This window comes from Pseudomonas sp. P9_2 (genome assembly GCF_034008255.1).
GTDB lineage: Bacteria > Pseudomonadota > Gammaproteobacteria > Pseudomonadales > Pseudomonadaceae > Aquipseudomonas > Aquipseudomonas synxantha_A.
In genome coordinates, this window is sequence record NZ_CP125376.1 from 5,923,421 (window position 1) to 6,038,074 (window position 114,654).

General features: G+C 58.2%; 111 protein-coding genes (2 of these 111 only partly in view). 44 read left to right on the forward strand and 67 right to left on the reverse strand.

Annotated features, from left to right (window positions below):
• Together ccmB and ccmA are read right to left on the reverse strand one after the other, a co-directional pair.
• On the reverse strand, positions 1–305 hold the 5' portion of the coding sequence (ccmB, locus tag QMK52_RS25930; protein WP_005786500.1) for a heme exporter protein CcmB. Its footprint begins 364 nt before the window's first position; the window shows 305 of its 669 coding nt (coding positions 1–305); the start codon lies at positions 303–305; its stop codon lies off the left edge, out of view.
• Positions 302–937, reverse strand: a complete 636-nt coding sequence (ccmA, locus tag QMK52_RS25935; protein WP_005786498.1) for a cytochrome c biogenesis heme-transporting ATPase CcmA — start codon at positions 935–937, stop codon at positions 302–304. The genes ccmB and ccmA overlap by 4 nt, the downstream gene beginning before the upstream one ends.
• A gap of 200 nt (positions 938–1,137) precedes the next feature.
• Here ccmA and QMK52_RS25940 point away from each other — a divergent pair, with 200 nt between their 5' ends.
• Together QMK52_RS25940 and QMK52_RS25945 are read left to right on the forward strand one after the other, a co-directional pair.
• Positions 1,138–2,715, forward strand: a complete 1,578-nt coding sequence (locus QMK52_RS25940) for a flagellar hook-length control protein FliK (protein ID WP_005786496.1) — start codon at positions 1,138–1,140, stop codon at positions 2,713–2,715.
• A complete protein-coding gene (locus tag QMK52_RS25945) occupies positions 2,712–3,041 on the forward strand; it encodes an EscU/YscU/HrcU family type III secretion system export apparatus switch protein (protein ID WP_032877115.1) in 330 nt (109 codons plus the stop codon). Before QMK52_RS25940 ends, QMK52_RS25945 begins: the two co-directional genes overlap by 4 nt.
• Before the next feature lie 65 nt (positions 3,042–3,106).
• On the opposite strand, the gene glp is transcribed toward QMK52_RS25945, so the two are convergent.
• Together glp and moaB are read right to left on the reverse strand one after the other, a co-directional pair.
• Positions 3,107–4,333 (reverse strand): gephyrin-like molybdotransferase Glp, encoded by a 1,227-nt coding sequence (glp, locus tag QMK52_RS25950; RefSeq protein WP_320403648.1) that lies wholly within the window; start codon positions 4,331–4,333, stop codon positions 3,107–3,109.
• The gene (gene moaB / locus QMK52_RS25955) at positions 4,317–4,856 is read right to left on the reverse strand and encodes a molybdenum cofactor biosynthesis protein B (protein ID WP_005786490.1); all 540 of its coding nucleotides are present in this window, start codon (positions 4,854–4,856) and stop codon (positions 4,317–4,319) included. The genes glp and moaB overlap by 17 nt, the downstream gene beginning before the upstream one ends.
• A 76-nt stretch (positions 4,857–4,932) precedes the next feature.
• Here moaB and mobA point away from each other — a divergent pair, with 76 nt between their 5' ends.
• Positions 4,933–5,535, forward strand: coding sequence for a molybdenum cofactor guanylyltransferase MobA (gene mobA / locus QMK52_RS25960; protein WP_005786488.1), 603 nt, complete (start codon positions 4,933–4,935; stop codon positions 5,533–5,535).
• Positions 5,536–5,614: 79 nt separating this feature from the next.
• Entirely contained in the window at positions 5,615–5,836 is a 222-nt protein-coding gene (locus QMK52_RS25965; RefSeq protein ID WP_005786486.1) for a YgdI/YgdR family lipoprotein, read from the forward strand.
• Between the two features lie 55 nt (positions 5,837–5,891).
• Here the strand turns inward: QMK52_RS25965 and QMK52_RS25970 are convergent, their stop codons facing one another.
• The 3 genes from QMK52_RS25970 to QMK52_RS25980 all read right to left on the reverse strand — a co-directional run bounded on the left by QMK52_RS25970 (position 5,892) and on the right by QMK52_RS25980 (position 7,498).
• Positions 5,892–6,782: a pseudouridine synthase gene (locus QMK52_RS25970; protein WP_005786484.1), complete on the reverse strand. Its 891-nt coding sequence runs from the start codon at positions 6,780–6,782 to the stop codon at positions 5,892–5,894.
• Between the two features lie 69 nt (positions 6,783–6,851).
• Positions 6,852–7,187, reverse strand: a complete 336-nt coding sequence (locus QMK52_RS25975; RefSeq protein ID WP_003189932.1) for a hypothetical protein — start codon at positions 7,185–7,187, stop codon at positions 6,852–6,854.
• A 74-nt stretch (positions 7,188–7,261) separates the two neighbouring features.
• On the reverse strand, positions 7,262–7,498 hold the full coding sequence (locus QMK52_RS25980; RefSeq protein ID WP_005786480.1) for a glutaredoxin family protein: 237 nt from the start codon (positions 7,496–7,498) through the stop codon (positions 7,262–7,264).
• A 153-nt stretch (positions 7,499–7,651) separates the two neighbouring features.
• Here QMK52_RS25980 and QMK52_RS25985 point away from each other — a divergent pair, with 153 nt between their 5' ends.
• Complete coding sequence (locus QMK52_RS25985) at positions 7,652–9,388, forward strand: monovalent cation:proton antiporter-2 (CPA2) family protein (RefSeq protein WP_320403649.1); 1,737 nt, start codon at positions 7,652–7,654, stop codon at positions 9,386–9,388.
• Here QMK52_RS25985 and QMK52_RS25990 read toward each other — a convergent pair.
• Positions 9,375–10,583, reverse strand: a complete 1,209-nt coding sequence (locus QMK52_RS25990) for an ammonium transporter (protein WP_320403650.1) — start codon at positions 10,581–10,583, stop codon at positions 9,375–9,377. The genes QMK52_RS25985 and QMK52_RS25990 overlap by 14 nt on opposite strands.
• Before the next feature lie 345 nt (positions 10,584–10,928).
• Between QMK52_RS25990 and QMK52_RS25995 the strand changes: the two genes are divergently transcribed.
• From QMK52_RS25995 to QMK52_RS26025, 7 genes are all read left to right on the forward strand, one after another.
• Positions 10,929–11,243 carry a DUF883 family protein gene (locus QMK52_RS25995; protein WP_005786475.1) on the forward strand — a complete coding sequence of 105 codons (315 nt, stop codon included), beginning with the start codon at positions 10,929–10,931 and terminating at the stop codon, positions 11,241–11,243.
• Between the two features lie 2 nt (positions 11,244–11,245).
• Positions 11,246–11,650, forward strand: a complete 405-nt coding sequence (locus QMK52_RS26000) for a phage holin family protein (protein WP_005786473.1) — start codon at positions 11,246–11,248, stop codon at positions 11,648–11,650.
• The gene (locus QMK52_RS26005; RefSeq protein ID WP_005786471.1) at positions 11,647–11,985 is read left to right on the forward strand and encodes a hypothetical protein; all 339 of its coding nucleotides are present in this window, start codon (positions 11,647–11,649) and stop codon (positions 11,983–11,985) included. Before QMK52_RS26000 ends, QMK52_RS26005 begins: the two co-directional genes overlap by 4 nt.
• A gap of 163 nt (positions 11,986–12,148) precedes the next feature.
• Complete coding sequence (locus QMK52_RS26010) at positions 12,149–13,480, forward strand: deoxyguanosinetriphosphate triphosphohydrolase (protein WP_005786469.1); 1,332 nt, start codon at positions 12,149–12,151, stop codon at positions 13,478–13,480.
• 169 nt (positions 13,481–13,649) lie between these two features.
• Entirely contained in the window at positions 13,650–14,030 is a 381-nt protein-coding gene (locus QMK52_RS26015; protein ID WP_005786468.1) for a response regulator, read from the forward strand.
• Between the two features lie 269 nt (positions 14,031–14,299).
• Positions 14,300–14,926 (forward strand): response regulator transcription factor, encoded by a 627-nt coding sequence (locus tag QMK52_RS26020; protein WP_005786466.1) that lies wholly within the window; start codon positions 14,300–14,302, stop codon positions 14,924–14,926.
• Between the two features lie 8 nt (positions 14,927–14,934).
• Positions 14,935–18,570 carry a transporter substrate-binding domain-containing protein gene (locus QMK52_RS26025; protein WP_320403651.1) on the forward strand — a complete coding sequence of 1,212 codons (3,636 nt, stop codon included), beginning with the start codon at positions 14,935–14,937 and terminating at the stop codon, positions 18,568–18,570.
• 67 nt (positions 18,571–18,637) lie between these two features.
• Here QMK52_RS26025 and QMK52_RS26030 read toward each other — a convergent pair whose 3' ends face one another.
• Both QMK52_RS26030 and QMK52_RS26035 read right to left on the reverse strand, forming a co-directional pair.
• Positions 18,638–19,120 (reverse strand): GAF domain-containing protein, encoded by a 483-nt coding sequence (locus QMK52_RS26030; RefSeq protein WP_032877122.1) that lies wholly within the window; start codon positions 19,118–19,120, stop codon positions 18,638–18,640.
• On the reverse strand, positions 19,117–20,007 hold the full coding sequence (locus tag QMK52_RS26035) for an ATP-binding protein (protein ID WP_194440355.1): 891 nt from the start codon (positions 20,005–20,007) through the stop codon (positions 19,117–19,119). Before QMK52_RS26035 ends, QMK52_RS26030 begins: the two co-directional genes overlap by 4 nt.
• A gap of 164 nt (positions 20,008–20,171) precedes the next feature.
• Between QMK52_RS26035 and QMK52_RS26040 the strand changes: the two genes are divergently transcribed.
• Positions 20,172–22,481 carry a response regulator gene (locus tag QMK52_RS26040; RefSeq protein WP_320404216.1) on the forward strand — a complete coding sequence of 770 codons (2,310 nt, stop codon included), beginning with the start codon at positions 20,172–20,174 and terminating at the stop codon, positions 22,479–22,481.
• Between the two features lie 22 nt (positions 22,482–22,503).
• Here the strand turns inward: QMK52_RS26040 and QMK52_RS26045 are convergent, their stop codons facing one another.
• Together QMK52_RS26045 and msrB are read right to left on the reverse strand one after the other, a co-directional pair.
• Positions 22,504–22,989, reverse strand: coding sequence for a glutathione peroxidase (locus tag QMK52_RS26045; protein ID WP_005786456.1), 486 nt, complete (start codon positions 22,987–22,989; stop codon positions 22,504–22,506).
• A gap of 74 nt (positions 22,990–23,063) precedes the next feature.
• Positions 23,064–23,462, reverse strand: a complete 399-nt coding sequence (gene msrB / locus QMK52_RS26050; RefSeq protein WP_005786454.1) for a peptide-methionine (R)-S-oxide reductase MsrB — start codon at positions 23,460–23,462, stop codon at positions 23,064–23,066.
• 202 nt (positions 23,463–23,664) lie between these two features.
• Here msrB and QMK52_RS26055 point away from each other — a divergent pair, with 202 nt between their 5' ends.
• Entirely contained in the window at positions 23,665–24,876 is a 1,212-nt protein-coding gene (locus QMK52_RS26055) for a pyridoxal phosphate-dependent aminotransferase (RefSeq protein ID WP_003189906.1), read from the forward strand.
• 304 nt (positions 24,877–25,180) lie between these two features.
• A complete protein-coding gene (gene htpX / locus QMK52_RS26060) occupies positions 25,181–26,068 on the forward strand; it encodes a protease HtpX (RefSeq protein WP_005786451.1) in 888 nt (295 codons plus the stop codon).
• Between the two features lie 57 nt (positions 26,069–26,125).
• On the opposite strand, the gene QMK52_RS26065 is transcribed toward htpX, so the two are convergent.
• On the reverse strand, positions 26,126–26,782 hold the full coding sequence (locus tag QMK52_RS26065; protein WP_005786449.1) for a thiopurine S-methyltransferase: 657 nt from the start codon (positions 26,780–26,782) through the stop codon (positions 26,126–26,128).
• Positions 26,783–26,886: 104 nt separating this feature from the next.
• Between QMK52_RS26065 and QMK52_RS26070 the strand changes: the two genes are divergently transcribed.
• The gene (locus QMK52_RS26070) at positions 26,887–27,654 is read left to right on the forward strand and encodes a DODA-type extradiol aromatic ring-opening family dioxygenase (RefSeq protein WP_005786447.1); all 768 of its coding nucleotides are present in this window, start codon (positions 26,887–26,889) and stop codon (positions 27,652–27,654) included.
• A gap of 89 nt (positions 27,655–27,743) precedes the next feature.
• Here QMK52_RS26070 and QMK52_RS26075 read toward each other — a convergent pair whose 3' ends face one another.
• Positions 27,744–29,417, reverse strand: coding sequence for a DEAD/DEAH box helicase (locus tag QMK52_RS26075; protein ID WP_005786445.1), 1,674 nt, complete (start codon positions 29,415–29,417; stop codon positions 27,744–27,746).
• A gap of 422 nt (positions 29,418–29,839) precedes the next feature.
• Between QMK52_RS26075 and QMK52_RS26080 the strand changes: the two genes are divergently transcribed.
• Positions 29,840–30,631, forward strand: a complete 792-nt coding sequence (locus tag QMK52_RS26080; RefSeq protein ID WP_005786443.1) for a crotonase/enoyl-CoA hydratase family protein — start codon at positions 29,840–29,842, stop codon at positions 30,629–30,631.
• A 55-nt stretch (positions 30,632–30,686) separates the two neighbouring features.
• Here the strand turns inward: QMK52_RS26080 and QMK52_RS26085 are convergent, their stop codons facing one another.
• Positions 30,687–31,442 carry a spermidine synthase gene (locus QMK52_RS26085; RefSeq protein WP_005786442.1) on the reverse strand — a complete coding sequence of 252 codons (756 nt, stop codon included), beginning with the start codon at positions 31,440–31,442 and terminating at the stop codon, positions 30,687–30,689.
• A 123-nt stretch (positions 31,443–31,565) separates the two neighbouring features.
• On the opposite strand from QMK52_RS26085, the gene QMK52_RS26090 reads away from it, so the two are divergent.
• A complete protein-coding gene (locus tag QMK52_RS26090) occupies positions 31,566–32,912 on the forward strand; it encodes a class II 3-deoxy-7-phosphoheptulonate synthase (protein ID WP_122732652.1) in 1,347 nt (448 codons plus the stop codon).
• Here QMK52_RS26090 and QMK52_RS26095 read toward each other — a convergent pair.
• On the reverse strand, positions 32,902–34,122 hold the full coding sequence (locus QMK52_RS26095; RefSeq protein WP_320403652.1) for a winged helix-turn-helix domain-containing protein: 1,221 nt from the start codon (positions 34,120–34,122) through the stop codon (positions 32,902–32,904). The two genes, QMK52_RS26090 and QMK52_RS26095, sit on opposite strands and share 11 nt — an antisense overlap.
• 44 nt (positions 34,123–34,166) lie before the next feature.
• Entirely contained in the window at positions 34,167–34,373 is a 207-nt protein-coding gene (locus tag QMK52_RS26100; protein WP_005786437.1) for a DUF1127 domain-containing protein, read from the reverse strand.
• A 70-nt stretch (positions 34,374–34,443) separates the two neighbouring features.
• Here QMK52_RS26100 and QMK52_RS26105 point away from each other — a divergent pair, with 70 nt between their 5' ends.
• Entirely contained in the window at positions 34,444–35,325 is an 882-nt protein-coding gene (locus tag QMK52_RS26105) for a LysR family transcriptional regulator (protein WP_005786436.1), read from the forward strand.
• Here the strand turns inward: QMK52_RS26105 and QMK52_RS26110 are convergent.
• Positions 35,315–36,064 (reverse strand): sulfite exporter TauE/SafE family protein, encoded by a 750-nt coding sequence (locus QMK52_RS26110; protein ID WP_005786435.1) that lies wholly within the window; start codon positions 36,062–36,064, stop codon positions 35,315–35,317. The two genes, QMK52_RS26105 and QMK52_RS26110, sit on opposite strands and share 11 nt — an antisense overlap.
• A 106-nt stretch (positions 36,065–36,170) precedes the next feature.
• On the opposite strand from QMK52_RS26110, the gene QMK52_RS26115 reads away from it, so the two are divergent.
• The 3 genes from QMK52_RS26115 (at position 36,171) to QMK52_RS26125 (ending at position 38,242) form a co-directional block, all read left to right on the forward strand.
• Positions 36,171–37,121, forward strand: a complete 951-nt coding sequence (locus tag QMK52_RS26115) for a LysR family transcriptional regulator (RefSeq protein WP_005786433.1) — start codon at positions 36,171–36,173, stop codon at positions 37,119–37,121.
• An 80-nt stretch (positions 37,122–37,201) separates the two neighbouring features.
• Positions 37,202–37,654: a MarR family winged helix-turn-helix transcriptional regulator gene (locus tag QMK52_RS26120; RefSeq protein ID WP_005786431.1), complete on the forward strand. Its 453-nt coding sequence runs from the start codon at positions 37,202–37,204 to the stop codon at positions 37,652–37,654.
• Positions 37,655–37,822: 168 nt separating this feature from the next.
• The gene (locus QMK52_RS26125; protein WP_005786430.1) at positions 37,823–38,242 is read left to right on the forward strand and encodes an organic hydroperoxide resistance protein; all 420 of its coding nucleotides are present in this window, start codon (positions 37,823–37,825) and stop codon (positions 38,240–38,242) included.
• A gap of 65 nt (positions 38,243–38,307) precedes the next feature.
• Here QMK52_RS26125 and QMK52_RS26130 read toward each other — a convergent pair whose 3' ends face one another.
• Positions 38,308–38,880 carry an elongation factor P gene (locus tag QMK52_RS26130; protein WP_003172723.1) on the reverse strand — a complete coding sequence of 191 codons (573 nt, stop codon included), beginning with the start codon at positions 38,878–38,880 and terminating at the stop codon, positions 38,308–38,310.
• A 49-nt stretch (positions 38,881–38,929) separates the two neighbouring features.
• Positions 38,930–40,063, reverse strand: a complete 1,134-nt coding sequence (gene earP / locus QMK52_RS26135; protein ID WP_148852298.1) for an elongation factor P maturation arginine rhamnosyltransferase EarP — start codon at positions 40,061–40,063, stop codon at positions 38,930–38,932.
• A gap of 132 nt (positions 40,064–40,195) precedes the next feature.
• On the opposite strand from earP, the gene QMK52_RS26140 reads away from it, so the two are divergent.
• The gene (locus tag QMK52_RS26140) at positions 40,196–40,564 is read left to right on the forward strand and encodes a hypothetical protein (protein ID WP_005786426.1); all 369 of its coding nucleotides are present in this window, start codon (positions 40,196–40,198) and stop codon (positions 40,562–40,564) included.
• A gap of 5 nt (positions 40,565–40,569) precedes the next feature.
• Positions 40,570–41,052: a GreA/GreB family elongation factor gene (locus QMK52_RS26145; RefSeq protein ID WP_005786425.1), complete on the forward strand. Its 483-nt coding sequence runs from the start codon at positions 40,570–40,572 to the stop codon at positions 41,050–41,052.
• 5 nt (positions 41,053–41,057) lie between these two features.
• Here QMK52_RS26145 and cysB read toward each other — a convergent pair whose 3' ends face one another.
• The 5 genes from cysB to QMK52_RS26170 all read right to left on the reverse strand — a co-directional run bounded on the left by cysB (position 41,058) and on the right by QMK52_RS26170 (position 44,963).
• Positions 41,058–42,032: an HTH-type transcriptional regulator CysB gene (gene cysB / locus QMK52_RS26150; RefSeq protein WP_005786423.1), complete on the reverse strand. Its 975-nt coding sequence runs from the start codon at positions 42,030–42,032 to the stop codon at positions 41,058–41,060.
• A gap of 103 nt (positions 42,033–42,135) precedes the next feature.
• The gene (locus tag QMK52_RS26155) at positions 42,136–42,636 is read right to left on the reverse strand and encodes a universal stress protein (protein ID WP_005786422.1); all 501 of its coding nucleotides are present in this window, start codon (positions 42,634–42,636) and stop codon (positions 42,136–42,138) included.
• Between the two features lie 48 nt (positions 42,637–42,684).
• The gene (locus QMK52_RS26160) at positions 42,685–43,602 is read right to left on the reverse strand and encodes a 5'-nucleotidase (RefSeq protein WP_005786420.1); all 918 of its coding nucleotides are present in this window, start codon (positions 43,600–43,602) and stop codon (positions 42,685–42,687) included.
• Positions 43,603–43,617: 15 nt separating this feature from the next.
• A complete protein-coding gene (locus QMK52_RS26165; RefSeq protein WP_005786419.1) occupies positions 43,618–44,580 on the reverse strand; it encodes a putative 2-dehydropantoate 2-reductase in 963 nt (320 codons plus the stop codon).
• Positions 44,577–44,963, reverse strand: coding sequence for a hypothetical protein (locus tag QMK52_RS26170; protein WP_005786417.1), 387 nt, complete (start codon positions 44,961–44,963; stop codon positions 44,577–44,579). Before QMK52_RS26170 ends, QMK52_RS26165 begins: the two co-directional genes overlap by 4 nt.
• On the opposite strand from QMK52_RS26170, the gene QMK52_RS26175 reads away from it, so the two are divergent.
• Together QMK52_RS26175 and QMK52_RS26180 are read left to right on the forward strand one after the other, a co-directional pair.
• On the forward strand, positions 44,962–45,396 hold the full coding sequence (locus QMK52_RS26175; RefSeq protein ID WP_005786415.1) for a PilZ domain-containing protein: 435 nt from the start codon (positions 44,962–44,964) through the stop codon (positions 45,394–45,396). The two genes, QMK52_RS26170 and QMK52_RS26175, sit on opposite strands and share 2 nt — an antisense overlap.
• A gap of 130 nt (positions 45,397–45,526) precedes the next feature.
• Complete coding sequence (locus tag QMK52_RS26180) at positions 45,527–46,603, forward strand: 3-deoxy-7-phosphoheptulonate synthase (protein WP_005786414.1); 1,077 nt, start codon at positions 45,527–45,529, stop codon at positions 46,601–46,603.
• Positions 46,604–46,679: 76 nt separating this feature from the next.
• Here QMK52_RS26180 and QMK52_RS26185 read toward each other — a convergent pair whose 3' ends face one another.
• Complete coding sequence (locus tag QMK52_RS26185; protein ID WP_005786412.1) at positions 46,680–46,961, reverse strand: GNAT family N-acetyltransferase; 282 nt, start codon at positions 46,959–46,961, stop codon at positions 46,680–46,682.
• 613 nt (positions 46,962–47,574) lie between these two features.
• Between QMK52_RS26185 and oprI the strand changes: the two genes are divergently transcribed.
• Positions 47,575–47,826 carry an outer membrane lipoprotei OprI gene (gene oprI, locus QMK52_RS26190; RefSeq protein WP_003172710.1) on the forward strand — a complete coding sequence of 84 codons (252 nt, stop codon included), beginning with the start codon at positions 47,575–47,577 and terminating at the stop codon, positions 47,824–47,826.
• Positions 47,827–47,897: 71 nt separating this feature from the next.
• Here the strand turns inward: oprI and QMK52_RS26195 are convergent, their stop codons facing one another.
• The 3 genes from QMK52_RS26195 to QMK52_RS26205 form a co-directional block, all read right to left on the reverse strand.
• The gene (locus tag QMK52_RS26195; RefSeq protein WP_194440350.1) at positions 47,898–48,860 is read right to left on the reverse strand and encodes a L,D-transpeptidase family protein; all 963 of its coding nucleotides are present in this window, start codon (positions 48,858–48,860) and stop codon (positions 47,898–47,900) included.
• A 97-nt stretch (positions 48,861–48,957) separates the two neighbouring features.
• Entirely contained in the window at positions 48,958–49,251 is a 294-nt protein-coding gene (locus tag QMK52_RS26200; RefSeq protein WP_003189866.1) for a hypothetical protein, read from the reverse strand.
• A 58-nt stretch (positions 49,252–49,309) separates the two neighbouring features.
• Positions 49,310–49,915, reverse strand: a complete 606-nt coding sequence (locus QMK52_RS26205) for an arylesterase (protein ID WP_005786393.1) — start codon at positions 49,913–49,915, stop codon at positions 49,310–49,312.
• A 10-nt stretch (positions 49,916–49,925) separates the two neighbouring features.
• On the opposite strand from QMK52_RS26205, the gene QMK52_RS26210 reads away from it, so the two are divergent.
• Together QMK52_RS26210 and QMK52_RS26215 are read left to right on the forward strand one after the other, a co-directional pair.
• Positions 49,926–50,609: an ABC transporter ATP-binding protein gene (locus QMK52_RS26210; RefSeq protein ID WP_005786391.1), complete on the forward strand. Its 684-nt coding sequence runs from the start codon at positions 49,926–49,928 to the stop codon at positions 50,607–50,609.
• Positions 50,609–53,119, forward strand: a complete 2,511-nt coding sequence (locus QMK52_RS26215) for an ABC transporter permease (protein WP_194440349.1) — start codon at positions 50,609–50,611, stop codon at positions 53,117–53,119. The genes QMK52_RS26210 and QMK52_RS26215 overlap by 1 nt, the downstream gene beginning before the upstream one ends.
• A gap of 38 nt (positions 53,120–53,157) precedes the next feature.
• On the opposite strand, the gene greB is transcribed toward QMK52_RS26215, so the two are convergent.
• Positions 53,158–53,637 carry a transcription elongation factor GreB gene (gene greB / locus QMK52_RS26220; protein ID WP_005786387.1) on the reverse strand — a complete coding sequence of 160 codons (480 nt, stop codon included), beginning with the start codon at positions 53,635–53,637 and terminating at the stop codon, positions 53,158–53,160.
• Between the two features lie 112 nt (positions 53,638–53,749).
• Complete coding sequence (locus tag QMK52_RS26225; protein ID WP_005786385.1) at positions 53,750–54,748, reverse strand: hypothetical protein; 999 nt, start codon at positions 54,746–54,748, stop codon at positions 53,750–53,752.
• 238 nt (positions 54,749–54,986) lie between these two features.
• Between QMK52_RS26225 and QMK52_RS26230 the strand changes: the two genes are divergently transcribed.
• From QMK52_RS26230 to QMK52_RS26240, 3 genes are read left to right on the forward strand one after another with little or no spacing between them, the layout of a single operon-like run.
• A complete protein-coding gene (locus QMK52_RS26230) occupies positions 54,987–55,913 on the forward strand; it encodes an ABC transporter ATP-binding protein (RefSeq protein WP_320403653.1) in 927 nt (308 codons plus the stop codon).
• Positions 55,910–56,635 (forward strand): ABC transporter permease, encoded by a 726-nt coding sequence (locus QMK52_RS26235; RefSeq protein ID WP_005786382.1) that lies wholly within the window; start codon positions 55,910–55,912, stop codon positions 56,633–56,635. Before QMK52_RS26230 ends, QMK52_RS26235 begins: the two co-directional genes overlap by 4 nt.
• A gap of 15 nt (positions 56,636–56,650) precedes the next feature.
• A complete protein-coding gene (locus QMK52_RS26240; RefSeq protein WP_320403654.1) occupies positions 56,651–58,393 on the forward strand; it encodes a Gldg family protein in 1,743 nt (580 codons plus the stop codon).
• A 4-nt stretch (positions 58,394–58,397) separates the two neighbouring features.
• On the opposite strand, the gene QMK52_RS26245 is transcribed toward QMK52_RS26240, so the two are convergent.
• The 3 genes from QMK52_RS26245 to QMK52_RS26255 all read right to left on the reverse strand — a co-directional run bounded on the left by QMK52_RS26245 (position 58,398) and on the right by QMK52_RS26255 (position 60,926).
• Entirely contained in the window at positions 58,398–58,706 is a 309-nt protein-coding gene (locus tag QMK52_RS26245; RefSeq protein ID WP_032803384.1) for a hypothetical protein, read from the reverse strand.
• 259 nt (positions 58,707–58,965) lie between these two features.
• On the reverse strand, positions 58,966–59,400 hold the full coding sequence (locus tag QMK52_RS26250; RefSeq protein ID WP_005786375.1) for a DoxX family protein: 435 nt from the start codon (positions 59,398–59,400) through the stop codon (positions 58,966–58,968).
• 104 nt (positions 59,401–59,504) lie between these two features.
• Entirely contained in the window at positions 59,505–60,926 is a 1,422-nt protein-coding gene (locus QMK52_RS26255) for a transglycosylase SLT domain-containing protein (RefSeq protein WP_005786373.1), read from the reverse strand.
• A 236-nt stretch (positions 60,927–61,162) separates the two neighbouring features.
• Here QMK52_RS26255 and QMK52_RS26260 point away from each other — a divergent pair, with 236 nt between their 5' ends.
• The 7 genes from QMK52_RS26260 (at position 61,163) to QMK52_RS26285 (ending at position 70,289) form a co-directional block, all read left to right on the forward strand.
• A complete protein-coding gene (locus QMK52_RS26260; protein ID WP_320403655.1) occupies positions 61,163–61,969 on the forward strand; it encodes a TatD family hydrolase in 807 nt (268 codons plus the stop codon).
• A 96-nt stretch (positions 61,970–62,065) separates the two neighbouring features.
• Positions 62,066–63,547, forward strand: coding sequence for a methyl-accepting chemotaxis protein (locus QMK52_RS26265; protein ID WP_194440345.1), 1,482 nt, complete (start codon positions 62,066–62,068; stop codon positions 63,545–63,547).
• A gap of 198 nt (positions 63,548–63,745) precedes the next feature.
• Positions 63,746–68,446 carry an RHS repeat-associated core domain-containing protein gene (locus QMK52_RS26270; RefSeq protein ID WP_413817826.1) on the forward strand — a complete coding sequence of 1,567 codons (4,701 nt, stop codon included), beginning with the start codon at positions 63,746–63,748 and terminating at the stop codon, positions 68,444–68,446.
• Complete coding sequence (locus QMK52_RS26275) at positions 68,443–68,853, forward strand: DUF6896 domain-containing protein (protein WP_320403656.1); 411 nt, start codon at positions 68,443–68,445, stop codon at positions 68,851–68,853. The genes QMK52_RS26270 and QMK52_RS26275 overlap by 4 nt, the downstream gene beginning before the upstream one ends.
• A gap of 274 nt (positions 68,854–69,127) precedes the next feature.
• Complete coding sequence (locus tag QMK52_RS27510) at positions 69,128–69,421, forward strand: polymorphic toxin type 47 domain-containing protein (RefSeq protein ID WP_413817827.1); 294 nt, start codon at positions 69,128–69,130, stop codon at positions 69,419–69,421.
• On the forward strand, positions 69,421–69,795 hold the full coding sequence (locus tag QMK52_RS26280; RefSeq protein ID WP_320403657.1) for a hypothetical protein: 375 nt from the start codon (positions 69,421–69,423) through the stop codon (positions 69,793–69,795). Before QMK52_RS27510 ends, QMK52_RS26280 begins: the two co-directional genes overlap by 1 nt.
• A 131-nt stretch (positions 69,796–69,926) precedes the next feature.
• The gene (locus QMK52_RS26285) at positions 69,927–70,289 is read left to right on the forward strand and encodes an Mpo1-like protein (protein WP_005786360.1); all 363 of its coding nucleotides are present in this window, start codon (positions 69,927–69,929) and stop codon (positions 70,287–70,289) included.
• Positions 70,290–70,295: 6 nt separating this feature from the next.
• Here the strand turns inward: QMK52_RS26285 and QMK52_RS26290 are convergent, their stop codons facing one another.
• From QMK52_RS26290 to QMK52_RS26300, 3 genes are all read right to left on the reverse strand, one after another.
• Complete coding sequence (locus tag QMK52_RS26290; RefSeq protein WP_194440343.1) at positions 70,296–71,093, reverse strand: acyl-CoA thioesterase; 798 nt, start codon at positions 71,091–71,093, stop codon at positions 70,296–70,298.
• A gap of 89 nt (positions 71,094–71,182) precedes the next feature.
• Positions 71,183–71,944, reverse strand: coding sequence for a CHAD domain-containing protein (locus QMK52_RS26295; RefSeq protein ID WP_194440342.1), 762 nt, complete (start codon positions 71,942–71,944; stop codon positions 71,183–71,185).
• A gap of 44 nt (positions 71,945–71,988) precedes the next feature.
• Positions 71,989–72,267, reverse strand: a complete 279-nt coding sequence (locus QMK52_RS26300) for a hypothetical protein (RefSeq protein ID WP_005786355.1) — start codon at positions 72,265–72,267, stop codon at positions 71,989–71,991.
• 205 nt (positions 72,268–72,472) lie between these two features.
• Between QMK52_RS26300 and QMK52_RS26305 the strand changes: the two genes are divergently transcribed.
• On the forward strand, positions 72,473–73,510 hold the full coding sequence (locus QMK52_RS26305; protein ID WP_005786353.1) for a patatin-like phospholipase family protein: 1,038 nt from the start codon (positions 72,473–72,475) through the stop codon (positions 73,508–73,510).
• Between the two features lie 115 nt (positions 73,511–73,625).
• On the opposite strand, the gene QMK52_RS26310 is transcribed toward QMK52_RS26305, so the two are convergent.
• From QMK52_RS26310 to kdpF, 6 genes are all read right to left on the reverse strand, one after another.
• On the reverse strand, positions 73,626–74,315 hold the full coding sequence (locus tag QMK52_RS26310; protein ID WP_005786351.1) for a response regulator: 690 nt from the start codon (positions 74,313–74,315) through the stop codon (positions 73,626–73,628).
• A gap of 46 nt (positions 74,316–74,361) precedes the next feature.
• Entirely contained in the window at positions 74,362–77,013 is a 2,652-nt protein-coding gene (locus QMK52_RS26315; protein ID WP_005786349.1) for a sensor histidine kinase, read from the reverse strand.
• 127 nt (positions 77,014–77,140) lie between these two features.
• Complete coding sequence (kdpC, locus tag QMK52_RS26320) at positions 77,141–77,686, reverse strand: potassium-transporting ATPase subunit KdpC (RefSeq protein ID WP_005786347.1); 546 nt, start codon at positions 77,684–77,686, stop codon at positions 77,141–77,143.
• Between the two features lie 27 nt (positions 77,687–77,713).
• A complete protein-coding gene (gene kdpB / locus QMK52_RS26325; RefSeq protein ID WP_032803383.1) occupies positions 77,714–79,777 on the reverse strand; it encodes a potassium-transporting ATPase subunit KdpB in 2,064 nt (687 codons plus the stop codon).
• A gap of 10 nt (positions 79,778–79,787) precedes the next feature.
• Positions 79,788–81,482 carry a potassium-transporting ATPase subunit KdpA gene (gene kdpA, locus QMK52_RS26330; protein WP_005786344.1) on the reverse strand — a complete coding sequence of 565 codons (1,695 nt, stop codon included), beginning with the start codon at positions 81,480–81,482 and terminating at the stop codon, positions 79,788–79,790.
• Positions 81,483–81,491: 9 nt separating this feature from the next.
• Positions 81,492–81,581 (reverse strand): K(+)-transporting ATPase subunit F, encoded by a 90-nt coding sequence (gene kdpF / locus QMK52_RS26335; protein WP_003218754.1) that lies wholly within the window; start codon positions 81,579–81,581, stop codon positions 81,492–81,494.
• A 396-nt stretch (positions 81,582–81,977) separates the two neighbouring features.
• Between kdpF and eat the strand changes: the two genes are divergently transcribed.
• Both eat and QMK52_RS26345 read left to right on the forward strand, forming a co-directional pair.
• Positions 81,978–83,342 carry an ethanolamine permease gene (eat, locus tag QMK52_RS26340; RefSeq protein WP_005786342.1) on the forward strand — a complete coding sequence of 455 codons (1,365 nt, stop codon included), beginning with the start codon at positions 81,978–81,980 and terminating at the stop codon, positions 83,340–83,342.
• Positions 83,343–83,452: 110 nt separating this feature from the next.
• Positions 83,453–83,620, forward strand: a complete 168-nt coding sequence (locus tag QMK52_RS26345; RefSeq protein ID WP_003172675.1) for a DUF2897 family protein — start codon at positions 83,453–83,455, stop codon at positions 83,618–83,620.
• Positions 83,621–83,628: 8 nt separating this feature from the next.
• Here QMK52_RS26345 and QMK52_RS26350 read toward each other — a convergent pair whose 3' ends face one another.
• From QMK52_RS26350 to mtnA, 24 genes are all read right to left on the reverse strand, one after another.
• Entirely contained in the window at positions 83,629–84,477 is an 849-nt protein-coding gene (locus QMK52_RS26350) for an urea carboxylase-associated family protein (RefSeq protein ID WP_005786339.1), read from the reverse strand.
• Positions 84,478–84,491: 14 nt separating this feature from the next.
• Positions 84,492–85,136 carry a GntR family transcriptional regulator gene (locus QMK52_RS26355; RefSeq protein ID WP_320403658.1) on the reverse strand — a complete coding sequence of 215 codons (645 nt, stop codon included), beginning with the start codon at positions 85,134–85,136 and terminating at the stop codon, positions 84,492–84,494.
• A gap of 140 nt (positions 85,137–85,276) precedes the next feature.
• Positions 85,277–85,609 (reverse strand): ComEA family DNA-binding protein, encoded by a 333-nt coding sequence (locus QMK52_RS26360; protein ID WP_005786335.1) that lies wholly within the window; start codon positions 85,607–85,609, stop codon positions 85,277–85,279.
• A 352-nt stretch (positions 85,610–85,961) separates the two neighbouring features.
• Positions 85,962–87,140, reverse strand: coding sequence for an acyltransferase family protein (locus QMK52_RS26365; RefSeq protein ID WP_005786333.1), 1,179 nt, complete (start codon positions 87,138–87,140; stop codon positions 85,962–85,964).
• A 421-nt stretch (positions 87,141–87,561) separates the two neighbouring features.
• On the reverse strand, positions 87,562–89,550 hold the full coding sequence (locus tag QMK52_RS26370) for a polysaccharide biosynthesis protein (protein WP_005786331.1): 1,989 nt from the start codon (positions 89,548–89,550) through the stop codon (positions 87,562–87,564).
• 91 nt (positions 89,551–89,641) lie between these two features.
• Positions 89,642–90,649 (reverse strand): MraY family glycosyltransferase, encoded by a 1,008-nt coding sequence (locus QMK52_RS26375; protein WP_005786329.1) that lies wholly within the window; start codon positions 90,647–90,649, stop codon positions 89,642–89,644.
• Between the two features lie 34 nt (positions 90,650–90,683).
• Complete coding sequence (locus tag QMK52_RS26380) at positions 90,684–91,637, reverse strand: NAD-dependent epimerase/dehydratase family protein (protein WP_005786327.1); 954 nt, start codon at positions 91,635–91,637, stop codon at positions 90,684–90,686.
• Complete coding sequence (locus QMK52_RS26385; protein ID WP_032803816.1) at positions 91,634–92,740, reverse strand: glycosyltransferase family 4 protein; 1,107 nt, start codon at positions 92,738–92,740, stop codon at positions 91,634–91,636. Before QMK52_RS26385 ends, QMK52_RS26380 begins: the two co-directional genes overlap by 4 nt.
• Before the next feature lie 120 nt (positions 92,741–92,860).
• Entirely contained in the window at positions 92,861–93,958 is a 1,098-nt protein-coding gene (locus QMK52_RS26390) for a glycosyltransferase (protein ID WP_194440337.1), read from the reverse strand.
• Positions 93,955–94,743, reverse strand: a complete 789-nt coding sequence (locus tag QMK52_RS26395) for a glycosyltransferase family 2 protein (protein WP_194440336.1) — start codon at positions 94,741–94,743, stop codon at positions 93,955–93,957. Before QMK52_RS26395 ends, QMK52_RS26390 begins: the two co-directional genes overlap by 4 nt.
• Positions 94,740–95,987 carry an oligosaccharide flippase family protein gene (locus tag QMK52_RS26400; protein WP_320403659.1) on the reverse strand — a complete coding sequence of 416 codons (1,248 nt, stop codon included), beginning with the start codon at positions 95,985–95,987 and terminating at the stop codon, positions 94,740–94,742. Before QMK52_RS26400 ends, QMK52_RS26395 begins: the two co-directional genes overlap by 4 nt.
• A gap of 1 nt (position 95,988) precedes the next feature.
• A complete protein-coding gene (locus tag QMK52_RS26405; protein WP_194440335.1) occupies positions 95,989–97,209 on the reverse strand; it encodes a hypothetical protein in 1,221 nt (406 codons plus the stop codon).
• A 287-nt stretch (positions 97,210–97,496) separates the two neighbouring features.
• On the reverse strand, positions 97,497–98,774 hold the full coding sequence (locus tag QMK52_RS26410) for a hypothetical protein (RefSeq protein WP_005786315.1): 1,278 nt from the start codon (positions 98,772–98,774) through the stop codon (positions 97,497–97,499).
• Between the two features lie 335 nt (positions 98,775–99,109).
• Entirely contained in the window at positions 99,110–99,340 is a 231-nt protein-coding gene (locus QMK52_RS26415; RefSeq protein ID WP_005786313.1) for a LapA family protein, read from the reverse strand.
• 24 nt (positions 99,341–99,364) lie between these two features.
• Positions 99,365–99,661, reverse strand: coding sequence for an integration host factor subunit beta (gene ihfB, locus QMK52_RS26420; RefSeq protein ID WP_003189779.1), 297 nt, complete (start codon positions 99,659–99,661; stop codon positions 99,365–99,367).
• 131 nt (positions 99,662–99,792) lie between these two features.
• Positions 99,793–100,077 carry a hypothetical protein gene (locus QMK52_RS26425; RefSeq protein WP_005786306.1) on the reverse strand — a complete coding sequence of 95 codons (285 nt, stop codon included), beginning with the start codon at positions 100,075–100,077 and terminating at the stop codon, positions 99,793–99,795.
• A gap of 160 nt (positions 100,078–100,237) precedes the next feature.
• Positions 100,238–101,923: a 30S ribosomal protein S1 gene (rpsA, locus tag QMK52_RS26430; RefSeq protein ID WP_005786304.1), complete on the reverse strand. Its 1,686-nt coding sequence runs from the start codon at positions 101,921–101,923 to the stop codon at positions 100,238–100,240.
• Positions 101,924–102,043: 120 nt separating this feature from the next.
• On the reverse strand, positions 102,044–102,733 hold the full coding sequence (cmk, locus tag QMK52_RS26435) for a (d)CMP kinase (protein WP_005786302.1): 690 nt from the start codon (positions 102,731–102,733) through the stop codon (positions 102,044–102,046).
• Positions 102,730–104,940, reverse strand: a complete 2,211-nt coding sequence (locus QMK52_RS26440; RefSeq protein ID WP_320404218.1) for a bifunctional prephenate dehydrogenase/3-phosphoshikimate 1-carboxyvinyltransferase — start codon at positions 104,938–104,940, stop codon at positions 102,730–102,732. The genes cmk and QMK52_RS26440 overlap by 4 nt, the downstream gene beginning before the upstream one ends.
• A 28-nt stretch (positions 104,941–104,968) precedes the next feature.
• A complete protein-coding gene (gene hisC, locus QMK52_RS26445; protein WP_320403660.1) occupies positions 104,969–106,081 on the reverse strand; it encodes a histidinol-phosphate transaminase in 1,113 nt (370 codons plus the stop codon).
• Between the two features lie 9 nt (positions 106,082–106,090).
• The gene (pheA, locus tag QMK52_RS26450; RefSeq protein ID WP_003172650.1) at positions 106,091–107,185 is read right to left on the reverse strand and encodes a prephenate dehydratase; all 1,095 of its coding nucleotides are present in this window, start codon (positions 107,183–107,185) and stop codon (positions 106,091–106,093) included.
• Complete coding sequence (gene serC / locus QMK52_RS26455; protein ID WP_320403661.1) at positions 107,185–108,270, reverse strand: 3-phosphoserine/phosphohydroxythreonine transaminase; 1,086 nt, start codon at positions 108,268–108,270, stop codon at positions 107,185–107,187. Before serC ends, pheA begins: the two co-directional genes overlap by 1 nt.
• 245 nt (positions 108,271–108,515) lie before the next feature.
• Positions 108,516–111,170, reverse strand: coding sequence for a DNA gyrase subunit A (gyrA, locus tag QMK52_RS26460; protein ID WP_005786294.1), 2,655 nt, complete (start codon positions 111,168–111,170; stop codon positions 108,516–108,518).
• 425 nt (positions 111,171–111,595) lie between these two features.
• Positions 111,596–112,666: an S-methyl-5-thioribose-1-phosphate isomerase gene (gene mtnA, locus QMK52_RS26465; RefSeq protein ID WP_320403662.1), complete on the reverse strand. Its 1,071-nt coding sequence runs from the start codon at positions 112,664–112,666 to the stop codon at positions 111,596–111,598.
• 109 nt (positions 112,667–112,775) lie between these two features.
• Between mtnA and QMK52_RS26470 the strand changes: the two genes are divergently transcribed.
• Both QMK52_RS26470 and ubiG read left to right on the forward strand, forming a co-directional pair.
• Entirely contained in the window at positions 112,776–114,107 is a 1,332-nt protein-coding gene (locus QMK52_RS26470; protein WP_320403663.1) for a TRZ/ATZ family hydrolase, read from the forward strand.
• A gap of 64 nt (positions 114,108–114,171) precedes the next feature.
• A protein-coding gene (gene ubiG / locus QMK52_RS26475) for a bifunctional 2-polyprenyl-6-hydroxyphenol methylase/3-demethylubiquinol 3-O-methyltransferase UbiG (RefSeq protein ID WP_003172645.1) crosses the window boundary here: on the forward strand, positions 114,172–114,654 show its 5' portion. It continues 216 nt past the right edge of the window; only the first 483 of its 699 coding nucleotides appear in the window; the start codon lies at positions 114,172–114,174; its stop codon lies beyond the right edge, outside the window.

Consider the following 114,654-nt stretch of genomic DNA (forward strand, 5'->3'; position numbering starts at 1 on the left):
CAGTGTGCCAGTACCTTGGCCAGTACCAGAAGTGGCAGGGGGTGCGACGAAAGGACCCACTGCTCCAGGGATCCGTCTTCGAAATCACTGCGAAACAGCCCGTCCAGCGAGAGCAGGACCGATAAAAGTGCCGCGACCCACACCAGTCCCGGGGACAAGGTTTGCAACAGTTTAGTCTCCGGGCCGACCGCCAGCGGGAACAGCGCGATCACAATCGCAAAGAACACCAGCGGGTTGGCCAGCTCGGCCGGGCGACGGCACAATAGCCGCGCTTCACGGGCCACCAACAGGGCAAACACACTCATGCCGACCACCGTCCGAGATCCAGCTCCCGGTAACCACCCGGCTTGCGCGCCAGGGTATGGTGGGTGGTGAGCACCACCAGGCCGCCCTGCTCGCAGTGCCGGGCCAGGTGCTCTTCGAGCTGGGCTACGCCCTGTTTGTCGAGAGCGGTAAAGGGTTCGTCGAGAATCCACAGCGGCGGGCCGGGCAGGTACAAACGCGCCAGGGCCACGCGGCGCTGCTGGCCGGCTGACAGCGTGTGACAGGGCACATCTTCAAAGCCCTTGAGGCCAACGGCGGCCAGGGCCTGCCAGATGCCATCGCGAGTAGCAGGGTGATGCAGGGCGCTGAGCCAGCTGAGGTTTTCTTCAGCGCTGAGCACGTCCTTGATACCCGCGGCGTGGCCGATCCAGACCAGGTTGCGCGCCAGCTCGGCACGTTGTTCGTGCAGGGGCTTACCGTTGAGCCGAACAACACCCGCCGTGGGCTGCATCAAACCGGCCAGCAGACGCAGCAGACTGGTCTTGCCGCTGCCATTGGGGCCGCTGATTTGCACCATGTCGCCAGCCGCCAGACGCAGGTCGAGTTGCTCGAACAACAGGCGAAGGTCGCGTTCACAGGCAAGCGCTACGGCTTCAAGAAGAGGGCTGGTCAAGAGATCGCGGGCCTTTACGGTTCAAGTCGGCGGTGCAGCGGCCGTTATAGAGAGATGCACAATAACGACTTTGGCGACCGATTTTAGAGAGCTGGATCAAATAGTTGTGAGGTTTTTACCGCTCTCTTTGCAGACGGGCGGCATTATACATGCGATGCCCTACTCTAAAGAGGGCAATTTCCCCAGAGACGATGCGCACGATGACCGGTGAGATCAATCTTCCTCCACTGCCTCCAGCCTCGGCACCCAAGGCTGCCCCGCTGCCTGCGGCTGGCGAGTTGCTCAAGCTCCTGGAGCCACAGGCCGGGTTGATTGGCGCCGGAAAAACCGTAAACGCTGAAGTCATCGCGCTGAAACAAGGCAGTGAAGCCTTTCAGCTGTTGCTCAAGCTGACCCTTGAAGGTGGTCGCCAGACCCTGGTTCAAGCCAGCAGCGCCCAGCCCTTGCCTCTGGGCAGCAATGTGGCAGTCAGCCAAACGCCAGCGGGCAACCTGGCCATTACCTTGCAGCAAGCCATGAGCGCCAACGTCGCTGCCCTCACCCGCCTCGACACCACACAAATGCCGGTGGGCACCCTGCTGCAAGCCAAGGTGCTGACCACCCAGATGCTGCCTCAAGGTTCAGCGCAAGCGGCGATCTATCGCTCGCTGGTGAGTGTGCTCAATAACGCGCTGGCCGGCACCACGCTGACGCTGGAAAGCCCTCAACCCTTGCGGGTCGGCAGCTTGCTCAGTGCCGTGGTGCAGAACGCGCAAACCCTGAATTTTGTGCCGCTGAGCGGGCTGAAAGACCAACTGGCCGTGACGCAGCAACTGGCAACCCAGCAAAGTCGCCAAGGCTCGCTGGATGCGGTGTTCACTGCCCTGCAGAACCTGCCCCGTGGCGACAACACCTCGGCCGAGCTGCGGGCCGCTGCCGAGCGTTTACTGGCAGCCTTGCCCGATCTGGCGCAAGTCAGCAATCCCAAGGTACTGGCACAAGTGGTGCAAAACAGCGGCGCCTTCCTGGAAGCCAGATTGCTCGCTGGGCAGAACCCACAAATCCCACCGCTGGATATGAAAGGCGCGCTGTTGCGCCTGGTCGCGGACCTGCTGCCCGCCCTGCCCGCCAACACCAACCTGAATGCGATCCTCGCCGCCAATACCCTGGCCCAGGTGCTGCCGCACTTTGTGCGCAGCCCGTTGAACACTCTCGGCCAGGTCGGCGCTCGGCAGATACCCGCCGGTTTCCCGTTGCCGGAGCGGCTGATCGCGAAACTGGAAGGTGAAGGCGACCTGGAAAACCTGCTGCGCCTGGCCGCCGGGGCGATCTCGCGCTTGCAGAGCCACCAACTGTCGAGCCTGGAACAGACCGGCACCACCGCCGATGGCCGCCTGCAAACCACGTGGCAGTTGGAAATCCCCATGCGCACCCTGCAAGACATCGTGCCGTTGCAGGTCAAGTTTCAGCGCGAGGAGCCTGCGCCTGACAAGGATCAGCCCGAGCGCAAGGATAAAAAAGATCCGAAGCAGATGCTCTGGCGCGTCGAACTGGCCTTCGACATGGAGCCGCTGGGGCCGCTGCAAGTTCAGGCGCAGTTGTCCCAGGGCAAACTGTCCAGTCAGTTGTGGGCCAGTCGCCCTTTCACCGCCAGCCTGATCGAAAGTCACCTGGGCAGCCTGCGCGAGCGCCTGGTGTCATCCGGACTCAACGTCGGCGACCTGGATTGCCACCTGGGCACCCCGCCACGCGGTGCAAAAACCGGATTGGAACAACGCTGGGTGGATGAAACCGCATGAAGAACGCCGCCCCACCCCGCCAGGCCATCGCCCTCAAGTACGACGGCCAACAAGCCCCCACCCTGACCGCCAAGGGCGATGACGCCCTGGCCGAAGCGATTCTCAAGCTGGCACGGGAAAACGAAGTACCCATCTATGAAAACGCCGAGTTGGTGAAGCTGCTGGCGCGTATGGAACTGGGGGACAGCATTCCAGAAGAGCTCTATCGCACGATTGCCGAGATCATTGCGTTTGCATGGACGTTGAAGGGCAAGTTCCCGGTGGGCTACGACCCGGATGCGGGGCCGATGGAGCGGGATGTCACTGAGCGTGGCGACGATTACTGAGTAGCCACAGGCATACCAAGATCCACTGTGGGAGGGGGCTTGCTCCCACATTTTTTGATCTGTGTTCAGTTCAGAACTTCACTCAGAGGAATGAAATTGACCCGGTCGCCAATGGCCAATGTGGTCCCCTCCATCACCTCCACAAACCCCTCCGCCCACGCCGCACTACGCAGCACCCCGGAGCTCTGGTTGCGATAGATAATCGCCTTGCCCTGCTCGATACGCCCGCGCAGGTATTCGCGGCGGTTGCCAGGCTTGGGCCAGTCGAATCCTGCCGGCACCTCGAAACGCAGCGGCTGCACCTGCGCCACGCCTTGGCGGCGCAGCAGGTACGGGCGCGCCAATAGCGCAAAGGTCACCAGGGTCGAGGCCGGGTTACCTGGCAGGCCGATCACCGGCACGCCACGAAAATGCCCGAAGGTCAGCGGTTTGCCTGGCTTGATCGCCAGCTTCCACAACGCCAACTCGCCCTCTTCACGCAAGGCAATGCCGAGGAAGTCCGCTTCGCCCACCGACACACCGCCGGTAGACAGAATCAGGTCGACGCTACCCAGGCCGGCCAAACACGTACGGGTCTGTTGCAGATCATCCGGCAGAATCCCGGCATCGATCACTTCGCAGCCCATGCGCGCCAGCCAGCTGCACAGCACGCGACGGTTGCTGTTGTAGATCTGCCCCGGGCCCAGCGGCAAGCCTGGCTCGATCAATTCATCCCCGGTCGACAGCACGGCCACGCGCGGGCGACGCACCACATCGAGCCGATCCCGCCCCAGAGACGCAGCCAGGCCCAACTCGATGGGCCCCAGGCGCGTTCCGGCACTGAGTACGCACTCACCCACCGTGGTCTCCTGGCCCTGTGGTCGGATGTTGTCGCCCACCCGTAACGATTCGGTGAAACTTACGCGCTGATCGGCATGAACCACCGCGTTTTCCTGCATTTGCACGCAGTCTGCGCCTTCGGGTACCGGCGCGCCGGTAAAGATCCGTGCGCAGGTGCCGGCCGCCAGCGGCTCGGGCGCAGTGCCGGCGAAAATGCGTTGGCTCACCACCAGCGGTTCCCCGGTCCAGTCCGCCAGGCGCACGGCGTAGCCGTCCATGGCACTGTTGGGCCACGGCGGCAGGTCGAGCGTCGAGATCAGGTCCTGGGCCAGTACGCGGCCATCGCACTGCGCCAGGGGCAGCGCCTGCTGGTCACGGATCGGCGCCGATTCCGCCATGGCGAGCAGCCGCTGCAAGGCTGCTTCCACCGGCATCAGTGCGTCGGTCTTGCCCGGCTTATCCACGGGATTCACAGGGTAGGGCCTGCTTCAGGTGCGGGACGAAATTGCATGGGCGGTGACGATTATCCAGTTGCTCGGCGAGGATGCCATCCCAACCAGTGCGCACGGCATTGGTGGAGCCCGGCAGGCAGCACACCAGGGTGCCATTGGCCAGGCCGGCCAGGGCGCGTGATTGCACGGTGGAGGTGCCGATATCGGCCACGGAGATCTGGCGGAACAGTTCGCCGAAGCCATCGACCTGCTTGTCGAGCAGGCAGCTCACGGCTTCAGGGGTGCTGTCACGGCCGGTGAAGCCGGTGCCCCCGGTGATCAGCACCACTTGCACCACGTCTTCGGCGATCCAGTGGGCAACCTGGGCGCGAATCTTGTAGAGGTCGTCCTTGAGCAGCACGCGCTCGGCCAGATGGTGGCCGGCGGCGGTCAGGCGATCGACGAAGACCTGGCCGGAGGTGTCGGTGTCCAGGGTGCGGGTGTCGCTGACGGTCAATACAGCAATATTCAGGGGTACAAAGGGCGCATCGGCCTTGGCTTTCATGGCTCGGTCCAGTTGTCGAAAAAACAGCCCGATGTTATATCACAGGCCCCTCTTTACCTGCCGCAGTGGAACCGCCATGTCTCTTGAATCTTCACCCCTGCCTTGTTCGATTCTGTTGTTGGCCGGTGGTCGTGGCCAACGCATGGGCGGCCAGGACAAGGGGCTGCTTCAATGGCGGGGCGAGCCCTTGATTGCCCACCTGCAACGGCTGGTCAGGCCGCTCACGGATGACCTGATCATCTCGTGCAATCGCAACCTTGAACACTACGCGCCCTATGCCGACCAACTGGTCAGTGATGACAGCTCGGACTTTCCCGGCCCGTTGGCGGGTATCCGAGCAGGACTCTTCGCTGCACGCCATGAACATCTGCTGATCTTGCCGTGCGATGTGCCGCAGATTGATGAGCGACTGCTGGCCGACCTGCGTCAGATTGCCCAACGCAATCTGCAGGTTCCCGTCATGGTGCGTCATGGCGAGTTCTGGGAACCCTTGCTGTGCATTATCCCAACAGGCCTGAAAGATCAGGTGGAACGGGCCTGGCAAGCGGGTGAACGCAGCCCGCGCAAGGTCCTGCTGCAACTGGGTGGCGTCGGCCTGGAATGCCCGGCCGATGACCCGCGCCTGGCCAATCTTAATACGCCCGAGCTGTTGCACCCACGGGCTGGCGTGTCAGAATGAGCCTTTCACAAGGAACTTTGCCGACGTCCCATACGTCACAAGGTCAGCAATTTAAAAGTATTTTCTCGGAGACAAACTCATGACTCAACGGACCATCGCCGCTCTCATGCTTGCACTGGGCCTCGCCACCCTCGCCGGTTGCGCCTCGCCAACAGTGATCACCCTGAATGACGGTCGCGAAATCCAGGCCGTCGACACCCCGAAATTTGACGAAGATTCGGGTTTCTACGAATTCCAACAGCTTGACGGCAAGCGCACCCGCATCAATAAAGATCAGGTTCGCACCGTTAAAGATCTGTAAGCCTTAACGCTTGCCAACAAGGCCCGCCTCGCGCGGGCCTTGTCGTTTGCGGCGTTTACCAGTCGAGGGTGATACGGCTGTGAAAACTGCGTTCTTCACCATTTAGCGGGTCGATGAAACGCACGCCCTGGGCCAGCAGCTTCAGGGGGTGGGCGTAGTCGTCCTCGGCGTCCTTGACCACCTCGGGATAGAACGGGTCATTGCAGATACTCGCCCCGAGGGCAGTCATGTGTACGCGCAGCTGGTGTTTCTTGCCAGTCACCGGGAACAGACCGTAACGCCATAAACCACCCTTTTTCTCGCGCACCTCAACGGCCGTCTCGGTGTTGCTGGCGCCCGGCCCTTCCTGCATCCGAAAGAAGGGTTCGCCATCCACCAGGCGGCTTTTATGCACCAGGGGAAAGCTCAGATTCGGCAGGGCCGGGGCGATGGCTTCGTAGAATTTGTCGATACGCCGCGTGGGAAACAGTTGCTGGTACGCCGAGCGGCTTTGCGGGTTGGCCGAGAACAGCACCAGCCCCGCCGTGTGCCTATCGATGCGGTGCAACGGCACCAGGGCGGGGTTGTCCAGGCGACGGATCAGGCGACGCAACAGGGTTTGCTCAACGTACTCGCCGGCGGGAGTTACCGGCAGGAAATGCGGCTTGTCCGCCACCACCAGATGTTCATCGGCGTACAGGATAGTTTCCTGTGCCGGAATCACTTTTTCGTTGGGTACTTCGCGAAAGTAATAGATGCACAGGCCTTCCTTGTAGGCCAGGCCCTGGCTGATCGGGCTACCGTTGATATCCAGCACTCGCCCCCGGGCAATGCGGTCCCGCCACTGTTCACGGCCAATGGCCGGGAAGTGATCGCACAGGCAGTCGATCACCGTTGCCCAAGGCCCCGGTGGCAGATACAACGTGCTGGCTTGGTGCTGGGCGGCGGAAAAACCGGAAGTGGACATGCAAATGCTCGAACCTGGAAACAGGCGGGTATTATCCCGCATGGAGCGCGATTGAGCCTAGGGCCGTTCTCATGCCTTGGCCAGTTGGGCCCGCAGCACCGGCGAAGCGCTCGCCGCCTCGGTGAACTCCTTGAGCCAGCGCAGTACGTCCACTGCTTCCCAACGGCCCGGATCATAGAGCGCGTAGAGCAAGCCTTGATAACCCACCACATCCAACTGTTTGTGATAACCGGCACGCTGGAACAGCGCCTCGATTTCCGCAAAGCAGGTGTTGAAATGCACTTTGTTGAAGGGCGTCTTGCCTTCCGTGACCAGCCCATCGAGGCGCAGCTCGTTGACCGCGTCGCGCACCACATCGGCGGACATGCGATTGACGCTGCTTTTCAATTGTTCAACATTCACCACGGGCGTTCCCTCTATTCAATCGCTGTACGAATATACAGTAACGTAATATCGGCGAACCCGCCATCGGATAAACGTCAGCGCAGAAAGGCAACGACCTGGTCGGTGTCGAACGGCCAGTCCAGTTCCGCCCCGGTGTCCTTGCGGCGAAGCACCGGAATCCGCAGGCCGTAGTCTTCTGTCAGGTCATCTGGCTCAGTGATATCCACCAACTCCACCAGCAGCCCGTGTTCGACGAGCGGCATGATTTCGGCTTCGGCAATTTCACACAGATGGCAACCCAGGGTGCCGAACAGCTGGCATTCAGGAGGCATGACGAGAGAACCCGGTCAGAAAAACAAGTGACCATTCTAAACCCGCTCGCGCCATGAAATCCCATTGCCGACAAAACACCTGACCCAGATCACCATGGCCTATAACTGATTCAGCGATTCTCGCGGCTTTTTGCCCGTCCACCTGCAATGGAGATGCCTGTGTTTGCCAACCTGCTGATCATCCTGGCCTCATCTCTGGTGGTGATTGCGCTGTTTCGCCGGCTGCAACTGCCGCCCGTGCTGGGCTACCTGTGCGTGGGCCTGGCGGTAGGGCCTACCGCGCTGGACTGGGTGAACGACAACGAGGACCTGCCGGACCTGGCCGAGATGGGCGTGGTGTTTCTGCTGTTCTCCCTGGGCCTGGAGTTTTCCCTGTCGAAAATGTTCGCCCTGCGCCGCGTGGTGTTTGGCCTGGGCAGTTTGCAGGTGTTGGGATGCGGCGCCTTGCTCGGCGCTGCGCTGATGGGCTTGGGCCTGGCGCCCGGCGTCGCGCTGTTGCTGGGTGCTGGGTTGGCGTTGTCGTCCACGGCCATCGTCAGCAAGGAACTGACCAGTCTTGGGGAGATCTTCAGCAGCCACGGCCAGAATGCGATAGGCGTGCTGCTGTTCCAGGATGTGGTGGCGGTATTGCTGCTGACACTGGTGCCGGTGTTTGCCGGCAGCAGTGACCAAGCCTGGTACTGGGCGTTGCCGCTGACCCTGGGCAAGACTGTGGTGTTGTTCGTGGGGCTGTTATTCGCCAGCCGCTGGTTGCTGCCGCGGTTGTTCCGTGAAGTCGCCGCGTCCCATTCCGCAGAGTTGTTCGTGCTGCTGGCGCTGGTGATTGTGTTGCTCACGGCCTGGCTCACCCATCTACTCGGCCTGTCCCCTGCCCTTGGGGCGTTCCTGGCCGGCATGTTGCTGGGTGAAAGTCATTACCGTCACCAGATCGAAGCGGATATCCGGCCGTTCCGAGACATTCTGCTGGGGCTGTTTTTCGTCAGCATCGGCATGTTGATCGACTTGCAGTTGTTCATCAGCCATAGCCTGTTGATCCTAGGTCTGACCATCACGCCGATGTTGGTCAAAGGTTGCGTAGTCGCCACACTGGTCAAGCTGCGCGGCAGCGACACTGAAACCGCCTGGCGCAGCGGCCTGGCCCTGGCCCAGGGTGGCGAGTTCTGTTTTGCGCTGATGGCGCAGATGCAACAGAGCCGGTTGATTCCGGATGAGTTCAACGGCCTGCTCCTGGCCGCCACGTTCTGCTCGATGCTGTTGACGCCGCTGCTGTTGCGCGCAGCGCCGGCCATTGCCCTGCGCCTGCATCGCAAGCCCAACCAGCAAGTGCAACTGGAGCACATCACCACGCTCAACGCTCAGTTGCACGGGCACGCGGTGATTTGCGGTTATGGTCGGGTGGGACAATCGATCGGGCGGTTTTTGCGCCGCGAGCACCAGGCGTTTATTGCCCTGGATGACGACCCCGAACGAGTGCAGGAAGCCGCCACCGAGGAAAGCAGCGTGCATTATGGCGACTGTCGCCGGGGTGCCTTGCTCAGTGCCGTGGGCCTGGAGCGCGCGCGGTTGGTGGTGATCGCCGTCGACAACAGCGATGTCGCCCTGGTGGTGCTCAAGGAAGCGCGACGGATCAACCCACAGGTGCCGATCCTGGTGCGCACCCGTGATGACAGCCAGTTGGCTGAACTCAAGGCCGCGGGGGCCAGCGAAGTGGTGCCCGAGTTGCTTGAATCAAGCCTGATGCTCGCTTCCCACGCCCTGATCCTGCTGGGCCTGCCGGACCAACAGGTACAGGCGCGGGTGGATGAGGTACGGCAGAACCGCTATCACCTGCTGCACGGGTTTTATCCGCCGCCACACACTGACGACCAAACGCCGATCAATCCTGACTGACCGCACCGATCTTGTGGATCGACAGGTCCGCGCCGTAATACTCCTCTTCCTGACTCAAGCGCAGCCCTTGCACGCGCTTGATCACGCCGTACACCAGCAAGCCGCCACCAAACGCCACCGACACGCCCAGGCCGGTGCCGATCAACTGGCTGATCAAGCTGACGCCGCCAAGCCCGCCCAGGGCGGCCTGCCCGAAGATGCCGCAGGCGATGCCGCCCCACACGCCACACAAGCCGTGCAACGGCCACACGCCCAGCACGTCGTCGATCTTCCAGCGCGCCTGGGCAGCGATAAAGCACCACACAAACAAGCCACCTGCGACCACGCCGGTGACCAGCGCGCCCACCGGATGCATCAGGTCGGAACCTGCGCAGATCGCCACCAGCCCGGCCAGGGGGCCATTGTGCAGGAATCCTGGGTCGTTACGGCCAATCACCAGCGCGGCCACGGTACCGCCAACCATAGCCATCAACGAATTGACGGCCACCAGGCCGCTGACCCCGTTGAGGGTCTGCGCACTCATCACGTTAAAGCCGAACCATCCCACGATCAGTATCCACGACCCCAGCGCCAGGAACGGGATGCTCGACGGTGCAAATGCCACCAGGCGCCCTTCGCGATAACGTCCATTGCGCGGCCCCAGCAGCAACACCGCCGCCAGCGCCAGCCAGCCGCCCATGGCGTGCACCACCACGGAACCGGCAAAATCGTGAAAACTGGCACCAAAGCTTGCAAGCAGCCAGGCTTGCAGACCGAAATTGCCGTTCCACACCATGCCCTCGAAGAACGGATAGATGAACGCCACGATCAGTGCAGTGGCGCACAACTGCGGGGCAAACTTCGCACGTTCGGCTATGCCACCGGAAATGATCGCTGGGATCGCGGCGGCGAAGGTCAGCAGGAAGAAAAACTTCACCAGGCCGTAGCCATGATCGGCGCTGATGACGGCTGCCGGTTCCATGAAGCTCACACCGTATGAGATCCAATAGCCTATAAAGAAATAGGCCAGGGTGGAGATGGCGAAATCGCTGAGGATTTTCGACAGGGCGTTGACCTGATTCTTCTGGCGCACCGTGCCGACCTCAAGGAAGGCAAAGCCGGCGTGCATGGCCAGAACCATGACCGCGCCAATCAGGATAAACAGGGTGTTGGAACTGTGGACGAGTGTATCCACCGCACTTTGCAGATTTTCCATGGAGGTTGGCAGGCCTGCATCAAGGCAAAAAGCACCAAATCGGTTCAAGCTGAGGGTTGGTGCACTAAATGGGTACCACCAGTTTCGTCCCTCTTGGGAGGGCACGAACCGCTTTAGCGCAGCGATCAACACAACTGACCGTTGCCGACAGGGTTTTTCCGCGGGTTTTAGTTATTTAGGGTAAGGTTTTTCAAGGCTTGCGCCCCGACCGCCCATATTCGGCGCGGGCCTCGGAGCCTGCGCACCAATGCAAAGCAAAAGCTGTACCACACAATTGCAGTGAACCTTCAGCGAACGCCGCGACTCGAAACCACACGTACAGATCAGCCACACACGGAGACAACCATGGCCGGTAAAACAGCAAAGACTGCTCAAGAGATACTGATGGCGGATTTTCAAACCCTGGTCAGTGATACCGAAAGGTTGCTGGACGACACCGCAGTACTGGCCGGCGATCAGGCCGACGAACTGCGCACCAAGATCCACGAGAGCCTGCTCAAGGCCCGCGAGACCTTGCAACTGACCGAAGACTCCCTGCGCGAGCGCGGTCAGGCGGCCATCACCGCCACCGAAGACTACGTGCAAGCCAACCCATGGCAGTCAGTCGGCATCGCTGCCGGCGTGGGCTTTTTGATCGGTCTGCTGGCTACAAGGCGCTAATCATGTCTATCGGCGAATCCAGCTCATCAACGAGCGCACACTCTTCGGCAAGCGGCTCCACCTCCCGGCGCTTGGGCGCCGCTGTGCTGGGCTTGCTGCACAGTCATGTCGAGTTGTTTGGCATCGAATTGCAGGAGCAAAAGGCCCGCACTGTCAGCCTGTTGTTGTTTGCCGGTCTGGCGTTGGTGTTCGCCCTGCTGTTGCTGGTAGGGTTGTCGACGCTGGTGATGATCCTGGTGTGGGATACCGGCTACCGCCTGACAGGGATCATCTGCCTTTGCGTGTTCTATAGCCTGGCCGCGGCCTTCTGCGGTGTGCGCCTGAAAGCGGCGGTGTTCGATGAATCCACGCCCTTCCACGCCACGCTCGAAGAGCTGGCCAACGACCGGGAGCGCCTGCTGCCATGAGCATGACCGAGATCCCGAAAAATACCTCCCGCCGGGAAATGCGCAAGACGCTGATCCGCCTGCGCATGGAAATGCACCGCCAGGAAATCCGCCATGAGTCCCAGCAACTGATGGCCCCTCTGCAGAAAATGCGCAACATGCGCCACAACTGGCAGGACAGCCTGGGCATCAAGCACGCGCCACTGTGGGGCGTGGCGGCGGTAACGCTGATGGGCTTTTTCACCGGCAAGGGCGCCAAGGGCGGCAGTATCAGCAGCGTGACACGTCTGGTGCGGCTGGGTGCAGGGTTGATCCCATTGATCAAATTGGCCATGCAAGGCTCACGCAAGGGTTAAACCTTTGCCAGCGGTTAGCTTGCCGATACCAGTGGCCCGGCCCTCCTCAACAGGTGCCGGGCCTTTTTTCGCCCGCACCGCCGACCTGTAGATTTTTGCTTGCTCCGCCACGCCGGAAACGGGAAGCTGGCGGATGTCATTCACCGAACGGAGAGTAGTTGCCTTGGATTGGCCCACCCTGCTGAACCGCGAACGCCTGGGAAAACCTCTGCACAGCCCTGAAGAACTGGGCCGCAGCCCCTTTCACAAAGACCACGACCGCATTATTTTCTCCGGCGCGTTCCGGCGCCTGGGCCGCAAGACCCAGGTGCATCCGGTATCGAGCAACGACCATATCCACACGCGCCTGACCCATTCGCTGGAAGTCAGTTGCGTCGGCCGCTCCCTGGGTATGCGCGTGGGTGAAACGTTGCGCGGCGCCCTGCCCGACTGGTGCGACCCGAGCGACCTGGGCATGGTGGTGCAATCGGCTTGCCTTGCCCACGACATCGGTAACCCGCCGTTCGGGCACTCTGGCGAGGATGCCATTCGCCACTGGTTCCAACAGGCCGCCGGGCGCGGCTGGTTGGACGACATGAGCAGCGCCGAACGCAATGACTTTCTCAACTTCGAAGGCAATGCCCAGGGCTTTCGTGTACTGACCCAACTTGAATACCATCAGTTCGACGGCGGCACGCGGCTGACCTACGCCACCTTGGGGACATACCTCAAGTACCCCTGGACCGCCCGCCACGCCGACTCGCTGGGCTACAAGAAGCACAAATTCGGCTGTTACCAGAGCGAGCTGCCGATTCTGGAGCAGATCGCCCATAAGCTCGGCCTGCCCCAGCTTGAAGAGCAACGCTGGGCCCGTCACCCGCTCGTATACCTGATGGAAGCGGCCGACGACATCTGCTATGCGCTGATCGACCTGGAAGACGGCTTGGAAATGGAGCTGCTGCAGTACGCCGAAGTCGAGTCGCTGTTGCTTGATCTGGTGGGCGATGACTTGCCGCAGACGTACCGCCAATTGGGCCCGCTTGACTCTCGGCGCCGCAAGCTGGCGATCTTGCGCGGCAAAGCGATTGAGCACCTGACCAATGCGGCGGCGCAGGCCTTTGTCGAACAGCAGGACGCCCTGCTCGCTGGCACGCTGCCGGGTGATCTGGTCGAGCATATGCACGGGCCGGCGAAGCGCTGTGTGCTGGATGCCAAGGACATGGCGCGCAAGAAGATCTTCCAGGACAAGCGCAAGACACTGCACGAAATCGGCGCCTACACCACCCTGGAAATCCTGCTGAACGCCTTCTGCGGCGCGGCCCTTGAACAACATGGCGGGCGCACGCCGTCATTCAAGAATCGGCGCATTCTGGACTTGCTGGGCAATAGCGCGCCGGATCCGGCCTGGCCGCTGCACGCCTCGTTCCTGCGGATGATCGACTTCATCGCCGGTATGACCGACAGCTACGCCACTGAAATGGCACGGGAGATGACCGGGCGTTCCAGCCCTCAATAACGATCCGATCAAGCCGCCCGTTCCCTGAAACGAATCGCCCTACGATGGGAACAGAGCGGCCTGATCGAATTCGTACAGGCGCCCGAAGAATAATCACGCACGCTCCTAACGGGCCAGCCGCGCAATTCCTACCGCCCCCATCGACGCTTGCATCACTGTGTGCACTTTTATGCCCAGACACTCTCTTCGTATTCTTTTGGTGGAGGATCACCCTTTTCAACTTCTGGCCACCCAGTGCTTGCTCAAAAGCTTCGGCTTCGAGCAACTGACACCCGTGGAAAATGCCGAGCAGGCCATACACACGATGAGTCGGTCCGAACACCCCTTCGACCTGATGCTGTGTGACCAATGCCTGCCTGACCTGCCAGGGCTTGAACTGATCGAAATCGCCAACCGCCAGCGCTTCATCACTGGCGCCATTCTGTTAAGCGGCTTACCCATGCAGGAATTGATCAACCTGAGCAGGCAAGCCTTGCAACGACGTCTTCCACTGCTTGGCTATTTATCCAAGCCCTTGAACAAAGATGAGTTGGAAAGGCTAATAGGTTAACTTTTAACTCTCTCATGTAGGAACTTAAACACCATTTTCAACGAAAAACACTATAAGGCCCGTCGTAAAATCCAAGGCCCCGTTTGTTGGCGTAACCACCTTCAAATTATTGATATACCCTGTAACGCCACCCTGACAACTTGTAGGCTTTTGCCTTATTAAATGTAGGAACTTTCCTGTTTTGCATTTACTCCCTGTGCGCTTCATGCTGCACCCTCATCTTCTGAGCTAATGTGCCCGCTTTATTTGCACCAGCATGGAATGTAATTATGAACTCAGTTTTTATTATCGATGACCACCCGGTAATCCGGCTTGCCATTCGAATGTTACTGGAGCATGAGGGTTACAAGGTCGTCGGCGAAACAGACAATGGGTGCGATGCGATACAGATGGTCCGCGAATGCCTTCCAGACCTGGTGATTCTCGACATCAGCATCCCGAAACTCGACGGCCTTGAGGTGCTCTGCCGATTCAACGCCATGAACACCTCGATGAAAACCCTCGTGCTCACGGCGCAATGCCCTACGCTGTTCGCCACGCGATGCATGCGCTCGGGTGCCGAGGGCTATGTGTGCAAGGAAGGGGACTTGAGCGAGTTGCTGAGCGCCATCCGTGCGGTCCTGTCCGGTTACAACTACTTCCCCAGCCAGGCGTTGAACGGCCCCGGAACGGAAGGCCTGGATGTACAAGAACTGGAACTGTTCAAGACAGTCAATGACCGGGAACTGATGGTCTTGCAACTTTTTGCACAAGGCCGCACTAACAAGGAAATAGCCAAAGGCATGTTTTTGAGCAACAAGACTGTCAGTACTTATAAAAAGAGGTTAATGCAAAAACTCAAAGCCAAATCCTTGGTAGAACTCATCGAGATGGCAAAACGAAACGCGCTAGTGTGAGAAAGCGGATGCCCAGGCGTATAAAGGACTATCTGATTATATTGAGTGCCGGTCTGTACTTCAGCACTGCCGTGCTCGCAGAGCACCAAACAAACCCGGAACACTTCACCTTATTGAGTCGTGCGGGAGCCGTTCAACTCGGCACTCATTTTGACAAGGCTCAGCACCAGTGGCTACAAAACAAACGCGAACTGGTGCTGGGCACCGCCGCGCCCGATTACCCGCCATTCGACCTGACGTCCAGCGGCTATGATTATGAAGGGCTGACCGCCGATTACGCGGGGTTGTTGGCCAAAGCACTCTCCTTGCCGGTCAACGTAATGCGCTACCCGTCCCGGGATGCAGCCATTCGAGCCTTGGAAACCGGGGAAATCGACTTGTTGGGCTCATCCAACGGTTTTGAGGCTGCGACACCGAACCTTATCCTCTCTGAACCCTACGCCGTGGACCAACCGGTACTGGTCACCCGCGAGGGAGAAACCCGTAGCCTCAACGAGGGCCTGGACGGGCTGCGCTTGAGCCTTGTCTACCATTACCTGCCGCTCAATGAGGTAGAAAAGCTGTACCCCAAGGCCATCATCCGCGCCTATCCGTCTTATCAGAACGCCTTGAATGCGGTGGCCTTCGATCAGGCGGATGTGTTTCTGGGTGACACCATTTCCACCCACTACATGATCAACAAGGGTTATCTCAAAAACATCCGCATGGCCAATTTCGGCAAGCATGAGGCTTATGGTTTCAGCTTCGCCATGCGTGAAGATAACCGCGTGCTGCTGAGCATTGTCGACGCGGTCCTGGCTGCGGTCCCCATCACCGAACGAGACAGCATCGCCAAACGCTGGAGCGCCGGCAGCGATATCCTGCTCACCGACAAGAAATTGCAACTGACCCAACGCGAAGAGCGCTGGCTTAAAGAGCATCCGGTGGTCAAGGTGATCGTCAATGAAACCTTCGCGCCTCTCACGTTCTTCGATGCGGACGGCAACTTTCGCGGCATTACCGCCGATCTCCTGGAGCTGATTCGCCTGCGCACCGGCCTACGCTTCTCGATTGAACGCGGGCGTGATGTCAACGCGATGATCGATCAGGTCACCAGCCAGAAGGTCGATATGATCGGGGCCATTGTGCCGAGCAACACAAGGGACTCGCAGCTCAATTTCAGCCGACCCTACCTGGAAAACTCCTACGTATTGTTGACACCCAAGAAGCCAGGGCCACCCGCGAACATCGCACAAATGGCAGGAAAGCGCCTGGCGATAACCCAGGGCAACCCCTTGATCGAGACCTTGACCAACGATTTTCCCCAGGTTCACCTGGTCGAAACCAGTGATACTTTCAGGGCATCGGAGTTACTCGCACAAGGCCAAGTAGATGGCGCGGTGAGCACACTGGTGATCGCCAACTACCTGCTGTCTGCCAAGGCTTTTCAGGACAAGCTGCAGATCAGCGCCAGCATTGGCACTACGCCGGCAACTTATACCCTGGCGACATCGCGCCACGCCACGGAACTGAGCTCAATCCTCGACAAGGCGCTGCTCAGCATCGCCCCGGATGAAATGGGCGTGATCAACAGTCGTTGGCGGGGTTACACCGCCGCGTCCGACAGCTACTGGCGCAACTACCATCAATTGATATCTCGAATCATCATCGGCACCGGGCTGTTGCTACTGATTTCCCTGACCTGGAACGCCTACATGCGGCGCCAGATAAAACACCGCAAAATGGCCGAACGGGCCCTGAACGACCAATTCGAATTCATGCGTGCGCTGGTCAATGAAACCCCCCATCCGATCTACGTGCGTGACCGCAACGGCCTGCTGCAAACCTGCAACGACAGCTACCTGCAGGTATTCGACGTCAAACGCGAAGACGTGATCGGCAAAAGCGTCACCCAGATGAGCATGGCCCTGGAGTCGGAGGCGGCGCAATACCATGCTGACTATCTGCGCGTAGTGGCCGAGGGCATTCCGCTGATCCTGGATCGCACATTGCATATCCACGAGCGCAAACTGACGATCTATCACTGGATCCTGCCGTACCGCGACTCCACAGGCGAAGTCCAGGGCATCATCGGCGGCTGGATCGACATCAGCGACCGACGCGAGTTGTTTGATGAGCTACGCGCCGCCAAAGAGCGGGCCGATGAGGCCAATCGCGCCAAGAGCACGTTCCTTGCCACCATGAGCCACGAGATCCGTACGCCCATGAACGCCGTGATCGGAATGCTCGAACTGACGCTCAAGCGCGCCGATCAAGGGCATCTCGACCGCCCGGCCATCGAAGTGGCGTACAACTCGGCCAAGGATCTGCTGGAGTTGATCGGTGACATCCTGGACATCGCACGTATCGAGTCTGGCCGTCTCAGCCTGGCGCCGGAGCGCGTCAACCTGCGCGAGGTGATTGAGTCGGTGGTGCGTGTCTTCGACGGTCTGGCACGCCAGAAAACCCTCAGCCTGCTGCTGGAATTCAAGCCCGACCTGAACGATATCGAAGTGCTGATAGATCCTCTGCGCTTCAAGCAAGTACTGTCGAACCTGGTGAGCAACGCGATCAAGTTCACCGAGCAAGGTCAGGTGAAGATCAAGGTGGAAGTACAGCCGACCCAGGCACCGGAGCAGATCGAGCTGAAGCTGGTGGTGGAAGACACCGGCATCGGCATCAGCAGGGAGGATCAACTGCGTCTGTTCGAACCCTTTGCCCAAGCGGACAATTCCGGTCAACTGGCCAGGAGCGGCGCGGGGCTGGGGCTGGTGATCTGCCGCAGCCTGTGCGCCATGATGGGCGGCCAGTTGAGCCTGAGCAGCGTGCCCATGGTAGGTACCCAGGTGCACGTCAACCTGAGCGTACCCCGCCTGCAAACGATCACGGTGGTGGGTGAGCAACAGCCTGAAGCGCCGGCCGCCACTCGGGTGCTGAATGTACTGGTGGTAGACGACCACCCGGCGAACCGCCTGCTGATGTGCCAGCAACTGGGCTACCTGGGTCATCAATTCACTGCCGCCGAGCACGGTGCTGCAGGGTTCCAGGCCTGGCGCAAGGAGCATTTCGACCTGGTGATCGCCGATTGCAACATGCCCATCATGAATGGCTATGAGCTGAGCCGTTCAATCCGTGAGTATGAGCAACGCGAACAATTGGTACCTTGTGTGGTGCTGGGCTTTACCGCCAACGCCCAGCCAGAGGAAAGACAACGTTGCGTGCAGGCCGGCATGGATGACTGCCTGTTCAAGCCCATCAGCCTGACCGTACTGGAACGACAACTGGCGCAAATCGCCCCCAAACCTGCGAACCAGCGCCTGAACCTCGAGTGCCTGCAAGCGTTGACCGGCGGCGACCCGCAATTGAGTCGACGCCTGCTGGAGGAGCTGCTGAGCAGCAGCCGTGACGACCGTCAGGCGCTTGTCACGCTGTTGAACCGGCAGGCCCAACCCCCTGAGATCATTGAGCAAGCCCACAAAATCAAGGGCGCAGCCCGTATCGTTCAGGCCCATTCATTGGCTGGGCAATGCGAAGCGCTGGAGCAAACCTGCGCTCGCAATGAAGAGTGGGCAACCATTGAAACCGGCATCAAGGCGCTGGAGCATCTCATGCTGGAACTGGAGAGGATGCTGCAGGTTCAACTGGCCGAGCTGCAAGGCCAATAAACGCCCGGGCCCGCAACGGCAGGAGCGAGTCACTCGCTCCTGCACTCCTCTGCCTTGGCTTGCAGGTTCAGCAGTCGGTCAGCCGCAGGAAAATCGCCGCCAGCCGTTCAATCCCTGCCTGGTCCTGAGGTGTAAAACGGGCCAGTGAGGGACTGTCGAGGTCAAGCACGCCAATCAGCTGACCGTCTTTGACCAATGGCACCACCAACTCACTGTTCGAGGCACTGTCACAAGCGATATGGCCTGGGAACGCATGCACATCCTCCACCCGCTGGGTTTGTCGTGAAGCCGCAGCAGCGCCACATACGCCACGGCCGAAAGGGATACGTACGCAGGCTATCTGACCCTGGAACGGCCCAAGCACCAGTTCTTCATTGCGATTAAGGTAAAAGCCTGCCCAGTTCAGGTCATCGAGCTGGTTGAACAGAAACGCAGAAAACTGTGCACTGTTGGCAATAAAGTCACGCTCATCCGCCAGCAATGACTCCAGTTGTGCACACAGCATGGCGTAGCCATCGAGACCGCTGCCGGCCTGTTGTAAATCGATCATGGTTGACGTTCCAGCAATTTAAGACCTACCCAGTAACGGGCAAACTGATAGGCACAACGGCCATTGCGGTTGCCGCGCCCTGTGGCCCAGCGCACCGCGAGTACATCAAGCTGCTCATCGTGCTGCCACTGCAAGCCGGCCTTGCCGGCCAACTCGCCGATCCAGTGTTCCACCACATCCAGGAAATGCTCCTGGGAAAACGGATAGAACGACAGCCACAAGCCAAAACGGTCCGACAAGGCAATCTTGTCCTCTACCGCCTCGCTCGGGTGCAACTCGCCATCCACACGTTTCCAGTTGTCGTTGTCGCTCTGGTTCTCCGGCACCAGATGACGGCGGTTGGACGTGGCATACAACAGCACGTTTTCCGGCGCCTGCTCCAGGGAACCGTCCAGCACGCTTTTGAGCACGCGATAATCGCCTTCGCCGGCTTCGAACGAAAGGTCATCGCAAAACAAAATGAAGCGCTGCGGCAGTTTTATCAACTGTTCGACCACGCGCGGCAGGTCGGCCAGGTGGTCGCGTTCGATTTCGATCAAGCGCAGACCCGCCGTGGCGTGCTGAGCCAGCAAGGCACGCACCATGGAAGACTTGCCGGTGCCGCGAGAACCCCACAGCAGCGCGTGGTTGGCGGGCAGGCCATCGAGGAACTGCTGGGTATTACGCGCCAGTTGTTCACATTGCTTGTCGACGCCAATCAGGTCCGACAAGCGCATATCCAGGCTCACTTCCAGCGGCAACAGGAAGCCACTGCGACCTTCGCGCTGCCAACGAGCGGCCAGGCATTGGCGCCAGTCGATGGCTTGGCGCGGGGCCGGCAATAAGGGTTCCAGGCGAGCAAGTACGGCGTCGGCCCGCTCAAGGAAGGCATTCAATCGAGAATCCATGATTATTCCTCTGGCAAGTTCTTGTAAAAGATGGCGTATTGACAACCCTGCGGCAGACCGCATGAGGCTGCGTCAAAAAACGATTCGTGCCCGGCAAGCTGAAGCTTGGGGATGTTCAGCTATGCTTGCCGGGCGAAAGGAAACGTGAAGTGGTTCAACACTCGATGGATATCAAGTTCGCCCACCGCTTGTCTTATAAACAAGCCAGATTGACTGTGCTGGTCGGTTTCGTGTTGGGAACCTTGCTCAGCCTGATCCAAATCGGCATTGATTATGCCAGTGAAGACGCATCCATCAACCGTGAAATACGCTCACTGATTGAAATCAGCCATAACCCCGCGTCGCGTATCGCCTACAACATCGATGCCGAACTCGCCCAGGAGCTGACCCTGGGCCTGCTGCACTCCCCTGCAATTACCCGTGCGCAGCTGATCGACAACAATGGCGCGGTGCTGGCCGACGTCAACCGCCCGCGCAAGGAAAGCAACTATCGCCCGGTCAGCGATTTTCTGTTTGGCGCCAATCGTCAGTTCGAGGACCGACTGTTTCTCAACCATATGCCCAACGAATCCCTCGGTGTATTGCGCCTCGACGTCGATACCTATGCCTTTGGCAGCCGTTTCCTGCATCGCGCCGAGATCACCTTGCTCAACGGATTTACCCGCAGCCTGCTGCTGACCGGGATCTTGCTGGGCTTATTCTACGTAATGCTCACTCAACCACTGGTACGTATTATCCGAGAGTTGAGTACCCGCAAACAGGCACGCCTGGATTGCCCGCCGGGGCATGAGCACGACGAAATCGGCGTATTGGTCGACGTCGCCAACCAGCAATTTGAAAACATGGAAACCGAGATCCATCAGCGGCGTCACGCCGAGGACCGCCTCACCGAATACCTGGGCCAATTGGAAAATATCGTTTCGGCGCGCACCCTTGAACTCAAGGCCAGCAACCAACGCTTGAGCCAATCCAATGATGAACTGGAAGCAGCCAGGATGACCGCGCTGGGTATGGCACAGGCACGGGCCGCGTTCCTCGCCAATATGAGCCATGAAATCCGTACGCCGCTCAATGGCCTGCTGGGGATGATTGCACTGTCGCTCGACAGCTCACTGAATGCCGAGCAGCGCCAGCAACTGTCGATCGCCCATGACTCGGGCAAAGTGCTGGTCGAATTGCTCAACGATATTCTCGATCTGTCCAAGTTCGATGCCGGCCAACTGGAACTGGAACATATCCCCTTCGACTTGGGCTCACTGGTGGAAGACACTGCCAACCTGCTGTCGCAGAATGCGGCGCCGAGTGTCGAGCTGACGTGCCTGATTGATCCACAGTTTCCCGCCCAGGTCATCGGCGACCCGACCCGGGTGCGGCAAATCGTCAGTAATCTGCTTTCCAATGCCTTGAAGTTCACCCGCTTCGGCCGGGTCGATGTGCGCCTGCGTGCCCTGGAAGGCAGGGTCAATATTGAAGTCTGTGATACCGGCATCGGTATCGCCCAGGAAGCCCAGGTGAAAATCTTCCAACCCTTCACCCAGGCCGGAGCGGGCATCACCCGTCAATTTGGCGGTACGGGTTTGGGGCTGGCCTTGACGCACAATCTGTGTGAAGCCATGCAAGGCCGCTTGAGTATCAGCTCGGAGGTGGGCTTTGGCAGCCAGTTCTGCGCCGACCTCCCGCTACCCACTCATCTGCCTGCCACGCGCTATACACCACTCACAGGTGATGTAATCGCCATCACCCATGCCGGTGGCGGGTTGACAGAGCTGCTCACCACCCTGCTGCCCTCTTGGGGGCTGACACCAAGGTGCTATTCCCAAGACGATGATTTGAGCGCACTGGCCCCTGACCTGTTGATTACCGACTGCCCTGAATGCTTGTTCCGCTTGCGCCCGGCAATCAGCGCGCCGATTCTGCTGGTCACCGCCTATGGCAACTTCATGCCCAGTGAAGAAGTCGCGGCGCTGGCACCGCTGCAGCAACAAGCACGTCCATTGAGCCGTAACGCGCTGTACCAGATCCTGCAACGCAACCTGCGCAGCAACACGCAACCGATCCTCGACCCGATCCAGATGGAAGCCGCGCCGCTGGCTCACCGCGCGCGCATCCTGTTGGTGGAGGACAACGCGGTCAATCAACTGGTGGCCAAGGGGATGCTCAGCAAGCTGGGGTGTGAGGTGATTGTGGCTGCCCATGGTGGGGAAGCGCTCAAGCTGCTTGAGGACCAGCGCTTCGATATGGTGCTGATGGACTGCAACATGCCGGTGATGGATGGCTACGAGGCCAGCCGGCAAATTCGCCGCAGCGGGCGCTGGCCAGACCTGCCCATTGTCGCCTTGACCGCAAATGCCCTGTCCGAAGAACGCGAGCGTTGCCGGGCGGCGGGCATGAACGATTACCTGGCCAAGCCGTTTCGCCGCAAAGAACTCCATGCGTTGCTGGAGTTGTGGGTACCGACGACGACAAGCCTCTGAGGCTGCGCCCACACTATCGTGGTCATTTGAGCAAGGCTTCGATCTCCTGGCTCAGGTCCTGGGGCTTGGTCGTTGGCGCAAAACGCTTGACCTGCTTGCCGTCGGGGCCGATGAGGAACTTGGTGAAGTTCCACTTGATATTCTTGGAGCCCAGCAGCCCCGGGGCCTGCTTTTTTAACTGTACGAACAACGGGTGGGCATCGCTGCCATTGACGTCGACCTTCTTGAACAGCGGAAAACTGACGCCGAAGTTCAGCTCGCAGAACTCGGCTATCGCGCCTTCGTTACCCGGTTCCTGCTTGCCGAACTGGTTGCAGGGAAACCCCAGCACCACCAGCCCCTGGTCCTTGTAGCGCTGCCAAAGTTGCTCCAGGCCCTTGTACTGGGGGGTGAAGCCACATTTGCTGGCGGTGTTGACCACCAAAATGGCCTTGCCGGCGAAATCGGCCAGGGTCTTTTGCTCACCCTTGATGGTGGTGCAAGGGATGCTCAGCAGGGAGTCGCTCATGGCAATGCCTCAATTCAGGGGAAGAAGTGATACGCGTACGCTTGACCGACCGGCATTCGGGCCTGTTTATCGCTTCAAGCCGAGCGCGGCACCAGGTCCAGGCACACCGAGTTGATGCAGTAGCGCAGGCCCGTCGGCGGCGGGCCGTCCGGGAACACATGCCCCAGGTGTGCGTCGCACTTGGCGCAGGTGACTTCGGTACGAATCATGCCGTGGCTGACGTCACGAATTTCGATCATCGCGCTGTCGGCAATCGGCGCGTAGAAGCTCGGCCAGCCGCAGCCGGAATCAAACTTGGTGGTCGAATCGAACAGAGGCTCATTACAGCAGATGCAGTGATACACGCCGTCGGTCCTGGTGCCGTTGTACTTGCCGCTGAAAGGCCGCTCGGTGCCCTTGAGGCGGCACACGTTGTACTGCTCAGGGTCGAGCATGGCCTTCCACTCATCAACGGTTTTCTGCAACTTTTCCATCGGTACACCTCGGCAACTGAAAAACCCTGATCTGTGTCTTTTCCATGGATCAGGCGGCACGTATGATTGCGCCTCTTCAAAACGCCAGTCTGGCACCCGCGCCATCGGCATTCAAACGTATTTATGGGGGCGAACCGCGCAGGATTCACCCTACGGTAGTGCCTACGCCGTCTGAATCGTTCATTTTCAGGATCACATCGCCATGCAGGTCAGCAAATCGAACAAGCTCGCCAACGTCTGCTACGACATTCGCGGCCCAGTGCTCAAGCACGCCAAGCGCCTGGAAGAGGAAGGCCATCGCATCCTCAAGTTGAACATTGGCAACCCGGCGCCGTTTGGTTTCGAAGCGCCGGACGAAATCCTCCAGGACGTGATCCGCAACCTGCCGACCGCCCAAGGCTACAGCGACTCCAAGGGCCTGTTCAGTGCACGCAAGGCGGTAATGCAGTACTACCAGCAGAAGCAGGTCGAAGGTGTCGGCATCGAGGACATCTACCTGGGCAACGGCGTGTCCGAGCTGATCGTGATGTCGATGCAGGCGCTGCTCAACAATGGCGATGAAGTGCTGGTGCCGGCACCGGACTATCCGCTCTGGACCGCTGCCGTGACCCTGGCTGGCGGCCATCCGGTGCATTACCTGTGTGATGAAGGTGCCGACTGGTTTCCGGACCTGGCCGACATCAAGGCCAAGATCACCCCCAACACCAAGGCCCTGGTGATCATCAATCCGAACAACCCTACCGGCGCCGTGTACTCCAAGGAAGTGCTGCTGGGCATGCTTGAACTGGCACGCCAGCACAACCTGGTAGTGTTCTCCGACGAGATCTACGACAAGATCCTCTACGATGACGCCGTTCACATATGCACCGCCTCCCTGGCTCCGGACCTGCTGTGCCTGACCTTCAACGGCCTGTCCAAGTCGTATCGCGTGGCGGGCTTCCGCTCCGGATGGATCGCCATTTCCGGCCCCAAGCATAATGCCCAGAGCTACATCGAAGGTATCGACATGCTGGCCAACATGCGCCTGTGTGCCAACGTGCCGAGCCAGCACGCCATCCAGACCGCCCTCGGCGGCTACCAGAGCATCAATGACCTGATCTTGCCCCAGGGTCGCCTGCTGGAGCAGCGCAACCGCACCTGGGAGTTGCTCAACGCGATCCCCGGTGTGAGCTGTGTGAAGCCTATGGGCGCGTTGTATGCGTTCCCGCGGATCGACCCGAAAGTCTGCCCGATTCTCAACGACGAGAAGTTCGTGCTCGACCTGCTACTGTCGGAAAAGCTGCTGGTGGTTCAGGGCACTGCGTTCAACTGGCCATGGCCGGATCACTTCCGCGTGGTGACTTTGCCACGTGTGGATGACCTGGAAATGGCCATCGGTCGCATCGGCAACTTCCTGAAGTCCTATCGCCAGTAAGGACATTGACGCTGTACGACTCACATTGGGTCGTACAGCGATTATCTGGCAACACTTCTTTCTCGCTTACGTGCGGTGGTAGTTCACTCAGCCCCTGCCCGAGGCGTGCCCCCTATAATCACGGGGCGGCAAGGCAAACTCACGCCGGTCATGGCCGACAATACAGGTCGGAAAATCCCTTCAGGGCCTTACGTTCACGCTGTAGGACACAGTTTGAAATAGTCGCTCGGTTGAATCACCCCATGCGGCACCTTATATACCCCGCAGTACGCGACATATTAAGCATGAGGAGAACCCTACAACCATGATGCGCATCCTGCTGTTCTTGGCCACTAACCTGGCGGTCGTGCTGATTGCCAGCATCACCCTGAGCCTGTTCGGCTTCAACGGGTTCATGGCGGCCAACGGGGTTGACCTGAACCTCAATCAGCTGTTGGTATTCTGTGCGGTCTTTGGTTTTGCCGGCTCGCTGTTTTCGCTGTTCATCTCCAAGTGGATGGCGAAGATGAGTACCAGCACCCAGGTCATCACTCAACCTCGCACTCGCCATGAACAATGGCTGATGCAAACCGTGGAGCAGCTATCTCAAGAAGCAGGCATCAAAATGCCCGAAGTGGGGATTTTCCCTGCCTATGAGGCCAACGCCTTCGCCACCGGCTGGAACAAGAACGACGCGCTGGTGGCCGTAAGCCAGGGCCTGCTGGAGCGTTTTTCGCCCGATGAAGTCAAGGCGGTGCTGGCCCACGAGATCGGTCACGTGGCCAACGGCGACATGGTCACCCTCGCGCTGGTACAAGGCGTAGTGAACACCTTCGTGATGTTCTTTGCGCGGATCATCGGCAACTTTGTCGACAAGGTCATCTTCAAGAACGAAGAAGGTCGCGGCATTGCCTACTTCGTGGCGACCATCTTCGCCGAGTTGGTGCTGGGCTTCCTGGCCAGCGCGATCACCATGTGGTTCTCGCGCAAACGCGAGTTCCGCGCAGATGAAGCCGGCGCACGCCTGGCGGGCACCAGCGCAATGATCGGCGCGCTGCAACGCTTGCGCTCCGAACAGGGCCTGCCAGTGCATATGCCGGACAGCCTGACGGCCTTTGGCATCAACGGTGGCATCAAACAGGGCATGGCTCGCCTGTTCATGAGCCACCCGCCGCTGGAAGAGCGGATCGACGCACTGCGTCGTCGGGGCTGATAACCCAGGCAAGACAAAAAAGGGGCGATTGAATCGCCCCTTTTTCGTGGGCGTGATTTACCGCCTGGTCAGCCGATAAACACGCTCATCAAGCCGAGTAACGCCGTCCGCCTTGAATTTGCTGCTTTCACTCAAAATGTCCCGCTCTTGCAGCGTAACCACATTCCAGTGCGGGCCCAGCAGCGACTGCACTTCCTCATCCGGGACAGCGAAAGGCGGGCCAGCCCTTTGTACCTGGTCGTAGTCGACAGTGATCAACAACCCCTCACAGACGGGGGCCAGCAGGGTATCGAGATGCTCGGTGTATCGCGAGCGCATTGGCTGCGGCAAGGCGATCAGTGCCGCGCGGTCATACAGCGCCGTGCAATCAGCCAAGGCACTTGCGTCAAGGGCGAAGAAGTCACCGCACCACACCTCGACCAGGCCCGCCTGATACACCTTGAACACGCCTCTATGATCGATCTGCGGCGTAAGCCCCTGCTCGCTGAAGAACGCCTCAACGGCTTGATCAGACACCTCCACACCCATCACGCGATGCCCGCGATCCGCCAACCACTTCATGTCCAGGCTCTTGCCACACAAAGGCACGAAAACCCTGGCACCATCAGCCAGGGCCAACGCTGACCAATGCCGCTGCAAGTAAGGATTAACGTCGGACTGATGAAAACCGATCTGATTGGTTGCCCAGCGTTCCTGCCAAATTTTTGCGTCCATGCATCACCTTGAAAAAATCGATCAAAAGACACTAAATCTTATATTAGATCTCGATTAATGATCTGAATGAAGATAGCCCCATATTAATCTTCAGGGCCCCTCTTATGTTCCCCAGCCTGTTTATCTCCCATGGCTCTCCGATGCTGGCCCTGCAACCCGGTGCCAGCGGCCCGGCGCTGCAGGCCCTGGCAGCCGCGTTGCCACGGCCCAAGGCGATTGTGGTGGTATCGGCGCATTGGGAAAGCCACGAGTTACTGGTGAGTGGCAGCGCCGCGCCCGAAACCTGGCACGACTTCGGCGGCTTCCCTCGCGAACTGTTTGCGGTGCAATACCCTGCGCCGGGTGATCCACAGCTGGCAAATGAAATTGTCGAGTTATTGCAGGCTGACGGCCTGACTGCACGCGTCGACAACCAACAGCCCTTCGACCATGGCACCTGGGTGCCCCTGTCGCTGATGTACCCGGCGGCGGATATTCCGGTGGTGCAAGTCTCCCTGCCAAGCCGCATGGGCCCGGCTTTTCAAACCCGGGTTGGACACGCCCTCTGCAGCCTGCGCGATCAAGGTGTGCTACTGATCGGCTCCGGCAGCATCACCCATAATCTCAGTGAGCTGGACTGGCGCGCCGGGCCGGAAACCATCACGCCATGGGCGCTAGCCTTTCGCGACTGGGTGGTCGAAAAACTCGCTGCCGGTGACGAAACAGCCTTGCATGACTATCGCCTCCTGGCGCCCCATGCAGTGCGCAGCCACCCCAGCGACGAGCATTTGTTGCCGCTGTACTTTGCGCGGGGTGCCGGAGGTGATTTCAGCGTGGCGCATCAGGGCTTCACCCTCGGCGCCTTGGGCATGGACATCTACCGCTTTGGCTAACGCAGATGCACAGCCTGAAATCCCAGGCAAAAAAAATCCCCGAACCAGTCGGGGGTTTTTTATGTGCGATCAATCAGCCCAGAGGCGGATCAATCTTCGCGGTAGCGACGCAGTTTGAGCTGCTTACCGGCAACGCGAGTGTCTTTGAGCTTGGCCAGCAGTTTTTCCAGGCCATCTTCCGGCAGCTCCACCAGGGAGAAGCTGTCACGTACCTGGATGCGACCGATGGCTTCACGCGCCAGGCCACCCTCGTTGAGGATAGCGCCCAGCAGGTTCTTGGCAGCGATACCGTCACGCGCACCCAGCGCGGTACGGCAACGAGCACGACCTTCAGCCAATGGAACCGGAGCACGACGCTCACGATCACCACGCTCTGGACGGTCGCCGGAACGCTCTGGACGATCACCGCGCGGGGCGTTGTTCGGGACCAGTGGGCGCTCTTTCTCGATGGCAGCCAGGGTCAGGGCTTGACCATTGGTCGCTTTGCGCAGCAGGGCTGCAGCCAGGGCACGCGGGGTGCAACCGATATCGGCGGTCAGGCGGTCCAGCAGGTCGCCGTGGGTCGATTCAGCATCAGCCACCAATGGCGCCAGGCTGTTGGTCAATTTCTTGATGCGTGCATCAAGAACGGCCTGGGCATCCGGCAGGCGTACTTCGGCAACTTTCTGACCGGTGACACGCTCGATCACTTGCAGCATGCGGCGCTCGCGCGGAGTCACCAGCAGCAGTGCACGACCTTCGCGACCCGCACGGCCGGTACGGCCGATACGGTGAACGTAGGACTCTGGATCGTACGGCATGTCAACGTTGAACACGTGGGTGATACGTGGAACGTCGAGGCCACGAGCAGCAACGTCGGTCGCCACAACGATGTCCAGACGGCCATCCTTGAGGGAGTCGATCACGCGCTCACGTTGGTTCTGGGCGATGTCACCGTTCAGCGCAGCGGCTTTGTAGCCTTTGGCTTCCAGGGCACTGGCCAGGTCCAGGGTCGCTTGCTTGGTGCGCACGAACATGATCAGGGCGTCGAAGTCTTCGACTTCCAGCAGGCTCAATACAGCCGAGGTCTTCTGGTCAGCGTGAACCAACAGGTGAGCCTGTTCGATCGCGGTAACGGTCTGGGTCTTGGTCTGGATCTTCACGTGTTGCGGATCGCGCAGGTGGCGTTCGGCAATGGCACGGATCGACTGCGGCAGGGTGGCCGAGAACAATACGGTCTGACGGGTCGGTGGCAGCGCCTTGAAGATGACTTCCAGGTCATCCATGAAGCCCAGCTTCAACATTTCGTCAGCTTCGTCCAGAACCAGGTGGTTCACGGTCGACAGGACTTTTTCGTCACGACGCAGGTGGTCGCACAGACGGCCCGGGGTGGCGACAACGATCTGTGCGCCGTTACGGATAGCCTTGAGTTGTGGGCCCATCGGCGCGCCGCCGTAAACGGCCACAACGGTTACGCCTGGCATTTGCTTGGCGTAGGTTTCAAAAGCGGTTGCTACTTGCAGCGCCAACTCTCGGGTTGGCGCCAGGATCAGGGCTTGCGGCTCGCGCTTGGCAGGATCGATACAATGCAAAATAGGCAGGGCGAACGCGGCGGTTTTACCGGTACCGGTTTGCGCCTGGCCAATCATGTCCTGGCCGGCCATGATGATCGGGATCGATTGCTGCTGAATAGCCGAAGGTTCTTCGTAGCCAGTCGCGATGACAGCGGCGAGAATGTTCGGGTTAAGATTAAAAGCGGCGAAGCCGCCGGTTTCCTGGGTCATGGGTCTGCCTCTAAGTGCATCCGCAAAGACCCATGCTCCAAAGCTGCGCATGCCGTGTTGAGACTCAAGAGTCGCCCTGGCTGCTTTGTCGGCGGGGATTTGCGAAAACGAATGAATGAAAAAGATTCGTCAAGGGAGAGTCCGCTGTGCGGACGTGCAGCCGAAGCTGACTTCGGGGAATTGCGCTACCTAAACGCGGCCCGGTTAAAGGCCGGCGCGCACTATACCGGAAATAGCTGAAAAAGGGAGCTTTTTTTATCGCAGCGCACTGATAAACCGCGCTGCGTCGCGGGCTTTGCAGATCTGTGCGCCAGGGTCTATTTTTCAAAGGCCCGGCCCTGCTGGTCATCAAGCTTAAACGGTTCACCCACCCACTCAGGCCCTTCGGTCTGAAACCCTACCCGCGCCCGAGGGCACACCCGATGAAACAAGCCAGCAGTAGCCGCGTCAGCCGTGCACTTGAGGGCCATGTTCTGTTGCTGGGCCTGGACCGCGTGGCCAAGCGCAATGCCTTCGACCTGGATTTACTCAATGAGCTGAGCCTGGCCTATGGCGAATTTGATCGAAACGATGACGCCCGGGTGGCCGTGGTATTTGCCCACGGCGATCACTTCACGGCGGGGCTGGACCTGGCCAATGTCAGCGGCGTGATGGCGGGCGGCTGGCAACCGCCGCTCGGCGGATGCGATCCCTGGGGCGTATTCGCAGGGCCCAGGGTCAGCAAACCGGTGATCGTCGCGGCCCAGGGCTACTGCCTGACCATTGGTATCGAGTTGATGCTGGCGGCGGATATCAACCTCTGCGCCAGCAATACACGCTTTGCACAGATGGAAGTGCAACGTGGGATCTTTCCGTTTGGCGGCGCAACAATGCGCTTGCACCAGATCGCGGGCTGGGGCAATGCGATGCGCTGGCTGCTTACCGGAGACGAGTTCGACGCCCATGAAGCCCTGCGCCTGGGCCTGGTACAGGAAGTAATGGCCAGTGAAGACCTGTTGCCCCGCGCCATCGAACTGGCCAACCGCATTGCTCGTCAGGCGCCGCTTGGCGTGCAGGCGACGCTGATGTCGGCGCGTCTGGCGCGTATGGAAGGCGAAGCTGTCGCCGCCGCCGCCCTGCCGCCCATGGTGGATAAATTGCTCAACAGCGAGGATGCCAAGGAAGGCGTGCGGGCGATGATCGAGAAGCGGCCGGGGGTGTTCAAGGGGATTTGAGTTGGTAATACCGACGCCATCGGGGGCAAGCTCCCGATGGCGACGGAGCACACAACTAGGTTGCCGGCCGAATAGCCTTGATCAACGGCTGCAACGAGTACCCCAATCGCGGCGCCAAGGCTTCGGCGCGGGCTGACAGGGCATCGAGGTCCAGTTCCTGATCCAGCTCGGAAGGCACCAGCAGAATCACATTGCCCTCCTTCACCGGCAGCTCCCAGTAGTGTCGGTGATACAACCCACGCAGCAATGCCGCGCCCAGCGGTTTACCATCATCGGTGGCCCACTGATTGATCACCAGCCAGCCGCCGGGGTTGAGTTTCTTCTGGCAGCTTTCCAGAAAGGTCCAGGCCAGATGCCCCACACCGGGGCCGACATCGGTGTAGAGGTCGACGAAGATCAGGTCGGCCGATTCAGCGGTATCGAGCAATTGCAGGGCGTCCCCCACGCGAATGTACAAGCGCGGGTCGTCATCGAGCCCCAGGTATTCGATGGCCAGGCGCGGTACATCAGGGCGCAGTTCAATGGCCTCGACGTCTTCCAGCGGCAGAAACCTGAGGCATGCCTGGGTCAACGTGCCCGCCCCTAAACCGAGGAACAACGCGCTCTCCGGCTGCTCATGGCACAGCGCACCGATCAACATGGCGCGGGTGTAGTCATACTCCAACCAGCTCGGATCGGCGGTGAACACGCAGCTTTGCTCGATGGCGTCGCCGAATTCGAGAAAGCGGTAATCGGCTACTTCGAGCACACGGATCATGCCGAAATCATCATGGACTTCGGCCAGCAGGCGCTCGACACGCTCCTCGGTCATCACTACTCCTAAGGGGTTTACCGCTTGGCAAAGGCGCGATTGTCGGCCAACCGGCAGCAACAGGTCACGCACTAATTGCTGATAACATCAGCGTCATCCGTCAATCACCCAATCGAGTTCATGATGAGCCAACCCTGGAGCCCCGACAGCTGGCGCGCCCTGCCGATCCAGCAACAACCCCAGTATCCGGACGCTGCACACCTGTTGCAGGTGGAGCAGAACCTGGCCAGCTACCCGCCGCTGGTGTTTGCCGGGGAAGCCCGTGAGTTGCGTCGCCAGTTTGCCGAAGTGACCCAGGGCCGCGCTTTCCTCCTGCAAGGTGGCGATTGTGCCGAGAGTTTTGCCGAGTTCTCCGCGGCAAAAATCCGCGACACCTTCAAGGTGCTGCTGCAGATGGCGATTGTCATGACCTTCGCCGCCGGTTGCCCGGTGGTGAAAGTCGGACGCATGGCCGGCCAGTTTGCCAAGCCGCGCTCGTCCAACGATGAGACCATCGACGGCATCACCCTGCCCGCCTACCGTGGCGACATCGTCAACGGCATCGGCTTCGATGAAAAAAGCCGTGTGCCGGACCCGGACCGCCTGTTGCAGTCCTACCACCAGTCCACCGCCACCCTCAACCTGCTGCGCGCGTTTGCCCAAGGGGGGTTCGCCGACCTGCACCAGGTGCACAAGTGGAACCTGGACTTTATCGCCAACTCCGCACTGGCCGAGAAGTACAGCCAACTGGCAGACCGCATCGACGAGACCCTGGCCTTCATGCGCGCCTGTGGCATGGACAGCTCGCCGCAATTGCGCGAAACCAGCTTCTTCACCGCCCACGAAGCGTTGCTGCTCAACTATGAACAAGCCTTCGTGCGTCGCGACAGCCTGACCAACGACTACTACGACTGCTCGGCCCATATGCTGTGGATCGGCGACCGTACACGCCAGTTGGACGGCGCCCACGTCGAATTCCTGCGCGGGGTGAACAACCCGATCGGCGTGAAAGTCGGGCCGAGCATGAACCCGGACGATCTGATCCGCCTGATTGATATCCTTAACCCGGACAATGACCCTGGTCGCCTCAACCTGATTGCGCGCATGGGCGCAGGCAAGGTCGGCGACCACTTGCCCAACCTGATCCGCGCCGTGCAGCGCGAGGGCAAGCAGGTGCTGTGGAGCTCCGATCCGATGCACGGCAACACCATCAAGGCCAGCAGCGGCTACAAGACCCGCGACTTTGCGCAAATCCTCGGCGAAGTGAAGGAGTTCTTTCAGGTGCACCACGCCGAAGGCAGCTACGCCGGCGGCATTCATATCGAGATGACCGGGCAGAACGTCACCGAATGCATCGGCGGCGCACGGCCGATTACCGAAGACGGGCTATCGGACCGCTATCACACCCATTGCGACCCACGGATGAATGCCGATCAGTCGCTGGAGCTGGCGTTTCTGATTGCCGAGACCTTGAAACAGGTCAAACGCTGATCAACATCGCCGCCCTTAATCGGGCGGCATCGGGTCGCTGGCAATTGAGCTGGACCTGCTCCAGCCCCAGCCAGGCGGCCATTTGCCGCAGGTTGAAGGCCAGCGCCAACATGCCTTCGTCGTCCAGCCCCGAGTCCTCTTCGTGCACTGCATGCACCGCCAGCCGCCCATGGACACGCTCGGCCCGCAGGTCGACGCGCGCAGCGATCCGCTCATTGTGCAAAAACGGCAGCACGTAGTAGCCATACACCCGCTTGTCTTGCGGGGTGTAGATCTCCAGTCGATAGCGGAAATCGAACAAGCGCTCGGTGCGGCTGCGCTCCCATATCAATGAATCGAACGGTGACAGCAAGGCACTCGCCGGCACTTTGCGTGGCACTTTGGGCTCCGGCAGACAGTACGCTGGTTGCTTAAAGCCTTGCACCTGGCACGTCAGCAACTGCCCGTCCTCGACCAGTTCGGCCAAGCGCGGGCGGCTGTCCGCGGGGTCGAGGCGGAAATAATCGCGCAGGTCCTTTTCGGTGGCGATACCCAGCGCCGTCGCGCTATGCAAAAGCAAGCCGCGCTGGGCTTGAGCCTCGCTCACGGACGTTTGAAGAATCTCGCCCGGGATCACACGCTCCGGCAAATCATATAGCCGCTCAAAACCCCGGCGCCCAGCGACGGTGACCAAACCGGCGGCGAACAGCCATTCCAGTGCGTGCTTCTCATCACTCCAATCCCACCAGGGCCCGGCACGCTCCTCTCGGGTCGACAAACTGCCCGCACCCAAGGCGCCCTGTTGCTCGACGCTGTGCAACACACGCTGGATAGTCGCCTGCTGCTCACGGCCAAAACGCGCCATCTGCGCATAGATGCCCTGCCCTTGCCTGGCCCGCTCCATGCGCCAGCGCATCAGCGGGTACATCGCCATCGGCAACAGCGACGCCTCATGCCCCCAATACTCGAACAATGAACGCCGCCTCCCCTGGCTCCAGGCTGCTTGCTCAAGGAGCAACGGGGTGTACTGGCCCAGGCGGGAGAACAACGGCAGGTAGTGGGAACGCACCAATGCGTTGACCGAGTCGATCTGTATAACGCCCAGGCGTTCGATCAGCCGGTTGAGGTGCGCAGCTTTTATCTGGGCAGGCGCTTGGCGCCCCGAGAAACCCTGGGCGGCCAGCGCCATGCGTCGAGCTTGCTTGAGTGAAAAGGACAGGTCGGCGGGCATGGCAATCTCCATAAAAGCTCGCCCCTACCCTACTGCATCCTGGCTTACTTTCGCAGCGGGTCTTCCCAGAAATGCCGATGGCTTTCCTGCTCGACGTCGGCGCGGTTGAGCCCAATATCTTTGAGTGCGTCATCGCTCAAGGTCGCCAGCAAGTTGCGCTCCTGATGCAATAACTGCCAACGCGCAAACCTGTGGAACAGCTCGGCAAACGCCCCTTTATTCAGCAATACAGAACCTTTCTGGCCTTTCATCTACTCGCCCTCCAGTGGGGATGACGAAAGTGTGTGCCTGCCGCTATGATCAATCCAACGAATGTTTCTTATGCAATACATCTCGGAGATTGATCCATTGTCCGGTTACCCGAGTATCGACACTGACGTGCTACGCACCTTCGTGGCCATTGCCGACCAAGGTGGCTTTACCCGCGCCGGTGAGCTGGTCAACCGCACTCAATCGGCGGTGAGCATGCAGATGAAACGCCTGGAGGAGGATGTGTTGCAGCGCAAGCTGTTCGAGCGTGATGGCCGACAGGTGCGGCTTACGCCCGAAGGCCAAGTGCTGCTGGGGTACGCGCGGCGCATCCTGAAACTGCACAGCGAGGTGTTCAATACCCTGCGCGAGCCACACATGGTGGGGCTGGTACGCATCGGCACGCCGGATGACTACGTGATGCGTTTTCTGCCGGGGATCCTAAAGCAGTTTTCCAAAGCTTACCCACTGATTCAGCTTGAGATGCACTGCGAGGCGTCGTCTGTATTGATGCAACGGCGGGACCTGGCGCTGACCGTCATCAGCCGCGAGCCCGGTAATGATATCGGTGAGTTGTTGCGCACTGAACGCATGGTGTGGGCTGCGTCACCGTGCTTCTGTGTCGATGAGCACGATGCCCTGCCACTGGCGATTTCCGGCGATGACTGCCTGTACACCCATTGGGCACGCGCCGCACTGGATGCGGCCGGACGGGATTATCGCCTGGCCTATCACAGCTCCAACGGCGCGGCGATCCAGGCGGTGGTCAGTGCTGGCCTGGCGGCGATGGTCAGCATGGAAAGCCTGATCACCGACGACCTGCGAGTGCTTGGCAGCGAAGAAGGCTTTCCCCCGCTGCCGTCGATGAATCTGCGCTTGCTACGCAACCCGCAGATGACGTCGCCGATCACGGAATGCCTGGCGGAGTACATCGTTGAAGGCTTCAAACTTTAAAGGTCAACATCACCGCGCACACCACTAAAAAGCCACAGAACAGGCCGCGCAACAGGCGCTCCGGCATGGCGTGCGCGACTTTCACACCCCAACTGATACTGAGCAGGCCACCTACCGCCAGTGGCAGGCCGATCATCCAGTCCACCTCGTGGTGCCAGGCATAAGTGACCAGAGTCACGCTGGTGCTGGGCAGCGCCAAGGCCAACGATAAGCCTTGGGCAACCACTTGGGTGGTGCCGAACACACTGGTGAGTACCGGCGTGGCGACCACCGCGCCACCCACGCCGAACAATCCGCCCATGGAGCCGGACGCCGCGCCCAATACACCAAGCCACGGCCATGAATAGCGCATCTGCGTCGTGGGCGGCGCGTTGCGGGTGAACATGCGCAGCAGGTTGTAGGCCGACAGCGCCACCAGGAACGCAATAAAGCCGATACGCATTGCGCCCGCATCCAGCCCCACCGCCCAGATAGATCCCAGCCAGGCAAAGCAGAATCCCATCACGCCCAATGGCAAGGCGTGACGCAACTCGATGCGATTACGCTGGTGATAGCGCCACAGGGCAAGCATCACGTTGGGCACCACCATGACCAAGGCGGTGCCCTGGGCGATCTGCTGATCCAGGCCGAACAGCACGCCCAGCACCGGGATAGCAATCAGCCCTCCGCCAATGCCAAACAGCCCACCCACCGTGCCCAGGGCCGCGCCCAATATCAGGTACATCACTAAATCCAACACCGCGCTACTCCGTCATCCCAAGTCTTGCATGCTACGCAGTCGGCTCTAGCGCGGAAACGCACAGCAACGCACAATGGCTATGCCAATCTCGCACAAGCGCTAGCCAATGAACCCCAATACCCTCACCGAACAACTGGGCCTGTTTCTGGACGTATTGGAAACCGGCAGCTTTTCCGCCGCCGCACGGCGCCATCCGCTGACGCCCTCCGCGGTGGCTAGGCGTATCGACAGCCTGGAAAGCTCAGTGGGCAGCCAGCTGTTCCAGCGCAGCACCCATGCGGTGCTGCCGACACCGGCGGGTTTGGCCTTTGCCGAACGGGCCCGGCGGATCGTCAGTGAGTTGCAACTGGCGCGGGCGGAAGCAGTGTCCCTGAGCCACGCGCCGGAAGGCTTGATCCGGGTGGATGCACCTGCGGCATTCGGTCGACGGCACCTGGCACCGGTGATTGCGGATTTTTTGAACGTGTACCCGGGCCTGGACGTGCATCTGCACCTGATCGACAGCTTTGTCGATATGCAGGGCGCACATCTGGGCAAGGTCGACCTGGTGCTGCGTGCCGGGCATATCGTAGACACGCGGTTGATCGCTACCCCGCTGGCGAGCATCGTGCGTATCGCCTGTGCCAGCCCGGCCTATTTGAAGAGCCGCGGCACACCGACCCATCCTCGGGAACTGAGCGAGCATGACGGCCTTGACTGGGATGGCCTGGCGCCAATGTTTGCCTGGCGCTTTGAGCATGACGGGCGTCGCACCACTTATCGTCCGCGGCGTATCCGCCTGAGCGCCAACAACGCTGAGGCCCTGCTCAGCGGTGCGCTGGCGGGGCTGGGCATCGCGCATTTGCCTACCTGGCTTGCCAGTGAATACCTGGTACGCGGTGAGCTGCTGCCGCTGTTTTGTGAAAACGGCCTGCCCAGCCCGGAGACCGCCGGCATTTATGCGCTGCGCCTGGAACAACAACCCAACGCCCGTAGCCGATTACTCCTTGAATACCTCAAGTCGCGCTTCAGCCCAGTGCCGCCTTGGGATTTGGCCTTGCAAAGCGGCCTGATCTGACCCGCCTGGCAAAATTACCTGGCGCATTAAAGATTTGCCCGCTAGATTCCAGCGCAGACACGCTTTTACGAGGCACCCCAATGAGTAAAAACCCTGATCCCTGCCAATCGCTGCTGCTGGACAATCAGCTGTGCTTCGCCTTGCATTCCACCTCGTTGCTGATGACAAAGGTGTACAAACCCTTGCTCCAGGCGCTCGGCCTGACCTACCCGCAGTACTTGGCCATGATGGTGCTGTGGGAAGAGGATGGTTTGACCGTCAGCGAAATCAGCAGCCGCCTGCTGACGGACCCCGGTTCACTCACGCCATTACTCAAACGCCTGGAAGCCGAGGGCCTGCTTAGCCGCACCCGTAGCCGCGAAGATGAGCGGGTGGTGGTGGTAGAGCTGACCGACGCCGGGCGTGCCTTGCAGGGCAAGGCCAAGGATGTGCCCCAATGCATCCTGGGCGCCAGCGGGATGCAGCTTGCGCAATTGCGCAAGCTGCAAGCCGACCTGATCGCGTTGCGCGGCAATCTGCAAAGCGCTATTTAGAAAACAGCAAATCACTTTAATGTGGGAAGGGCGGTGCGCCCCTCCCACATTAAATTTCAGCCAGTCAAAAACATTTAGCTTGCGCGCAAAACATTAGCGCTATACATTGGCCCTGCCAACTAATTAGCGCGCAAACATTTAGCGCTACCAACCAAAGAGGAACGCCCCATGCAAACGCTCTATACCGCAGTAGCCACCGCCACTGGCGGCCGTGATGGTCGCGCTGTTTCCAGCGACAACATCCTCGACGTCAAACTCTCCACCCCCAAGGAATTGGGCGGTGCTGGTGGCCAGGCTACCAACCCGGAGCAACTGTTCGCCGCGGGCTACTCCGCTTGCTTCATCGGGGCGCTGAAATTTGTCGCCAGCCAGACCAAACGCAAAATCCCGGATGACGCCTCTATCACCGCCCACGTTGGCATCGGTCAGATCCCCGGCGGTTTCGGCCTGGACATCGACCTGCACGTCAGCCTGCCGGGCCTGGCCCAGGAGGATGCGCAAAGCCTGGTCGACGCCGCCCACCAGGTATGCCCTTATTCCAACGCCACCCGTGGCAACGTGGATGTGCGCTTGCATGTAACAGTCTGATAAACAGACGCCCACAAAAAAGCCCGACACCAGGTCGGGCTTTTTGCGTACCGGCGGGGCCAGAATTACTTCTTGGCGCGACCTTTGTACGAACCACCTTCGCGGGTGTCGATCTCGATCAGGTCGTCGATTTCGATGAAATCGGCCACTTGCAGTTCGGTACCGTTGCTCAGCTTGGCAGGCTTCATCACCTTGCCCGAAGTGTCGCCGCGAGCGGAACCTTCGGTGTAGGCAACCTTACGCACGATGGTAGTCGGCAGCTCTACGGACACCAGGCGCTCTTCGAAGAAAATCGCTTCGCAGACGTCTTCCATGCCTTCTTCGATGAACGGCAGAACGGCTTCGATATCTTCAGCGTTCAGCTCGTACATGGTGTAGTCGGTGGTGTCCATGAACGTGTAGGTGTCGCCGCTGATGAAGGACAGGGTCGCTTCCTTGCGGTCGAGGATCACGTCGTCCAGTTTGTCGTCAGCGCTGTAGACGATCTCGGTCTTGTAACCGGTCAGCAGGTTCTTCAGCTTGGTCTTCATGATTGCGCTGTTACGACCAGACTTGGTGAACTCAGCTTTCTGAACCAGCCAAGGGTCGTTTTCGAGACGGATCACTGTACCGGGTTTCAGTTCTTTACCAGTTTTCATTGCATATATCCGAAATTTGGATGGGATTTACAAAAATCAAGGTGGCGTATCATATCCAACTTTCATAAAACTGTACCAGCGCCGTCGCAAGATCGGCCTGCAAGCCTTGTTCCAGACACCAGTTCTGCGCGTGCTCATTCACCTCGGGCCAGTGTTCCAGCAGCATTTTCCAGGACTGTGCCATGTCGCCATCAGCGTTCCAGGCTTGCCAAAGCGCAAAGACAGCCGCTTTGGCGGCAGGCGAGAGTGCAGCGGTGTACAACTCAAGGAAGGCATCCAGTTTGTCCAGGTGGATGTCTTCATCCTGGCGGTAGATATGCCACAGCAACGGCCTCCCCGCCCATTGGGCGCGCACGAAGGAATCCTCACCGCGCACGGCGTTGAACTCGCAACACCACAGCAAATGGTCATATTGCTCCTGGCGCATGAATGCAATGACCTGCACCGTCAGCGCCCCGCGTACCTGGATGTCTCCCGCCGACAGGCTGGTCACGCCCAACCAGCGTTGCACATCCCCCAGAATTCGCCCTTCCGGCACCAGCAAGTGAGTCGCACGCCCATCCTTGGCGAGCACGTCCAGCCAACCGGCCAGCCCAGGATTCTCATAGGCAAACAATGAGATCAATCGTGCCCCGCCCGCAGGAGACACGCCCAGGCTCTGCAGGAATTGTCGTTGCGCAACGTCATCCTGCTGAAAAGCCTGGCGTCGCTCCACCAACCCGGCTTCACGCAGCAAACCACCGGTACCAGGACGAAAGCCGGGGAAGAAAAAGTACTTCTGCACCCCCTTGAACTTCACCGAAGGCAGGCGATGACAACCCACCACCCAGTCTTCTGCGCTGAGGTAATCCAGGTTCATCCACAACGGCGGACGCTCACGCTCGGCCATGCGCTCCATGTAGTGCGGCGGCAGCTGGCAGGCGAATGCAGCAATCACCACATCGGCCGACTGCGCGCCCGGCCATTCGGCCGGCCAGTGCCGCACCTCTACGCCCTCTTGCCATTGCTGGTCCATCTGCACATCAATGTGCGGGCACATGCGCTCGAACGCCCGCAGGTCATCGACCCACAAGCGCACCTCACAACCATGCTCCGCCACCAACTGTCGGGCCAGGCGCCAGGTCACGCCGATGTCGCCGTAGTTGTCGACGACGCTGCAAAAAATATCCCAGCGGGCTTTCATTCCGGGCTCCATCGTCCAAAGGCTCGATTGTCCGCATAAATGCGCTGATGCAGAAGGCTTGATCGCGATTATTCTGCACGGCGGCTGTGCGACAATCGGCACCACGCCGTCAATGTCTGCCAGGAGGCCATCATGTCCGACCGTCAGCTGTCACTGTTCAAGCTGTGCATCGCCATTGCCGCAGGCGTGTGGCTGGGGTTTATCGCCATTGCGCTGACCGCCTGGCTGGCAACTCGCTATCTGTTTCCCCAAAGCCTGGCACCCGTGGCCCAGGCGGTTCAGCAGTTGGGCGAGCCGGCCGCAGTTGTGCCGCAGCCACCGAACCGCATGTTCGAACAGTATCAACAAAACCTGCAAAAGCAGGAACAACAACAGGCCCTGGACCAGGCCCGCAGTAATGCGCGCAACCTGTCCAACCCCAAATGCCAGTTCTGGCTGCAACAGGACCAGAACGCCCCCAGTGAAAAGACTCGGGCCAATGTCCTGCAATTTTGCGATTGAAGATCATGAATAAACACGCCGTCCTCCAGTTGATCCTGGAAAAACTCACCGCCGACCTCGATATTGCCCAACGCGCCGCGCAGACCGCTTACGAAACCGCGACCCACGAAGAAAACATCGCCGAGAACAAATACGACACCCTGGGGTTGGAGGCGTCATACCTCGCGGCCGGGCAGGCCAAGCGGGTCGAGGAGATCAAGCAATCGCTGACGCTGTGCCAGAACCTTCAGTTGCGAGGGTACGATGAACAACGCGGGATAGAAGTCGGGGCGCTGTTGGGCCTGGAAGACGAGAACGGTCGCCAGCAATGGCTATTTTTGGCGCCGGATGCGGCAGGGTTGAAAGTCGATGTGGTCGGGCAACCGGTGACCGTCATCACCCCGCGCTCGCCCCTGGGCAAAAGCCTATTGGGCAAGTTTGAAGGGGATGAGGTGGAGATTCTAGTGGCAGGCGCTCGGCAACACTTTATGGTTACCGAGGCCCGATAAATCACTCAGTGGACGGGTAATTCAACACCGTCGAACAAATCTTCCAGCTCTTGCTTGTTGTGGCACTGGATCGCCTTGGCCATGACTTCGCGGGTCAGGTGCGGTGCGAATTTCTCGATGAAATCGCACATGAACCCCCGCAGGAAGGTGCCGCGACGGAAGCCGATCTTGGTCACGCTCGACTCGAACAATTCGCTGGCATCCAGCACCACCAGGTCTTTGTCGAGGTTGGTGTCGACCGCCATCTTGGCGACGATCCCGACGCCCAGGCCCAGGCGAACGTAAGTTTTGATCACGTCAGCATCTGCAGCGGTGAACACCACTTTTGGCGTGAGGCCACGGTGGCTGAACGCTTCGTCGAGCTTGGAGCGGCCGGTAAAACCAAACACGTACGTCACGATTGGGTATTCAGCCAAAGCTTCCAAGGTCAGCTTCGGCAGCTTGGCCAGCGGGTGGCCTTGGGGCACCACTACGCAGCGGTTCCAGCGGTAGCACGGCATCATCACCAGGTCGCCGAACAGCTCCAGGGCCTCGGTGGCGATGGCAAAATCGACGGTGCCATCAGCGGCCATCTCGGCGATCTGCATCGGCGAGCCCTGGTGCATGTGCAGGGCGACGTCCGGGTATTGCTTGATGAAATCGCGAATCACCGGCGGCAATGCATAACGCGCCTGGGTGTGGGTGGTGGCGATCGAGAGGGTGCCCTTTTTTTCGTTGGAGAATTCCTGGGCGATCTGCTTGATGCTCTCGACTTTACGCAAGATCTCGCCAGCGGTGGTGATGATCCGCTCGCCAGCCGGGGTGACGCGGGTCAGGTGCTTGCCACTGCGAGCGAACACTTCGACGCCCAACTCGTCTTCGAGCAGGCGGATCTGCTTGCTGATACCGGGTTGCGAGGTGTAAAGGCTTTGAGCGGTAGCGGAAACGTTGAGGTCGTGGTGCGCCACTTCCCAGATGTAGCGCAGTTGTTGAAGCTTCATATCAATCCCTCAAAGCAGATAGACGCCACGGGTATCAGCGACGATATATAACTATATTAAAGGTTAGACAGATAAATCTAGAACTTTTTATCGTTTTTACCGATCAGCTATCTTCGCTGCGTCTACGCTGCAGCGACGGCACCAGATAAACCGGCACCGGAGACAGCTGCAACACGCGAGCAGCGGTGCGCCCCAAGGGCACGGCCACGCCGGTTGCCTGGCTATGACTCCCTACGATCAGCAAGTCGACGGAAAGTTTTCGCAGTTGGTCGAGAATCACCTCGCAGGTATCCCCTTGGATCACCCTGACCGAACGAATCAATTGCAGGTCCTGCTCCCCTTCCCCCAACTCATCGCGAAAGCCGTCCAATACGCGCTGTTCGATGGTCGCCATGACCGTGCTCAACCCCTGGCTCTGCCATTCGCTCAGCGCCTTCTCATCAAGGTAGCTCTGTAATACTGATTCGGCGAACAACCCGATGGGCTCGACCACATGGATCACATACAGGTCAGCCTTGAACGTTCGCGCCAACGCCAGCGCATGTTGCATCACGTACGGCGCATACAGACCCAGGTCCGTGGCATACAACATCGAACGAATCATAGAACCTCCTGGACTGCCAGGATGGCGGAGATTGAATGAGCTTAGCAGCTAGCTCTCGGTCTGGATTCTCAACTCGTTACTGATGCCATGGGGCACATGCCCGGTGGCCACCACCTCCCTGGCTTTCTCGCAATGCCCGGCCTGGTCATCAAAAAATACATCGGCCGCAAAGGCCTCCAGGAAGGCGGATTTTTCCAGCCCACCGAGAAACAGCGACTCGTCCAGGCGGATATCCCACTCACGCAGCGTACGAATCACACGCTCATGGGACGGCGCCGAACGTGCAGTGACCAGCGCCGTGCGGATCGGGCAGGCGTCATCGGCAAACTCGCGCTGCAACAGGTTGAGCGCCGCCAGGAAGCCTTTGAACGGGCCGCCGTGCAACGGCTGGCGCGCCGACTCCCGCTCACTGGCCTGAAAGGCTTCCAGCCCGCCAGCCTGGTAGACACGCTCGGACTCGTCGGAGAACAACACTGCGTCGCCGTCGAATGCGATGCGCAGTTCTTCGCTCGAAGCCCGGCGCGCACCGCCCGACAGAATCGTCGCCGCGGCAAAACCGGCATCCAGGGCGCTGCGCACATCTTCAGCATGGGTGGAGAGAAACAGATGACAACCGAAGGCAGCCAAATAAGGATAGGGACTACGCCCGCCGACGAAAGCGGCGCGCGAAATGTCCAGGCCGTAATGCTGGATCGAGTTGAACACCCGCAACCCGGTATCGGCACTGTTGCGCGACACCAGCACCACCTCAACCCGCGCACGGCCCAGGCTGGCATTCAGGCTCAGCAGCTTTTTGACCAGCGGGAAGGCATCGCCGGGCTCGAGGGTTTCTTCCTCGTGTTCGATCTGGTATTTGCGGTAAGCCTCAACACCTTCAGCCAGGTAGACCTTGTGACTGTCACTGAGGTCGAACAGCGCCCGCGAGGAAATCGCCAGCACCAGCTTGTCACCCAACCCCTTTGCCATGGTGTCTCCCCCCAATCAGCGATTGTGCCGATCAATAAAACTCAAGGCCTGGTACAGCGCCTGCATACGCGGCAGCTCGCAACCGGCCGCCCTCGCAGCGGCCAGGGGCCGGGCGTAGATCGCCGCCAATTCCAATGGGCGCTTATGCACGTGATCGTGATACATGCTGGGCAAGTAATCGTCCATGGTTTCGGTCATGGCAAACATCTGCCCTGCGTAGCTGACGGGAATTTCATGGCCGCAGGCACGGGCGCCTTGCACCACTTCGGCCATCAAGGCCTGGATCAATTCGCGGCTGGACTCATCCGCCATCATGGCCTTGGTTCCCGTGCCCAACAACACAGACAGGCCGTTATACGGCACGTTCCACACCAGTTTATGCCAGCGCGCCTGATGCACGTTGGCCATGGCCTGGGACTCGATGCCGGCCCGGTGAAACAGCCCCGCGCCCTCTTCGACAATTGCCTTTTGCTGCGCCTCATCGTTGGCAGCCGTACCGCTGTGATACCCCAGGTTGACCCGGCCCAGTGCCTGATGCTCGACCACACCCGGAGCGGACCGGTACACGCCGATGTAGCACAGCCCGCCGAGCAGGTGCAGCGACGCTGGCAAATGTTCACGCAGACTGTCCTCTACATCCAGGCCGTTTTGCAGCAGCACCACCTTGGCATCCGGCGCCGCGACCTGGGCGATAGTCGGCGCCAGGTCCACGTTGCCGGTGGATTTGGTGCCCACCAACAGCCAGTCGCATGAAGGCATGTCGGCGGCGCAGGCATAGGCCTGAACCGGATGCAGGTGCAACGGGCCATGCACCGTGCTGTTGACGTGCAGGCCCTTTTGACTAACCGCTGCATATTCGCTGCGCAACAGGAAATGCACATCGAAGCCAGCACGCGCCAGCATCAAGCCGTAGTAACCACCAATGGCACCCGTGCCAATAATGCCAATGCGTGGCGACGGGGATGAAAGGGCTGTCATGGCAAATCCTCTGGTGTGCGTGTGAGCGCCTGGTTTACACATTTGGCGAGGTCGGATGCCGTAAGCCGTGTCTGTAATTGCCCGAGGAACTGACCCTCGCACACCAGGAACAACGCCGGCAAATGAAAGATCTGGTAGCGTTCGACTGCACCGCCATTGTGCCCGGCATCAACCCAGCACACGCGGTCCACCGGCAGCGGCCAGCTCGGCAGTTGCTGGCGTGCCCAACGGCAACTGGAGCAGCCGACACTGGTAAACACTACCAGCGAAATACCTGGCAATCCCAGCAATTGCTGGTCAATATCCAGGTCGGTCAATTCCAGTTCCTTCACTATACTGCTGCCACTGCCGTCAACCGGACGGCGCTCGGAGTCCGTGTACATGGGTCGTTTTTTACCTCACCCTGATGATGTCGCTGTCGAGTTGATCCAACGTCCCTCTCCTGCCCTGCCCCGTCAACGCCTGCACACTATCGGCCGCGGCGGCGTCGCCTGCAATTGGCCGCGAGCCTGGCGCCCAGGCACGGCGGTCGACCTGCATATCCCCTCCTTGGGGCCCAGCGCCCGTTATCCGGGCTATGTAGCCTGGTGCCGCAAAGGCGAAAACGCTTATCGCGTCGGTATTTGCTTTACCGATGAGCACGCCTTGTTCGGTGCGCGAATGGGCGAGCAAGTGTGCCAGATCGAACGTTACTGCCGCCTGCACGAAAACACCGAGCCAACACCTGCGCAACTGGAAGCCATGGCCCGTGACTGGGTGTCGCGCCACGCCGCCGAGTTCTCCCATGAGGCCGTTGTGCAATCGGCGCTGGATTAAACCGGGCTTTGCCCATTGTCGCGGGCCCGTGTTACGCGCTAAGGTTCCTCCCCCCTGTATTCAAATCATGCTGTGCCCGCCGCACGGGGATGGCTGGCGGCCGGCACCCGTGACCCTGGCGAGTAACACGATGGCTGATTTACCGATCAATGACCTTAACGTCGAATCCAACGAGACCCTGATCACACCCGATCAGCTCAAGCGCGAAATCCCCCTGAGCGACGCTGCCCTGCAGACCGTCACCAAGGGTCGCGAAGTCATCCGTGACATTCTCGACGGCACCGACCACCGTCTTTTCGTGGTGATCGGGCCTTGCTCGATCCACGACCTCAAGGCTGCCCACGAATACGCCGAGCGTCTCAAGGTGCTGGCCGCTGAAGTGTCCGACACCCTGTACCTGGTGATGCGCGTCTATTTCGAGAAACCGCGTACCACCGTCGGCTGGAAAGGCTTGATCAACGACCCGTACCTGGACGACTCGTTCAAGATCCAGGACGGCTTGCACATCGGGCGCAAACTGTTGCTGGACCTGGCTGAAATGGGCCTGCCTACCGCCACCGAAGCGCTGGACCCGATCTCCCCGCAGTATCTGCAGGACCTGATCAGTTGGTCGGCCATCGGCGCACGCACCACCGAATCGCAAACCCACCGCGAAATGGCGTCCGGCCTGTCTTCGGCCGTAGGCTTCAAGAACGGCACCGACGGCGGCCTGACCGTGGCGATCAATGCCTTGCAATCGGTCTCCAGCCCTCACCGTTTCCTGGGTATCAACCAGGAAGGTGGCGTCTCCATCGTCACCACCAAGGGCAACGCCTACGGTCACGTAGTGCTGCGCGGTGGCAACGGCAAGCCCAACTACGATTCGGTCAGTGTCGCACTGTGCGAACAGGCGCTGAACAAAGCCAAGATCAAGCCAAACATCATGGTTGACTGCAGCCACGCCAACTCCAACAAGGACCCGGCCTTGCAGCCACTGGTGATGGAAAACGTCGCCAACCAGATCCTGGAAGGCAACCAGTCGATCATCGGCTTGATGGTCGAAAGCCATTTGAACTGGGGTTGCCAGGCAATTCCAAAGGATCTGGCCGATTTGCAGTACGGCGTGTCGATTACCGATGCCTGCATCGACTGGGCGGCTACCGAAACCACCCTGCGCAGCATGCACGCCAAGCTCAAGGACGTGTTGCCCAAGCGCAAACGCAGCTGAACCACGCATTTTTTCTGGATCAGACGCACACAAAAACGCCGGGCTAAGCCCGGCGTTTTTATTGGCAACTGGTCAGTTACAGCTTTGCGGCATGGCGCTGGTGGCGCTCCATATAGCGCTCGACATAGGAGCACGATGGAATCACGGTGTAGCCAGTCACTTCGGCATACTCCAAGGCTGCCTCGGTCAACGCGGCCGCAATGCCTCGTCCGCGCAGCGCGTTGGGCACGAACGTGCGATAGATATCCAGCGTCTGCTTCCCGAGGTCCATATAGGTCAGATAGGCACGATGACCGTCCACATTGGTCTCGAACTGATGACCAGCCTGGTCATGGTGGATGGACAACGCCTCGCTCATCACTACTCCTCGCGGGTCTTGAATATTGACCCTACCTTACCGATGTTTTTCCGGCGAAGGAACATCTACGCCACCCCGTGCCGGTTTCGACAACGAGAAAACCCTGAGCGCTCACAGCCAGCACGTAGGGAATAGTAGGCACCAATCCTGCAATTGCTCAAGGCGCACTCATCATTCCCTGCCCCGGCCGGATATATAGAAAGGGCCTCGATCAACCGTTGACCGATAGCCTGAACATTGCCGGCAGTTGAAGCTTGAGACGAACTGCCGCTCTTAAAGTCACCTCTACATGCGCAAAAGATGCCAGCCGGAGTAAAGCCGATGGCAACGAAAGTGCCCGCTTCGATATATAAATTTTCATCTGTTTACAAGGCTTAACACATGCGGGCCGGCCCTTTCAGCCTGGATCCAATGTCGGTCGAGATGAAAAAAACTGGACAGTTTTCATACAAACCTTCAAAAGGTTAGCCAAAATAGATTCGGCACAGGAATTTTTTTTGCTTCTTGCGCAACGTCAGTTTACTTACTACAAGTAATGGGTAGTATGTACGCCGGCTATTAGCTCACTCTGAGCAAGTAGCCATCTAATTGAAAGTCCTTGAAGGGGAACACGATGAACAACGTTCTGAAATTCTCTGCTCTGGCTCTGGCCGCAGTTCTGGCTACCGGTTGCAGCAGCGTCTCCAAAGAAACCGAAGCTCGTCTGACTGCAACTGAAGACGCAGCAGCTCGCTCCCAGGCTCGTGCAGACGAAGCCTACCGTAAAGCTGATGAAGCTCTGGCTGCTGCTCAAAAAGCACAACAGACTGCTGACGAAGCTAACGAGCGCGCTCTGCGCATGCTTGAGAAAGCAAGCCGCAAGTAATAATCCTTCGGGGTTGTTATCAAGCCGATCCATTTATGGGTCGGCTTTTTTTTGCCTCGCGCTTGACGCGCCTACAGGTCGACCGGCGTGCTGGAGGCCACCGGCGCCGCGCCCGGCACGCCAATCTCGGTCGGCAAACCATCCTCGGCCGCGACCACATCACGCACCTGGTCCCAGTTCACGCGCAGGTTGTTGGACAGGTCTTCACGCTTGAGCAACGCGTTGATGACCGCCGTGTGCTTGTCGACCACCGAAGGCGTGCCGTCATCGTTCAACGGGGTATGAGCTTCAAGGTAGACCTTGCCACCACTGCTGCCGAACTTGTAGGCGTCGTTGATAATGCGCACCGAGGTGCCCACCGGCACCATGCCGGCCATTTCCAGTACGTTGTTATTGAACATGCGGAAACAGCCGTGGCTGGTACGCGTGCCGATACCAAATTTCATGTTGGAGCCATGGATCAGGTAACCCGGCGTGCCCAGCGTGAACTTGAACGGCCCCAGCGGGTTATCCGGACCGGCAGGCACCACGTTGGGCAGCGGGTCACCGTTGGCGGCGTGCTCGGCCTTGATCGAGGCCGGTGGCGTCCAGGTCGGGTTCGGCGTCTTGGCGATGATACTGGTGTGGGCGATCGGCGAGCCCCAGCCTTCACGGCCAATGCCCAACGGGAAGGTGTAGACGACGTCCTGGCCCTTTGGATAGTAGTAGAGCCGGTACTCGGCCAAGTTGATCACAATGCCTTCCCGTGGCCCCGGCGGCAGGATAAAACGTGTCGGCAGCACAATATCGGTGCCCGCGCCCGGCAGCCAGGCATCGACGCCGGGGTTGGCCGCGACCATTTCCGAGTAGCCCAGGTCGTAGGTGGTGCCCAGGTCGGCAAAGGTATCTTCGTACTTGGCCTTGATGACCTGGACCTGACCGACAATGTCCTCGCCTGGCGGCGGCAGGGGCAACTGCAAGGCTGCCGCCGAACCGGCCGCACAAAGCGCAGCGAGAGACAGGCAGCAGGTGACGACGGAAAGGCGCGACAACATCCGGAAAATCCTTCGCAAGACGACGGGTAGGTTAAAAGCGAGCTACAAGCTTTCAGCCGCTAGCTTACAGCTTATAGCTCGAAGCTTGCAGCTGCTTCTATAACTCGAACCGCAGCTCCGGCCAGATCGGCGGCGTGCCGCGCTTTTGCGATTCGAGAATCGCCCGGCATAACGGGCACAGGCGCTGATCCTGGAAGATCGAGCGATTCACCGACGACCAGCGTGGCTGCGCCGGCAATAAAGTGCCGCAGAGCGTGCGGTCGATCGAGCCGCCCAACTCCAATTGACGCGCCACCAGATGCACCCGCACTTCCTGGCAGGCGAACAGATCCAGCTGCTCGTCCGGCTCGATCAGTTGGTAGTTAAACAGGGACCAGGCAGGGCGCGACATCGGGGGCTCCAGATCAGGGGGGCGCCACCTTAGCCGAAAGCCTGCCGGTAGAAAAGCGTCATAGCAGCGGTTTTAGCGTCGGCCAGACATTTTCCAGCAACTTGCCTTGCGCTGCGACCGCCGGGTGCAGTTGATCAGCCTGCATCAACTCTGGATGACCGCCCACGCCTTCGAGGAAAAACGGTACCAGCGGAACGTTTTTTTCCTTGGCCAACACACCATAGACTTCGGCAAACGCAGTGGTGTATCGCGGCCCGTAATTGGGTGGCAACTGCATACCCAGCAGCAGCACCTTGGCACCGCCAGCCTTGGACTGGTCAATCATCGACGCAAGATTTTGTTTCAATTGCGCCGGCGGTTGCCCGCGCAAGCCATCATTGCCCCCAAGTTCGATAACCACTACGTCAGGCTTATGCTCTGCAAGCGCCGCAGGCAGGCGTGCGAGGCCACCCGCACTGGTGTCGCCACTGAGGGATGCGTTGACCACTTTGTCGTCAAAACCCTCCTGCTTGAGCCGTTGTTCCAGCAGAGCAACCCACCCTTTGCGGGTATCCAGGCCGAAACCGGCACTGATACTATCGCCAACGATCAGGACTGTACCCGCCGCTGCGTTCTGGGCCATGCACATCAAGGCCAGGCCAGCACTCAAAAACCACATTCGCATCGGATTCTCCATGGGCGCAAGCATTCTCACCGCGCGAAACCTTAGCAAAGTGGTTCCCAGCGCGGAAGGTGAACTGACTATCCTGCACGAACTGAGCCTGGAACTGAACAAGGGCGATAGCCTGGCTATCGTCGGCAGCTCCGGTTCCGGCAAATCCACCCTGCTGGGCCTGCTGGCCGGCCTCGACCTGCCCAGCAGCGGCGAAGTCACCCTGGCCGGGCAAGCCTTGAGCACCCTCGACGAAGACCAGCGTGCACGCATCCGTGCCGAACATGTGGGTTTCGTCTTTCAATCCTTCCAACTGCTCGACAGCCTCAATGCACTGGAAAACGTGATGCTGCCGCTGGAACTGGACGGCCGCAAGGACGCCCGCGAACGCGCCCGGCATCTGTTGGAACGCGTGGGCCTGGGCCAGCGCCTGACCCACTCGCCGCGCCAACTGTCCGGTGGCGAGCAGCAACGGGTCGCCATTGCCCGCGCGTTTGCCGCCGAACCGGACGTGCTGTTTGCCGACGAACCCACCGGCAACCTCGACAGCCATACCGGCGAGCGCATCAGCGACCTGCTGTTCGAGCTCAATAAAGAGAGCGGCACGACCCTGGTACTGGTCACCCATGACGAGCGCCTGGCCCACCGTTGCCGACGCCTGATCCGCCTTGAAGCCGGCCTGATGGTCGCGCCCCTGGAGCCTTGATGGCACGTTTGCCGCTGTTGCGCCTGTTCAGCCTTGCCATGCGCCAGTTACTGCGCGACGCCCGCGCAGGTGAACTGCGCGTGCTGTTCTTTGCCCTGCTGGTGGCCGTGGCGGCCAGCACCGCCATCGGCTACTTCGGCGCGCGCCTCAACGGCGCCATGCTGTTGCGTGCCACCGAGTTCCTCGGCGCCGACCTGGTGCTCGAAGGCAGCTCACCTGCCCGCCCCGAGCAAATCAGGTCCGGGGCCGAACTGGGCCTGGATCACGCCCGCATCGTGGAGTTCTCCAGCGTTATCGCCACGGACAATGGCATTCAGCTTTCCAGTATCAAGGCGGTCAACGAGCAGTACCCCTTGCGCGGCGAGTTGAAAAGCAGCACCGAGCCCTTCGGTACGCAAACGCCGGGCGGCGGCCCCAAACCCGGTGAAGCCTGGGTGGAAGCAAGGCTGCTGACCGCGCTGGACCTGAAAATCGGCGACAGCATCGATGTCGGCATGAAGACCCTGCGCCTGGCGCGTATCCTGACGTATGAGCCCGACCGGGCCGGCAACTTCTACAGCCTCACGCCCAGGGTGATGATCAACCTGACCGACCTGGACGCCACCGGTGTAGTCCAGCCAGGCAGCCGTGTGAGTTACCGCGAACTGTGGCGTGCCCCGCAAGGCAGCACGGCGCTGCAAACCTATCGCGACCTGATCAAGCCGGGCCTCGCTGCGAACCAGCGACTGCAGGATTCGCGCGATGGCAACCAGCAGATCGGCGGCGCCCTGGGCAAGGCCGAGCGCTACCTGAACATGGCCAGCCTGGTGGCGGTGCTGCTGGCCGGCGTGGCCGTGGCACTGTCGGCCAACCGCTTCGCCAGTCGTCGTTTCGATGCCAGCGCGTTGTTGCGCTGCCTGGGATTGTCACGACGTGAAGCCATGTTGCTGTTCAGCCTGCAACTGAGCGTACTGGGCTTGCTGGCAAGCCTGGTCGGCGCCCTGCTCGGCTGGCTGGCGCAATTTGGATTGTTCTATTTCCTGCACGACCTGCTGCCCGCCGATGTGCCGCCGGGCGGATTGCTGCCGGCCGTCGCGGGGATCGGCACCGGGCTGGTCGCCCTCGCAGGCTTCGCCCTCCCACCATTGGCGGCGCTGGGGCGCGTACCGCCGCTGCGGGTATTGCGCCGCGATTTGCTGCCCATCCCCTCAAGCACCTGGATGGTCTACGGCGCGGCGCTGTTTGCCTTGGGCCTGATCATGTGGCGCCTGAGCCTGGACCTGGTATTGACCTTCGCTTTGCTGGGCGGCGGCGTGGTCGCGGCATTGATCCTTGGCGGCTTGTTGCTGCTGATGTTGCAAAGCCTGCGACGCCTATTGGCTCGCGCCTCCTTGCCCTGGCGCCTGGGCCTGGGCCAATTGCTGCGCCACCCGCTGGCGGCGGCAGGCCAATCCCTGGCCTTTGGCCTGATTCTGCTGTCCATGGGATTGATCGCGCTGTTGCGGGGCGAATTGCTCGACACCTGGCAAAATCAACTGCCCAAAGACGCGCCCAACTATTTCGCATTGAATATCCTGCCGGCCGACAAGGACGCCTTTGGCGCCCGCCTCCTGGAAGTACAAGCGCAAGCGGCACCGTTGTATCCGGTAGTGCCGGGGCGATTGATCAGCATCAACGGCGAACCCGTGCAAGAGATTGTCAGCAAGGACTCCAGTGGCGACCGTGCCATTCAACGCGACCTGAGCCTGACCTGGGCTGCCGATTTGCCTCCGGGTAACGCCCTGACGGCGGGCGCCTGGTGGTCGGCGCAACCAAGCGATGAGATTCCTGGCGTGTCGGTGGAAGCCAAGGTGGCCGAGAGCCTGAAACTCAAGCTCAACGACCATTTGCTGTTCACCATCGGCGGGGAAAACCGCGAGGCACGGGTCACCAGCCTGCGGACCATCAACTGGGATAATTTCCAGCCTAACTTCTTCATGATCTTCCAGCCCGGCACCTTGAAAGACTTACCCGCGACCTACCTGACCAGCTTCTACCTGGCACCCGGTCACGACCAACAGATCGTCGATCTTTCACGGGCCTTCCCGGCTGTCACTATCCTGCAGGTCGAGGCGTTGCTGGAGCAGTTGCGCAGCATCCTCGCCCAAGTGACCCTGGCGGTGGAGTACGTGCTGTTGTTTGTGTTGGCGGCGGGGATGGCGGTGTTGTTCTCCGGCTTGCAGGCCACTCTGGACGAACGCATCCGCCAGGGAGCCTTGCTGCGAGCCCTGGGTGCCGAGCGCAAATTGCTGATCAAGGCGCGACGCATCGAGTTCGGCCTGCTGGGTGCCGTCAGTGGCCTGCTTGCGGCATTGGGCACCGAACTGGTGACGTGGGTGCTGTACCGCTACGCCTTTGACCTGGCGTGGCATCCCCACCCGTGGCTGCTACTGCTACCCGTGATCGGGGCCGTGCTGATCGGCGCTGCCGGGGTATTCGGCACGCGTCGCGCACTGAATGCCAGCCCGCTGACCGTATTGCGCGAAGGCTGAGACCTGGCTGGCCCGTGCTCGGTTCAAAGCACGGGCCATTATGCCTGCTTCACATATTCAATCTTGGTGATCCACCAGCACACCTCGCCGCCTGGGGTGTGCACGATTGCCTCATCGTCCACCTCCTTGCGCAGCAGGGCCCGTGCCATGGGTGAGTCGATGGAGATGTAATCCATTCGGTCATAAATCTCGTCATAACCCACGATACGAAAACGCTTGGTGTCACCCTGTTCGTTTTCGATTTCGACCCATGCGCCGAAAAACACCTTGCCCTCCTGCTCGGGCATGTATTCCACCACGCGCATATCTTCCAGGCGTTTACGCAGGTAGCGCACCCGCCGGTCGATCTCCCGCAGCAGTTTCTTGTTGTACTGGTAGTCCGCGTTTTCACTGCGATCGCCCAGCGAGGCCGCCCAAGTCACTTTGCGCGTGGTGTCCGGACGCTTTTCCCGCCACAGGTAATCCAACTCTTTTTTAAGCGCTTCATGGCCTTCTTTGGTAATCAGCTTGGTACTCAAACGCTTGCATCCCCAGGCAGTGTCCAATGGTGCCAAATACGCCAGGCATCATGCCCAGGCGTTGGCTGGCTGGGGGTGATGATAAATGAACCTGGGCGGCGAGCCCATCGGCTTATCCCTGGCCATCCAGGACCTGGTCCAGGCCAAAGAGCGTCCCGTGCAGATGCTGGCGCACTCCTGACAACTGCGACATCATCATCGCCAGCTTTTCCGCCTTTTGGTTGACCTCTGATTGCTGATCCTGCAGTTGAGCATGACGCTGCTCCAGCTCTTGGTGTTTTTCGTCCAATTGGCTTTGCTGCTCTTGCAGCCGTATCTGCCAGTGCTCAAGTTGCTCTTCCTTTTCGAGGACAGCGCGTTTTTTTTGCGTCAGCTCCTGGGCGACCTTGGCGAGATTGCTCAGGGTGCTGTCCATCTCAAGCAAAGACTCTTGCTCCAGCGGCGCAGGCTCCTCAAACGGTGGGACTTCAGGCTGTTCAACCTGAAAAGGCACCTTAACTGCCTCAGCGGGCGCCTCCGGCATCTGCACAAACGATGGCACCGGTTCTTCCACGATATCTTCCACCACAGGCTGTGGCGCAATCCTGGGTGGGGTTGGGTTGCGTGGCGGTGCAACCATTTGCGATGAGAAGCGGATCGACGGCACGATCACCGTACTACTTTCGATGGCAGGCAGCGCAGGGGCTGACATACCCAGGGTAATCACCTTCATCACCAACGCTTTCTTGATGATCACTGAGTGGTGATCCTCGGGTCGGGCAGGCGGCAACCTGCACCCCTTCAGGTCAATGAAATGGAACGGAACCTGGGGCTCGGCAGCCGGTATCGCCTTGGAGCCTGGTGCCGCCGCCAGCGTCAGAACCTGCTTGAAGACCTGCATCGCCACCTGCAAATCCTCCTTCGAATCAACGCCGCCCAGGAAGTAGCGTTCAAGCTTTTTACGCAGAACCGCGATGTAGACCCTGGAATGACCAGGTTCGGCTTCTTCATCGAGGCTATACACAAGAAAGTTCGAAGCCGTTTGGGCGACAGCAAACCCACAGAGCAACGCACCGTTTACAGGTGCCTGCGCATCGCTGCGCTCAAGAACAAGAGTACGTAGAAGCATCATGGCGATCAGGCCTCGTTACAAAAGAGAAAACCTTATATAAACATCAGATAAACATCCGAACATTAATAAGCCCTCCAAACAAAACAATTGTTTCAGCGAATTATCGAGCCGAACGTAGGATTCTTCTTATAAGTCGCGCCGTGCGTTCCCAACCACAACTAATGAACGTACTCTTTTTAAGGCCCTTCCCTATAAAGCGCCGCTTCGCACACGCCCCGAACACTTATTCGGTAACGACATGATCGAGATAAGCAACTTAACAAAACAGCTGGGCAGAACAAGCGCAATTACCAATATTTCCTTCAGTGCGCAGCATCAGGAATGCGTGGGCCTGTTGGGAGAAAGTGGCGCAGGGAAAACGACCTTATTGAACTTGATCGCCGGTACGATCAAACCGACTTCTGGGCAAATCAATATTCTGGGGTTCAATACCCAAACTCATTCACTTCAAGCCAAAAAAGCCATTGGCTATCAACTTCAGGGCGGACTCACCCACCATAGAATGTCGGTCAAAAACATGCTTGATTTTATTGCGGCCATTCGTGGTTTGAGGGGCCTGGAAAAGCGTAGCCAGGTAGAGCAGGTAGCCGCACGGCTGGACCTGATGCCCGTGCTCGACTGCCCCGCCGACATACTGTCCCCTGATTTGAAGCGCAGGGTTGCATTGGCCCAGGCTTTAGTCCACTCCCCAAGCCTGCTCCTGCTCGATGAACCCACGCAAGGGCTATGCCCTGATCAACGGCTCAAGTTCAGCGCACTTATCAAGTCCCTGACCGAGGACATGACGGTCATTATCGCCTCCCGCCAGTACCACGAACTGACGGACATGTGCACCCGCGCCCTGGTCATCGCCGGTGGCCGCCTGGCCGCCGATGCTTCGCTGGCGGATCTGCAGCGCAGTTCCCGGCATTTCCAGGCGGTGACCCTGGCATCAGACAGCCCGTTGGATTTACTCGCACTTGCCGTATTACCCGGCGTCGCGGGCATCGAGGAGGACCGACATGCACAGGGCAAGGTGACTGTCCTGGCCATGCCCGGGCACTCCATCTTCCCCTCGATTAACGCGCTTATCGCACATCGCGGCTGGAACATAACGTCTTTGAGCCTGGAGCCGGGTCGCCTGGGCGATGTCGTTCACCATCTGAGCCAGGAGATACCTGCTTGAGACTGCTACCTGTTATTTTCAAGCGTCAACTCGCCAGTTATGCCTGCTCACCAAGCACTTACCTGAGTGTGGCGGTTTTCCTCGTGCTGTGTGCGACATTGGGATTGGACACCCAGCACTGGATGGAGCGAAACAGCAGCGATTTGCAGGTTTTCTTCGAACTGCACCCCTGGCTCTATCTATTGTTGGTCCCCATTTTATCGACGCAGTTGTGGTCGGATGAATACAACAGCAGCTTTTGCGACACGCTGAAATCCTTGCCTGTCACCGCCACTGAACAGGTGGTCGGAAAATTCATCGCAGGCTGGACCGTCTGCGCCATTGCCTTAATGTTTAATTTCCCTTTGGTGATCGCGGCCAACTATCTGGGCACACCGGATAATGCCGTTATCGCGTCACAATTCCTGGCCAGTTGGTTGCTGGCCGGAAGTTATCTCTCGGTGGGCTGCTTCATCTGTGTACTTGCCAAGCAACGCATCATTATTTTCCTGCTCACACTGGGCTTATTGCTGATTGCCAGCGCGCTTTCCTCAATGCTGGATGCACTTGATAGCCAGACACCCATTTGGATTATCGACAGCCTGATGTCCCTTGACCCTATTGCTCGCTTTAGCACGATGGATAATGGCAAACTGACACTGCATGACGGCTTTTACTTTATAAGTATGATCCTGGCTTTTCTCTTTGCGACGACCATCACACTCAACTACAAGAACAGCTGAGAAGGAAAGCCACTGATGGGATCCGCTCTTCGTGCGGGTATGACCTTACTTGTCATATCGCTACTGTTTCTGGCATTCAATCTGGTCTGGGTACCGAAAATACCCAATATCCGCTGGGACTTTTCACACACACAAATCCATACCTTATCGTCATCAACGCGCCAACTGCTGACAACACTTGAAAACCCATTGGACCTGTATTACTTCAATGCCATCAATGCCCCTCAACGGAGCCAGGCAGTGAGTCGTTACGGCCGTCGCGTTGAAGACATGCTCAAGGAAGTCGAAAAGGCGGCCAACGGCATGATCAATCTACATGTCATCAATCCAACGCCTTTTTCAGAAGACGCTTACAAAGCTGGTTTGTTTGGCCTAGATGACACGCAAGGTTTCCTAGGCCTCATTGGCACCCGTGCCGGCCATAGCGCGCAACGCATTGACCTGTTCAGTCCCGAGCATGAGTCATTGCTTGAATATGAAATCAGCCACCTGCTCCACAAACTCATGCACCCTGAACGTCCCACTATCGGCCTGCTGTCGGGACTGGCGCTACACGAACCTGCCGGCGAACTACTGGAGCAGATGCGCGAACAATTCAACGTGGTGGAACTGGCATCGACCATCGCTCAAGTGCCGTCATCGATAAGTACATTGATGGTCGTACAGCCCGGCGCCCTGCCCGAGCAGGCTCTGTATGCCATTGAGCAAGCGGTAATGAGAGGCGCAAGGCTGATGACCTTTATCGACCCGGTGAGCGAGATAGCTGCGCAAGCCATATCGACCAACGCCAGGCTGGATGCACTGCTCACTGCATGGGGTATACAAATGCCAGCGGACAAGCTGTTGGTCGATAATATTTACGCCTCATCGGCTACGCCCGGCCCCGGAATGCCAAAGGTACTGCACCCGGCCAGGCTGGAACTTCCACGCCAGGCAATGAACCCGACAGACCTGAGCACCTGGAACCTGGATGCCGTGACCGTGTCCAGCAGCGGCGCACTCTCCCTGTCCAACAAAAATCGTACGCTGCTGACCCCCTTGCTACAGAGCTCCCGGCAGTCCGTGCTGCTGGATGCAGGGCGCTTTGCTTCTGCGACCACGTTCGACTCACTCATCGATGAAACCGCCACGACAGGAGAGCGCCACGTGATTGCCGCCCGCGTTGAGGGCCCCGCTTATTCGGTGTTTCCCGACGGCCTCAAGGGCCAGCCACCGGGGATGCAACATGCCGAGCAGATCCAGGTGGTGGTCGTGGCCGACACTGATGTGCTCGCGTACGCTGTCAGCAACGCTCAGCCCAACGGCAACGCGCAATTTGTATTGAATACCCTGGATAACCTGGCGGTTCCGGAGATACTCAGGCGCATCCGACCTCGCGTCATCACCCAGCCACTGCACAGGCTCGAACACATGAGCGAAAAAGCCGCACAGGCTTATCGCAAAAGTGCGGTTGAACTGGAGCGACGGCACGAGCACACAGAGCAAGCATGGCAAAGGCTGAATCCAGGGCACGCACGCCTGGTCACACAGGCCGTGGATACCAACACCCAGTTGCAGGCACTCAACAGGGAGCGCCTGCAATTGCCCATCGAGTTGCATACACTCAAAGCCCAGGCATACGCGCCCTTGCAGCGTTTCGAGCGATACCTTAAAGGGCTGATGATCGCCACGATGCCGTTATTGTTATGCCTAATTGCCTGGGGACTTGCCCTCCACCAGCGTCGACGCCGATCAGCCGCGCCAGCGGTCTATGACTGACGGCTCAACGCCGCGCAATCAACCCCTGGCGGGCAATACGGGTCAGTTGGTGGATCACTTCATGGGCGTCGCCGGCATTGGGCGCCTGGATCACTGCAAGGTCGAAACTATTGCTGGCAAAACGAGCCAGGGATTCGCCGTCCTCGACAAACTGGATCAGGAACGCCGAGGGCCTACCGCCACGGCGTGGCCAGCCGTCCAGATAACGCAGGAGCGTCGGCTGGTGTTTACCACCCAGGAGGATTTTCGGATTGCGTTGAGTCAGGTCCGCGGTAATCGGGGCCAAGCGTATGAGAGGGCGTGGTGCATTCATCGTGTCGTGTCTCTGCCTCAAAAGTCTGCGGGCAGGTGAGAGGCAACACCGAACCAGCGCTTTAGCGGTATTTCGAAGAGCGCCCTGGGAGAGGATACGGACTTCTGTCGGGCTGCATTGAGTCCCAGTGGCGCCCCGCAATTAGCTGTTTAAATCGGCGCATGAGCAGCATCCTAGAGAAGCCGGTGGGGCAGTGTCAAGAATCCCGAGCAACGAAAAGGCCCGCAGATGCGGGCCTTTTCCGGGACATGCAAACAGATCAGTCAGTGATGGCGCGATCAACCGACAGTTTGCCGGCACCTTCGAGCAACACCGCCAGCGCCCCGCCGAGCAAAGCCAGAGCAAACTCATAACCGTTATTGGCCATGAACAAGCCGTTATGGATATGCACCGAGAAGATTGCCACCAGCGTGAGGAAGGTCAGGCCCAATGCCGCCGGGCGAGCGAGCAAACCAATGATCAGGGCCAGGCCGGCAAAAAACTCGGTACCACCCGACAACACTGCCATCAGGGTACCCGGCGTCAGGCCGAGGCTTTCCATGAATTGGGCAGTACCCGCCAGGCCGCCGCCGCCAAACCAGCCGAACAGTTTTTGCGAACCGTGAGCGGCAAAGATGATGCCGACGAAGATGCGCAGGACAGTCAGGCCGTAACCGGCGCGGGTAGACAGGACGCGTGTAATCATTGGGCTCATTTAAGTAAATCCTTTTCCAGGTAGGGGTTGGTTGGCCGCTATATTAATCAGTTTAAGCAATGATAAAAGCGCAAATATTGCCTAATTAATATCGATAAAGTTGATTATTTTCGTGAGACCATTTTTGCTGCAGGCGGCTCCAGGGACTCTCGCTCCCGGTCGAACGCCAAGTAATACTTGTTGACGCTATTAACATAGCTGACGCCGCCCATCCCCACCTGCTCCATGGCGATGCGTTCAACCTGGAAGAACCATTGATTGGGGTTCAGCCCGCGGCGCCTGGCCTCGGTGCGCATCCCCTGGACCCGCTCCGGGCCCATGTTGTAGGCCGCCAGCACAAAAGCCATGCGCTCGCGCTCGTTGAGCTTGGGGCTGGAGAAAAATTTACGCCGGATCAACGCCAGGTAACGTGCGCCAGCTTGCACATTGCTATCGAGACTCTCGATGTTGTTGACCCCCACCCGCTGCGCCGCCGAAGGCGTGATTTGCATCAGGCCGGTCGGGCCGCCGCTATTGCGTGCGCCTGGGTCCAGGGAGGACTCCTTGAACGCCAACGCCGCCAGGTTCAGCCAGTCCATCCCTTGCTCGCGCGCATGTTTTTGCAGGACCGGGCGCAGTTTTTCCAGACGCTGACGGTCGGCGCGCGCCAGCGGGTTGCGCACCTGATAGAGGCGTCGGTAGATACGCTGGAACGCCACGTCCTGATCGGCAGGGGTTCGATAGGTCTTGAGAAATCGGTCAATGCTGGCGCGCAGCATCGAAGCGTCCTGGCGCACGAACCAGAACTCGTCACCCGGTTCGCTGATTACCACCTGCTTGTCAAAGCGCAGCTTGGGCAGGATTTTCGACCAGCGTTCGGCAATCGGTTTTTCAACGATCGTCAGGTGAAAAATCCCGGCCTGCACCATCTCCAGTACATCCTCTACCGCCAGGCTAGGGTCAACCCACTCCACCTTCACCGGCGCTCGTTTGTGCAGCGCCAGTTTCTGATTGACCTGACTGATGGCATCCGCCGCCGCACTGCCGGTGGTCAGCGTCAGCGTGCGACCAGACAGTTGCTCCAACTTGGTAAACCGTCGCTCACCCTTGACGCCAACCAGCCACAACGGCACATCGCTGACAATCGGCTCGCTGGCGCTGATCTTGTGTACGGCCTTCACATCCAGCAACTCGCCGGGCGCCACCAGGTCACCTTCGCCACGGGCCAACGCGCCGAGTAACTGGTCCTTGGCCTTGGGGATGATCTTGAGGTTGATTTCCTGGCCATCGCGGGCGTGACCGTTGAGGTACTGTTCGAAGGCGCGCAACCGATGGTATTCGACGCCGATGGCCTGGCCCTGCACTTCACCGGAGCTGTTGCGGCTCTGGTTGACCAGTACGCGCAGGGTGCGACTGGAGCGAATTTGCGCCAAGTCACGCACCTTGCCAGGCTTGGTGACTTCCAACGGCCCGTCCAGACGTGCGACCGCCGCCATGGGCAGTAGCAACGTCAGGCACAACACAAGCAACGCCGAGGGTCGGATCATCCGCTCTCCGGAAAGAATACTGGCCAGCGCCTTCGCGAATAACAAAGTGCTGGAGGTCAGAAACAGAGCGCTCTATGCGCTGGCAAGGCGCGCAACGGCGACACAGTGACAGGCAACTGGCCAACCACAATGTCGCTTGCGACGTTCAAAGACAGCGATAACGCGTTGTAGTTCTTGGTTTTTCTTATAAATCTACAGCTCTGATATGCTTTCCGGCCGCAGGCGGAGATAGCACCATGCAACTCATTGATATCGGCGTCAACCTGACCAACCCCAGTTTCGACGAGAGGCACCAGGCTGTCCTCGAACGCGCCTACGCCGCTGGCGTGCAGCAATTGGTGCTCACCGGCACCAGCATCGAGGGCAGTGAACAGGCCCTGGAGCTGTGTGCAAAACTTGATGAAAGCGGCCAGCGCTTGTTCAGTACCGCTGGCATCCACCCTCACTCCGCCAGCGACTGGAACGGCGACAGTGCACAGCGCCTGCGTAGCCTGTTGGGAGACAGTCGGGTGCGTGCCGTGGGCGAGTGCGGGCTGGATTTCAACCGCGACTTCTCCCCTCGCCCCCAGCAGGAAAAAGTCCTCGAACACCACCTGGCCCTGGCCGTCGAGCTGAAACTGCCGGTGTTTCTCCACGAGCGCGACGCCAACCAGCGCCTGCTGGAGATCCTCAAAGATTACCGCGACCACCTGCCCGCCGCCGTGGTGCACTGCTTCACCGGTGAAAAAACAGCGCTGTTCAGCTACCTGGACCTGGACTTGCATATCGGCATCACCGGCTGGATCTGCGACGAACGCCGTGGGACGCACCTGCATCCGCTGGTCAGGGAAATTCCCAGGGGCCGCCTGATGCTGGAAAGCGACGCGCCGTACCTGCTGCCGCGCACCCTGCGCCCCAAACCAAAAAACGGTCGCAATGAACCGGCGTACTTGCCCGAAGTCCTGCGCGAAGTGGCCTTGCACCGTCATGAAACCCTCGAAGACCTGGCATTGCACAGCACCGCCTGCGCCCGCCGTTTTTTCGGCTTGCCTGATGTGGATTAATGCCGTGCATTGACGCATGTCAAAAACGTTTTTCTGAGTAGCGGCACAATAATGGCACCTTGCCAATACTGTTTCCGCTATCAGAGAAAACCTTCCATGGGTGCCTGGCTTAGCAATATCTCGCTCAAGTACAAATTCTGGGCCGTCAACGCGGTCGCCTTCATTACCACCCTGCTGCTGGTGCTGTACGCGGTACAGCTTGAGCAACAGGCACGCAGCCAGGCATCCCAGGCTTCGGCCCAGGCTCAGGGGCGGTTGCTCAACGCCTGGCCAGCCGACAAAGCCCTGCCCACCGGCGAGCAATGGCTGGCCTATGCCCAGGGGCAAACCCCACAATTGGGCGAACAGGCTCTTCCAGCCTTGAGTACTGCCAGCGGCTGGGTCGAACTCAATCACATGCCGCTGTTGGGCAAAAACCCACTGATAGGCGCCGAGGTGATCGATCGCGTTGACGGTCAACACGTCGCCGTCCTCGCCTACGCACCCAGCCTTGGCCAAGTGTTCAGCGAGCGCTTCGCCAACTATGCCGTCGCCGTGGCAATCCTGATGCTGGCCATGCTCGGCGCCTCACAGCTGTTGATCCGCTTCTTGCTCAGCCAACTCAACACCCTCAAGGACGTGATGCTGCACGTCGAGAAAACCGGCGACCTGTCGGCACGCGTGCCCTTGGCCTGCAAGGACGAAGTCGGCCAGATGGCCAGTGCATTCAACGCCATGCAGGCCGGTTACCAGCGCGTGGTCAACACCGTGGCACGCACCGCCCGGCAACTGGATGACGGTGCCGCACGCCTGGCCAGCAGCATGAACGAGGTGCAGCACGGTATGCTCGGCCAGCAGAGCGAAACCGACCAGGCCGCCACTGCCATCAATGAGATGACCGCCACCGTCCACCATATCGCCCAGCACGCCGGCGCTACCCGCGACCTGTCCCAGACCGCCGACACCCTCGCCGGCAGCGGCCAGGAGGTGGTCACCCGCGTACAGCGTTCAATTGCCGGGCTGTCCAACGGCGTGCAGCAGACCGCCGAAATGATCCAGAAACTGGCCCAGGACAGCCAACAGATCAACGGCGTGGTCGGGGTGATCCACAGCATCGCCGAACAGACCAACCTGCTCGCCCTCAACGCCGCCATCGAAGCCGCCCGCGCCGGGGAAATGGGCCGAGGTTTCGCGGTGGTTGCCGACGAAGTACGCAACCTGGCCAAGCGCGTGCAAAGCTCCACCGACGAAATCACCCGCATGGTCTCGGCATTGCAAGCCGGTACTCGCGATGCGGTGGACTTTATGCAGGAAAGCTCATTCAAGGCCGACGACTGCGTACAACAAGCCCAGGAAGCTGGCGCCGCACTGGCGCAAATCACCGGTGCCGTGGCGCAGATGCGCGAGAGCAATACTCAGATCGCCGTCGCCGCCGAACAGCAAAGCCATGTGGCCGAAGAGATGAACCGCGCCGTGGTGAGTATTCGCGATGTCACCGAAAACACCGTACAGCAGACCATGTCGTCGGCAACCACCAGCAATGAACTGGCGACGTTGGCGGGTGAGTTGAGCAAGGCGATTGGGCAGTTGAAGCTGTAAGACTGTTCTACCTGTAATCCGATTCCTACCGCCAAGCCTCGGTTTACCTGAAGTTTAGGCGAAACTTCCTCGCCATCCCCGCGAATAACGCCGACTTCTTTTACCCAGGAACCGCTGCAAAGTCCCTCGCCTGATCAAACAGTGCGAGGGATTGCAGATGGTTGTTTTCGTTAGAGCCCTGGTTGACAGGGCTGGCTCTTGATTCCGGTGATCGCTGGCTTTGTGCTGGCCCCCATGGATCCCAAGGCGCCGGATGTCACTCGCGTTTTAGCGGATTTCCGTACCTGCCTGAACACGTTCGACGCGTGGGCCGACAGCCTTTTGAGTGGTTCGGCACTTGCCGTGGAGCAGGTGTTCAAGGTTGGGGAAGACGTCGCACTGGTCGCGCCGGCCTCTTCCGACAAACCCAGCCGCACCGTCGCTCAATGCAAAGCCCAGGGTGGGTTGACCCTGGTGCATCTGTTTGAAAGTACCCGGTTCGTACCCATCGGCAACACCCAGGTGCAACTGCAAGCCCTGGCTCGGGATGGCAGCCCGGTCGGCGCGCCGCTTCATCGGACCATCGGCCCCAGCGGCATCCTCGAAGTCAACGACTGTACCCGCGACCAGCAATACCAAATCACCTTTTACCCCAATGTCTCCAAGGATCACGTCAAGGCGCTGTATGCCTCCTACACGTCAGTGATTGCCGGGTTGGAAGCTGATCTGCGCAAGCAGTGGGACGAGCATTTCCAGCTTCAATGGGCCGACTTTGTCAAAGCGCCAGCCTATCAACGCAGTGGAATGCAGGGCATGGCCTTTGCTACCGGGCTCGGCAAGGCGCTCTACAACCTGTGGGACAACATCACCGAGCTGTATGACCTGCTCGCGAACTTCAAATCCAACAGCGAAAAGTTGCTGAAGTACCTCTCCCAGGCCGAGCTGGATGCGCTGCTCGCGCTGGGCAAAGACACGCTGGCCAAGGGATTGCTGGTGCTCAGTGATGAGCCGCTGCTGTTTATCTACGTGGCAGCGGTGGTGGCCTGGATACGGATGCTGCCGCCGCCGCAGATGTATGAGTTGCTGGGTGAAATCACCGGCGAAGTCTTGATCAACCTGCTGCTGATCTGGGCCACGCGGGGTATTGGCGTACAGCTGCGGCTGGGTGCGCAGATGCTCAGTCGCGTCAAGTCCGGGCAAGCGCGGGCGTTGTTGGAGTTGCTGGCCAGGCAGGTGGCGGGGCCGCGGCTGGACACGCATGTTGAGGCCGCCAAGCCTGTGTTGCTGAGCAGTTCGGCGACACCGGTCAAGGCCGTGCCGGTGGTTCCATTGAAGGCGGGCGACACGCTGGTTTCGAACCCGGTGCCGATGGTTCGCAACAAGACTCGGCAGACGGTATTGGTCCGGCAGGAACACGTTGATGATGCCCCCGCCGTGGCGTCGAATCCCAAGGGAGATGCGGCGGCGCCAGCGGATAAGACGGTCACCAACGGCTGCCCGGTGTCGATGGTCACCGGCGAAGAATTACTCACCCTCACCGACGGCGCGCTGGATGGGGTTTTGCCGTTTGAGTGGACCCGGCTGTATCGCACCAGTGCGGTGGAAGTCGATTGTGGGCTGGGGTTTAGCTGGAGCCATGCGCTGGCGCACAGGCTTTGTGTGTCGGGCGATTCGGTGGTGTGGATCGACCATGAAAATCGCTCGACCACCCTGCCCTTGCCTACAGCGGCTCGACCCGCGATCACCAATAGTCTTGCCGAAGCGGCGATCTACTTGGGCTCGACGCCTGATGAACTGGTGCTGGCCCAGGCGTCGCGGTTCTATCACTTTCGCGACGGTGTACTGACTGCGATCAGCGATGCGTATGACAACCGTCTACGCATTTGCCGTGATCGTTCCGGGCGGATTGAGCGGCTGGATAACGGTGCTGGCCGCTCGCTGCTGCTGCGTTATGAGCTGGATCGAATCGTCGCGGTGGACTACCAGGTTCATCGCGCCACAGGGCGTGCACCTTACGTCTGGGAAACCGAGCAGAACGTTGTTTCCTACGCCTATGACGAAGCGGGACGACTGGTTTGCGCGACCAATGCCGTCGGTGAAAGCGAGCGTTATCGGTACGACGATCAGCACGTCATTCTTGAGCGGCAGCTGGCCGGTGGGGCGAGTTTCTTTTGGGAGTGGGAAGGCTCCGGCAAGGCGGCGCGTTGCGTCCGGCACTGGGCGAGCTTTTCGCAGATGGACACGCGCTATGCCTGGGGGGATGACGGCCGTGTCACCGTGCATAACGTCGATGGTAGTCAGGAGGTGTATGTCCACGACGACCGGGCGCGGTTGGTGCAGCGCATCGATCCGGACGGCGCGCAGCATTTCAAATCCTACGATAAAAAGGGCCGGCTGACCGTCGAGCAAGACCCGCTGGGCGCGGTGACGGCGTATCAGTACGACGAAGCCGGACGCTTGGTGGCGTTGTTTCCGGGAGATGACGAGCCGACGTCCTACGAGCATGACAACGGTTTTGTTCGGGTTGTGAGGCGTGGGGAGGCAGTCTGGAAATACGAGCGTAATGAGCAAGGCGATGTTACGCGTAGGACCGATCCTGACGGCGAGGTTACCGATTACAGCTACAACAAACACGGGCAACTGACCGGGGTTTGGTACCCGGATCACAGCTGCCATCGGCTGGTGTGGAATGAGCGTGGGCAGTTGCTGGAAGAGCAATTGCCCAATGGCGGGATCAAGCGTTATCGCTATGACGATCTAGGGCGGCAGGTTGCACGTGAGGATGAGCATGGCGCGCGGACTCTTTATGAATGGGACGCCGCTGGGCGCCTGCTGAAACTGACCCAGCCCGGCGGCGCTTGCCGGGAATTCAGCTACAACCCCTACGGCAAAATCATCGCCGAGCGCGATGAACTCGGCCACGTCACCCGCTACGAATACGCCGATGGCCTGCACCTGATCAGCCGCCGCATCAACGCCGACGGCACCCAGGTCAAGTACCGCTACGACAACGCCAGGCTACTGCTCACCGAAATCGAAAACGAAGTCGGCGAAACCTACCAACTCGACTACCACCCCAACGGCCTGATCCAGCGGGAAATCGGCTTCGACGGCCAACGCACCGCCTACGTCTACGACCTCAACGGCAACCTGCAGGAAAAGACCGAATACGGCGACGATGGCAGTCAGCTAGTGACCCGCTACGAGCGCGACCACACCGGTCGCCTCGTCCGAAAAACCCTGCCCGATGCCTGCGTTGTCGACTATGCCTACGACCGCCAGGGCAACCTCCTCAGCGTCGAAGACGGTCACTGGGCGTTGGCCTACGAGTACGACAAACAAAACCGCCTCACCGCCGAACACCAAGGCTGGGGCACCTTGCGCTACGGCTACGACGCCTGCGGCCAACTACAAAAACTGCGCCTGCCCGACAACAACCGCCTCACCTTCAACCATGACAAGGGAGGCCATCTCGCTACGGTCGAGCTCAATGGTGAGGTGCTCACTGCACATTTATTCAAGAGCGGCCGCGAACACCAACGCCAACAAGGTCAACTGCTCAGCCACTATCACTACGACGAGCAAAACCGCCTACACGCCCACGCCGTTACGCAGCAGCAAAATTACCTCTACCAACGCCAATACGACTACGACAAAAGCGGCACCCTCACCCGCCTGCTCGACACCCGAAAAGGCGAACACCTTTACCGCTACGACCCACTGAATCGTCTGACCCGCGCCGATCATTCCCAAGACGTCCAGGAGCGCTTCGCCCACGACCCGGCGGGCAACCTGCTGATGCAAGACCGTCCCGGCCCGGACATCGTTGCCGGCAACCGCCTGATGATCCAGGGCGACCGCCATTACGACTACGACGCCTTCGGCAACCTCATCCGCGAACGGCGCGGCAAGGGTCAGCAACTCGTTACCGAGTACCGCTACGACTGCCAGCATCGGTTAATAAGCATCACAAAACCGAACGGCGAAACCGCTAGTTATCGCTATGACCCGTTTGGGCGACGTGTCAGCAAAATCGTCGATGGCAAGACCACGGAATTTTTCTGGCAAGGCGACAAGCTGATTGCCGAGCACCACGCGGAACGCCATCGCAGCTACATTTACGAACCGAACAGCTTCCGCCCACTGGCACTGCTGGAAGGCTATGGCCCACAGGACACCACGCCCTACCACTACCAACTCGACCATCTGGGCACACCGCAGGAACTGACCGACACCGAAGGCGAAATCGTCTGGTCCGCCCACTACCGCGCCTACGGCCAGATCGCCCGGCTCGACGCAGGCAAAATCGATAATCCGCTGCGTTTTCAGGGTCAATACTTCGACGCGGAAAGCGGCCTGCACTACAACCGCCATCGCTACTACAATCCGGATATTGGACGTTACCTGACGCCGGATCCGGTGAAGCTGGCGGGTGGGATCAACGCGTATCAGTACGTGCCCAATCCTACGGGGTGGGTGGATCCGCTAGGCTTGAATTCATGCCCAGGCGGTGATGGGTGTAAAAAACAAACGAGTGCTGACGATCCACCCTACAAATCAAGCGTGAATGAGGGACAACCTTCCGCCCCTCTTATTCACGAAGTAGACGCAGCCTCCCTAAATAGAACACACAGCATTGAAGGGAAGCGATCAACCAAGCGCGTGGAAGAGATTGCGCGCAGTATGCGAAACGACGGATACGATAAAAATACCCCCATAGACGTGTTTGAATATAACGAGCAACGCTATATTGTTGATGGGCACCACCGAGCTGCAGCTGCAAGACAAACGCATACGCAAGTTACAATAAAATTAATCCAGAATATAGGTAACCATAACAGCTCGTTCAACAGCTCCAAGGATGTAGTAGACGCTTCAAATGCAGTAGGACTGGACAGACTAGAAAGGCCAAGACGATGAGAGCTCAAACTCTAGAAAACTTGATCACCGAATACTTGGAACAAGTAAAAAAGGCTACCGACTTACTTGAGCAAGCATTTGGAACCAAAAATATTATTGGTCTGTGGCGATCCAAAAAAATCCCACAGCGCGGGACGGTCGCTGCAAATGTCACCTACGAACTGCACGGCATTGGTTGCAGTGTTTACTTATCTGAAATATGTGTCGACTTTGATTACGGCCCGGACGAGAGGGTCGACGGTTTCGACTCCTGGCGACTATATATGTATGCATGCGAAACGCCATGCAAGTACAAAAAATATACAGATAGACAAGTCTTGGAACGTGAGTTCAATGCGTACCTACAAAAGGGCAAAGCCAAAAAAATCGAAGGGTCCACCTCTAATTTGTACTTCATACAGTCTTGATGCAGTTCAGGTAACCCCCCTTATCATAGACACCCTGAATATCGAATGTGGGCTTGCCTGCGAAGCAGTAGTGCAGTAACAGATGCAGTGACTGACACACCGCCTTCGCGGGTAAGTCCGCTCCCACAGGGGATCTGCACTTAACTGACTGGCGTTCCTCCCACATTCGAGCCTGCTGCGTTATACAATCCCGTAATCTGATCAGCGCTTGGAAAGCTCCATAATCATCAGACTCAACAAATAAACCCGCGGCACCACGCTTTCCACCGATGGTTTGGATGAGCCTTTTCGCAGGACGAGCATACCCAACACCGAATACAGCGTATCGAAATGGGGCAAAGACCAATATGGAAAATCATTTCCAACGGAATTGCGGGTACAAACAGGTCCCAATAGGGGAGCTGAAGTGAATATTGACGATCCAGTACTCGTGCCAAGTAAGGAAGGCCCGAAATCCCCTCATATTGGCTATCAAACGCCTGGAAAGAGAAGTGAGGGAGGAGCAAAAAGAGGCCATATCCTGCTTCAACTGGTTCCTGTCAGTCGGTCAAGAATAGGTGTCCCCTGATGAGCTATTTGGAAGACGAAATAGACGCGGCCTTTAATACCTTGAACATCGACGCTGGAAAGCTTGACTCAAGCGAACTCAACTTATTGATAAACGCCCTGACGAGAAAATTCTTCAAATCGCAAAGCAATGTGCTTGATCCCATCGAACTGAACGAAAAAAGCACGGAGCACAACCCTGACTTTTGGAAGGAAATACCGTATCGCATCAGCGAGAAGGATCTAGTTCTGGTGGTATTTGACTCAGCATATACCGCCTGGAAAATTGATAACTCTCGAGTTCTAGCATCTGTTTTAGGCGAAACCACCGGCTATCCATTTTGGATAACCGATAGCGAAATAACATTTTTGGTGCATATGGATGATCATGACTGAGTCATTTGGGCATGAGGATCACTCCGCCAAACTGTTCTCTATAACCCCAATAGCCAGCCTTGATTCGCTACCCCGCCCCTGCGCACCTAAACTCTGTCCAAGTTGTTCCAACGGACAGAGGACTCACGATCATGGGCAAACGTCACCCCAATCTCCCCGCCTGGCAATGGCGTCATTACCCACAAAACCACCAGCACCCGACCAACCTGGCGTTGCATCTGATTGCCGTGCCGCTGTTTATCGTCGGTTTCCTGCTGATCGTTTCAGGGGTGTTCAGCCTGAGCTTGGCCAGCTTGGCTATCGGTGTGGTCGGCATCGTGGCGGGCCTGGCGTTGCAGCGTCACGGCCACAGCCTGGAAGCCCAGGCCAGTGAGCCGTTCAGCGACCGTAAAGATGCGGTGCAACGCCTGGTGGTCGAGCAATTCGTGACCTTCCCGCGCTTTGTGTTAAGCGGTGGCTGGTGGCGTGCCTGGCGGCAACGTCACCACCACTGACAGGGCTTAGGCGAACACCACCACGGTCTGGCGGCTGAGGGCGATCAACTCGCCGGTCGGGCTCCACAGCGCAGCGGCAGCGTGGCCGTAGCCGTCGCGGGCGTGCTCGATGTTGACGTGGTACTGGCACCAGTCGAGGGTGGTCAGGTCTTGCAGCGGCTGGATGAACTCGATGGTCCAGGTCAGGGTGCTGCCCGGCGCAGGCTTTTTCAGGTGCGGCAGCAAAGCTGGCGGCCAGGCGTCGACCAGGGCGAGGATATGCGCTTCGGTCAGCGGCTCTTCTTTCACATCCCCGCGCAACCGCACCCAGCCGCCCATGTCGCGGGATTTATTGCCGGTAAACGGCAGGCCGCCCACGGCCCAACGCATCGCCAGGTGGCGCATGAACTCAGGGGTAACGCCCTTGATGTACGGCAGTTCCTGGCACTCATCCCAATGTTTGAACACTGGCGCCGGCTCGCTCGCCACGTCGATTTCCGACGTTCGAGACGCGCCAAAACTGGCCTGGACCAGGGTCGCTACTTCACCGTTCTGGACCACGCGCCCAAGCAACTGGCTGACGGCTTTGCCCTCGCGTAGCACTTCGACTTGATAACTGGCAGGTACATCCGGCGCCACCGGGCCGACAAAGGTGATGGCCAGGGAACGTAACGGACGATCCGCCGACACCTGGGTACGCAGCGCCTCGTATTGCAAAGCGGCGACCAGGCCGCCAAAGGTGGCACGGCCCTGGGCCCATTCGGCAGGGATGGTGACATCCAACGGGTTGCTTCGGGCAGCGTCGAGCAAATCACTAAAGCGCATGGCGACCTCACATCAAGAAAATCGATGGGGAATCTTAACCATCGAGACGGACCGGCACACCGCCCATTCCGGCCAAAAGCCGGACCGCGTTAAAAACAATCGGCGCTGAGTTTGTCCAGCACACGGTCAGCCTGCCCTTGAGCCTTGAGCATGGTGCGCTGCCAGATGGCAACGCAGGGTTGCAGATCCGCCTGCTGCCCGGCCTGGGCCAGCCACTGCCAGCAGTCATGCCAGTCGCCCAGGGCGCTTTGGGCTTTCTTCAATCGCGACATGGCGTTGGCGGGTAGCTTGTCCAGTTCGGGGTAAGCCTCGGCGGCGTAACGCACGCGCTTGATCAGCAACCGCAGGCGGTGGCGATCATGCTCGGGATCCTTCAGGGCTTCATCGAGTTTCTGCCATTGCTTGGCCAGGCGTTTCTCGATGCGCGGGCGCAAGCCTTTGAGCAGTTTCTGGTGCTGGGAGGCGCGAATAAAGCGTGGGAATGCATCCAGAATCAGTAACAGGTGCGCCAACTCCGGGCTTTGCGCCACATGGCGATAGGCCTCGGGCTGCAGGCGCAGGCGCCGATCAGCCGCCTCGTGATAACCGTGCTGATGCAGATACGCCGCCAGGACCTCGCGGTCACGCAGCGGCGTGGTCAATTGGCCAACCGTACTGGCGGCCAATTCAAGCTGTTCCACACCGGGCAGCCCGCGCAAAGGCCGCAACAAGCTGCGCAAGCGCCGCACGGTGGTGCGCAAATCATGCAGGGCTTCATCGTCAGTTACGGCGGCGAGGCGAGCCTGGCAGCTCAGTAACCCTACTTCCAGGCCTATGACCTGGGCGACTAACTGATTGACCAACGCTGACATCCTGCCCTCACTTTCCAATGAATAATCCTACTCGCCGCTACAGGTCAACGCCCGGCGCGAGACTCACGAATATAGAACCGCGCCTTCTGGGCTTTGTTGGAGCACCCTTCAAACGCTTCAAACTGCTGCTGGGTCTTGGCGCCAGTCAATAGCGACAGAGCCTTGGAGTAACTCACGGTGCCGGCAAAACCTTCAGCCTTGGCCAGATCGAGTTCTTTCCAGGCGGCATCCAATTGGGAACCGCAGCTATCGCGGTAGGCCGTCTTGCCGGCACAGCCGGCCAAGGCCAGCACGATCACAGGCACACACATCCAGGCTTTCATTGATGACACCTCAAAATAAGCAAAATCATTCGTAGCCTGTAGACGTTGCCCACAGGGAAAAGTGCCTTGTCCCTAGCCTGAAATCGGTCGTACCTATTGCCAGAGCATACCCGAGCACAAAGGTTATCCTCGAAAAATAACCGAAGATTGAAGCCGCCCCCCGGATGGGTGCATTGTGGGCACCTGTTTTGCGAAGGACTGGGACATGAAAAAACGTGTTGCCTTAGTGCTGGGCTCCGGGGGAGCCAGGGGCTACGCCCATATCGGGGTGATCGAAGAAATCGAACGACGCGGCTATGACATTGCCTGTATCGCCGGCTGTTCGATGGGCGCGGTGGTCGGCGGCATCTATGCCGCAGGCAAGCTGGACGAATATCGAAACTGGATCGAAAGCCTGGACTACCTCGACGTATTGCGCCTGGTAGATGTGAGCTTTCGCCTGGGTGCGATTCGTGGCGAAAAAGTTTTCGGGCAGATTCGCAAAATCGTCGGCGAGATCAATATTGAAGAGCTGCGCATCCCCTACACCGCCGTGGCCACCGACCTTACCAACCAACAGGAAATCTGGTTTCAGGAAGGCTGCCTGCACCAGGCCATGCGCGCATCGGCGGCGATCCCAAGCCTGTTCACCCCGGTGATGCAAGGCAATCGGATGCTGGTGGACGGCGGTCTGCTCAACCCGCTGCCTATCGTGCCGGTGGTGTCGAGCCACTGTGACTTGATCATCGCGGTCAACCTCAACGCCACCAACCAGAAGCACTATCGGCTGCCGGTGATCCAGCGCCCGCCGGCGTTCAAGAGCCGCTTCAACAGCCTGGCCAAGTCGCTCGGATCGCACCTGCCATTTCGCCGCAAACAGGCCGAGCAGTTGATGAAGCTCGAACAGGAAGCCTTGCAGGCCCAGGCAGCAGAGATCAACCCGTGGCTGGAGTCGGCTGAACCCGAATCCCAGCAACCCGCTGCCGCGCCGGAAAAAGCCGGCGCACCGAAGTCGGCGACCGGCTCGTTCATTATCGATAACGTCGGGCCTGCGTCGCTGCTGGACCTGATCAACCAGAGTTTCGAGGTGATGCAGACGTCATTGGCGCAGTACAAGATCGCAGGCTACCCGCCAGATGTGCTGATCAACGTGCCGAAGCGAGTGTGCCGGTTCTTCGAGTTCTACAAGGCGCCGGAGCTGATCGCCCTGGGGCGGGAGATTGCCAGTGATACGTTGGATCGGTATGAGAGTGAGCAGAGTTGAGCGCGTGGGTGTTGCTGATGGCCTCATCGCGGGCAAGCCCGGCTCCCACAGGTGAATGCATTTCAACTGTGGGAGCTGGCTTGCCTGCAATGTCGCCAGCGCAGGCACCACAGACTCAGGCACCTAGCAACCGATACCCCACCCCCGCCTCGGTCACGATAAACCGTGGCTGCGTCGGGTCATCCGCCAGTTTCTGGCGCAGGTGCCCCACCACGATACGCAGGTAATGGCTGTCTTCGGTGTGAGTCGGGCCCCAAATATCCTTGAGCAATTGCTGCTGGGTAATCACCCGCCCCGGATGCCGGGCCAGTTGCGCCAGCACTGCATACTCCTTGCGGGTCAATGCCACTTCGGCACCGTCCAGCAGCACGCGGCGATAGGCCAGGTCCACCGTCAGCGGGCCAAAACTCAAGGCGGCTTCCTGAGCCTCTCCCGCCGGTGCCTGACGCAACAACGCACGCACCCGAGCGAGGAATTCCTGGATGCCGAAGGGCTTGGTCACATAGTCATTGGCGCCACCGTCAAGAGCCTCGACTTTCTGGCCTTCACTGGCCCGCACTGACAGCACCAGCACCGGCACCGTCGACCACTCGCGAAACTCGCGCAGCACCTGCTGGCCGTCCATGTCGGGCAGCCCCAGGTCGAGCACCAGCAGGTCCGGTTTGTTCAGGGCCGCTTGCGCCAGGCCTTCGTTGCCGGTGCCGGCCTCGATTACCTTATAGCCCTGGGAGGCCAGGCTGATGCGCAGGAATTTGCGGATCTGCGGTTCGTCATCAATGACTAGAATCGTCGCGGTCTGGCTCATGGTGTCCGTCAAAATCCGTTAAAGAATCACCCCATTCAGGAGCCATTCAAAGGTCAGTGTCCAAGCCAGGTTGAGATTGTAGCGGCAGAAACAACGTGATGCAGGTACCCCGCCCATCAATGCCATCGGCCACGCTGATATGCCCGCCGTGCGCGCCCACCATGCCCTGGCAGATCGCCAAACCGAGGCCAGTGCCCTGTCCGCCTCGATCACCGCGAGCAGCGGTATAGAACATGTCGAAAATCTTCGCACGCTCGTCCTCGGGAATCCCCGGCCCTTCATCCGCCACGGCAAAAAACAACTGCTCATCCTGCACGCCAGCGCGCAACTGCAAGCGACCCTGGGGCGGCGAAAACCGGGCGGCATTTTCCAGCACATTGACCAACGCCTGTTCGATCAAGGCTGCATGCACATACAACAAGGGCAGTTCCGACGGCACCTCGGTGCTCACTTGTAATGGCGCCAGCACCGCGCGCAAACGCCCGAGGGCACTGCCGACGATATCACCGGGTGACACCCAGTCGCGCGCCAGTTTCAGCGCGCCGTGGCCCAGCCGCGTCATGTCCAGCAGGTTCTGGATATAGCGGTCCAGGCGCTCGGCCTCATCACGGGTGCCTTCAAGCAATTCGCGACGATCCTCCATGGGAATGGCTTCGCCGAGGGCCAGCAGGCTATCGATACTGCCGCGCATGGAGGTCAACGGCGTGCGCAAGTCGTGGGACACCGACGCCAGCAAGGCGCTGCGCAGTTGTTCGGTTTCGCCGTGCAGACGCGCCGACTCCAACTCTTGCCCCAACTGCGCCCGCGCCAGCGCCTGGGCCAGCGGCTGGCTCAAGGCAGTGAGCAAACGTCGGCGTTGCCCGCTCAACTCCAGGCCCGGTTTGGCGCTGACACCGAGCAAGCCCAGCGGCCCCTCTTCACCTGACAACGGCCACCACCACCAACGTCCGAACGGCAAGGTGCCGGTGCCCATACCGGCAGGCTGATCATGCTGCCAGGCCCAATCGGCGGCAGCGCGTTCGGCTTCGGTGAGGGTCAGCGGGCCACCGGTCTCGACCGTCCAGCCGCCCTGACCGTCGCGATTGACCAGACACAAGTCAAGGTCGCGCCAGCCTTGCAGATGGTGGGCGGCGGCGCTGATCACGGCTTGGCGATCGGTGGCCGCCGTGAGCTTGCGCGACAGGTCGAGCAGCTCGCTGGTTTCTTCCTGGGTATCGCGCAACGCCTGCAGTTGGCGGCGCTGGCGCGCGGCGAGGTTGCCGGTCAGGGCGGCCATCAGCAGGAAGAACAGCAGGGTCAGCACATCCTCTTCGCGCTGAATGGCGAAGGAAAAGTTCGGTGGGATAAACAGAAAATCGTAGGTCATGAACGACAGCGCCGCGCACACCAGCGACGGCCCCAGGCTGCTGCGCACCGCCACCAGCAATACGGCAGCGAGAAACACCAGCGAGATATTCGGCAGCGGCAACACACTGGACACGGCCCACGCCACGGCCGCAGCAACCACCGTGGCAACCACCGCCAACGCGTAATCGAACCACACTAACCCGCGCACATCCGGCAAGCGTGGCGGCGCCGGTATGTCATCGCTGTCGAGGACGTTGATTTCCAGGCCACGGGCATTGCGCAACAGCCGCGCCGCCAAGCCACCACCGAACAAGCGCCGGCGCCAGCGCATCCGCGACTGCCCCACCAGCAACAAGCTGGCACGGCGTTCGGCGGCGTGCTGGATCAGGGTCTTGGCGACCTCCCCGGCCCGCAATAACACCACTTCGCCGCCCAACCGCTCCGCCAGTTGCTGGGCGTTCTGCAGACGCAGGCGCGATTGCTCATCCCGCGCTCGGCCGTTGTCGACGTGCACCAGGCTCCAAGGCAAATGCCGACGCTGGGCCACACGGCTGGCATGACGCACCAGGCGTTCGGCTTGCGCATCGCCATCCACGCCCACCAGCAAACGCCCACGTACCGCCGGCGCGGCCTGTCCGAGTTGGCGATAGCCCTGGGCCAGATCATCGTCGACGTGGGCCGCGGCGGTTTGCATCGCCAGTTCGCGCAGGGCCATGAGGTTGGTCTGGGTGAAAAACGCATCGATAGCCGCACGCGCCTGCTCGGGCACATACACCTTGCCGTCACGCAGGCGTTCGAGCAGTTCGCGGGATGGCAGGTCGATCAGCAACAGTTCGTCGGCCTCTTGCAGCACCCAGTCCGGCAGGGTTTCGCGCACTTGCACGCCGGTGATGCCACGCACCTGATCATTGAGGCTTTCCAGGTGCTGGACGTTGACCGTGGTGAACACATTGATACCGGCCGCGAGCAATTCCTGAATATCTTGCCAGCGCTTTTCATGACGGCTGCCGGGGGCGTTGCTGTGGGCCAGTTCATCTACCAGCACCAGCTTGGGCTTGGCGGAGAGCAGGCCGTCGAGGTCCATTTCTTCGAGCATCACGCCGCGGTATTCGCTGCGTAACAGCGGTTGTTGCGGCAGGCCGCTGAGCAAGGCTTCGGTCTCGGCGCGGCCGTGGGTTTCGACCACCCCGGCAATCAGCCGTACGCCCTGACGCAGTTGGGTGTGGGCCGCCTGAAGCATGGCGTAAGTCTTGCCCACGCCAGGCGCGGCGCCGAGGAAGACCTTGAGCCGGCCACGGCCAGCCCGGGGCAGATCGGCTAACAGGGCATCGGCGCGGCCGGAGTCGCTCATACTTGGGGGTTCCTTCAGGTATTTATAGAGAGTCTTCAAGGCCGCCATCGCGGGCAAGCCCGGCTCCCACAGTGGAATGCATTCCAAATGTGGGAGCCGGGCTTGCCCGCGATGGCGATCGCCTTGCTTACAACGCTTCCAAAGCCATATTCAGCGCCAGGACGTTTACCACCGGCGGCCCTACCAACGGGCTTTCGATGTGCTCATCCAGCAACCGCTGCAAGGTCGCCACCGGCACATTGCGCGCTGCCGCCACTCGCGCCAGTTGATAGGCAATCGCCTGCGGTGGCAAGTGTGGATCAAGGCCGCTGCCGGAGGTCGTCAGCGAGGCCAGTGGCACCGGGCCCTGGCCAGGCACTGATTGTTTGCCGGCATCCTCGACTATGCGGGTCGCCAAGGCCGGATTGCTGGGGCCCAGGTTACTGGCACTGCTGGACACCGTCGCAAAGGCTCCTGCTGACGGGCGTGGATGAAACCAGCTGTCGCCGGTAAAGTCCTGGGCGATCAGGCTGGAGCCGCGCACCTTGCCGCTGGCGTCGTGCACCAGGCTGCCATTGGCCTGGTCGGGGAAGGCCACTTGCGCCACGCCCGTGACCACCAGCGGGTAGGCGACGCCGGTGATCAGGGTCATGAGTACCAGCAGACTCAGGGCTGGGCGGATGATGTTTGTCATAGTCAAATCCTCAATAAATCAGACAGGTCAAACCAGGTGCAGCGCCGTCAGCAGCATGTCGATGGCTTTGATACCCACGAACGGCACCAACAGCCCGCCCAGGCCGTAAATCAGCAGGTTGCGCCGCAGCAAGGCCGCCGCACTCGCCGCTTGCACCCGTACACCGCGCAGCGCCAGAGGAATCAGCACCACGATAATCAAGGCGTTAAACACAATGGCCGAGAGGATCGCGCTCTGCGGGCTCTGCAAGTGCATGATGTTGAGCACGCCCAGTTGCGGGTAGATCGAGGCGAACAGCGCCGGCAGGATTGCGAAGTACTTGGCCACGTCGTTGGCGATGGAAAAGGTCGTCAACGCGCCACGGGTTACCAGCAATTCCTTGCCGATCTGCACCACGTCCAGCAGCTTGGTCGGGTCGCTGTCGAGGTCGACCATGTTGGCCGCCTCGCGCGCGGCCTGGGTGCCGTCGTTCATGGCCATGCCGACGTCAGCCTGAGCCAGCGCCGGGGCGTCGTTGGCGCCGTCGCCGCACATGGCAACCAGGCGACCATCGTTTTGTTCATGGCGAATACGCGCGAGTTTCTTCTCTGGCGTGGCTTCGGCCAGCACGTCATCCACCCCGGCTTCAGCGGCAATCGCGGCGGCGGTCAGGGGGTTGTCGCCAGTGACCATCACGGTGCGAATCCCCAACTTGCGCAACTCGGCAAACCGCTCGCGGATGCCGGGCTTGACTACGTCCTTGAGATGGATCGCACCGAGCAATTTGCCATCGGCGCAGACCAGCAATGGGGTGCCGCCGCTTTGGGCGATCTTGTCGATTTCCCGCGACAGCGCAGGTAAAAGCTCGCTGCGTGGCTGGCCGATAAACGCCAGCAGCGAATCCACGGCGCCTTTGCGGAACACGCGGCCCTGATAGTCGACACCCGACAAGCGGGTCTCGGCGCTGAAGGGTACAGCGGTCAATTCATCCAGGCTTGGCTCGGCCTGCGGGTGCAAGGCACGCAGGTATTCAACGATGGATTTGCCTTCCGCCGTGTCATCGGCCAAGGATGCCAGCAACGCGCCTTCAGCCAGTTCCCGGCCACTGACCCCAGGCGCCGCGACCACGGCCGAGCAACGACGATTGCCGAAGGTGATGGTGCCGGTCTTGTCCAGCAACAACACATGCACATCCCCCGCCGCTTCCACGGCGCGGCCGGACTTGGCGATCACATTGAGACGCACCAGGCGGTCCATGCCGGCAATGCCGATGGCCGACAACAAGCCGCCAATGGTGGTGGGGATCAGCGTCACCAGCAGTGCGACCAGAAACACCAGAGGCAGGCTGCCATTGGCAAAATGCGCGAACGGCTGCAAGGTCACCACTACCAGCAGGAAGATCAGGGTCAGGCCGATCAGCAGGATATCCAGTGCGACTTCGTTGGGGGTTTTCTGGCGTTTGGCGCCTTCCACCAACGCAATCATGCGATCCAGCGTGGACTCACCCGGGTTGGCGGTGATGCGAATCAGCAGCCAGTCGGACACCAGCCGTGTGTTGCCGGTAACGGCCGAGCGGTCACCGCCGGACTCGCGGATGACCGGGGCGGATTCGCCGGTGATCGCCGCTTCGTTGACCGCCGCAATACCTTCGACGACCTCGCCGTCACCGGGGATCATTTCCCCCGCGGCAACACGGACCACATCGCCCTTGCGCAGGCTGGTGGCCGGCACCACCTTGAAGCTGCCATCGGCCTCCTGGCGCCGGGCGCTCAAACCTTCGCTGCCAGCCTTGAGGCTGTCGGCGCGGGCCTTGCCGCGGCCTTCGGCCAGGGCTTCGGCGAAGTTGGCGAACAGCACGGTGAACCACAGCCACACGGCGATTTGCACGGCGACAAAGGTCGGCACGGTGGTATCGGGCACGAAGCACAATACGGTGGTGAGGATGGCAGTCAGTTCGACCACCAGCATCACTGGCGAACGTTGCAGTTGGCGTGGGTCCAGCTTGACGAACGCCTGGACCAGCGCCGGGCGCCAGAGCGCCGAGATGGCGGTTTTGGCAGGCTCCTGGGTTTTGACCGGGGCCGCGTTTTTTGCAGGCATGTTCATATTCATATCCCCTTGGTCAGAAGCCGATGCTCAGGTGTTCAGCGATAGGACCCAGCGCCAGCGTCGGCAGGAAAGTCAGGCCGCCCACCAGCAAAATGGTCACGGTCAACAAGGTGACGAACAGCGCGCCATGGGTGGGGAAGCTGTTCTGGCCAATCGGTGCGGCCTTCTTCATCGCCAGGCTGCCAGCCAGGGCCAGCACCGGGAGGATGTAGCCAAAGCGACCGATCAACATGCCCAGGCCGAGCATCAGGTTATGGAACGCGGTGTTGGCGCCGAGGCCGGCAAACGCCGAACCGTTGTTGGCACTGGCCGAGGTATAGGCGTAAAGCAACTGACTGAAGCCGTGGGGGCCAGGGTTACTGATCGCGCCCGCCGGGCCCGGCAGGCTGGCGGCGATGGCACTCAACACCAGCACGCCGACCGGCATGACCAGCAGGGTCACCACCAGCAATTGCACTTCCTTGGCCTGGAGTTTCTTGCCCAGATATTCCGGTGTGCGGCCGATCATCAGGCCGGCAAGGAACACCGCGATCAGTACGTTAAGCAACATGCCGTACATGCCAGCACCAACGCCGCCGAAGATCACTTCGCCAACCATCATGTTGACCAATGCCACCATCCCACTCAGCGGGCTGAGGCTGTCCTGCATACCGTTGACCGAGCCGTTGGATGCCGCGGTGGTGGTCACCGACCACAGCACGGTGCCGGTGGTACCGAAGCGTGTTTCCTTGCCCTCCAGCGGTGCGGTTTGCTCCACGGCCGGGTTGTTCAGGGTCGGATTGGGCTGGTACTCGGACCACAGCGACGTCGCGCCGCCGATCAGGAACAGCGCCAGCATACACGCGAGGATCGCCCGGCTCTGACGCAGGTCCTTGACGTAGTGGCCGAAGGTAAATACCAACGCCACCGGGATCAGAATGATCGAGGCCACTTCGAACAGGTTGGCCCAGGCTGTCGGGTCTTCGAACGGATGCGCCGAGTTCACCCCGAAGAAGCCGCCGCCATTGGTGCCCAGTTGCTTGATCGCAATCTGGCTGGCGGCCGGGCCCAAGGGAATCACTTGGTCCACGCCCTGCAGCGTGACGGCGTCAACATAGTGGGCGAAGGTTTGCGGCACGCCCTGCCACACCAGAAACAGTGCGAGCACCAGGCACAACGGCAGCAGGCCGTAGAGGGTGGCGCGGGTCATGTCGACCCAGAAGTTGCCCAGGGTATGGGCAGATTTGCGCCCGATCCCACGGCACAAGGCAACCAGGACAGCGAGACCGGTCGCCGCACTGACGAAGTTCTGCACAGTGAGGCCAGCCATCTGGCTGAGATAACTTAGGGACGCCTCACCGCTGTAGTTCTGCCAGTTGGTATTGGTCATGAAACTGACGGCGGTGTTGAACGCCAGGGTCCATTCCTGACCCGGCAACTTCTGCGGATTCAGTGGGAGGGAGCCCTGGAATAACAGGATCGAGAACAACAACAAGAAGCCCGCCAGGTTGAACGCGAGCAAGGCCAGCATGTATTTCTGCCAGCTCTGTTCCTGCTGCGCATCCACGCCCGAGAGGCGATAACAGGCCCTTTCGACAGGCCCCAACACCGGCGTCAACCACGTGCGCTGGCCTTCCATCACCTTGTAGTAGAACCGCCCCAAAAACGGTGCTGGCACCAGTACCACGGCAAAAAAGGCGATGATCAGCCAATAGTCATAACTGTGCATAGCCCGCTCCTAGTTCCGATCCGCGCGTAACAGCGCAACCAGCAGATAAATGAACAGCGCCACGGCCAATAGCAGTGACACTCCGTCCAGAACGCTCATGGAAATTTCCCCGTCTTGCGGCGATTGCCGCGTGTGAGGGCATTGTCCCCAGGAGGGGTGTAAAGGAACGAGAGCAAGGCGCCGGGTGGGGCGTAAAGATGGCGTAAAGAGTGGGTTTATGCGGGGTTTACAACGGGATTTGCAGTGGCTGGGAGGGCCTCTTCGCGGGCAAGCCCGGCTCCCACAGTGGAGTGCATTCCAAATGTGGGAGCCGGGCTTGCCCGCGATGGCGGCAGGTCAGACACCACCGCCCTTATCTGGTGCACGCCAAGCCACATTCAAACGCCAAACCGTCCCGCAGGCGACATAGGCACTGCTTTGCGACAGGGCTCCGCAGCCTGGCATAACCACTGCAACACCCTGAATCATTCCAACCCCTTCAGGGAGCACCCCACAATGAACACACAACTCAAACCCACCTTAGGCACCCTGCATCTCTGGGGCATCGCCGTGGGGCTGGTGATTTCCGGCGAGTACTTTGGCTGGAGCTACGGCTGGGGTGTGGCCGGCACCTTGGGCTTTCTGGTCACTTCGTTGATGGTCGCCGCGATGTACACCTGCTTCATCTTCAGTTTCACCGAGCTGACTACCGCCATTCCCCATGCCGGAGGCCCCTTTGCCTACAGCCGTCGCGCCTTTGGTGAAAAAGGCGGCTTGATTGCCGGGCTGGCTACCTTGATCGAATTCGTCTTCGCCCCGCCCGCAATTGCCCTGGCCATCGGCGCCTACCTGAACGTGCAATTCCCGGCACTTGATCCCAAGCACGCCGCCGTCGGCGCTTATATCATGTTCATGGGCCTGAACATCCTCGGGGTCAAACTTGCCGCGACCTTTGAGCTGGTGGTGTGCGTACTCGCCGTCGCCGAACTGCTAGTGTTCATGGGCGTGGTCGCGCCGGCGTTCAGCTTCAGCAACTTCGCCCTCAACGGCTGGGCCGGTTCCGACACCTTCGGCGCCCCGGCGATTGCCGGGATGTTTGCTGCGATCCCCTTCGCCATCTGGTTCTTCCTCGCCATCGAAGGCGCCGCCATGGCTGCCGAAGAAGCCAAGGACCCCAAGCGCACGATTCCAAAAGCCTATATCAGCGGCATCCTCACCCTGGTGATCCTGGCCATGGGCGTAATGTTCTTCGCCGGTGGCGTGGGTGACTGGCGCACCCTCTCGAACATCAACGACCCACTGCCCCAGGCGATGAAAACCGTAGTCGGCGAAAGCTCCGGCTGGTTGCACATGCTGGTGTGGATTGGCCTGTTTGGGTTGGTGGCGAGCTTCCACGGCGTCATCCTCGGCTACTCGCGCCAGTTCTTCGCCCTGGCCCGCGCCGGTTACCTGCCGCCTTTCCTGGCCAAACTGTCGCGTTTTCAGACACCCCATCGAGCAATTATCGCCGGCGGCCTAGTCGGCATCGCGGCCATCTACAGCGACGGCCTGATCAACCTGGGCGGCATGACCCTGACCGCGGCGATGATCACCATGGCGGTGTTCGGTGCCATCGTCATGTACATCATGAGCATGCTCAGCCTGTTCAAACTGCGTAAGACCGAGCCCATGCTGGAACGCACCTTTCGCGCACCGGGCTACCCCATCGTGCCGGGTATTGCACTGGTACTGGCAGTGGTGTGCCTGGTGGCGATGGCCTGGTTCAACGCCCTGATCGGGCTGATCTTCCTGGGCTTTATGCTGGCAGGCTTCATCTATTTCCAACTGACTGCGCAAGACCGCGCCGACGCCCCGGCAGATGCGATGTTGACGGGACTATAGCGCCCGCGAGGCAGAACGGGCCTACACTGAACTACTCAGAAAGCCCGTGACTCAAAGCAGTCATTACCGTGGGAAACTTTCCCACGGACATCTGCCTCAAGGAGAGCCTTATGCCGTGGTATGCGTGGTTGATTATGGTAGTCGCAATCGGATCGATCGTCGGAGGGCTGATGATGCTGCGCGACAGCGCCAACAAAGTCGAACTCACCGACGAACAACGTAAACGCGTGGCCGAGCGCAATGCGCAGGCGGATGCCAAGGATGCGCAGGATCGCTGAATCTTGAGTTACTCCCAATCCGCCTTGGCAATATGCAAGCCGTGCTGCCCTTTGTAGGCAGCACGTTCCGGTTGGCTCCAGCCACCTAGCAACGCGTCCTCCAACCGGTAGATTTCCACCCCCAACGGACGACAAACCGTTAGCGGGTCCTGCGCATCTGGCCCCCACATCGGCAGCGATAAATCCCCGCCAGGGCACGTCGACAACGCACACAGCAAATCAATCTCGGCAAAAAACTCCAGGTAATCACCCTTCTGCGCCGGACAGGCTTTCATAAAGTACATGTCATCGTGATTGAGGCCCGTGCACTGGAAAATATTCAACACGTCATGCACGTCGAATTCTGTCAGACCGTGGGGCAATACTGCACGGGTCAGGTTTGAGTGACAGTGGTGATGGAAATCCTCACCGGTCAGCATACGGTTCACATAAGGGTCGCAGCGCGTGCCAAGCAAATCGTGCAGGCGTCCGCCGTGTTCATCGATGCCGTAGCTGGCGAGGCTGTCGTCGGTGATGGTCACCAGCGGCCTTAGAAAGGGCAGGTTCGACCACAAGCGGTCATGGGTGCTGACATGGGCGCCTTGCAATTGCCTCGTGCGCGCAGCCCATAAACGCTCGCGCGGGTCATTGGCGTTCCACACGTTGAAGTCGCCCACCTGTGGACCCACCGGTGTGGTCACACGAAACACATGCCCTGCCGGAACCTTCCACGCCCTCCCCGTACGAATCGGTACCTCGAACTGTTCGATCAACGTGCGCTGATCCTTGCGATCACGAATACGTTCATAGAACGCCGTATCCACCTGCAACGCCGAACCTTTGCTGACTTGGTAAGCGGCGGGATAGTCTTTGTACATGGGGTATGCCTCCATCAAGGGTGATCAAACAAGGCGAGGGAAAGGCGTTCGGAATCATCCAGGTACAGGCTCATCGCCTCGCTGGCGGCCTGCGTCCGGTTGCTGGTCAGCAGCGTGTATATCTCATGGTCGCGCTCCAGCCAGGGTAACTGGAAACGCTGCTCATCCGGCGCGGCGCAAAACACCAGGCGCAGCTGGGCGATCACCTGGGCAAAAAACTCATCGAACAGTGGGCTATCCATCAACGCGACGATCTGTTGGTGGAACATAAGACTGTGGGTAGCCACCGCTCGCCAATCTTCGCGCTCCCGGGCCAGGGTGGTGGCGTCGATAGCGTTTTGCATGCGGCCTGATTGAGTGTCCGTCAGCGGACCGCTTTGGGCTATGGCCTGCAATTGCAGGGTGCGGCGGACTACGAAGAGGTCACGTACTTCTGCCCGCTCCAGGCGCCGAACCATTACGCCCTTATTGCGGACATAGCGGGTAAGCCCTTCTTGGCCCAAGCGATGCAGCGCCTCACGGATAGTATTGCGCGAGGCGTTGTAGCCCTTGACCAACTCGGCCTCGACGAGCGACACACCCGGCAGCAGCCGCCCGCCGATGATGTCGGCGCGTAATTCCAGGGCGATTTGGTCGGCTAAAGACAAGCTGGGCGTCATGTACACCTCAAGATTGTTGAACAATCGTTGAGTTGAATGTAATCACGTTTCATGCCAACGCGGCCTGAGAGGAAATAGACGCAGCTTTGATAAAGGAAAGGCCGGTCAATGACCGGCCTTCTGGGGCTATCTTCGCATCTTCAATTAATAACCAATCTGTCGCGATTCTTCTCCAGCAGTGCTTTACCGATGCCTTTTACTTCCAGTAACTCATCCACCGCCGTGAACGGACCGTTGCTTTCGCGATACGCAACGATCGCCTTCGCCTTGGAAGCGCCGATACCGAACAGGTCGCGGCGCAGGGTTTCGGCATCGGCGGCGTTGAGGTTGACCTTGGTGGATTGTTCGATCTTGGTCATTTGGGTGGAGATTGGGCTTGAAGCTTCCGGCTTGATGGAGGGCGCAGCGATGGTGGCGACGGAGAGGCTAGTGAGGAACGCGAAGACGAGGGATGAAATGTAGAGGTTTTGCATTGGTGACGCTCCATGACATCGGTAAGAGAAAAGCAGCTTTCCGAAGCTGCATTTCTACATTAGGCGAAAGATGGAGGGTGTCAAAAATGGGGGTATTTCAAGGTATGAAAGAGTTCGGCTTTTTGTGTACAGGCCAGTAAACGCCTGCCGTCAAGCAACGGTTGGTGCCGACGTTCGCCTGATAAATCTTCGCACAGAATCGCAAATTCAAGTCGCGGGCGGTGCCTGGAATATCCAACCACCTTCCTAATGAACATCGATAATATCAAGGTCCGCAGCGAACTCGGCGGCCCCGGCATTACCGATGGACAGTAGGCGGAACAAAGAGGCCGATGCAGTAGCACCGCACACTTCATATCACAGCGTTTGTTTTTTCCGAGTAGGCAACCGTGGGGGCGTTGGTCTGCTCCACTCGTTTCTTGCGCATAAACCTTTTCTCTACATGAACAAAAGTAATGGTCGACAAGGCGACGATGATTGGAATGGTCACGAAATTTGCCACCCAAAAAGTTACTTTATCAAGAGCAGCAAGATCAAAAAATACAGACAGGAGCTTGAAGGATAAAAACAATACCGGCAAGTGGAGCAGGTAAACACTGTAGCTGATATCACTGAGCCTGTTCAGGAACTGGTAATGCAAGAAGTACGGATTTGAAATTGTAATGCATATGAAGAATATTGTTGCCAGCGCGAATCTCAACGCTCCGTAGCCGGGGACATCAACCAGCCCGCACACCCAAACAAATATACCCACTGCAATTAACATGGAAAAGAATTTAACCGGTTTATTCGTGATATTTTTTTTATGAACAACCGCCGCCACCATGCCTGACAGAAAGTAGGCCCAACACACCACGGCAGAGGTGCCCAGGTCAATGGCAGCAATCAGTATCGCCACCGTCAGGATAATGGACCTATAGCGCGACCTGTAAAAAATTGCCACCATTGGCAGCACTGCATAAAAACGCCATTCATGCACCAACGTCCATGTCACGGAACTCAGAGGCACAAGCGATACGCCCCCAATTTTCATTGGGTTATCTATGAAATTAAACGTTACCAGACCAGCGATAGTGGTAATAGACTCTTTATCCAGGAAATCAAACCCTGCAAAAGAAATCGCAATAATAAATACCAAGAACGATGCCAGATAGTAAAGCGGAGCCACTCTCCTGATTCTTGCTACGAAGAAATCACCCCAATCGATATGCTTGCTCTTCATGACTTTATCAAAGAAAAGAAAACCCGTTATGCAGAAAAAAATCTGCACACCAAAAGATCCAAGGTTCGGGTAAATTTGTCCCCACGCAGAAAAAACTGTATTTTTCACACCCAAATTTATTAGTACAAACGGCGCATGATTAATGAAAACAAATATAGCCGCAAGACCACGCAGGCCATTGATGAATTTATATTCATGCTGAACTTCTGCACTTTCTATTTTAGACCTGAATATCGACGAAAAAGCAATGAACATCAATATTATCAATAGCGTAAGTGCAATTACTTCAAGTGAATATTCGGTTTTCATTTAGAAAAATTACTCATGCAATGCCTTCCTGCTTTGGGCTATGTTGAAAAAGCTCCATGGATGATCAAGCCGCGGGCTCTGGCCGGCCGCTCATCACGAGGCAGCGCTCAATGAAAATGTCATCGTGCAGCGCCCCAAGCGGATTGTATTCCGGAAGCGGTGTGCAGGGGAAGAAAATGTAGAGCGCGAACGCTCCTTGAAAAGGGCGAGGTTATGCCAAAAAATACTCTAAATGCACGTCGTGACAGACAATGAAGCTGATAGCTGAGTATTTCAACGTGTCGGCAAACCAAGCCTTCTGATGAATAGATGTTGATTGACGTGAGTGCGCTGTAATTAATTAAATTATTCAACAAAGCGAACGTTTTTAAAGCATAGATAACAGCACCGCCGTACTGTTATCCGCTTCCAAGATCTTACCTCATGGCTCCAGCCGTCTTTGTTGATAAGACCAGTCAACAATTTCACCATCGGGGGCATAGCCGCTAACAGTTTCGCGTAACAATTGACGCACTTTACTGTAGTCATGGCTTTCAATAGCACATAACAACTCGGACAACCTCGGTTTCAATACGCTCCACGATAAATAATCTTCGTTTGCACTCATGATCATTGGATGTTGTGTGGCATCGACATTATCACCGATGAGTAATTCCTCGTAGAGTTTTTCCCCGGGCCGAAGCCCTGTGAACTCGATGGCGATATCGCCCAGCGGTTTTTTATCTGAACGAACACTCAGGCCAGACAGATGAATCATTTTCTCTGCCAATTCCGTGATTTTAACTGGTTCCCCCATATCCAATACAAAAACATCTCCTCCCTGGCCCATTGAGCCTGCCTGGATAACAAGTTGAGCCGCCTCAGGGATGGTCATGAAATATCGAGTGATCTTCGGGTGGGTCACTGTTATCGGCCCACCTGATTTGATCTGCTTGTGAAATAGAGGAATGACGGAACCAGAAGAACCCAGAACATTTCCAAACCGAACCATTGTGAAGCGTGTACGATTTTGAGGGGTAGCTGCACCGTTGAAGAGAGCAGGTTCTAGCTCACGGCTGAGCGCCTGCAACGTCATCTCAGCGAGCCGCTTGGTGCTTCCCATAACATTGGTAGGGCGAACCGCCTTATCAGTCGAAATAAGTACGAAATTAGCAACATTCGAAATAATAGCCGCTTGAGCGGTATTTAACGTACCAATAACATTATTCAGAAAACCTTCCGCAATATTATGCTCTACCATCGGCACATGCTTATAAGCGGCCGCATGATAGACGGTATTTACATGCCAGGTTTTCATCACATCAACCAATTTATCCTGGTGACGTATTGACCCCAGGATCGGCAGCAATTTTACCGCCAATGAATCCCTGAGTATGCGTGCCTCCAGTTCGGACATAATGCTGTATAAATTGTATTCACTGTGCTCAAAGAGAATCAGGGTGGTGGGTTGCAATTCAAGGATCTGGCGACACAGTTCAGATCCAATCGACCCCCCCGCGCCGGTAACCAGCACCACCTGGCCCTGTATGCAATGCTCCAACAGATCTTCTTGGGCGGGTACAGGATCGCGCCCCAACAGGTCGGCAATATCCACTTCTTGAATATCATCAACTTTGACACGACCGCTGGCCAAGTCCATGAAGCCCGGGACACTACGCACATGTAAAGGAAAACCTTCAAGAAATCCGAGGATTTCCCGACGACGCCCGCGCGTCGATGAAGGTATCGCCAATAAAATTTCTTGAGCCCCTGTGGCATCGATCATACGCTGGATATGTTTGGGCTTGTAAACCTGCAGCCCCGAGATTACCCGATCCGAAATAGTGGAATCATCGTCAATGAACGCAACGGGTCTCATCAAGCGGCCCATGCGTAATGCCGCGACTAGCTGATTTCCAGCAGACCCGGCACCGTAGATAGCTACACGCGGCAAACCATCGTCACGGTTGGTGAAAGGCACATGTTGAGCAGCGGTAAACCAATCTCCCAGGAAGAATTGGCGCAGCGCTAATCTCAAGCCCCCAATCATGATCAGGCTGAGCCACCAATAGTTAAAGATGATAGAACGCGGAATTACATTCTGGTGATTACTGTACCAATAAACGACCACACCAATAATTAGCGAAGACAGGCTGACAGCTTTGACGATAGCAATTAACGCATCATTTCCGAAATAGCGCAAAACCGCCCGATACATACCAAAATGTATAAACAGCGGAATAGTCACGATCGGCGCGGTCAAAAAAAGCCAGGTGTGCAGCATAAACGGATTGATCATTTCATCGAGACCTATCCGCACGACAAAAGCCAACCAAAGCGCAAACCAAACTAAGAAGACGTCAGTAATCACCTGCAAAATACGTTTATACCTGCGCGGGAGGCTTAATAAGCGCGATCTCAGTGAGTTCATATATTTCTAAACCTCTCGCAGTTCTAACAATCTAAAATCTAAATAGACGCACATCACGATTAGGCTCTCGCCACTCCGTCCCCTAACAACATTACTCTTTAACCCCGGCCTTGAACTTCAGAGCCAGGACAACGAGTGGAACATAGGCGATCAACATACCGACAGCACCATCAATTCTGTCAAATGCAACAAGCCATGCAATCGGTGCGAGCCAAACCAGGTTTATCAAGATTACGCACAGTGTGACAGGGACGTGGGCATTAAATCGCCGTGAGGCGTATTGATAAGCGTGACTGCGATGTGCCTCATACACTTTTTCGCCGCGTAGTAGCCTGCGCATCAAGGTAAATGTCGCGTCAACGATAAATACTCCTAATAAGATCAGCCAGACCCATAGCAGCGTAGAGGAAAAAGAAGCCGCTTTAAGAGAAATAATAGCGAGCGTGATTCCCAGGAAGCCGCTGCCCGCGTCGCCCATGAAAATTCGTGCTTTGGGAAAATTCCAGTAGAAAAAGCCTGCCGTCGCCAACGCTAAATAAATAGGCGGCCATAACAACTCCTCATACCCCAACATCCAATAGATGAGAGCGGCAGAAGAGCACGCACAGATGGCTTCAGCACTTGCCAAGCCGTCAATACCATCCATGAAGTTGTAAAGATTCAACATCCACACTGCATACAAAACGGCTAACGCCCCGCCAATCCAGCCTAGGTTGACGTGTAATCCAAAAATCGTGACAGGCGGTAGCCCGCCGATCCAATACACCGCCCATATCGCAGAGAGAAAATGTCCTAACAGGCGCCAGCGTGCAGGAATATGCCCGTGGTCATCCAGAAAACCTAACGCGGCTACCGTTATACCCGCCAGGAACGATGCAAGGAAAAAGGTGTTATCGATCAAATCAAAGGAACGCATCAACCCCAGGGATATCAGAAATCCCAGCACAATTGCCAGTCCACCACCACGAGGGGTCGGCACAGAGTGTGAACTTCTGCTGTTAGGAATATCCAATACATTGCGCTGGAGTGCATACCGACGCAATAATCCTGTAAAAAGAATGGAACTCGCTATTGAAATAATCGCTATCCAGAACGCCATCAGCCTATCCCTACCTGCAATAATTCGAAGTGAATCACTTTAATAAACGGAACTTTCGGCCTGTTTCGACCAAAGCATTACTGGCTTCTTTCGCAGGAACCCAATTCAATAATGTTTGAGCTTTGGCAGCATCCACAACCAATGACCTACACAACTGCGTATATAACGATCGCTTCCCGAGTGCGCTGGCGACCGAACGTATTACAGTGTCAGGAAGGCTGAACAATTTTTCTTTTCGCTCCATGCCCGAGGCGAGAAGTTTGATAATTTCACCAATGGAAAAATCATCTCCGTCAGAAATTAAAAATAGTTCGTTTGCAGCCAAAGGGTGCTCAATACACAGCTCAACGAAATCCACCAGATTATCCAGCGCTATCATGCTGCGCTTGTTTTTCACGGCGGCGAAGGGTAACGGCAATCCAGACGCTATCAGCTTCAGGAGACGATTAAAATTACCTGGCGCTTCAGCGGCATACACTAAAGGAGGCCGGATAACTGTCAACTCCATCGCCTCTGCAGCAAGTAACTCTGCTAGCGTGTGCTCTGCTTTTAATTTCGAGCGGGCATATTCTGCATGCGGCCGGGGCTCATCGCTCTCAGTAAAACCACACTTATCCGTCTCCGCACCATTTACTCCAATAGAGCTAATGAATATAAACCGACGGACACCTGCTTTTATCGATTGCTTTGCTAAATTAACGGCACCTTCGACATTTATTCGTTCAAACTCCGTAACTGGATCTTCGCTCCCCGCATTCAACACATGCGCGCGCGCGGCCAGATGGATAACGGTATCAACGCCTTGCAGGGCACGATCCCAGTCAGTATTACCGTCTACCTCACCGGTCGAAAACATCTGGATATCAGATGGCACATCAGTAGAGGGCCTGCGGGAAGAGCCGACAACTGAGTATTTGGCTAAACTGACGAGGTGCCCGGATAACGCCCGCCCAATAAAGCCATTCGCACCAGTAATAAGGATTTTCATTTAGTCCTGTCTAACACTTTCTGGTAAATTTTCAGAATTTTATCCAACATAATATCGAAAGTAAAATTTGTGCGATATCTGTATTGACCTGAAATGCCTTGTTTTTTTCGAAGCTCAGCGGATTTAATCAATTGCGTCAATGCGTCGATCAGCCCTTGCTGATCCCCACGCTCTACCACGAAACCGTTATCACCATTCGCAACCAGCTCCGACACCCCTCCGACGTTAGAGGCGATGACTGCAAGTCCACTGCGCATAGCCTCCAATATAGTCAGCGGCAGCCCTTCCCAGTCAGAAATCAAGACGAAAATGTCAGATCGTGAAAGCCTGATCGGAACGTCATCACAAGCCCCGGAAAACACCACCTTCTCGCTAATTCCCAGCTGTGCCGCCAATTTCCGGGCGTTCGCAAGTGAAGGGCCGTCGCCCACCAATTCAAGCTCCCAGTTTTTGGCTTCCACTTTTGCAAGCGCTTCCAATAGAAATTTTTGGTTTTTGGGTACTTCGAACCTTGCAACCATGATCAAGCGTATTTGATCAGACTCGGTAAAGCCGACTCTATTGGAACAGACCTCGGGCATACCATTGTGGATGGTCAGAACAGTATCTTCATCGCCCACTTTGGCCTTCAAGGCAAGTTGCCTGTCAAACTCGGAAACCGTAAGAATCTGGTCTGAGAAACGAGCCATGATCCTCTCAATATTACGGTATACGAAACGACGCTTTTCAGACACGCCCTCCGTAAAAGCCCAACCATGTGCCGTAAAGATCGCTGGCAAACCAAGACTCTTAGCGGCCAGTCTGCCGAGGATGCCAGCCTTGGAGGAGTGCAAGTGGACGAGATCGGGTTTTAGCTTGGAAAGCATCGCTCTCAGTTCAAAGAAGGCGCGAATATCCTTTCCAGGACTGATTTCACGAACGAGATATTTCAATGAATAGCACGACAGCCCCAGATCCCGCGCTCGAGAGTTAAAGACGCCCTCGCCACCCACGAGGATATCAACGCTATGACCTGCTTTAGATGAGCCCAGCGCCAAATCAAGGAGATGCACACTGGCGCCACCTATAACATCCGAACGAGTTATGACATAAACAATTTTCACACTACGCACCTTTTCAAATAACTTGCCCAAGCCCAAATTACCGGATCCAGAGATTGGCTATTTCTCATCGATGTGATCACACTAAAAACCACTCGAGGATTGCTGATAACCAAAATATCCTCAGGCCTTGGGCTGGGCATATAACTCCTCCCACCTACCAATCACAGACTCCATGGAAAAGTTATCAAGTACTCTTGATCTTGCCGAAGTGACGAGTGACTTTTTTTGCTCTGGAGGTAGATCAAGTGCCGAGTTGATAGCTTGACGTAGCGCCTCAGGATTGAATGGTTCAACAAGATAGCCGCTACCACCCAGCACCTCTTTCACCCCTCCGCAATCTGTGGCAACCACTAACGTTTCGCACGACATCGCTTCAGCGACGACTAACCCAAAGCCTTCCCATGCAGAAGACAAAATATAGACATCCGCAGCGCTGTAGAATGCCGGAACGTCGTCGCGTCGCCCGAAAAAACTTATCTTTTCGCTCAGGTTGGCTTTGTTAGCATATAGCGTGAGATCAGCAGCCAAGGGGCCGTCGCCTACTATCCACAAACGTACATTGTCGTGATCTTGTGAAACCAGTGTGAACGCATCTAATAGACAGGGATAGTTTTTGGCTTCAACCAGACGGCCGACTGCCAAGAGAACTCTAATAGAAGGATCCACAGACTCTCTGGCACGAACTTGATTGCGCACCGATTCATCAAACACAAAACGTTCCGTATCTATACCGTTGGGTACAAATACCATACGCCCGACAGGCGAAGCGCCTTTCGCAATAAGCATATCAACCGCTTCCTGGCTTACATTCGTTGTGAGATCAGCCAAAAAATCAGTCAGACGGTAAGCCAGCATTTTCAGCTTACCTCCTTCATTTGAACTATGTGCCGTACAAATCAGCCTGGGAACTCTCACAACTGAACGAACCATTCTGGCTATTAAATTCGCATGCACCATGTGGCTGTGCAATACATCTGGTTTAAATCGCTTAATTAATTTGACCAGATTATTAATTGCACGCACCATCCCGAAGATGGTTTTATTACCATTTAGAGCCACCACCGTTACATCGGGCGCCTCTGGAAGCACATCCGCGTCGCCTGTCAAATAAGCAATCACGACGTTATGTCCTCGTGCGCTCATCCGGTCAGCCAGATTTACGACTTGCTTCTCGGCCCCGCCCATCCCCAACCCAGTGATAAAATATAATATATTCATCGAGGCCGCCCTAGAAGCATATACAAAAGGCACTGTACGGATCTGATTAAATTCTTTAACTTATAATATACTGTTTTCTCACGCAAAAATTGCGACCAGTAATAAGTAAAGAAGCCTTTTGGATTAGCTCTTAAATGGCGTGAAAAATTACGACTGTATCCATCTTCCAGATAATCGCAGAGATAAATTATTTTTCGTGTAAAAAAGATGATATCGCCCGCGTCCCCCAATTTATTCCAGATATATAGTTCTGGAACAAATTTCTCGTTCTTGAATATGGGAAACGGAAATGCTGACATCACGTCAGTTCTAAATATGTAAGCCAAGTCACCCTTGAATAACTTGCCAGCTTCAGTCGGCGTCGAGACAAAGCTCTGCTCGACCGTGCTTAACTCATTACCAAGCAACTCACCACTGAAATACGCCTTTCGATAGCACAACCCCACTGTCTTATCAGTCGCGGTTGCGATTGAGGTATTTATCGTTTCAACGGCGTCAGACACCAGTGCATCATCGCTGTCTACTATAAAGATCCAGTTTGTTTTCGCAGCTGCTACCCCGCTATTAATAGCTGCGTGCTTTCCAGCATTACTTTGCCGTACCGCTGTCAGCGTGAAGCCTAGGTCTTTCTTTTTTAGCTCTTCAATGAAATTCTGAGTTTCATCTGAGCTGCCGTCGTCTATCACCACCCACTCAAACTCTTTTGAGCTTTGTTCAAGCAAGCTCTTGAGTAGCCGAGGGAGAGTACTGTAACGATTATATGTCGCCGTTAAAATTGTTATCACTCAGTGCGCCCCTCAAGATAAGTGACCGGCTTATATCGATAAGACAATACAAGAAACGTCACGCACAACATGACTTCCGCCAAAATAAACCCAAGCACGATACCATTGACATAATAGTTAATCGACAACAGACTTGCCAGAAGTATCGACACTACCGAGAACAAAAGCATTGCAGAACTCGCAACTTTGTCCATACCGCGAGGTATAAGCATGCACAAACCCAATGCTTGATTAGTCATTCTAAAAGGGATTATCCATACAAAAATCTGCAAGGTCGTCGTCGCCTGCTCGAAATCAGCCCCCAATAGTTTGTTTATCAGAAACCCACCAGCTACGGAAATGGAAAGTGCACTTACGCACCCCAGCAAGAACATCAACCCGACAATGATCCAGGAGAGCCTTGATGCTGATTTTGCAGAGGAAAGGTACTGTCTATTCAAATACGGAAAAAACCCAATGAGGACTGGATTTATAAAACCCACAAATCCTCTTATGATTTTTTCAGCAGGAACATATCCTGAAACGGCGACTTTTCCGCAGAGCAGTCCTACAAGAGCAGGCCCAGCGCTAAGCAGAATATTGTTTGAGCTCTTATAGATGAAAACGTGAAACCCTTTGCAAATCTGAAGCCATCCACCTGACAAGCTGAACCGAACGCGGCATCCATTTCGGTAGCACAAATAATTTCCGAGCACTGTATTTGCCAATGCAAATGTGGCTAAAATCGATAATGCCACCAATGCGTCACCTGGGTCGTGAACAAAAATAAATAAGCATATAAGGCTTGCGACCCGCAGACCTACTTCTAAAAAGACCACAAGCGCAATTTTCTCAAGCCCTTGAAAAAACCAAAACGGGCTAAACCCAAAAGCTATAAAGTACAGAAAACCCAAGCCTATTACTTCAAGCTCGAAGGTCTGTGAATTGATAAACATATAAAAACACAGTGCCGCGATGCTTATAACCGATGAAATTATCAGCTTCGCGGACAGCACCTCACCAAAGACCCTAGACAGTACCGTCACATCAGTCTTCGTCAAAGAGACTTGTCTGGCAGCACTCAACGAAAAACCGTATTCAACAACAAGTGAAGACAGTAAAGCAATTGATTGGACCAGTACGACCTTGCCGTATTCCTGTACACCCAATGAACGCGCCAGTACCGGAATCTCCAGAATAGGCACCAAATAACCAAAGAGCTGTACAACAAAAAGCAGGCTCATATTTTTAAATACGGTGAACACGTTATCGCCCTATCTGCTTGTCATACATAATATTCACCACCCCGGCATTGTCATACTTGTAAATACGAGACAACCAGGACACCATCAGAATCCAATAGCCCCATTCTGACATCTCAGTACTCAGCGGGTGAAAGAGCATAATAAAAATATAACAAAGAACGCCCAACACTGCGGCAAACTTAAAGAATATATTCTTATTTAAATCAGAACCGTCCACCAGCGACAACAAGAAAAACACAAACGGCATTAGCATTAAAAATAAAAGTGCCAACTCACCCAGTACGCCCACATCACCCAGCATGCCCAAATACACATTATGGATAACAATATTTTCCCCATCCACCACGCTAAATGAACTGCCGAATCCGCACCCGAATGGAAAGCATTTTTGGACGTTTGATATCCCATCTTGTATCATCGCCGACCTGACTGGATCGCCCTCAAACAAACGATTCAAGACCAACAATGAATCATGATTCGTCAGGTCAATATTTGAAGAGAGCAGCACACAAACCCCTGCGATCAAGCACAGTATTGCGACCAGTAGCGTCCTGATAGGGAAAATCAAAAAGCGCAAAAGAAAAAAGGAACATACAACGATCGCAAACCATAGAAAACCGGTGCGACTGGAGTCCGCCAGCAATATATACACCGACGCCATTAAAATGAGGCCAGCAAAAAGTGCATTTTTAATACGCGTCGTGAGTAACATCGCAATAATGTAGGGCGCAAAGAAAGCACACACCTTCCACATTACCCCTGGGTAGGCAAATTCACTGCCTTGCCGACCGTCACCCAATTGAATATAGAGGTCGGTAAAAAAGAATTTCGACAGCATAAATACAACAAGACTCACCACAATCGAAATCGAAGCAATCTTATAAAAGTCGTCCAACTCCAGCAAACCCGAACAGCTATATATCACGAGAAACAATATATAAATAGCTATGAATTTGACACCTTGATAAGCGGTATAGATATCCGAATTAATTACTCCGGAGATCATAAAAGCTAGCGTCATCAACGTAAAACCGAGGGTAATAGAGCTTACTTCTGGCGACAACTTCACTCTGCCGCCGCTACCATAAATCCCAAATACTAGTACTCCCCCCCACAGCAACCAGTAGTTAAGCGAACCAATAATATTCCTAGTGTCACCCAAGGTCACGAGTACGCTGGCTGCCAGCACGGCCAGGAAGGCGTAACGCTTATTAGTTTTCATATCGACCTCAGAATACGCTCAGTTGAAGCATGCGCCGGTTGCCAATCGAGCCATTCTCAGGTACCGATTAGATGAAGGGGACCACTAGAGCAAGCCATAGGCCCGACAGCGAGTAAAAACAATTTTACACTGCAATCGAGGCTTCTATCTAGGATCTTCTGCTGGGTCAAGGCTAAGAAAACCAACACTACAACAGATGGCAATTTGCCTCTAGGATAAGGGGGTGCGATTTTTACGCTTGACCCCCCGATCGAAACCCATCCTATATTGTATAATTGAAGAACTTGCTAAAGATCCGGCTCGCGCAATGCGTGCTTTATTATCCGGAAGAAAGCGATTGCAAACCCAACAACAAGACCAAGCAGTAATCCACCGATTATCAGCAAGGGACGATTCGGGCTTATCGGGGAAGTTGGCTCTAGTGCTTCTTTATCAATAGCCACAAGCTTAAGATTACTCATATCCTTATTCACACTCAGCAATCGTGCTTTCTCTGCGCGTAATGGCTGCACATCTGTCAGAAACAATTCATCCTTCACGCGACTCTTCAACACCTCAATCTCTCTATTGGACTCCAACAACTTTAATTCTTTGGCAATTTGAGAGATCCGTCGCTCAGTGAAATCATTAGACTTTCGCTGTAGCAAGACTGCGCGCTCAGCTTCAAGCGCATTGACACCCATGAAATACAATGGAATCTGCTGATTGTTGATTTCCGTTCTCATGCTGACAGAACCGGAATGTGCATCATCACCCACGGAGGTAGGTGAAGCAGGCATCATAATATTCAGTTTTTTGGCAATTGTTATGGCCTCATTAAGCTCGGCAATTCGATTCGAATTTAAGCTATGAAGCTGCGTCCGCAGCCCTTGAAGCTCGTCTTGTAGCTGAGCTCGGCGAATTCTATCTGACTCGGAAAGGGATGCAATTCGTGCCTCTTTCCACGTGTCATAGCTTGAACGGGCTGCGGCCAACCTGCCGTCGATCTCCTTTAAACGGTTATTGATAATAACCGTCAAGTCGGCCGATATATGATCACGCTCATTCGCTATTGCATACTCTACAAAACCATTGAGTATTGAAACGCCATCAATCCCCTTTGGGTAGGTCAACTCAAGTTTCAAATAAGAACTAAGCGAGTCAGCTTTATCTTTATCGGACAACATCAAACTTATAGATTTTTTATTGAACTCTTCGAACGTCTGCTGAAGATTACGTCCAGGGCGCACAAACCCCTCAAAGAGCTTTTGATTGGATCTAAAAAAACCCATGCGAATCTCGTATGACTCTAAGGCCATACCTACCCTTACCAATGCTTCACCAGGGGGTAAAACGTAAACTTCCGAGCGGTTAAGCGCATCCAATTCATTAATCGCAGCAGGCCTAAGCACACTGCTCACCTTGTATTCTGGCGTGACCGAAAATGCATAAATCGCAAAAACTGAAGAAATCAGTGCGCCCACTGAAAAAATAATGATTTTTTGACGCCAGAGGCTTGTTACAAGCGCTAACGAGTCAAATTTTTTATGCTGGGGGATGAGAACGGAGCGTAAGCTACTACTCACAACAAAAACCTGCCTTCAAAGAGAAACTGCGGGCTCGTTATGCAAAACAGATTGTGTATTTTCTTATTTTAATTGGATTATCGTCAAAACCCTGCGTCTCTGCCGAATTTCGAGCGCACAAAATGCCTGTTATCGAGAACAGATTCCATTTTGCCATCTCTCAGACATTTTACAAGTCTTGACATGTATGTAGGGCGATTCTGAATTTGCCAAGGAACTGTCGCAATCTACGGGTTGCGCCAATAGGCACCGGCAGCGATTCATAATCCTTGAACGGCATGAGATTTCTGACAAGCGGTCACGATCACCGCTTATCCAATCCCTGCCCAAGACAATCAAGCAATCGACTTATTCTGACGCCTACGTACAAACACTCCCAATACTGGCCCAATCAACATCCCAACAATCAAAGCCACCACCACAAACACCGCCACCGGCATCTGCGCAGTACTCCAACCCAGGAACGACAGCGCCACACCCTGCTGGTTCTCCAGCACAAATGCCAAGACCACCAAAGCTGCAAGCACTGCAATCAATACCGCAACAACGCGCTTAACCCCACGCATACCCTTCTCCTTCCCCAAAAACACTCAGACGCCTTCTTCCTCTTCTTCGTTCACCCGATCACGCAATTCCTTGCCCGGTTTGAAGTGGGGCACGAATTTGCCATCGAGGCTGACGGATTGGCCGGTTTTTGGGTTGCGGCCTACGCGCGGTGCGCGGTAGTGCAGTGAGAAACTGCCGAAGCCACGGATTTCGATGCGGTCTCCGGTAGCGAGGCATTGGGACATTTGCTCAAGCATGGTCTTGATAGCCAGCTCCACATCCTTGGATGAGAGCAGCCCTTGATGGGTGACAATTCGTTCGATCAACTCCGACTTCGTCATATTTTTCCCTTCTTTTTCAAGCAGCTAGGAAAAGCGCTTCGAAGGTTTTAGCATGACTTGCTGAATTTGAACAGCCCATGTGTAAACTTATCTGCCGACCGCATAAACACCTTCAGCCACCCTACTGTTACTCATTTACAGATCACCAACATCGTCCGCGTCACTGCGCCAGCCGGGTTCCAGCCGAACAGGTAGTCACCCTCTTCATCCTCTGCATCACTGGAGCGAGTGATGACTTTGTAGCCCTGCATCTTGCACTCACGGGCAGCACGCTTCTCGCACTTCTCCCATTTATTACCCAAGCCAGAGCAGTCGATCTCGATGCCACTGACGCCTCGCTTGGCGTGCGTCTTGGCGCTGGTGGAGGAGCAGCCGGCAAGCACTACCAATGCAAGTATTACGATAATCCTGTTCATTCAAACCCTTATTGAGTCAGCAACGCGAAATAGCCGCTTCAAAGACTATAGTCAGTTCTGACATTGGGCTGAACGCCTTCGTTCGATGCAGTTGCTTCATCAAATTTCAGGCGCAAAAAAGGGCGACCGAGGTCGCCCTTTTTCAACAGCTTTACAGAACTTAGTTCTGCTTGGCCATTGCCTGGCGCAGCAGTGCCGCCATGGTGGTGTCAGCAGCAGCTTCCGGAGCAGCTTCTTTCAAGCTCTGGATAGCTTCTTTCTCTTCCACTTCGTCTTTCGACTTGATGGAGAGTTGGATCACGCGGCTCTTGCGATCAACGCTGATGATCTTGGCTTCTACTTCCTGGCCTTCTTTCAGAACGTTGCGCGCGTCTTCAACGCGGTCACGGCTGATTTCGGAGGCTTTCAGAGTCGCTTCGATATCGTCGGCCAGAGTGATGATGGCGCCTTTAGCGTCAACTTCTTTCACAGTGCCCTTAACGATTGCGCCTTTGTCGTTCTCTTGAACGTACTCGGAGAACGGATCGCTTTCCAGTTGCTTGATACCCAGGGAGATGCGCTCGCGCTCTGGGTCAACCGACAGGATAACGGTGTCCAGCTCGTCGCCCTTCTTGAAACGACGAACAGCTTCTTCGCCAACTTCGTTCCAGGAGATGTCGGACAGGTGAACCAGGCCGTCGATGCCGCCGTCCAGACCAATGAAGATACCGAAATCGGTGATCGACTTGATGGTGCCGGAGATTTTATCGCCCTTGTTGAACTGGCCAGAGAAATCTTCCCATGGGTTAGATTTGCACTGCTTGATGCCCAGGGAGATACGACGACGCTCTTCGTCGATGTCCAGAACCATGACTTCCACTTCGTCGCCGACTTGTACGACTTTCGAAGGATGGATGTTCTTGTTGGTCCAGTCCATTTCGGAAACGTGTACCAAGCCTTCCACGCCTTCTTCCAGCTCTGCGAAGCAGCCGTAGTCGGTCAGGTTGGTAACACGCGCGGTTACGCGAGTGCTTTCTGGGTAACGGGCTTTGATAGCAACCCATGGATCTTCACCCAGTTGCTTCAGGCCCAGGGAAACACGGTTGCGTTCGCGATCGTATTTCAGAACCTTGACATCGATCTCGTCGCCAACGTTGACGATTTCGGAAGGATGCTTGATACGCTTCCAAGCCATGTCGGTAATGTGCAGCAGGCCATCGACGCCACCCAGATCGACGAATGCGCCGTAATCGGTGAGGTTCTTGACGATACCTTTGACTTGTTGGCCTTCCTGCAGGGATTCCAGCAGAGCTTCACGCTCGGCGGAGTTCTCTGCTTCCAGCACGCTGCGACGGGAAACGACAACGTTGTTGCGCTTCTGGTCGAGCTTGATGACTTTGAATTCGAGTTCTTTGCCTTCCAGGTGCGTGGTGTCGCGCACAGGACGAACGTCGACCAAAGAACCTGGCAGGAACGCACGGATGCCGTTAACGTCGACAGTGAAGCCGCCTTTAACCTTACCGTTGATAACGCCCTTGACCACTTCTTCAGCTGCGAAGGCTGCTTCGAGAACAATCCAGCATTCAGCGCGCTTGGCTTTTTCACGGGACAGCTTGGTTTCACCGAAACCGTCTTCAACCGAGTCCAGAGCAACGTGAACTTCGTCACCGACATTGATAGTCAGGTCACCAGCATCGTTGTAGAACTGTTCCAGCGGGATCAGAGCTTCAGACTTCAGACCAGCGTGAACGGTTACCCAGCGAGCTTGGTAATCGATATCAACGATAACACCGGTGATGATGGAGCCTGCCTGAAGGTTCAGGGTTTTTAGGCTTTCTTCAAAGAGTTCCGCAAAGCTTTCGCTCATTTTAATTCCTGTTGATAAGGGCGAAGAATACGCCCATCTCCACACCCCAGACGGTGTGGGTCAGTTTCAGTTAAAAGAAGCCACCGCAGGACTATGACTGGTCCCCTGCGGCCTTCTTGATCATCCGGCGATATCGCGAATGGCGATTTCACTCATGATGCGTTCCAGCACCTGTTCGATGGACAACTCCGTGGAATCCAGCTGTATGGCGTCAGCCGCCGGCTTGAGCGGGGCTACCGCACGCTGGGTATCACGCTCATCGCGTGCACGGATCTCATCTAGCAGACTCGACAGACTAACACCATCGACTTTGCCCTTCAACTGCAAGTAGCGGCGGCGCGCTCGTTCCTCGGCACTGGCCGTGAGGAATATCTTCAACGGCGCCTCGGGAAACACCACCGTGCCCATGTCGCGGCCGTCGGCTACCAGGCCCGGCGGCTCCTGGAACGCACGCTGGCGCTGCAGCAAAGCCTCACGAACCGCTGGCAAAGCAGCCACTTGGGAGGCGCCGGCACCGATGCTCTCGGTACGAATCACATCACTGACTTCGTCGCCTTCCAGAATGATGCGCTGCAGTTGACCGTCGGTCGCCGCGATGAACTGCACGTCCAGATGGGCGGCAATTTTCGTCAACAACTCTTCGTTGGTCAGGTCGACGCCATGGTTGCGCGCCGCGAATGCCAACAGGCGGTACAGCGCGCCGGAATCGAGCAGGCACCAGCCCAGGCGCTTGGCCAGGATGCCGGCGATGGTGCCTTTGCCCGAGCCGCTTGGCCCGTCGATGGTAATCACCGGTGCTTTGATATTCACAATTGAGCCTCTTGGGCAACACGAATGCCGACGTGGGCACACAGTGTAAGAAAGTTCGGAAAAGACGTAGCAACATTGGCGCAGTCACGAATACGAATCGGCGCCGCCGCCAGCAGGGAGGCCACGCTGAACGCCATGGCGATGCGGTGATCGCCATGGGCATGCACTTCGCCACCGCCTATCGGGCCACCGTCAATGATAATCCCATCAGGCGTGGGTTGGCACTTCACACCCAGGGCCAGCAGACCGTCGGCCATGACCTGGATACGGTCCGATTCCTTGAGCCGCAGCTCCTCGGCACCGCGTAATACGGTGCGCCCCTCGGCGCAGGCAGCAGCGACAAACAATACGGGAAACTCATCGATCGCCAACGGCACCAACGCCGCTGGAATCTCGATACCCTTCAAGACAGCGGCCCGGACACGCAAGTCCGCAACAGGCTCGCCACCTACCTCACGCGGATTCTCAAGACTGATATCAGCCCCCATCAGCCGCAGGATATCGATCACGCCGGTGCGGGTCGGATTGACGCCGACATGCTCAAGCAGCAGCTCGGAACCCTGGGCAATCGACGCAGCCACCAGAAAAAACGCCGCAGACGAAATATCCCCAGGCACCTCAATGTGGGCAGCCGTCAGCCGATGACCCGACTCCACCGACGCCGTCGCGCCCTCCACCGCCACCGGATAACCAAAGCCACGCAACATGCGCTCGGTATGATCGCGGGTCGGCGCAGGCTCGGTGACTGCGGTTTTACCTTGTGCATACAGACCAGCCAGCAACAGGCAGGATTTAACCTGCGCACTGGCCATCGGCAACGCGTAAGTCAGGCCCTTGAGCGTCTGCCCACCACGAATGGTCAGCGGCGGACGCCCTTCAGGACCGGTCTCGATCACCGCGCCCATTTCCCGCAGCGGCTTGGCCACGCGACTCATCGGGCGCCTGGACAGCGATGCATCACCGGTCAGGACGCTATCGAAGCTTTGCGCCGCAAGCAGACCCGCCAACAGGCGCATCGATGTACCGGAGTTACCCAGGTAGATCGGTCCTGGCGCTGCCTTCAAGCCGTGCAGGCCAACCCCATGAATAGTCACTCGCCCATGGTGCGGGCCCTCGATCACCACGCCCATGTCGCGAAACGCCTGCAAGGTCGCCAGGGCATCTTCGCCTTCAAGGAAACCGTCGACCTCCGTTACGCCGTCAGCCAATGAACCCAGCATGATCGATCGATGGGAGATCGACTTGTCACCTGGCACCCGAATGCATCCGCTCAAGCGGCCACCCGGATTGGCGATAAAAGTCAGCTCATCGGCGTTCACTGCAGTTTCCATATAGGCCCGGCGCGCCAGGATCTTGCTGAAATGCTCTCGCGCCATCCGCGCCCGGGTGAACACACCCAGTAACTGATGGCCATCACCCGCATCCACCGCATCGCGCAAGGCGTCGAGGTCACTGCGGAACGTGTCCAGGGTGCGCAACACCGCTTCGCGATTGGCGAGAAAGATGTCATGCCACATCACCGGGTCACTGCCGGCAATCCGCGTGAAATCGCGAAAACCACCGGCGGCGTAACGGAAAATCTCGAGGTTTTCGTTGCGCTTGGCCAACGAATCCACCAAGCCGAATGCCAGCAGATGGGGAAGATGGCTGGTCGCGGCCAACACTTCATCGTGGCGCTCGACCTGCATATGCTCCACATCCGCGCCCAGCTCGCGCCAGAGCCGATCCACCACGGCCAACGCCGCCGGATCAGTCTGCGCCAGTGGCGTCAGGATCACCTTATGCCGACGGAACAACTGCGCATTGGACGCTTCCACCCCGCTCTGCTCGGAACCGGCAATCGGATGGCCCGGCACAAAGCGCGGCGGCATAGCGCCAAACGCCAATTGTGCCGCGCGCACCACATTGCCTTTGGCGCTGCCGACGTCCGTAAGGATCGCCTGCCCCAGGTCCATGCCAGCCAATACGGCGAGCAATTTCTCCATGGCCAGGATCGGCACCGCAAGCTGGATCACGTCCGCACCCTGGCAAGCGATTGCCAGGTCCGCTTCACAGCGATCCACTACACCCAACTCCACCGCCAGCTTGCGCGATTGCGGGTCAAGGTCCACGCCGACTACTTCGCCACACAGCCCGCTGTCCCGCAGGCCCTTGGCGAACGAACCACCGATCAACCCCAGGCCGACCACCACCAGGCGACCGATCATAGGCACAGCAGGTTGCAATGCAGTGACATCAACCACGGGCCAGAACCTTGGCCAACGCCTCCAGGAAGCGGCTGTTCTCGGCCGGCAAACCAATGGTGATACGCAGGTGGTTCGGCATACCGTAGTTGGCCACCGGACGCACGATCACGCCTTCGCGCAACAAGCCCTGAAATACCGGTGCAGCCTCTTGGCCGAGGTCGACGCAGATGAAGTTGCCCTTGGACGGAATCCAGCCCAGGCCCAACTCGCGAAAGCCGTCCTGCAACTGCAACATGCCGCTTTCGTTAAGGCGGCGCCCTTCTTCCAGGTATTGGGCATCCTTCACCGCCGCACACGCAGCCGCCAGGGCCAGGCTGTTGACGTTGAACGGTTGGCGTACGCGGTTCAGCACATCGGCCACTACCGCTGTGGACAGGCCGTAGCCCACCCGCAACGACGCCAGGCCATAAGCCTTGGAGAAGGTGCGCGACACCAGCAGGTTCGGGTAGGCCGCGAGGAAATCCAGGCCATCGGGCAGGTCGCCGCCTTCGGCGTACTCGATGTAGGCTTCGTCCAGCACAACCAGCACATGCTCCGGCACGTTCTGCAGGAACTCGTTCAGGGCCTGCGCATCGAACCAGGTGCCGGTCGGGTTGTTCGGGTTCGCGATAAACACCACGCGGGTTTGCGCATCGATCGCTGCCAGCATCGCCGGCAGGTCGTGGCCCCAATCCTTGGCGGGAATGACGCGCGCATCAGCCCCCACGGCCTGGGTGACAATGGGGTAGACCGCAAAGGCATGTTCGCTGAATACCGCATTCAAACCGGGCGCCAGGTAGGCACGCCCGACCAGTTCAAGAATGTCGTTGGAGCCATTGCCCAGGGTCACCTGATTGAGCTCGACCCGGCATTTGTCTGCCAGCAGGGACTTGAGGGCAAAGCCATTGCCGTCGGGATAACGGGTCAGCTCGGCAAGCTCCTCCCGAATCGCCGCCAATACTTTGGGGCTCGGACCCAGCGGGTTTTCGTTACTCGCCAGCTTGACGATCCTGGACGGGTCCAGATTCAACTCACGGGCCAGTTCGTCCACAGGCTTGCCTGGAACGTAAGGCGAGAGTTGTTGCACGCCCGGCTGTGCCAGGGCGAGGAAGTTGCCACTCATGTCAAAGCCTCACAAAACCGCTTTCGGGTAAGAGCCCAGCACTTTGAGTGCCACGGCTTCCTGACTGATCTTCTCCAGCACGCCCTTGACCAGCGGGTCGCGGTGGTGGCCGATGAAGTCGATAAAGAACACGTAGGTCCATTTACCGCTGCGCGAAGGACGAGTCTCGATGCGCGTCAGGTCAATCCCGTTATCGTGGAATGGCACCAGCAGCTCATGCAACGCGCCGGGCTTGTTGCTCATGGAAACGATGATCGAAGTCTTGTCGTCGCCGGTTGGCGGCACTTCCTGGCTGCCGATCATCAAGAAGCGCGTGGAGTTGTCCGGGCGGTCCTCGATTTTCTCGGCCAAGCGTGTCAGCCCGTAGAGGCCCGCAGCCATATCGCCGGCAATCGCCGCCGAGTTCCACTCACCCTTGACCCGCTTGGCCGCTTCGGCGTTGCTGGACACCGCCACGCGCTCGACATTCGGGTAATGGGCGTCCAGCCACTTGCGGCACTGGGCCAGGGACTGAGCGTGAGAGTAGATACGGCTGATGCTGTCGGTCTTGGTGTTCTCGCCCACCAGCAGGTGGTGGTGAATACGCAACTCGACTTCGCCACAGATCACCATGTCGTGCTCGAGGAAGCTGTCCAGCGTGTGGTTGACCGCGCCTTCAGTGGAGTTTTCCACCGGCACCACGCCAAAATTCACCGCGCCGGCCGCCACTTCGCGGAACACTTCGTCGATGGCCGCCATCGGCTTGCTGATCACCGCGTGGCCGAAGTGCTTCATGGCCGCCGCCTGGGTGAAAGTGCCTTCAGGGCCCAGGTAGGCCACTTTCAGCGGCTGCTCAAGGGCAAGGCAAGAAGACATGATTTCACGGAACAACCGCGCCATCTCCTCATTGCCCAGCGGCCCCTTGTTGCGCTCCATCACGCGCTTTAGCACCTGGGCTTCGCGCTCAGGCCGGTAGAACACCGGCACTTCGCCTTCTGCCAGGGACGCCATTTTCACCCGAGCCACTTCCTGGGCGCAGCGCGCGCGCTCACTGATCAGCTCCAGGACCTTCTCGTCCAGGCTGTCAATGCGTACGCGCAGGGCTTTGAGTTCTTGCTCAGACATTAGCCATGGTCCTTTTCGAACTCTGCCATGTAGGCAACCAGCGCGTTGATGGCGTGGATGTCGACAGCGTTATAAATGGAGGCGCGCATACCACCGACCGAGCGGTGGCCCTTGAGGTTCAGCAAGCCACGCTCGTCGGCGCCGGCCAGGAACGGCTTGTCCAGGCGATCATCGGCCAGGCGGAACGGCACGTTCATCCACGAGCGGTCGGTAAGGTTGATCGGGTTGCTGTACAGGCCGCTGGCGTCGATGAAGTCGTACAGGGTGCGCTTCTTCTCTTCGTTGCGCTTGCCCATCGCAGCCACACCGCCCTGCTCCTTGAGCCATTCGAAGACCAGGCCGGACAGGTACCAGGCAAACGCCGGCGGGGTGTTGTACATCGAGCCGTTATCGGCCGCGACCTTGTAGTTGAGCATGGTCGGGCACAGCGAACGGGCGCGACCGAGCAGGTCTTCGCGGATGATATTGACCAGGATGCCGCTCGGGCCGATGTTCTTTTGCGCACCGGCGTAGATCATGCCGTACCGGGACACGTCGATCGGGCGCGAGAGGATGTCCGAGGACATGTCGCACACCAGCGGAACGTCACCGACTTCAGGCACCCAATCAAATTCCAGGCCACCGATGGTTTCGTTCGCGACGTAGTGAACGTAGGCCGCGTCCTTCGTCAGCTTCCACTCGTTCTGACCTGGAATGGCGAAGTAGTCGTAGGGCTTGGCGGTACCGGCCACATTGACGTGACCGTAGCGCGAGGCTTCTTCAATGGCTTTCTGCCCCCAGATACCGGTGTCGATATAGTCGGCAGTGCCCTCTTCGGGCAACAGGTTCAGTGGGATCTGAGCGAACTGCTGGCTCGCGCCGCCTTGCAGGAACAGCACTTTGTAATTGGATGGGATGTCCAGCAAGTCGCGCAGATCCTGCTCGGCCTTGGTGGCGATGGACACGAACTCATCGCTGCGATGGCTCATTTCCATCACGGAGAGGCCTTTTCCATGCCAGTCGAGGAGTTCACCCTGCGCACGCTGCAGGACTGCTTCAGGAAGCGCCGCGGGACCGGCACAGAAGTTATAGGCTCTCTTGCTCACATCCAATCTCACTCTGATCTGGTGGGGCTGCAATCATGTTCGGCAACACCCTTTTTCTGAAGCCAACCCATGTGGGAGCTGGCTTGCCTGCGATACAGGCACCTCGGTAGTTCCAGTGATACCGCGGTGATGCTATCGCAGGCAAGCCAGCTCCCACATGGACCGCGTCCAGGCAAAGGACGTGTATTTTTCAAAGGGGACAAACAACAAGGGGGCGAATCTTCATCCGCCCCCTGTGTGTCCGCTTATTCCTGCGGTTCTTCTTCGTCTGCGGCAGCATCGAGGGTTGGCTCGTCGACGTTGTCATCGCCGGCTGCGATCACCTCGCCGTCGAACTCCTCGCCTTCCAGCTCTTCACCTTCAACTTCCGAAGGCTCCTGCACACGCTCCAGGCCGACCAGTTTTTCATCCTTGGCCAGCTTGATCAGGGTCACGCCCTGGGTGTTACGGCCCAGGCTCGACACTTCAGCCACACGGGTACGCACCAGGGTGCCCTGGTCGGAAATCAGCATGATCTCCTCGCCATCAAGCACCTGCACCGCGCCGACCAGACGGCCGTTGCGGTCGTTGCTGACCATGGCGATCACGCCCTGGCCGCCACGCTTGTACTCCGGGAACTCGCTGATGGCAGTGCGCTTGCCGTAGCCGCGCTCGGAAGCGGTGAGGATCTGGCTGCCTTCTTCCGGGATCAGCATCGAAATCAGCTTCTGCCCTTCCGGCAGGCGCATGCCGCGTACACCGCGGGCGGTACGGCCCATGGCGCGCACGTCGGATTCCTTGAAGCGCGTAACCTTGCCGCCATCGGAGAACAGCATGACTTCGCGCTCGCCATCGGTAATGGCGGCGGAAATCAGTACGTCACCTTCATCCAGCTCCAGGGCGATCAGGCCCACGCTGCGTTGACGGCTGAAGGATTCCAGCGGGGTCTTCTTCACGGTGCCCTTGGCGGTGGCCATGAAGATGAAGTGACCTTCGGTGTATTCCTCGACCGGCAGCATGGTGGTGATGTATTCATCACTGTCCAGCGGCAGCAGGTTGACCAATGGGCGACCACGGGCAGCACGGGAAGCTTCCGGGATTTCGTAGGTTTTGAGCCAGTACACCTTGCCCTTGCTGGAGAACAGCAGCAGCGTGGTGTGGCTGTTGGCGACCAGCAGGTGAGCGATGTAGTCCTCATCCTTGACGCCGGTAGCCGATTTACCTTTACCGCCACGACGCTGGGCCTGATACGCAGCCAACGGCTGGGTCTTGGCATAGCCACCGTGGGAGATGGTCACGACGCGCTCTTCTTCCGGGATCATGTCACCCAGGGTCAGGTCCAGGCGCGCATCGAGGATTTCGGTGCGGCGCACGTCGCCGTACTCGGCGCGGATCACTTCCAGTTCTTCGCGGATCACTTCCATCAGGCGCACGGCGCTGCTGAGGATGCGGATCAACTCGCCGATCTGGTTGAGGATCTCCTGGTACTCGGCCAGCAGCTTCTCGTGCTCAAGACCGGTCAGGCGGTGCAGGCGCAGTTCCAGGATGGCCTGGGCCTGCTCCGGCGACAGGAAGTACTTGCCTTCGCGCAGGCCGTATTGCGGGTCCAGGGTTTCCGGACGGCAAGAATCGGCGCCTGCGCGCTCAACCATGGCCACCACGGCGCTGGATTCCCAAGGCGTGCTGATCAACGCTTCCTTGGCTTCCGACGGGGTTGGCGAGGCCTTGATCAGGGCGATCACCGGGTCGATGTTCGACAGCGCAACGGCCTGGCCTTCCAGGATGTGACCGCGCTCGCGGGCCTTGCGCAGTTCGAACACGGTACGGCGGGTCACTACTTCACGACGGTGACGAACGAAAGCTTCCAGCAGATCCTTGAGGTTCAGGATGCGTGGGCGGCCGTCGATCAGTGCAACCACGTTGATACCAAACACGCTTTGCAGCTGGGTCTGGGCGTAGAGGTTGTTGAGGATCACCTCAGGCACTTCGCCACGACGCAGTTCGATCACCACGCGCATACCGTCTTTGTCGGACTCGTCGCGCAGTTCGGTAATGCCTTCGAGCTTCTTCTCTTTAACCAGCTCGGCGATCTTCTCGATCAGGCGCGCTTTGTTCAGCTGGTACGGGAGTTCGGTGATGACGATCTGCTGGCGGCCACCGACCTTGTCGATGTCTTCGATCATCGAACGGGCGCGCATGTAAATGCGCCCGCGACCGGTGCGGTAGGCTTCGATGATGCCGGCGCGACCGTTGATGATCGCGGCGGTCGGGAAGTCCGGGCCGGGGATGTACTGCATCAGCTCATCGACAGTCAGCTCGGGGTTGTCGATAAGGGCCAGGCAACCATCGATGACTTCACCGAGGTTGTGCGGCGGGATGTTGGTGGCCATGCCCACGGCGATACCGCTGGAGCCGTTGACCAGCAGGTTGGGGATCTTGGTGGGCATGACGGCCGGGATCATTTCGGTGCCGTCGTAGTTCGGCACCCAGTCCACGGTTTCTTTATGCAGGTCGGCCAGCAGCTCATGCGCCAGCTTGGTCATGCGCACTTCGGTGTATCGCATGGCCGCGGCGTTGTCGCCGTCGACCGAACCGAAGTTGCCCTGGCCGTCTACCAGCAGGTAGCGCAGGGAAAACGGCTGGGCCATCCGAACGATGGTGTCGTACACCGCAGTGTCGCCGTGAGGGTGATACTTACCGATCACGTCACCGACAACACGGGCAGATTTCTTGTACGGCTTGTTCCAGTCGTTACCCAGCTCGCTCATCGCGAACAGCACACGCCGGTGCACGGGCTTCAAGCCATCGCGCGCATCAGGCAGTGCCCGACCGACAATTACGCTCATCGCGTAGTCGAGGTAGGACTGTTTCAGCTCGTCTTCGATATTGACCGGGAGGATTTCTTTGGCCAGTTCGCCCATGAGAAGCCTGATTCCTTTTTCGGGTGAAACCTCGTTACATCCATTCGGGACGAACGAAGCTCGCCGCTGCCGACACAGTGCCTGACAACGACTTACGACAAATCAACGAGTTATGACACGGATCTGCGCGTTATGGGCAACCCCTCGGGGCAGCCCTGGAAACCGCCGGATGTTATCACAATCGCCGCCACGCACCTATCCCCCTGATGCGCATGGAGGCTAGTAATTTGACGGATGACAGGCTTGAAGGGGACGAGAGGGGCTCAGAGGTGGGGTGATGCTGTTTTTTGAGGATGGATCCGAGGGTTTTATTGACTTTCGGGCCCAATCGGGGGCAAGCCCCCCTCCCACACTTGAATTGTGAATACAGTCAAAATGTGGGAGGGGGCTTGCCCCCGATTGCTATTTCACAGACACCACTGTCCTCAATGCAGCCGCTTACGGCACATCAACCTGGCCAATTTGGCAGTATCCGGCCGCTCGACCACGCCTTTCTCGGTCACGATCACATCAATCAGGTCGGCCGGGGTCACATCAAATACCGGATTAAACGCATCCACCTCCAGCCGCTGCCCCATGACGTCCAGCAGCTCAGGGGGATCGCGCGTCTCCAGCGCAACATCATCGCCGGTAGCCATCATCAAATCGAGCGTCGAACTCGACGCCACCACCATAAAGCGCACGCCATGATGCATGGCACAGACGGCTAGCTGATAAGTGCCGATCTTGCTGATCACGTCACCATTGGCGGCAATACAGTCAGCACCGACCACCACCCAGGTCACGCCTTTGGTCTTGAGGATATGCGCCCCGGCGGAGTCGGCATTCACCGTCACCGGGATGCCCTCGCCCGCCAACTCCCACGCCGTCAGGCGCGAGCCTTGCAGCCATGGACGGGTTTCGTTGACATAGACCTGCTCGACCAGCCCCTCCAGGAACGCCGCGCGAATCACGCCGTGGGCCGTACCGACACCGCCCGTGGCCAATGCTCCGGCGTTGCCATGGGTGAGGATCGCCTGGGCGTTGCCCTGGTGCTTGCGAATCCGCTCCATACCCAACTGGGCCATGACCACATTGGCCTCCCGGTCGCTTTCATGGATCACAATGGCCTGGGCTTCCAGCACGGCAACCGGGTCGGCGTGCTGCTTGAGGCGGTCCAGGCAGTCGCGCATATTCTTGAGTGCCCAGAACAGATTCGACCCGGTCGGGCGGCTATCGGCCAGCAGCGCGTAGTCTTCTTCCCACGCTGCCTGCCAGTCGCCACCCTCGGCAATGCGCTCACGGGCGGCCAGCACCAGGCCATAGGCGGCGCTGATGCCGATGGCCGCTGCGCCCCGCACCACCATCGAACGAATGGCCTCGGCCACCGCCGCGACGGTATGACAGGCCACCCAGCTCTCCCGGGACGGCAACACGCGCTGATCGAGCAGGTACAGCGCGCCGTCACGCCAATCGATGGCCTTCACTTTCTCTGCAGCCAACAGTCGGTCGCGCATCCCTTACCCCGCACTCATGAACAAAAGCCGCGGATTATAGCGATCCGCCAGCCAGGACGCTCGGGTATACTTCGCCCTTCTTTTATAGCTGCCTGGGAAGAAGCCTGCGATGACCTCCACTGCCGCCCCGCTCGACGTGTTGCTCTTGCCGACCTGGCTGGTACCGGTCGAACCTGCCGGCGTGGTGCTCAAAGAGCATGGTCTGGGCATCCGCGATGGGCGCATTGCCTTTATCGGCCCACGGGCCGCCGCATTGAAGCTGGCGGCCAATGAGGTGCGCGAACTGCCCGGCATGTTGCTCAGCCCCGGCTTGATCAACGCCCACGGCCATGCGGCAATGAGCCTGTTCCGTGGCTTGGCCGATGACCTGCCGTTGATGACCTGGCTGGAAAAACACATCTGGCCGGCCGAAGCCAAATGGGTCGATGAAGCCTTTGTGCGCGACGGCACCAACCTGGCCATCGCCGAACAGCTCAAGGGCGGCATCACCTGCTTCTCCGACATGTACTTCTTCCCCAAGGTCGCCAGCGATTGCGTGCACAATAGCGGTATGCGCGCGCAGATCGCCATGCCGATCCTCGACTTCCCGATTCCCGGCGCCAGCACTGCCGACGAGGCGCTTCGCCAGGGCATCGAGCTGTTCGGCGACCTCAAGCACCACCCGCGCATCAAGATCACCTTCGGCCCTCACGCGCCCTACACCGTGTGCGACGCCAACCTGGAAAAGATCCGGGTGATCGCCGAAGAGCTGGACGCCGCGATCCATATGCATGTGCATGAAACCGCCTTTGAAGTACAACAAGCCGTGGAGCAGAGCGGCGAGCGGCCATTGGCGCGCCTGGGTCGCCTCGGCTTGCTCGGGCCGCGCTTCCAGGCCGTTCACATGACCCAAATCAGCGAAGAAGACTTGGCTTTGCTGGTAGAAAGCAACACCAGCGTCATCCATTGCCCGGAATCGAACCTGAAACTGGCCAGCGGCTTTTGCCCGGTTGAGCGCCTGTGGCAGGCTGGGGTCAATGTGGCCATCGGCACCGACGGCGCCGCCAGCAACAATGACCTGGACCTGCTGGGCGAAACCCGTACCGCCGCGATGCTGGCCAAGGCCGTCGCCGGCTCGGCCACCGCTCTGGACGCCCACCGTGCCCTGCGCATGGCGACGCTCAACGGTGCACGGGCCATGGGCCTGGAAAGCGAGATTGGCTCGCTGGAAGTCGGCAAGGCCGCAGATATAGTCGCCTTCGATCTGTCGGGGCTGGCGCAACAACCGATCTACGATCCGGTCTCACAGCTTATATATGCCACCGGACGCGATTGCGTGAAACACCTTTGGGTCGCCGGCAAGCCATTGCTCGACGACCGGCAATTGACCCGCATGGATGAACAACAGTTGACCGCCACGGCCATTGCCTGGGGCCAACGCATCAGCGGGCACAGCGAATAACGAAGGTGCTGAGCCCATGCGCTCGGCACCCACTCACCGATTTTTCAGATTTAGAGGATTCATCATGAGCAACGTCGACCACGCCGAAATCGCCAAATTCGAAGCCCTCGCCCACCGCTGGTGGGACCGCGAGAGCGAGTTCAAACCCCTGCACGACATCAATCCACTGCGGGTCAACTGGATTGACGAGCGCGTCAACCTGGCCGGCAAGAAGGTGCTGGACGTGGGTTGCGGCGGCGGCATCCTCAGCGAAGCCATGGCTCAACGCGGCGCGACCGTGATGGGCATCGACATGGGCGAAGCGCCATTGGCCGTGGCGCAGTTGCACCAGCTTGAATCCGGCGTGAGCGTGGAATACCGCCAGATCACTGCCGAAGCCCTGGCCGAGGAAATGCCCGAGCAGTTTGACGTGGTGACCTGCCTGGAAATGCTCGAACACGTGCCGGACCCATCCTCTGTGATCCGTGCGTGCTTCCGTATGGTCAAGCCCGGCGGCCAGGTGTTCTTCTCCACCATCAACCGCAACCCCAAGGCTTACCTGTTCGCG

Bases quoted from the DNA above. Each gene is read 5' to 3' on its own strand.
- QMK52_RS25940 (WP_005786496.1), top strand. From the start codon at position 1,138: ATGACCGGTGAGATCAATCTTCCTCCACTGCCTCCAGCCTCGGCACCC.
- QMK52_RS25945 (WP_032877115.1), top strand. From the start codon at position 2,712: ATGAAGAACGCCGCCCCACCCCGCCAGGCCATCGCCCTCAAGTACGAC.
- moaB (WP_005786490.1), bottom strand. From the start codon at position 4,856: ATGAAAGCCAAGGCCGATGCGCCCTTTGTACCCCTGAATATTGCTGTA.
- mobA (WP_005786488.1), top strand. From the start codon at position 4,933: ATGTCTCTTGAATCTTCACCCCTGCCTTGTTCGATTCTGTTGTTGGCC.
- QMK52_RS25965 (WP_005786486.1), top strand. From the start codon at position 5,615: ATGACTCAACGGACCATCGCCGCTCTCATGCTTGCACTGGGCCTCGCC.
- QMK52_RS25970 (WP_005786484.1), bottom strand. From the start codon at position 6,782: ATGTCCACTTCCGGTTTTTCCGCCGCCCAGCACCAAGCCAGCACGTTG.
- QMK52_RS25980 (WP_005786480.1), bottom strand. From the start codon at position 7,498: ATGCCTCCTGAATGCCAGCTGTTCGGCACCCTGGGTTGCCATCTGTGT.
- QMK52_RS25985 (WP_320403649.1), top strand. From the start codon at position 7,652: ATGCCTGTGTTTGCCAACCTGCTGATCATCCTGGCCTCATCTCTGGTG.
- QMK52_RS25990 (WP_320403650.1), bottom strand. From the start codon at position 10,583: ATGGAAAATCTGCAAAGTGCGGTGGATACACTCGTCCACAGTTCCAAC.
- QMK52_RS25995 (WP_005786475.1), top strand. From the start codon at position 10,929: ATGGCCGGTAAAACAGCAAAGACTGCTCAAGAGATACTGATGGCGGAT.
- QMK52_RS26000 (WP_005786473.1), top strand. From the start codon at position 11,246: ATGTCTATCGGCGAATCCAGCTCATCAACGAGCGCACACTCTTCGGCA.
- QMK52_RS26005 (WP_005786471.1), top strand. From the start codon at position 11,647: ATGAGCATGACCGAGATCCCGAAAAATACCTCCCGCCGGGAAATGCGC.
- QMK52_RS26015 (WP_005786468.1), top strand. From the start codon at position 13,650: ATGCCCAGACACTCTCTTCGTATTCTTTTGGTGGAGGATCACCCTTTT.
- QMK52_RS26020 (WP_005786466.1), top strand. From the start codon at position 14,300: ATGAACTCAGTTTTTATTATCGATGACCACCCGGTAATCCGGCTTGCC.
- QMK52_RS26025 (WP_320403651.1), top strand. From the start codon at position 14,935: ATGCCCAGGCGTATAAAGGACTATCTGATTATATTGAGTGCCGGTCTG.
- QMK52_RS26030 (WP_032877122.1), bottom strand. From the start codon at position 19,120: ATGATCGATTTACAACAGGCCGGCAGCGGTCTCGATGGCTACGCCATG.
- QMK52_RS26035 (WP_194440355.1), bottom strand. From the start codon at position 20,007: ATGGATTCTCGATTGAATGCCTTCCTTGAGCGGGCCGACGCCGTACTT.
- QMK52_RS26040 (WP_320404216.1), top strand. From the start codon at position 20,172: ATGGATATCAAGTTCGCCCACCGCTTGTCTTATAAACAAGCCAGATTG.
- QMK52_RS26045 (WP_005786456.1), bottom strand. From the start codon at position 22,989: ATGAGCGACTCCCTGCTGAGCATCCCTTGCACCACCATCAAGGGTGAG.
- msrB (WP_005786454.1), bottom strand. From the start codon at position 23,462: ATGGAAAAGTTGCAGAAAACCGTTGATGAGTGGAAGGCCATGCTCGAC.
- QMK52_RS26055 (WP_003189906.1), top strand. From the start codon at position 23,665: ATGCAGGTCAGCAAATCGAACAAGCTCGCCAACGTCTGCTACGACATT.
- htpX (WP_005786451.1), top strand. From the start codon at position 25,181: ATGATGCGCATCCTGCTGTTCTTGGCCACTAACCTGGCGGTCGTGCTG.
- QMK52_RS26065 (WP_005786449.1), bottom strand. From the start codon at position 26,782: ATGGACGCAAAAATTTGGCAGGAACGCTGGGCAACCAATCAGATCGGT.
- QMK52_RS26070 (WP_005786447.1), top strand. From the start codon at position 26,887: ATGTTCCCCAGCCTGTTTATCTCCCATGGCTCTCCGATGCTGGCCCTG.
- QMK52_RS26075 (WP_005786445.1), bottom strand. From the start codon at position 29,417: ATGACCCAGGAAACCGGCGGCTTCGCCGCTTTTAATCTTAACCCGAAC.
- QMK52_RS26080 (WP_005786443.1), top strand. From the start codon at position 29,840: ATGAAACAAGCCAGCAGTAGCCGCGTCAGCCGTGCACTTGAGGGCCAT.
- QMK52_RS26085 (WP_005786442.1), bottom strand. From the start codon at position 31,442: ATGACCGAGGAGCGTGTCGAGCGCCTGCTGGCCGAAGTCCATGATGAT.
- QMK52_RS26090 (WP_122732652.1), top strand. From the start codon at position 31,566: ATGAGCCAACCCTGGAGCCCCGACAGCTGGCGCGCCCTGCCGATCCAG.
- QMK52_RS26095 (WP_320403652.1), bottom strand. From the start codon at position 34,122: ATGCCCGCCGACCTGTCCTTTTCACTCAAGCAAGCTCGACGCATGGCG.
- QMK52_RS26100 (WP_005786437.1), bottom strand. From the start codon at position 34,373: ATGAAAGGCCAGAAAGGTTCTGTATTGCTGAATAAAGGGGCGTTTGCC.
- QMK52_RS26105 (WP_005786436.1), top strand. From the start codon at position 34,444: ATGCAATACATCTCGGAGATTGATCCATTGTCCGGTTACCCGAGTATC.
- QMK52_RS26115 (WP_005786433.1), top strand. From the start codon at position 36,171: ATGAACCCCAATACCCTCACCGAACAACTGGGCCTGTTTCTGGACGTA.
- QMK52_RS26120 (WP_005786431.1), top strand. From the start codon at position 37,202: ATGAGTAAAAACCCTGATCCCTGCCAATCGCTGCTGCTGGACAATCAG.
- QMK52_RS26125 (WP_005786430.1), top strand. From the start codon at position 37,823: ATGCAAACGCTCTATACCGCAGTAGCCACCGCCACTGGCGGCCGTGAT.
- QMK52_RS26130 (WP_003172723.1), bottom strand. From the start codon at position 38,880: ATGAAAACTGGTAAAGAACTGAAACCCGGTACAGTGATCCGTCTCGAA.
- earP (WP_148852298.1), bottom strand. From the start codon at position 40,063: ATGAAAGCCCGCTGGGATATTTTTTGCAGCGTCGTCGACAACTACGGC.
- QMK52_RS26140 (WP_005786426.1), top strand. From the start codon at position 40,196: ATGTCCGACCGTCAGCTGTCACTGTTCAAGCTGTGCATCGCCATTGCC.
- QMK52_RS26145 (WP_005786425.1), top strand. From the start codon at position 40,570: ATGAATAAACACGCCGTCCTCCAGTTGATCCTGGAAAAACTCACCGCC.
- cysB (WP_005786423.1), bottom strand. From the start codon at position 42,032: ATGAAGCTTCAACAACTGCGCTACATCTGGGAAGTGGCGCACCACGAC.
- QMK52_RS26155 (WP_005786422.1), bottom strand. From the start codon at position 42,636: ATGATTCGTTCGATGTTGTATGCCACGGACCTGGGTCTGTATGCGCCG.
- QMK52_RS26160 (WP_005786420.1), bottom strand. From the start codon at position 43,602: ATGGCAAAGGGGTTGGGTGACAAGCTGGTGCTGGCGATTTCCTCGCGG.
- QMK52_RS26165 (WP_005786419.1), bottom strand. From the start codon at position 44,580: ATGACAGCCCTTTCATCCCCGTCGCCACGCATTGGCATTATTGGCACG.
- QMK52_RS26175 (WP_005786415.1), top strand. From the start codon at position 44,962: ATGGGTCGTTTTTTACCTCACCCTGATGATGTCGCTGTCGAGTTGATC.
- QMK52_RS26170 (WP_005786417.1), bottom strand. From the start codon at position 44,963: ATGTACACGGACTCCGAGCGCCGTCCGGTTGACGGCAGTGGCAGCAGT.
- QMK52_RS26180 (WP_005786414.1), top strand. From the start codon at position 45,527: ATGGCTGATTTACCGATCAATGACCTTAACGTCGAATCCAACGAGACC.
- QMK52_RS26185 (WP_005786412.1), bottom strand. From the start codon at position 46,961: ATGAGCGAGGCGTTGTCCATCCACCATGACCAGGCTGGTCATCAGTTC.
- oprI (WP_003172710.1), top strand. From the start codon at position 47,575: ATGAACAACGTTCTGAAATTCTCTGCTCTGGCTCTGGCCGCAGTTCTG.
- QMK52_RS26195 (WP_194440350.1), bottom strand. From the start codon at position 48,860: ATGTTGTCGCGCCTTTCCGTCGTCACCTGCTGCCTGTCTCTCGCTGCG.
- QMK52_RS26200 (WP_003189866.1), bottom strand. From the start codon at position 49,251: ATGTCGCGCCCTGCCTGGTCCCTGTTTAACTACCAACTGATCGAGCCG.
- QMK52_RS26205 (WP_005786393.1), bottom strand. From the start codon at position 49,915: ATGCGAATGTGGTTTTTGAGTGCTGGCCTGGCCTTGATGTGCATGGCC.
- QMK52_RS26210 (WP_005786391.1), top strand. From the start codon at position 49,926: ATGGGCGCAAGCATTCTCACCGCGCGAAACCTTAGCAAAGTGGTTCCC.
- QMK52_RS26215 (WP_194440349.1), top strand. From the start codon at position 50,609: ATGGCACGTTTGCCGCTGTTGCGCCTGTTCAGCCTTGCCATGCGCCAG.
- QMK52_RS26225 (WP_005786385.1), bottom strand. From the start codon at position 54,748: ATGATGCTTCTACGTACTCTTGTTCTTGAGCGCAGCGATGCGCAGGCA.
- QMK52_RS26230 (WP_320403653.1), top strand. From the start codon at position 54,987: ATGATCGAGATAAGCAACTTAACAAAACAGCTGGGCAGAACAAGCGCA.
- QMK52_RS26240 (WP_320403654.1), top strand. From the start codon at position 56,651: ATGGGATCCGCTCTTCGTGCGGGTATGACCTTACTTGTCATATCGCTA.
- QMK52_RS26245 (WP_032803384.1), bottom strand. From the start codon at position 58,706: ATGAATGCACCACGCCCTCTCATACGCTTGGCCCCGATTACCGCGGAC.
- QMK52_RS26250 (WP_005786375.1), bottom strand. From the start codon at position 59,400: ATGAGCCCAATGATTACACGCGTCCTGTCTACCCGCGCCGGTTACGGC.
- QMK52_RS26255 (WP_005786373.1), bottom strand. From the start codon at position 60,926: ATGATCCGACCCTCGGCGTTGCTTGTGTTGTGCCTGACGTTGCTACTG.
- QMK52_RS26260 (WP_320403655.1), top strand. From the start codon at position 61,163: ATGCAACTCATTGATATCGGCGTCAACCTGACCAACCCCAGTTTCGAC.
- QMK52_RS26265 (WP_194440345.1), top strand. From the start codon at position 62,066: ATGGGTGCCTGGCTTAGCAATATCTCGCTCAAGTACAAATTCTGGGCC.
- QMK52_RS26275 (WP_320403656.1), top strand. From the start codon at position 68,443: ATGAGAGCTCAAACTCTAGAAAACTTGATCACCGAATACTTGGAACAA.
- QMK52_RS26280 (WP_320403657.1), top strand. From the start codon at position 69,421: ATGAGCTATTTGGAAGACGAAATAGACGCGGCCTTTAATACCTTGAAC.
- QMK52_RS26285 (WP_005786360.1), top strand. From the start codon at position 69,927: ATGGGCAAACGTCACCCCAATCTCCCCGCCTGGCAATGGCGTCATTAC.
- QMK52_RS26290 (WP_194440343.1), bottom strand. From the start codon at position 71,093: ATGCGCTTTAGTGATTTGCTCGACGCTGCCCGAAGCAACCCGTTGGAT.
- QMK52_RS26295 (WP_194440342.1), bottom strand. From the start codon at position 71,944: ATGTCAGCGTTGGTCAATCAGTTAGTCGCCCAGGTCATAGGCCTGGAA.
- QMK52_RS26300 (WP_005786355.1), bottom strand. From the start codon at position 72,267: ATGAAAGCCTGGATGTGTGTGCCTGTGATCGTGCTGGCCTTGGCCGGC.
- QMK52_RS26305 (WP_005786353.1), top strand. From the start codon at position 72,473: ATGAAAAAACGTGTTGCCTTAGTGCTGGGCTCCGGGGGAGCCAGGGGC.
- QMK52_RS26310 (WP_005786351.1), bottom strand. From the start codon at position 74,315: ATGAGCCAGACCGCGACGATTCTAGTCATTGATGACGAACCGCAGATC.
- QMK52_RS26315 (WP_005786349.1), bottom strand. From the start codon at position 77,013: ATGAGCGACTCCGGCCGCGCCGATGCCCTGTTAGCCGATCTGCCCCGG.
- kdpC (WP_005786347.1), bottom strand. From the start codon at position 77,686: ATGACAAACATCATCCGCCCAGCCCTGAGTCTGCTGGTACTCATGACC.
- kdpB (WP_032803383.1), bottom strand. From the start codon at position 79,777: ATGAATATGAACATGCCTGCAAAAAACGCGGCCCCGGTCAAAACCCAG.
- kdpA (WP_005786344.1), bottom strand. From the start codon at position 81,482: ATGCACAGTTATGACTATTGGCTGATCATCGCCTTTTTTGCCGTGGTA.
- kdpF (WP_003218754.1), bottom strand. From the start codon at position 81,581: ATGAGCGTTCTGGACGGAGTGTCACTGCTATTGGCCGTGGCGCTGTTC.
- eat (WP_005786342.1), top strand. From the start codon at position 81,978: ATGAACACACAACTCAAACCCACCTTAGGCACCCTGCATCTCTGGGGC.
- QMK52_RS26345 (WP_003172675.1), top strand. From the start codon at position 83,453: ATGCCGTGGTATGCGTGGTTGATTATGGTAGTCGCAATCGGATCGATC.
- QMK52_RS26350 (WP_005786339.1), bottom strand. From the start codon at position 84,477: ATGTACAAAGACTATCCCGCCGCTTACCAAGTCAGCAAAGGTTCGGCG.
- QMK52_RS26355 (WP_320403658.1), bottom strand. From the start codon at position 85,136: ATGACGCCCAGCTTGTCTTTAGCCGACCAAATCGCCCTGGAATTACGC.
- QMK52_RS26360 (WP_005786335.1), bottom strand. From the start codon at position 85,609: ATGCAAAACCTCTACATTTCATCCCTCGTCTTCGCGTTCCTCACTAGC.
- QMK52_RS26365 (WP_005786333.1), bottom strand. From the start codon at position 87,140: ATGAAAACCGAATATTCACTTGAAGTAATTGCACTTACGCTATTGATA.
- QMK52_RS26370 (WP_005786331.1), bottom strand. From the start codon at position 89,550: ATGAACTCACTGAGATCGCGCTTATTAAGCCTCCCGCGCAGGTATAAA.
- QMK52_RS26375 (WP_005786329.1), bottom strand. From the start codon at position 90,649: ATGGCGTTCTGGATAGCGATTATTTCAATAGCGAGTTCCATTCTTTTT.
- QMK52_RS26380 (WP_005786327.1), bottom strand. From the start codon at position 91,637: ATGAAAATCCTTATTACTGGTGCGAATGGCTTTATTGGGCGGGCGTTA.
- QMK52_RS26390 (WP_194440337.1), bottom strand. From the start codon at position 93,958: ATGAATATATTATATTTTATCACTGGGTTGGGGATGGGCGGGGCCGAG.
- QMK52_RS26405 (WP_194440335.1), bottom strand. From the start codon at position 97,209: ATGAAAACTAATAAGCGTTACGCCTTCCTGGCCGTGCTGGCAGCCAGC.
- QMK52_RS26415 (WP_005786313.1), bottom strand. From the start codon at position 99,340: ATGCGTGGGGTTAAGCGCGTTGTTGCGGTATTGATTGCAGTGCTTGCA.
- ihfB (WP_003189779.1), bottom strand. From the start codon at position 99,661: ATGACGAAGTCGGAGTTGATCGAACGAATTGTCACCCATCAAGGGCTG.
- QMK52_RS26425 (WP_005786306.1), bottom strand. From the start codon at position 100,077: ATGAACAGGATTATCGTAATACTTGCATTGGTAGTGCTTGCCGGCTGC.
- rpsA (WP_005786304.1), bottom strand. From the start codon at position 101,923: ATGAGCGAAAGCTTTGCGGAACTCTTTGAAGAAAGCCTAAAAACCCTG.
- QMK52_RS26440 (WP_320404218.1), bottom strand. From the start codon at position 104,940: ATGATCGGTCGCCTGGTGGTGGTCGGCCTGGGGTTGATCGGTGGTTCG.
- hisC (WP_320403660.1), bottom strand. From the start codon at position 106,081: ATGAGTGGCAACTTCCTCGCCCTGGCACAGCCGGGCGTGCAACAACTC.
- pheA (WP_003172650.1), bottom strand. From the start codon at position 107,185: ATGTCTGAGCAAGAACTCAAAGCCCTGCGCGTACGCATTGACAGCCTG.
- gyrA (WP_005786294.1), bottom strand. From the start codon at position 111,170: ATGGGCGAACTGGCCAAAGAAATCCTCCCGGTCAATATCGAAGACGAG.
- mtnA (WP_320403662.1), bottom strand. From the start codon at position 112,666: ATGCGCGACCGACTGTTGGCTGCAGAGAAAGTGAAGGCCATCGATTGG.
- QMK52_RS26470 (WP_320403663.1), top strand. From the start codon at position 112,776: ATGACCTCCACTGCCGCCCCGCTCGACGTGTTGCTCTTGCCGACCTGG.